83 protein-coding genes and 4 tRNA genes (1 of these 87 running past the window's edge) are annotated in these 105505 nt (G+C 59.5%); 39 read left to right on the top strand and 48 right to left on the bottom strand.

All coding sequences use genetic code 11. The features are described 5' to 3' along the window. Positions 1–214: 214 nt before the first annotated feature. Both PM04_RS11105 and PM04_RS11100 read left to right on the top strand, forming a co-directional pair. On the top strand, positions 215–811 hold the full coding sequence (locus PM04_RS11105) for a transglycosylase domain-containing protein (RefSeq protein WP_052068286.1): 597 nt from the start codon (positions 215–217) through the stop codon (positions 809–811). 111 nt (positions 812–922) lie between these two features. Next, positions 923–2131, top strand: coding sequence for an NADP-dependent isocitrate dehydrogenase (locus PM04_RS11100; RefSeq protein WP_038006592.1), 1209 nt, complete (start codon positions 923–925; stop codon positions 2129–2131). Between the two features lie 58 nt (positions 2132–2189). Here the strand turns inward: PM04_RS11100 and alaS are convergent, their stop codons facing one another. The 7 genes from alaS to PM04_RS11065 form a co-directional block, all read right to left on the bottom strand. Continuing rightward, positions 2190–4847: an alanine--tRNA ligase gene (gene alaS, locus PM04_RS11095; protein ID WP_038006589.1), complete on the bottom strand. Its 2658-nt coding sequence runs from the start codon at positions 4845–4847 to the stop codon at positions 2190–2192. A gap of 132 nt (positions 4848–4979) precedes the next feature. Then, complete coding sequence (gene recA, locus PM04_RS11090) at positions 4980–6050, bottom strand: recombinase RecA (RefSeq protein ID WP_038006587.1); 1071 nt, start codon at positions 6048–6050, stop codon at positions 4980–4982. A 268-nt stretch (positions 6051–6318) separates the two neighbouring features. Next, complete coding sequence (locus tag PM04_RS11085) at positions 6319–8739, bottom strand: ATP-binding protein (RefSeq protein WP_234702833.1); 2421 nt, start codon at positions 8737–8739, stop codon at positions 6319–6321. Between the two features lie 99 nt (positions 8740–8838). Then, positions 8839–10005 (bottom strand): RsmB/NOP family class I SAM-dependent RNA methyltransferase, encoded by a 1167-nt coding sequence (locus PM04_RS11080; RefSeq protein ID WP_038006584.1) that lies wholly within the window; start codon positions 10003–10005, stop codon positions 8839–8841. 3 nt (positions 10006–10008) lie between these two features. Continuing rightward, positions 10009–11460 (bottom strand): IMP dehydrogenase, encoded by a 1452-nt coding sequence (gene guaB, locus PM04_RS11075; protein WP_038006582.1) that lies wholly within the window; start codon positions 11458–11460, stop codon positions 10009–10011. 197 nt (positions 11461–11657) lie between these two features. Continuing rightward, on the bottom strand, positions 11658–12413 hold the full coding sequence (locus PM04_RS11070; protein ID WP_038006580.1) for an RlmE family RNA methyltransferase: 756 nt from the start codon (positions 12411–12413) through the stop codon (positions 11658–11660). 15 nt (positions 12414–12428) lie between these two features. After that, positions 12429–13583 carry a Ppx/GppA phosphatase family protein gene (locus PM04_RS11065; RefSeq protein ID WP_038006577.1) on the bottom strand — a complete coding sequence of 385 codons (1155 nt, stop codon included), beginning with the start codon at positions 13581–13583 and terminating at the stop codon, positions 12429–12431. A 335-nt stretch (positions 13584–13918) separates the two neighbouring features. Between PM04_RS11065 and PM04_RS11060 the strand changes: the two genes are divergently transcribed. The 6 genes from PM04_RS11060 (at position 13919) to PM04_RS11030 (ending at position 19403) form a co-directional block, all read left to right on the top strand. Next, positions 13919–14215 carry a virulence factor gene (locus tag PM04_RS11060; RefSeq protein WP_038006575.1) on the top strand — a complete coding sequence of 99 codons (297 nt, stop codon included), beginning with the start codon at positions 13919–13921 and terminating at the stop codon, positions 14213–14215. A gap of 30 nt (positions 14216–14245) precedes the next feature. Continuing rightward, the gene (locus tag PM04_RS11055) at positions 14246–15172 is read left to right on the top strand and encodes a methylenetetrahydrofolate reductase (RefSeq protein ID WP_038006573.1); all 927 of its coding nucleotides are present in this window, start codon (positions 14246–14248) and stop codon (positions 15170–15172) included. A 3-nt stretch (positions 15173–15175) separates the two neighbouring features. Further along, positions 15176–16255, top strand: a complete 1080-nt coding sequence (locus PM04_RS11050) for a methyltetrahydrofolate cobalamin methyltransferase (protein WP_038006570.1) — start codon at positions 15176–15178, stop codon at positions 16253–16255. Positions 16256–16597: 342 nt separating this feature from the next. Continuing rightward, positions 16598–18634 (top strand): ASKHA domain-containing protein, encoded by a 2037-nt coding sequence (locus PM04_RS11040; protein ID WP_038006568.1) that lies wholly within the window; start codon positions 16598–16600, stop codon positions 18632–18634. A gap of 128 nt (positions 18635–18762) precedes the next feature. Then, positions 18763–18836 (top strand) — tRNA-Gly (locus PM04_RS11035). An 84-nt stretch (positions 18837–18920) separates the two neighbouring features. After that, positions 18921–19403, top strand: a complete 483-nt coding sequence (locus tag PM04_RS11030; RefSeq protein WP_038006566.1) for a thioesterase family protein — start codon at positions 18921–18923, stop codon at positions 19401–19403. 3 nt (positions 19404–19406) lie between these two features. On the opposite strand, the gene PM04_RS11025 is transcribed toward PM04_RS11030, so the two are convergent. The 5 genes from PM04_RS11025 to PM04_RS11005 form a co-directional block, all read right to left on the bottom strand. Beyond that, positions 19407–20024: a LysE family translocator gene (locus PM04_RS11025; protein ID WP_038006564.1), complete on the bottom strand. Its 618-nt coding sequence runs from the start codon at positions 20022–20024 to the stop codon at positions 19407–19409. Positions 20025–20127: 103 nt separating this feature from the next. After that, a complete protein-coding gene (gene pgi, locus PM04_RS11020) occupies positions 20128–21726 on the bottom strand; it encodes a glucose-6-phosphate isomerase (protein WP_038006561.1) in 1599 nt (532 codons plus the stop codon). Then, positions 21723–22397, bottom strand: coding sequence for a 6-phosphogluconolactonase (pgl, locus tag PM04_RS11015; RefSeq protein WP_038006559.1), 675 nt, complete (start codon positions 22395–22397; stop codon positions 21723–21725). Before pgl ends, pgi begins: the two co-directional genes overlap by 4 nt. Continuing rightward, the gene (gene zwf / locus PM04_RS11010; RefSeq protein ID WP_038006556.1) at positions 22394–23845 is read right to left on the bottom strand and encodes a glucose-6-phosphate dehydrogenase; all 1452 of its coding nucleotides are present in this window, start codon (positions 23843–23845) and stop codon (positions 22394–22396) included. The genes pgl and zwf overlap by 4 nt, the downstream gene beginning before the upstream one ends. 133 nt (positions 23846–23978) lie before the next feature. Further along, complete coding sequence (locus PM04_RS11005; RefSeq protein ID WP_038006554.1) at positions 23979–25073, bottom strand: anhydro-N-acetylmuramic acid kinase; 1095 nt, start codon at positions 25071–25073, stop codon at positions 23979–23981. Positions 25074–25137: 64 nt separating this feature from the next. Between PM04_RS11005 and tyrS the strand changes: the two genes are divergently transcribed. Further along, positions 25138–26391: a tyrosine--tRNA ligase gene (gene tyrS / locus PM04_RS11000; protein ID WP_038006712.1), complete on the top strand. Its 1254-nt coding sequence runs from the start codon at positions 25138–25140 to the stop codon at positions 26389–26391. Between the two features lie 145 nt (positions 26392–26536). Continuing rightward, positions 26537–27247 (top strand): VPLPA-CTERM sorting domain-containing protein, encoded by a 711-nt coding sequence (locus tag PM04_RS10995; protein WP_038006551.1) that lies wholly within the window; start codon positions 26537–26539, stop codon positions 27245–27247. 68 nt (positions 27248–27315) lie between these two features. Here the strand turns inward: PM04_RS10995 and PM04_RS10990 are convergent, their stop codons facing one another. The 4 genes from PM04_RS10990 to PM04_RS10975 all read right to left on the bottom strand — a co-directional run bounded on the left by PM04_RS10990 (position 27316) and on the right by PM04_RS10975 (position 29507). Further along, on the bottom strand, positions 27316–27864 hold the full coding sequence (locus PM04_RS10990) for a peptidylprolyl isomerase (RefSeq protein ID WP_038006548.1): 549 nt from the start codon (positions 27862–27864) through the stop codon (positions 27316–27318). Then, positions 27857–28369: a peptidylprolyl isomerase gene (locus PM04_RS10985; RefSeq protein WP_038006547.1), complete on the bottom strand. Its 513-nt coding sequence runs from the start codon at positions 28367–28369 to the stop codon at positions 27857–27859. Before PM04_RS10985 ends, PM04_RS10990 begins: the two co-directional genes overlap by 8 nt. Positions 28370–28436: 67 nt before the next feature. Continuing rightward, positions 28437–28958 carry a pantetheine-phosphate adenylyltransferase gene (gene coaD / locus PM04_RS10980; RefSeq protein ID WP_038006543.1) on the bottom strand — a complete coding sequence of 174 codons (522 nt, stop codon included), beginning with the start codon at positions 28956–28958 and terminating at the stop codon, positions 28437–28439. A 114-nt stretch (positions 28959–29072) separates the two neighbouring features. Further along, positions 29073–29507: a CBS domain-containing protein gene (locus PM04_RS10975; protein WP_038006541.1), complete on the bottom strand. Its 435-nt coding sequence runs from the start codon at positions 29505–29507 to the stop codon at positions 29073–29075. 212 nt (positions 29508–29719) lie between these two features. On the opposite strand from PM04_RS10975, the gene PM04_RS10970 reads away from it, so the two are divergent. The 3 genes from PM04_RS10970 (at position 29720) to mmsB (ending at position 33233) form a co-directional block, all read left to right on the top strand. Continuing rightward, complete coding sequence (locus PM04_RS10970; RefSeq protein WP_038006540.1) at positions 29720–31219, top strand: CoA-acylating methylmalonate-semialdehyde dehydrogenase; 1500 nt, start codon at positions 29720–29722, stop codon at positions 31217–31219. 96 nt (positions 31220–31315) lie between these two features. Beyond that, positions 31316–32347, top strand: a complete 1032-nt coding sequence (locus PM04_RS10965) for an enoyl-CoA hydratase/isomerase family protein (RefSeq protein WP_038006539.1) — start codon at positions 31316–31318, stop codon at positions 32345–32347. A gap of 13 nt (positions 32348–32360) precedes the next feature. Next, positions 32361–33233, top strand: coding sequence for a 3-hydroxyisobutyrate dehydrogenase (mmsB, locus tag PM04_RS10960; RefSeq protein WP_038006537.1), 873 nt, complete (start codon positions 32361–32363; stop codon positions 33231–33233). A 93-nt stretch (positions 33234–33326) separates the two neighbouring features. Here the strand turns inward: mmsB and PM04_RS10955 are convergent. Together PM04_RS10955 and PM04_RS10950 are read right to left on the bottom strand one after the other, a co-directional pair. Then, positions 33327–33403 (bottom strand) — tRNA-Asp (locus PM04_RS10955). A 41-nt stretch (positions 33404–33444) separates the two neighbouring features. After that, entirely contained in the window at positions 33445–34392 is a 948-nt protein-coding gene (locus PM04_RS10950) for a DMT family transporter (protein ID WP_038006536.1), read from the bottom strand. A 151-nt stretch (positions 34393–34543) separates the two neighbouring features. Between PM04_RS10950 and PM04_RS10945 the strand changes: the two genes are divergently transcribed. Continuing rightward, positions 34544–35299: an SDR family NAD(P)-dependent oxidoreductase gene (locus tag PM04_RS10945; protein WP_038006709.1), complete on the top strand. Its 756-nt coding sequence runs from the start codon at positions 34544–34546 to the stop codon at positions 35297–35299. A gap of 455 nt (positions 35300–35754) precedes the next feature. Here the strand turns inward: PM04_RS10945 and PM04_RS10935 are convergent. The 5 genes from PM04_RS10935 to tgt form a co-directional block, all read right to left on the bottom strand. Further along, positions 35755–35830: transfer RNA gene (locus tag PM04_RS10935), tRNA-Val, on the bottom strand. 42 nt (positions 35831–35872) lie between these two features. Continuing rightward, on the bottom strand, positions 35873–36454 hold the full coding sequence (locus tag PM04_RS10930; protein ID WP_038006531.1) for a histidine phosphatase family protein: 582 nt from the start codon (positions 36452–36454) through the stop codon (positions 35873–35875). Positions 36455–36501: 47 nt separating this feature from the next. Further along, positions 36502–36576: transfer RNA gene (locus tag PM04_RS10925), tRNA-Val, on the bottom strand. Positions 36577–36783: 207 nt separating this feature from the next. Further along, a complete protein-coding gene (gene lon, locus PM04_RS10920) occupies positions 36784–39180 on the bottom strand; it encodes an endopeptidase La (protein ID WP_038006529.1) in 2397 nt (798 codons plus the stop codon). A gap of 355 nt (positions 39181–39535) precedes the next feature. Continuing rightward, positions 39536–40666, bottom strand: coding sequence for a tRNA guanosine(34) transglycosylase Tgt (gene tgt, locus PM04_RS10915; protein WP_038006527.1), 1131 nt, complete (start codon positions 40664–40666; stop codon positions 39536–39538). A 224-nt stretch (positions 40667–40890) separates the two neighbouring features. Here tgt and PM04_RS10910 point away from each other — a divergent pair, with 224 nt between their 5' ends. The 4 genes from PM04_RS10910 (at position 40891) to PM04_RS10895 (ending at position 43736) form a co-directional block, all read left to right on the top strand. Further along, the gene (locus PM04_RS10910; RefSeq protein ID WP_038006525.1) at positions 40891–41244 is read left to right on the top strand and encodes a DUF59 domain-containing protein; all 354 of its coding nucleotides are present in this window, start codon (positions 40891–40893) and stop codon (positions 41242–41244) included. A gap of 199 nt (positions 41245–41443) precedes the next feature. Continuing rightward, entirely contained in the window at positions 41444–41812 is a 369-nt protein-coding gene (locus PM04_RS10905; RefSeq protein WP_038006524.1) for an iron-sulfur cluster assembly accessory protein, read from the top strand. Positions 41813–41847: 35 nt separating this feature from the next. Beyond that, positions 41848–42579 (top strand): triose-phosphate isomerase, encoded by a 732-nt coding sequence (tpiA, locus tag PM04_RS10900; RefSeq protein ID WP_038006522.1) that lies wholly within the window; start codon positions 41848–41850, stop codon positions 42577–42579. Then, positions 42576–43736, top strand: a complete 1161-nt coding sequence (locus tag PM04_RS10895) for a cytochrome P450 (protein WP_324618318.1) — start codon at positions 42576–42578, stop codon at positions 43734–43736. The genes tpiA and PM04_RS10895 overlap by 4 nt, the downstream gene beginning before the upstream one ends. Positions 43737–43738: 2 nt before the next feature. On the opposite strand, the gene uvrA is transcribed toward PM04_RS10895, so the two are convergent. From uvrA to PM04_RS10860, 7 genes are all read right to left on the bottom strand, one after another. Beyond that, on the bottom strand, positions 43739–46597 hold the full coding sequence (gene uvrA / locus PM04_RS10890) for an excinuclease ABC subunit UvrA (protein ID WP_038006520.1): 2859 nt from the start codon (positions 46595–46597) through the stop codon (positions 43739–43741). 89 nt (positions 46598–46686) lie between these two features. Beyond that, positions 46687–47817, bottom strand: coding sequence for an MFS transporter (locus tag PM04_RS10885; protein ID WP_052068287.1), 1131 nt, complete (start codon positions 47815–47817; stop codon positions 46687–46689). Positions 47818–47916: 99 nt separating this feature from the next. Next, positions 47917–49314 (bottom strand): dihydrolipoyl dehydrogenase, encoded by a 1398-nt coding sequence (gene lpdA, locus PM04_RS10880; RefSeq protein ID WP_038006519.1) that lies wholly within the window; start codon positions 49312–49314, stop codon positions 47917–47919. A 90-nt stretch (positions 49315–49404) separates the two neighbouring features. After that, positions 49405–49980: a DUF924 family protein gene (locus PM04_RS10875; RefSeq protein ID WP_038006517.1), complete on the bottom strand. Its 576-nt coding sequence runs from the start codon at positions 49978–49980 to the stop codon at positions 49405–49407. A gap of 75 nt (positions 49981–50055) precedes the next feature. Next, a complete protein-coding gene (locus tag PM04_RS10870; protein ID WP_038006515.1) occupies positions 50056–51327 on the bottom strand; it encodes an MFS transporter in 1272 nt (423 codons plus the stop codon). Between the two features lie 103 nt (positions 51328–51430). Continuing rightward, on the bottom strand, positions 51431–52507 hold the full coding sequence (gene queA, locus PM04_RS10865) for a tRNA preQ1(34) S-adenosylmethionine ribosyltransferase-isomerase QueA (protein WP_038006514.1): 1077 nt from the start codon (positions 52505–52507) through the stop codon (positions 51431–51433). Positions 52508–52531: 24 nt separating this feature from the next. Then, positions 52532–55897 carry an AsmA-like C-terminal region-containing protein gene (locus tag PM04_RS10860; protein WP_038006513.1) on the bottom strand — a complete coding sequence of 1122 codons (3366 nt, stop codon included), beginning with the start codon at positions 55895–55897 and terminating at the stop codon, positions 52532–52534. 120 nt (positions 55898–56017) lie between these two features. On the opposite strand from PM04_RS10860, the gene PM04_RS10855 reads away from it, so the two are divergent. From PM04_RS10855 to PM04_RS10840, 4 genes are all read left to right on the top strand, one after another. Further along, positions 56018–56476 carry a peroxiredoxin gene (locus PM04_RS10855; RefSeq protein WP_038006512.1) on the top strand — a complete coding sequence of 153 codons (459 nt, stop codon included), beginning with the start codon at positions 56018–56020 and terminating at the stop codon, positions 56474–56476. Between the two features lie 34 nt (positions 56477–56510). Next, positions 56511–57356, top strand: coding sequence for a ferritin-like domain-containing protein (locus tag PM04_RS10850; protein WP_038006511.1), 846 nt, complete (start codon positions 56511–56513; stop codon positions 57354–57356). 193 nt (positions 57357–57549) lie between these two features. Then, positions 57550–58875, top strand: a complete 1326-nt coding sequence (locus PM04_RS10845; protein WP_038006510.1) for a M23 family metallopeptidase — start codon at positions 57550–57552, stop codon at positions 58873–58875. Next, positions 58865–59350, top strand: a complete 486-nt coding sequence (locus PM04_RS10840; protein WP_038006509.1) for a polymer-forming cytoskeletal protein — start codon at positions 58865–58867, stop codon at positions 59348–59350. Before PM04_RS10845 ends, PM04_RS10840 begins: the two co-directional genes overlap by 11 nt. A gap of 59 nt (positions 59351–59409) precedes the next feature. Here PM04_RS10840 and PM04_RS10835 read toward each other — a convergent pair whose 3' ends face one another. The 5 genes from PM04_RS10835 to PM04_RS10815 form a co-directional block, all read right to left on the bottom strand. Next, on the bottom strand, positions 59410–60222 hold the full coding sequence (locus PM04_RS10835) for a DUF2189 domain-containing protein (protein ID WP_052068288.1): 813 nt from the start codon (positions 60220–60222) through the stop codon (positions 59410–59412). Between the two features lie 184 nt (positions 60223–60406). Continuing rightward, positions 60407–61531 carry a peptide chain release factor 2 gene (gene prfB, locus PM04_RS10830; protein WP_038006507.1) on the bottom strand — a complete coding sequence of 375 codons (1125 nt, stop codon included), beginning with the start codon at positions 61529–61531 and terminating at the stop codon, positions 60407–60409. Positions 61532–61604: 73 nt separating this feature from the next. Continuing rightward, positions 61605–64121, bottom strand: a complete 2517-nt coding sequence (locus PM04_RS10825; RefSeq protein ID WP_038006698.1) for a penicillin-binding protein 1A — start codon at positions 64119–64121, stop codon at positions 61605–61607. A gap of 142 nt (positions 64122–64263) precedes the next feature. Further along, entirely contained in the window at positions 64264–65478 is a 1215-nt protein-coding gene (locus tag PM04_RS10820) for an N-acetylmuramoyl-L-alanine amidase (protein ID WP_038006505.1), read from the bottom strand. Between the two features lies 1 nt (position 65479). Then, on the bottom strand, positions 65480–66622 hold the full coding sequence (locus tag PM04_RS10815) for a pyridoxal phosphate-dependent aminotransferase (RefSeq protein WP_038006503.1): 1143 nt from the start codon (positions 66620–66622) through the stop codon (positions 65480–65482). 52 nt (positions 66623–66674) lie between these two features. Between PM04_RS10815 and PM04_RS10810 the strand changes: the two genes are divergently transcribed. After that, the gene (locus PM04_RS10810) at positions 66675–68015 is read left to right on the top strand and encodes a M48 family metalloprotease (RefSeq protein ID WP_052068289.1); all 1341 of its coding nucleotides are present in this window, start codon (positions 66675–66677) and stop codon (positions 68013–68015) included. A gap of 67 nt (positions 68016–68082) precedes the next feature. Here the strand turns inward: PM04_RS10810 and PM04_RS10805 are convergent, their stop codons facing one another. From PM04_RS10805 to purC, 7 genes are all read right to left on the bottom strand, one after another. Beyond that, positions 68083–71106, bottom strand: coding sequence for a ribonuclease E/G (locus tag PM04_RS10805; protein ID WP_038006502.1), 3024 nt, complete (start codon positions 71104–71106; stop codon positions 68083–68085). Positions 71107–71574: 468 nt separating this feature from the next. Next, the gene (locus PM04_RS10800) at positions 71575–72903 is read right to left on the bottom strand and encodes a sigma-54 dependent transcriptional regulator (protein WP_038006501.1); all 1329 of its coding nucleotides are present in this window, start codon (positions 72901–72903) and stop codon (positions 71575–71577) included. 21 nt (positions 72904–72924) lie between these two features. Then, on the bottom strand, positions 72925–74697 hold the full coding sequence (locus PM04_RS10795) for an ATP-binding protein (RefSeq protein WP_081945966.1): 1773 nt from the start codon (positions 74695–74697) through the stop codon (positions 72925–72927). 90 nt (positions 74698–74787) lie between these two features. Beyond that, positions 74788–75453, bottom strand: coding sequence for a phosphoribosylformylglycinamidine synthase subunit PurQ (gene purQ / locus PM04_RS10790; RefSeq protein WP_038006499.1), 666 nt, complete (start codon positions 75451–75453; stop codon positions 74788–74790). A gap of 12 nt (positions 75454–75465) precedes the next feature. Beyond that, positions 75466–76503 (bottom strand): alcohol dehydrogenase catalytic domain-containing protein, encoded by a 1038-nt coding sequence (locus PM04_RS10785; RefSeq protein ID WP_038006498.1) that lies wholly within the window; start codon positions 76501–76503, stop codon positions 75466–75468. 58 nt (positions 76504–76561) lie between these two features. Continuing rightward, complete coding sequence (gene purS, locus PM04_RS10780) at positions 76562–76792, bottom strand: phosphoribosylformylglycinamidine synthase subunit PurS (RefSeq protein WP_038006497.1); 231 nt, start codon at positions 76790–76792, stop codon at positions 76562–76564. Positions 76793–76803: 11 nt separating this feature from the next. After that, entirely contained in the window at positions 76804–77565 is a 762-nt protein-coding gene (gene purC, locus PM04_RS10775; protein WP_038006496.1) for a phosphoribosylaminoimidazolesuccinocarboxamide synthase, read from the bottom strand. A 174-nt stretch (positions 77566–77739) separates the two neighbouring features. Here purC and PM04_RS10770 point away from each other — a divergent pair, with 174 nt between their 5' ends. The 10 genes from PM04_RS10770 to grxD all read left to right on the top strand — a co-directional run bounded on the left by PM04_RS10770 (position 77740) and on the right by grxD (position 86735). After that, positions 77740–78054 (top strand): DUF1476 domain-containing protein, encoded by a 315-nt coding sequence (locus PM04_RS10770; protein WP_038006495.1) that lies wholly within the window; start codon positions 77740–77742, stop codon positions 78052–78054. Between the two features lie 299 nt (positions 78055–78353). Beyond that, on the top strand, positions 78354–80303 hold the full coding sequence (locus PM04_RS10765; protein ID WP_038006494.1) for a phosphatidylglycerol lysyltransferase domain-containing protein: 1950 nt from the start codon (positions 78354–78356) through the stop codon (positions 80301–80303). 84 nt (positions 80304–80387) lie between these two features. Next, the gene (gene bmt, locus PM04_RS10760; RefSeq protein WP_038006690.1) at positions 80388–81410 is read left to right on the top strand and encodes a betaine--homocysteine S-methyltransferase; all 1023 of its coding nucleotides are present in this window, start codon (positions 80388–80390) and stop codon (positions 81408–81410) included. A 146-nt stretch (positions 81411–81556) separates the two neighbouring features. Next, positions 81557–82261 (top strand): B12-binding domain-containing protein, encoded by a 705-nt coding sequence (locus PM04_RS10755; protein WP_038006687.1) that lies wholly within the window; start codon positions 81557–81559, stop codon positions 82259–82261. Positions 82262–82267: 6 nt separating this feature from the next. Beyond that, positions 82268–82816, top strand: coding sequence for a thioredoxin family protein (locus tag PM04_RS10750; protein ID WP_038006493.1), 549 nt, complete (start codon positions 82268–82270; stop codon positions 82814–82816). Continuing rightward, complete coding sequence (locus tag PM04_RS10745; protein ID WP_038006492.1) at positions 82807–83433, top strand: DUF1638 domain-containing protein; 627 nt, start codon at positions 82807–82809, stop codon at positions 83431–83433. The genes PM04_RS10750 and PM04_RS10745 overlap by 10 nt, the downstream gene beginning before the upstream one ends. A 75-nt stretch (positions 83434–83508) precedes the next feature. Then, the gene (gene purL, locus PM04_RS10740) at positions 83509–85668 is read left to right on the top strand and encodes a phosphoribosylformylglycinamidine synthase subunit PurL (protein WP_038006491.1); all 2160 of its coding nucleotides are present in this window, start codon (positions 83509–83511) and stop codon (positions 85666–85668) included. Positions 85669–85867: 199 nt separating this feature from the next. Further along, on the top strand, positions 85868–86104 hold the full coding sequence (locus PM04_RS10735; protein WP_038006490.1) for a BolA/IbaG family iron-sulfur metabolism protein: 237 nt from the start codon (positions 85868–85870) through the stop codon (positions 86102–86104). After that, positions 86101–86373, top strand: coding sequence for a hypothetical protein (locus PM04_RS10730; RefSeq protein WP_038006489.1), 273 nt, complete (start codon positions 86101–86103; stop codon positions 86371–86373). The genes PM04_RS10735 and PM04_RS10730 overlap by 4 nt, the downstream gene beginning before the upstream one ends. Continuing rightward, on the top strand, positions 86373–86735 hold the full coding sequence (gene grxD, locus PM04_RS10725; protein WP_038006488.1) for a Grx4 family monothiol glutaredoxin: 363 nt from the start codon (positions 86373–86375) through the stop codon (positions 86733–86735). The genes PM04_RS10730 and grxD overlap by 1 nt, the downstream gene beginning before the upstream one ends. A gap of 635 nt (positions 86736–87370) precedes the next feature. Here the strand turns inward: grxD and der are convergent. The 3 genes from der to PM04_RS10710 form a co-directional block, all read right to left on the bottom strand. Beyond that, on the bottom strand, positions 87371–88843 hold the full coding sequence (gene der, locus PM04_RS10720) for a ribosome biogenesis GTPase Der (RefSeq protein WP_038006487.1): 1473 nt from the start codon (positions 88841–88843) through the stop codon (positions 87371–87373). 54 nt (positions 88844–88897) lie between these two features. Then, complete coding sequence (locus PM04_RS10715) at positions 88898–90202, bottom strand: PQQ-like beta-propeller repeat protein (RefSeq protein WP_038006486.1); 1305 nt, start codon at positions 90200–90202, stop codon at positions 88898–88900. Between the two features lie 73 nt (positions 90203–90275). Further along, the gene (locus tag PM04_RS10710) at positions 90276–90923 is read right to left on the bottom strand and encodes a hypothetical protein (RefSeq protein WP_038006685.1); all 648 of its coding nucleotides are present in this window, start codon (positions 90921–90923) and stop codon (positions 90276–90278) included. A gap of 223 nt (positions 90924–91146) precedes the next feature. On the opposite strand from PM04_RS10710, the gene PM04_RS10705 reads away from it, so the two are divergent. Further along, the gene (locus PM04_RS10705) at positions 91147–92403 is read left to right on the top strand and encodes an efflux RND transporter periplasmic adaptor subunit (RefSeq protein ID WP_038006485.1); all 1257 of its coding nucleotides are present in this window, start codon (positions 91147–91149) and stop codon (positions 92401–92403) included. After that, entirely contained in the window at positions 92400–96356 is a 3957-nt protein-coding gene (locus tag PM04_RS10700; RefSeq protein ID WP_038006484.1) for an efflux RND transporter permease subunit, read from the top strand. The genes PM04_RS10705 and PM04_RS10700 overlap by 4 nt, the downstream gene beginning before the upstream one ends. Positions 96357–96451: 95 nt before the next feature. Here the strand turns inward: PM04_RS10700 and ileS are convergent, their stop codons facing one another. The 3 genes from ileS to PM04_RS10685 form a co-directional block, all read right to left on the bottom strand. Then, positions 96452–99355 (bottom strand): isoleucine--tRNA ligase, encoded by a 2904-nt coding sequence (ileS, locus tag PM04_RS10695; protein WP_038006483.1) that lies wholly within the window; start codon positions 99353–99355, stop codon positions 96452–96454. Between the two features lie 207 nt (positions 99356–99562). Then, positions 99563–100600 carry a YcjF family protein gene (locus tag PM04_RS10690; RefSeq protein ID WP_038006482.1) on the bottom strand — a complete coding sequence of 346 codons (1038 nt, stop codon included), beginning with the start codon at positions 100598–100600 and terminating at the stop codon, positions 99563–99565. A gap of 10 nt (positions 100601–100610) precedes the next feature. Next, entirely contained in the window at positions 100611–102011 is a 1401-nt protein-coding gene (locus PM04_RS10685; RefSeq protein ID WP_038006481.1) for a YcjX family protein, read from the bottom strand. A 96-nt stretch (positions 102012–102107) separates the two neighbouring features. Between PM04_RS10685 and truA the strand changes: the two genes are divergently transcribed. From truA to pth, 4 genes are all read left to right on the top strand, one after another. After that, a complete protein-coding gene (gene truA, locus PM04_RS10680; protein WP_038006480.1) occupies positions 102108–102878 on the top strand; it encodes a tRNA pseudouridine(38-40) synthase TruA in 771 nt (256 codons plus the stop codon). Positions 102879–103150: 272 nt separating this feature from the next. Beyond that, a complete protein-coding gene (locus PM04_RS10675) occupies positions 103151–104317 on the top strand; it encodes an alpha-hydroxy acid oxidase (RefSeq protein ID WP_038006478.1) in 1167 nt (388 codons plus the stop codon). A gap of 173 nt (positions 104318–104490) precedes the next feature. Then, positions 104491–105123: a 50S ribosomal protein L25/general stress protein Ctc gene (locus tag PM04_RS10670; RefSeq protein WP_038006476.1), complete on the top strand. Its 633-nt coding sequence runs from the start codon at positions 104491–104493 to the stop codon at positions 105121–105123. A 140-nt stretch (positions 105124–105263) separates the two neighbouring features. Next, positions 105264–105505: the 5' end (the start) of an aminoacyl-tRNA hydrolase gene (gene pth, locus PM04_RS10665; protein ID WP_038006474.1), read on the top strand. 451 nt of this gene lie beyond the right edge of the window; 242 of the gene's 693 nt are visible here — the first part of the coding sequence; it begins with the start codon at positions 105264–105266; its stop codon lies off the right edge, out of view.

Genomic DNA, 105505 nt, shown 5'->3' with positions numbered 1-105505 from the left:
ACCCCGCCGCAGAATAGCGGCGGGGTGGCGGGCAGTTAGCCCCTCCCTTTAGCGCAAACATTTGAAAACATGGCGTGTCGCGCCATGTTTGTTGTTAATAAAAAATATGCGCACGGCAGATTGTCGCATCCTTTTCTTGATTTTTAACCAAGACCCGTATACTACCGCATACAGTGTGAGAGCCGAAATTGGCACCGCATAGGAGGAGTTGTACATGGGACGTTGGTTTACCGGCTGTCTGAGTGTGTTGGCGATTTTGGTTGTGGCGAAAGCCTATACCGGCTGGCATCAGGCCCGCACAGATGCACCTGACCTCATTGTTGAGGCCGCTTCCTTGATCGCTCAGGGCCGCGGCGCGCATGATCTGGGCCCCGGCCGGGTGGAACAGGTGCTTGCGACCCAAGACCCCAATTTCTTTCGCCATAACGGTGTCGACCTCAAAACGCGGGGCCCAGCGACAGATGGCACCGTGACACAAACCCTCGCCCGCCCTGTCGCAATTGCCAGCATGGTGCCCGGCGTTGGGAAAGTCAGCCGCCTGACCTACACCCTCGCCCTAGATGAGCGCCTACCAAAAACAGCGCAACTGGCGCTATTTCTCGATCGTGTTGATATGGGTCACGCGCCTGACGGGACGTGGATTGTCGGGTTCTTCAAAGCCTCTGAACTGGCGTTTGATCGGTCCCCTGCCGAACTGACGGATGACGAATTCCGCAGTCTTGTGGCAGCAATGGGCGGTGGTCGCGCGATTTCTCCAACCGCTGCCCCAACCCCATCCCGCGTTGCCTATTTGGGTGTTTTGCGGGACTGACACCGCGTTTCCCAAAACACTTGACTGTATACCGTCGTATACATACAGATACGCGCATCACTCGTTCTGATGCGCACAAGCATGTGTGCGCATAACCCAAAGGCGCATTGCATGACCAAAATCAAGGTAGACAACCCCATCGTTGAGATGGACGGCGATGAGATGACCCGCATCATGTGGGATTTTATCAAGACCAAACTGATCCTGCCCTATCTCGATATTGATCTGCTGTACTACGATCTTGGGATCGAGAGCCGCGACGCAACTAACGACCAAATCACCATCGACGCCGCTGAAAAGACCAAGGAAGTTGGGGTCGCCGTCAAATGTGCGACCATCACACCGGACGAAGCGCGTGTGGAGGAATTTGGGCTCAAGCAGATGTGGCGATCACCCAATGGGACGATCCGCAACATTCTGGGCGGCGTCGTGTTCCGCCAACCGATCATTTGCCGCAATGTGCCGCGGCTTGTGCCCGGCTGGACCAAACCGATCGTGATCGGCCGTCACGCCTTTGGCGACCAGTACAAAGCCACGGATATGAAGTTCCCCGGACCGGGTAAACTAACGATGAAATTCGTGGGCGAAGACGGCACAGTGGATGAGCGCGAGGTGTTTAACGCCCCCTCCGCCGGGGTGTTCATGGGGATGTACAACCTTGACGACAGCATCCGTGATTTTGCACGCGCCTCGTTCAACTACGGGCTCAACATCGGGTGGCCCGTGTATCTCTCCACGAAAAACACCATTCTAAAACAATACGATGGGCGGTTTCTGGAGTTATTTCAGGAGGTCTTCGATGCCGAATTCGCGGACCAATTCAAAGCCGCCGGCATCTGGTATGAACACCGCCTGATCGACGACATGGTTGCCTGCGCGATGAAATGGAACGGCGGGTTTGTATGGGCCACCAAGAACTACGATGGCGACGTGCAATCCGACACCGTGGCGCAGGGTTTCGGCAGCCTCGGAATGATGGCATCGCAACTCATGACCCCCGATGGCGCGATCGTAGAGGCCGAGGCCGCACACGGCACCGTCACCCGCCACTACCGCCAGCACCAAGCCGGTGAGCAGACGTCAACCAACTCCATCGCATCGATCTACGCATGGACTGGGGGCCTAAAGCACCGCGCCAAGCTGGACGACAACGCAGAGCTGATGCGCTTTGCCGAAACACTTGAAAAGGTGATTGTCGATACGGTCGAAAGCGGCTTCATGACCAAGGATCTGGCGCTGTTGGTGGGGCCGGATCAGGGGTGGCTCACGACGATGGGGTTTCTCGAAAAGATCGACGAAAACCTGCAAGCCGCCCTTTGAGAGATGAAATAAAAGCGCCCCGTCTGATCCGGACGGGGCGCTTTTTTTGATTGGAGTGTTAGCTGCCCAAAACCGCTTCGGCGGCCTTGATTGCGGCCTCGGCGTTTGCGGCATCCTTGCCGCCGCCTTGGGCCATGTCCGGGCGACCACCGCCGCCCTTTCCACCCAATTCCGCAACCGCGGCGCGGACCAGGTCAACGGCCGATACATTCGCCGTGAGGTCCTTGGTAACACCGGCGGCAACGGCGGCTTTGCCATCCGCATCCGCGATCAACAGGACCACACCGGAGCCAAGCTGTTCTTTGTAACCATCGACAAGGCTTGGCAAATCTTTGCCCGACACGCCGGACAGGACCTGTGCCATAAAGGGCATGCCCGCGACCTCCCGCGCCTCGGCCTTGGGTGCGCCAGCACCACCAGACATCGCCAACTCACGGCGCAAGGTCGCCACTTCGTTTTGCAGCGCCTTACGTTCCTCCATCAGGGCCTTAACACGCTCTGGCACTTCGGCGGCGGGCGCTTTCATAACCAACGCGGCGTCGGCCAAGCGCTGATCCTGCGCCACAAGGTATTCGAAAGCGGCGGCCCCTGTCAGAGCTTCGATCCGGCGTACGCCCGCGCTAGAGGCGCTATCGCCCAGCGTGACGAACAACCCGATGTCACCGGTTTGGCGCACATGGGTCCCGCCGCAAAGTTCCAGCGAGTAGGTCGCACCTGACGTCCCCTTGCCCGAACCCGCCTGTGTGCCCATCGACACCACACGCACTTCGTCACCGTATTTCTCACCAAAAAGCGCCTGCGCCCCAAGCGCACGTGCATCATCCGGCGCCATCACGCGTGTCTCAACGGCGGTGTTCTGGCGGATATAGGCGTTAACCTCTTGCTCAACTGTCTTAAGCTGTTCTGGGGTCAGGGCCTTGCCATGGCTAAAGTCGAACCGCAGACGATCCTCAGCGTTGAGCGAGCCACGCTGTGCGACGTGATCACCCAAGGCTTCGCGCAACGCCTCATGCAAAAGGTGCGTGGCCGAGTGGTTGGCGCGGATCGCGGTCCGGCGCGAATGATCCACTTCCAACTCAGCCGCTTGGCTGGTGGAAATCGTGCCCTCAGTGACCTCTGCGATGTGCATGAACACACCGTGCGCTTTGCGCGTGTCGGTGATCCGCGCAACGCCCGTGTCGGTTTTGAGGGTACCCGTATCCCCCACCTGCCCGCCGCTTTCGGCGTAGAACGGGGTCTGGTTCAGGACGAACGCCACGCTATCGCCCGCCGTCGCGTTTGCGATTTCTGCACCATCCTTAACGATGCTGAGCAGCTGACCTTCGGCTTTTTCCGTATCGTAGCCGAGGAATTCAGTCGCGCCATGGGTGTCCGCAATCTCAAACCAAACGGCGGCATCGGCTGTTTCGCCAGTACCGGACCACGCCGCGCGGGCCTTGGCCTTCTGGGCCTCCATCGCGGCATCGAACCCTTCGGTGTCGACCGAGCGGCCCTTTTCGCGCAGAGCGTCTTGGGTCAGATCTAGCGGGAAGCCGTAGGTGTCGTACAGTTTGAACGCCGAGGCGCCGGGCAGCGCGTCATCCGCGCCAAGCCCCGCCAGCTCTTCGTCCAACAGCTTTAGACCGCGATCAAGTGTGGTGCGGAAGCGTTCTTCTTCAAGCAACAAAGTCTCGGAAATCATCGACTGGGCCTGCACCAACTCGGGGAACGCCTGCCCCATCTGGCGCACCAAAGCGGGGACCAAACGGTGCATCAGCGGATCCTGCGCACCCAAAAGGTGGGCATGACGCATCGCGCGGCGCATGATCCGGCGCAGTACGTACCCGCGACCTTCATTCGAGGGCATCACGCCGTCGGCAATCAGGAATGAGGTCGAGCGCAAGTGATCCGCGATCACCCGGTGGTGCACGTTTTTCGGCCCATCGGGGTCCACGCTCGTGGCGTTTGCCGAGGCCTCAATCAGGTCTCGCATCAGGTCGGTTTCGTAGTTGTCGTGCTTGCCCTGCAGCAGCGCGCCAATCCGTTCCAGCCCCATGCCAGTATCGATTGATTGCATTTCCAGTGGCGTCATGGAGCCGTCAGCAAACTGCTCGTTTTGCATGAAAACGATGTTCCAAATCTCGATGAAACGGTCGCCATCTTCGTCCGCAGAGCCGGGAGGACCGCCCCAAATATGCTCACCGTGGTCGTAGAAAATCTCGGTGCAGGGGCCGCAGGGACCGGTGGGCCCCATCTGCCAAAAGTTATCAGACGTCGCGATCCGAATGATCCGCTCTTCGGGGACACCGACTTTTTTCCAGATCTCAAAGGCTTCATCGTCGGTGTGGTAAACAGTCGTATAAAGACGGTTCTTGTCGATCCCGAAGTCTTTGGTGATCAGTTCCCACGCAAAACGGATGGCGTCCTCTTTGAAGTAATCCCCAAAGCTAAAGTTGCCCAGCATCTCGAAAAACGTGTGGTGGCGGGCGGTGTAGCCTACGTTGTCGAGGTCGTTGTGCTTGCCCCCGGCGCGCACGCATTTTTGCGAGGTCGTGGCGCGTTTGTAATCGCGATGCTCCAACCCAGTGAACACGTTTTTGAACTGCACCATGCCCGAATTGGTAAACATAAGGGTCGGGTCATTGCGCGGCACAAGGGGGGAGCTGTCCACCACTTGGTGCCCATTTCTTTCGAAATAGTTAAGAAAAGTGGAGCGAATATCGTTCAGGCTGGCCATGGTGGATCCTACGGGTGTCTAGCGTCACGCAGATGTAGCTGCGCGGCGCGGGGCTGTCCATAAGGCGAAGGCGTAGGGCCACGAAAAAGGGCGCCCTGCGGCGCCCTTAACACTGTTAATCACTGGGTCAGATCACTCGTCGAGGATCTCATCCTTGTCTTTATCATCCATCTGAAAATCCAGCCCGTGGGCAGCGCGGATTTTATCCTCGATATCCATCGAGATATGGCTGTTTTCCTTGAGGAAATTCTTGGCGTTTTCGCGACCTTGGCCGATCCGCTCATCACCGTAGCTGAACCACGCACCGGACTTGTCGACCACGCCTGCCTTGACACCCAGGTCAAGCAGCTCACCCATTTTGGAGATGCCTTCACCGTACATGATGTCGAATTCCACCTGTTTGAAGGGCGGCGCAACTTTGTTTTTGACGACTTTCACACGGGTCGCGTTGCCCACGATTTCGTCACGATCCTTGAGAGCGCCGATGCGACGAATATCAAGCCGAACCGAAGAGTAGAACTTGAGCGCGTTACCACCCGTCGTGGTTTCGGGCGAGCCAAACATTACGCCGATTTTCATCCGAATTTGGTTAATGAAAATAACGGTACAGCCGGAACGGTTAATGGAACCGGTCAGCTTGCGCATAGCTTGGCTCATCAGGCGGGCGTGCACGCCGACCGAGCTGTCGCCCATGTCGCCTTCGAGCTCCGATTTGGGCGTCAAAGCCGCAACCGAATCGACAACAACCATGCTGACCGCGCCGGAACGCACTAACGTATCAACGATTTCGAGAGCCTGTTCACCGGTATCAGGCTGGGAAATTAGCAGCTCATCCAGATCCACGCCAAGACGCTTCGCATACTGCGGATCAAGCGCGTGTTCCGCGTCGACAAAAGCGCAAACGCCGCCCTTTTTCTGCTCTTCCGCGATGCAATGCAGCGTGAGCGTCGTTTTACCCGAGCTTTCTGGACCGTAAATCTCAACAATCCGACCCTTGGGGATACCGCCAATGCCAAGCGCAATATCAAGGCCCAGAGACCCCGTTGATGTCGCTTCAATCTCTTGGATGGCGCCCTCAGCCCCGAGCTTCATAATAGAGCCCTTGCCGAATTGCCGCTCAATCTGAGCCAATGCGCTGTCGAGCGCCTTTTGTTTATCGCCTGAACGTTTATCTGCCATGTCGAGAAGGTTGCCTGTTGCCATGAGTTAGCCCCTTATTCCATAGCCCCATGCGGCCAGCAATGAAGCATTTGTTCTGGTATTGTTCAATTAATGAGATCAAAACAAGAACAATTCAAGATAAATCTGTATTATTCATTTTTGCGTATGCACAGTTAATGAATAGTTACTGCGCATGCGGATTGTTGAAATATATCCCAAGTGCAGCCAAGTTACTGTTAAGGAATGTTAAATCATCCACTGGCTGGCCGCTTTCAAGGTCAGTTCTCTTGGGGACACTCCCGCCACCGCCTCAGTGCAGTTGCTTTTGAACCGTTTGCGTCAACTCCGCGAGAGAGAACGGCTTAGGCAAAAAGACCGAATTTGGAACGCCCGCGCGATCATCATCGAACGTTTCCTGCGCATAGCCCGACACAAAGACGGTCTTAACCGCTGGCCGGTCCTTGAGCGCAAGCTTAACCCACGAGGGGCCATCCATTCCCGGCATCATCACATCCGTGACGAACAAATCGACGTTCAATTCCTTGTCCGAGAGCTGTTCGAGCGCGTCCTCCGCGCTGGCGGCTTCTAGGACGGTATAGCCGCGCAGGCGCAACGCGCGCGATGCAAAGGCACGAACAGGCGCCTCATCCTCAACCAACAACACGACTTGTTCTTTATGACGAGGGGCGCTTGTGGGGTTTTCCGCCTTCATCGGCGCATGCACGTCCTGAGCATCCCCTTCCGCCGACTTAGCCGAAAGCGGGATAAGCATTCGAGGATCGGCGGGCACCTGCGACGCATTTGACGGCCGTGGCGGGAGCGCTGTGACCGATGCCTCATCAAGCTCGTCGTCTCCGTCATCTGCGGGGAAATACAGTGAAAAAGTCGCCCCCTCACCCACGACGCTGTCGGCAAAGATAAATCCACCCGTCTGTTTAACGATCCCATAGACCATCGATAGACCAAGCCCCGTCCCTTCACCGGTGCGCTTTGTCGTAAAGAACGGCTCAAAAATGCGGTTCAATTGGTCCTTTGGAATGCCCTTGCCCACGTCCGACACGCTCACCACGACGTATTGGCCGCCCGGCACGGTGACCCGATCACGGGACAAGTCGTCTTCGAGGTATTCGCAGCGCGTCTCGATCCGGATTTCACCGCCATCGACCATCGCATCGCGGGCGTTCACGACGAGGTTCATCATGACTTGTTCCATCTGCCGTCGATCCGCGCGCACAGGGATCAATCCGGGGTCATGAGACAGCGTCAGCTGCACACGCTCCCCCACGAGACGGTTCAAGAGATGGGTCAGATCGCCGAGTGTATCGCGCAGATCGAGGCGTTCGAGCTGGAGGGTTTGTTTGCGCGAAAATGCCAAAAGCTGACCAACCAACGCGGCGGCGCGGTTGGCGTTTTGGCTAATTTGGACCAGATCCGCGTAGTCACCATCACCTTTATCGTGGTGTAATAGCAGCAGATCACAATGCCCCGAAATCGCGGTAAGCAGATTGTTAAAGTCATGCGCCACGCCGCCCGCAAGCTGCCCAATCGCTTGCATTTTTTGGCTTTGAACGAACTGCGCCTCAAGCGTTTTCAGCTCAGTCGCGTCTGTTAACACCGCGACCAATGACGCGTGCCCATCAATCTGAACCCGGCCAAGCGCGATCTGCAAGAACCGCTCCGGCACGGACCGGGCCACCCGCACAACCTCTGATCGGCTCAGCCCCCGCCCACGCGCGGCGTCGCCAATCCATTCCCCCACAGAGCGACCAAGCCCTTCGACCAATGATTGCACCGTCGCGGTGCCCTCGGATAGTTGTGGCAACAGGTTATGCGCCAAACGGTTCGCACCAATAATCGAGCCATCAGGATTAAGGTGCAGCAACGGCACCGGCAGATCATCCAACACCGGCAGAAAGCCTACAACATCATCCGTACTCGGGGCCTCTGAGGGGAACAAATACACCTCGGACCGACCGACATTGCCCTCTGTCTGGAACACCCGCATCGGCAAGGTTTTGCCGTCCAGAACCAAATTGTGCACAAATCCATCGCGCAGAGGCAGTTCCTCAAAAATATCCTGTAGGCGTTTCACCCGGCGCCCCAGCGCAAGGCGAAGCGGTTCATTCATGTGCAAAATCGCGCCGGATCGACTGACCGTCATCATCGGGATCGCGATGCCATCACCCGCGCGATCTGGCCGCTCCGCGATGTCTTCTAGCCGCCACAAAAATCCGGGCTGCACGTGCTGCACCGTTAGGCGAATGTGACCGCGCCACGTCACGATATCTTCGCGCGCGGCCCCCGCCTCTGCCGCGACAGATCGCAGGCGCAAAACCACCGCATCGGGGTTCGCGAACAGCGATGCCACAGACCGGTTAACCGTCTTGCCACGACATCCGCCGAACCGATCAATAGAGGCCTTGTTTTGAAACAGAATTTCGCCCTGCGCGTTGGTTAAAAAACTGGGTGCAACGTCATGTTCAAGAAACCGCATGACGGCGCGCATGTCGCGGCGGGCAGCCACGTTGCGCACCATAACCATGCCACGCACCAAAACGATCTGAAGCCCAAGTGCAGACGCCACCGCCAAAAGCGCCGTCTGCTCCAACGCAGAAGACGCCCAAAACGCCAGTGCAAGTGCGCCCAACGCAGCCAAGCCCAGCACCCAGATGTAATTATTAACACGGTCCAACGCTTGCCTGCGTGCCGTGCTGTCAAAACCAACGCTCACGCGTTTCTCCAAATCAAGTTCGCACGCCACATTAGGCCATCGAAATGGTTAACGGCCCCTTAAGGCGTGACACGTCCACTTCACTTTATATCACAATTTTCAGGATGCTGCGCGAAACACGTGGAGATAAAAGCCATCCGTGCCGTTCAAGGGCGTCGTGGACCACGTCGCTTCGGTGTGCAGATGGGGGTGGCGAGCCAAGATTGCAGCCGCTTGATCCGCGTTTTCGGCCGCAAAAAGCGAGCAGGTCATATAGGCCAACCATCCGCCGGGGGCGAGCATCGGCACGCAGTCATCCACGATTTGAGCCTGCGTCGCACAGAGCGATTGCACCTGCTCGGGTGTGGACCGCCAACGCGCCTCTGGCGCGCGCCGCCACGCGCCCGACCCGCTACAGGGCACATCGCAAATGATCCCGTCAAACTGGGCATCGGATGGCACCTGCTCTGCGATTTGGACCGAGACACCCGCACGGCGCGCGCGCTCGGGCAGGTCCTTCATGCGTTTGGGATCAGCGTCATGTGCGGTGATGTCCAGATCATAGGCATCCGCCAGCGCAAGCGCCTTGCCCCCACCGCCTGCACAATAGTCCAAGATCCGCGTGTTTGGCTGGGCAGGGCACCGCGCGACAAGCCCTTGGGACCCGGGGTCTTGCAGCTCAAACAGGCCAGACAGGTAGGCTTCGGTTAGGTGCAACCCTCTGGTCCCACTCGGCAAAACCAGTGCACCGGGGGCGGCATCGTGCGGGATCGCATTGTGCCCGAGCACCTTGAGCGTTGTGGTCAAATCTTCTCGGGTCCCGTGGCGCAGGTTGGCGCGCAGCCCGACCGGGGCGCGGTCCCGCAGGGCCTGAGCGATGCCGATGGCATCATCCCCGTGATCGGCATCCAACGCGTTCAAAACCCACTCGGGCAGATCCTGTTGCACGTCGCGCGGAGCGTCCGCCAAAGCGGATGAGACATGCTCAGACGGGTCCAACGGGCTGGGCGCGTGGCCCTGTCCGGTGAAAACCGCATCTAGATCCGCACCCTGCCCACGCAACAGGCCCAGCACCAATGCGCGGCCCGTGTCACCACCGCCCAAAAACGCGCTCGACGCCCGCCTGCGCAGCACATCAAACACGATATCACGCACAGCCGCACGGTCCTTGGACCCCGCATACCGCGCACCCCGCGCCCAGCGCGTCAGCTGCTGCTCCGCCGGGGTGCCCGTGTTGATGGCGTCGAGGATTTCAATCGCGGCCCCGTAGCGCGCGGCAGGGATCATCGATTACCCGCCACTGCGATAGTTGGGCGATTCACGCGTGATTTGGACATCATGAACATGGCTTTCCTTGAGGCCCGAGCCGGTAATCCGCACAAACTCGCAGTTTTCGCGCATTTCATCGACCGTCGCGCAGCCGGTATAGCCCATCGCCGCGCGCAAACCGCCCACCAATTGGTGCACCACTGCGCCCGCAGAACCTTTGTAAGGGACTTGGCCCTCAATGCCTTCGGGGACCAGTTTGTCGCTGGCGGCATCCTTTTGGAAATACCGATCCGCAGAGCCGCGCGCCATCGCACCAAGCGAACCCATGCCGCGGTAGGATTTGAAGCTACGACCTTGGTACAAAATGACTTCACCGGGGCTTTCGTCGGTGCCCGCAATCATCGAGCCGACCATGGCACAGGACGCACCTGCCGCGATGGCTTTAGCAAAATCGCCCGAGAATTTAATCCCGCCGTCCGCAATAACGGGTGTGTCGCCGGCGGCCGCCGCACAATCCATGATGGCAGTCAGCTGAGGCACGCCAACACCCGCCACAATCCGAGTTGTGCAAATAGAGCCCGGGCCGATACCGACCTTGATCGCGTCCGCGCCCGCACCGATCAGCGCGCGCGTCGCCTCGGCGGTGGCGACATTGCCGGCAACAACTTGAACTTTGCTCGATAACTTCTTGATACGATTGACAGCAATGCCCACCCCTTCGGAGTGGCCGTGGGCTGTATCAACCACAATCAGGTCACATCCAGCGTCGATCAACGCCTCGGAGCGCTCAAATCCCGCGTCCCCTACAGTCGTAGCAGCAGCAACCCGCAGACGACCCAGATCGTCTTTGCAGGCATCGGGGTTGAGAACCGCTTGTTCAATATCCTTAATCGTCAGAAGCCCCGTCAGGTGACCCGCTTCGTTCACGATCAGCAGCTTTTCCAACCGACGCGCATGCATCAACGAGCGCGCCTCGCTGAGATCAACCGGCTCACGCAGAACGGCCAGATCATCCGAGGTCATCATCGCGGACACGGGCGTCGCATCATCATGGGCAAAGCGCATATCGCGGTTCGTCACGATGCCCAAAAGCTGACCACCCTCGCCCACCACCGGAAAGCCGGTGACGCGGTAGCGTTCTTGCAGCGCCTTAGCGTCCGCAAGCGTTTGGTTGGGGGTCAGCGTGTGTGGCTTATAGACGATCCCGGAGACAAAGCGCTTTACCCGGCGGACTTCGCGGGCCTGACCATCGACGTCAAAATTACGGTGCACAACGCCCATACCGCCCGATTGAGCCATCGCAATCGCCATGCGCCCTTCGGTCACTGTGTCCATCGCGGAGCTGAGCAGCGGGATGTTCAGGCTAATGGATTGCGTAACCCGCGTGCGCGTGTCAGCGGTGCTCGGCAGGACGCTAGACGCGCCTGGAACGAGCAGTACATCATCAAAGGTGAGAGCCTCACGAATCTTCATTCCAGTCTCCTAGGAAGGACCATCGGTTGGCATCTCCCTATTTCACGGAAGACCGAGAAGGGAAAGGCACAATCTGCGGTGTTTGCGCCCCTATTCCGCATCGATGCGACCTTTGGGACATAAAGGCGACGGCACCGCACAGGCAGGGACCATGCCCCTACCTGCGTTAAGACTTGGCGCGCGGCGTTAAGATTTGCTCACTCGACTTCAAGCCCGCGGAAACCAGTCGCCACGACAAACTTCTCAGAGCTGTCCGCGCGGCTTGCGCCGGGTTTGAAGTGCTGCACCTTGGTGAAGTTTTGCTTGAGCACCTTTTGCAAGTCAGCCTCCGCCCCACCTGCAAGCACCTTGGCCACAAAGGTGCCGCCCGGCGATAGCACATCAAATGCGAAATAGGCCGCCGCTTCACACAGCGCCATGATGCGAATGTGATCGGTTTGCTTGTGACCCGACGCAGAGGCCGCCATGTCAGACATCACCACATCGGCCTGCCCACCCAGCCAATTTTTGACCTTTTGGTCGGCGTCATCCTCAAGGAAGTCGAGGACGTGCAGCTCACACCCGGCAATCGGCTCAACCTCTTGCAGGTCCACGCCCAGAATGGAGCCCACCTTTTTGCCTTGCTTCTCGCCCAGGGCATTCACACGCCGCGCCGCGATCTGACACCAGCCCCCCGGCGCGCAGCCAAGGTCCACCACCCGCGCACCCGGCACGAGAAAGCGGAATTTATCATCAATCTCGGATATCTTGAACGCCGCGCGCCCCCGGTACCCTTCGGCCTTGGCGCGTTGGACGTAAGGGTCGTTCAACTGCCGCTCGAGCCAAAGCGTTGAGGACAGCTTGCGCCCCCGCGCCGTCTTGACCCGCACGCGCAGATCACGTTGCCCGCGCCCACTGTTGTTTTTTCCACTGCCGCTACCGCTGCCGCCAGCACCGCTTGTCTTTTTTACCATAATTCCGTGCAGCCCCTAAAAAGGGCCGTCCTCCAAAACGCCGTCTGCCGACATTTGTGCATATAGAAGCCCCTCGCGCAGACCACGGTCCGCCACGCTAAGCCGATCTGTGGGCCATGCCCGCAAGAGCGCTTGCAAGATCGCGGCCCCCGACATGATCAGCGCCTGCCGATCCCGCCCGATGCGCGGATCATTCCGCCGCCCCGTGGGGCCCATCGCCAAGTATTCCTGAATGACCCGATCTATTTGATCCGAGGTCATACGCAACCCATCAACTTTGTTCCGGTCGTAACGTTTCAGCCCAAGGTGTGTCGCCGCCACAGTTGTGACCGTCCCGGAGGTGCCGATAATCTGAAACCCCTCACGGGCCTGATCGGCGGCATCCTCATAGGGTGAAAACTCGGCCAGCTTTTCCTCAAAGAACCACGACATCAAAGCAAAGCGCGCGGCATCGTCGCTGACATCGTTGAATTGGTCCTTGAGCGTCGCGACCCCCAAAGGGATCGAAATCCAATCCACCACTTTGGCCGCAGGGAACAAGTCGTTGGCCGGCAAGAACCCCGCGTGCAGCCGCATAATCGCCCGGGGGCGTTCAATCCGGGGCACACCGCTTAGGTCAATCCAGACCAGTTCGGTCGAGCCGCCGCCGATGTCCACGACCAAAAGCTGCTCCGTCTTGGTCGAAACCAGCGGCGCACAGGAGACAACGGCAAGCCGCGCCTCTTCCTCTGGCTTGATGATCTCAAGCCGTAGGCCGGTTTCCCGCTCAACCACATTGATAAAGTCGGCCGCATTGGTCGCGCGGCGACAGGCCTCGGTCGCAACAAGACGCATTTGGCGCACGTCATGCTTTTGCAGCTTTCGTTTGCAAATCTTAAGCGCGCCAACCGTGCGCGCCATGGACGCGCGGCTCAGTCGACCCGAGCTTTCGAGACCATTGCCCAGTTGAACCGATTTGGAAAAGCTATCAACGACATGCAATTGATTGCCCTTGGGCTGCGCCACGAGCATCCGGCACGAGTTGGTGCCAAGATCCAGCGCGGCATACAGATCCGCGGGATCGGGTTTATCTTTGCGCGGGACGGCTGCGGGCCGCCTGCGAGGGCCCTTTGGGGCCTGCGCACCGGGGTTCAAGTGCCCCGCGCCCGGCCGGGGGTGTTTCGGCGACATGAAACGCGCCTTTCATAACTGGTTACCCAATACTTACGCCCGCGAGCAGGCGCGCACAAGGTATACGTCTAGGTTGTATCGCCTTGGATCATTGCACGGATTGCCCTCAGCATACTCCCTGCCCGCTTAAGCATCCGTTAATGTTTGCGCCCCTATCCACAGCGGCTCATGAACATGATGAGAATTACGAGAGCGCCCGCCCCTCGCGCCGCGTATAAAAAACGCTTAAAACCAACCTGCGACGCATTGTTGTCGCAGGTGCGACAGGACGTGTCGAAATCAAGCACAGCGCGCGGTGCGCAAGGCCCTATCAGGGGGCAAGGGAGGATTCATCCATGCCAGACGTAACAGTAGTATTTTGGCGCGATATCCCCGCACAGGTGATTGTGGGCAAAGGCCGTCGGGGCGCAAAAGCGCAACTGCCCGAACGGTTCGAGCAAGCGATTGACCGGGCGGCGATGAAATCAGGCGCCGCCGAGACAGATGACTACTTGGCCGAATGGCGCAAAGCTGCGCCCTACCCCGTCGAGGGCGACCCCGCCGATATCGCGACCCAAGAGGCCGCACGGTTGGACGCCGAGTATGATCAAGAGCGTATCAAAACGCTGATCGCCAATGATGGCCGCGCCTGAGCGCCGGCAATGACCTGGAGGGAGAGCCTGATGGCCCTGCTGAATTTCAAACGCAAGTCTGATGCAACTCAAGGCGCCGACCTTGAGGCTATCTTGGCGGATTACTCCATCGAGGTGATGCCACGCACCGCCGAAAAGATTGAGGATTTCACCGCACTGCTGCCCAAAGGCACCCGCGTGTACATCGCCCACATCGAAGGCACGCCGATTGATGACATGGTCGCCACCGCGCGCCGCCTGGCCGAGGCTGGCTATCCGGTGATGCCGCACTTTCCCGCCCGCATCATAAAGGACGCGGACACATTGGCCGATTGGATCGCGCGCTACCAAGGCGAAGCAGGCGTGGACCAAGCGCTGCTGCTGGCTGGTGGTGTGACCACACCCCACGGCGACTTCGACAGCTCAATGCAATTGCTGGAAACGGGGCTGTTCGACAAAGCCGGGTTCAAGCGGTTGCATGTTGCGGGTCACCCCGAGGGCAACAAAGACATCGACCCCGATGGCGGCATGAAAGCCGTGAACGAGGCGATCATGTGGAAAGCAGATTTCGCCCGCGAACGCACCGATGCCGAGATGGCCATTGCAACACAGTTCTGCTTTGAGGCCGGTCCCGTGATCAAATGGGCTGATGACCTCAAAGCCGCGGGCATGGACCTACCGATCCACATCGGTGTCGCCGGTCCTGCAAAGCTGCAAACACTGATCAAGTTCTCGATCGCCTGTGGTGTCGGCGCCTCGCTCAAGGTTCTGCAAAAGCGGGCGATGGACGTCACGAAACTGCTGCTGCCCTACGAGCCTACAGAGTTCCTGTCGGATTTGGCTGTGCACAAGGCCGCCAACCCAGATTTCAACATTACCAACGTGCATTTCTTCCCGCTGGGCGGGATCAAGGCAAATGCAAATTGGGCCAAAGACAACGGCGGCGCCTCGGGCGTTCCAGCTGCAAACATAGGATAAACAATGACCCGTACGGTTCTGGAATCAAAAACAAAAACAGTCGTCATGGGCTTTGATGAGCCGTTCTGCGTGATCGGTGAGCGGATCAACCCGACGGGCCGCAAAATCCTGAACGAGGAACTTGAGCGCGGTGATTTCAGCCGCGTGGAGGCCGACGCGATTGCACAGGTCGCCGCGGGCGCGGGCGTCCTGGATGTGAACTCCGGCGCGGTCTTCTCCAACAAAATGGCCGAAGACCCCCGCTACGCAGACAACAACTTTGTCGAACCAACATTGATGAAGGAACTGGTTGAGCGCGTGCAGGCTGTCGTGGATGTACCCCTTTGCATCGACAGTTCCGTCCCCGGCGCGTTGGAAAATGGTCTAGCCGCAGCCGAGGGCCGCCCCCTTCTGAACTCCGTTACCGGTGAAGAAGAGCGGCTGGAATTGGTCCTACCGCTGGTCAAGAAATACAACGTGCCAGTTGTGGCGATTTCGAACGACGACACCGGCATCTCAGAGGACCCCGAAGTCCGCTTTGCTGTGGCGAAGAAAATCGTGGAACGCGCCGCTGACTTTGGCATCCCCGCACATGATATCGTTGTAGACCCACTTGTGATGCCCGTAGGCGCTATGGGCACGGCTGGCCTGCAAGTCTTCACACTTGTGCGCCGTCTGCGCGACGAGCTTGGCGTGAACACAACCTGCGGTGCCTCCAACATCAGCTTTGGTTTGCCCAACCGTCACGGGATCAACAACGCATTCCTGCCTATGGCGATGCAGGCGGGCATGACTTCTGCAATCATGAACCCTGTTGCCTTGCCAGTTGGCCCCAAAAAGATCGCCGAACGCAAGGCTCTGATTGAGGCTGCGGGTATTATCCTGCCCGAGGGCATGGACGACGAGACCTTTGTAAAGCTGTTCGGGATGGGGTCAACCAAACCTCGTGCGGGCAAGGAAATGGAGGCCATTCGCGCTGCTAACTTCCTAAGCGACAAGGATCCGTCCGGTGCGGCTTGGATCAACTTTAACAAAGACCCAGACGCCGCCCTGCAAGGCGGTCGTGCGGGCCGGGCCGGTGGCGGTCGTCGCCGCCGCGCTTAAGCGACTATTAACCCTGAGGCGGCAAACTGGGCCTATGCCTGATTTGCCCCTCACTTCCCAAGATGACCAGTGGATGCACCAGATTTTTCTGGCAAAATCTGCGCAAAATGGAGGAGTTGTGCGCCGCAAAGTGGCAGACGTAGAGCGAAAAGTGGGGCGAAAAACCTTTGAACTGGAGGTCCGAAGACGCGGGTTCCATCTCATTGAAGCAGGCGGACAGTTCATCATTATCTGCACACGCGACCCCCTCCACCTCATCGTGTGACATCGAAAAAATCTTCAAAGATTTTTCGGCCACGAAGACTTTTTTGAAAAGTCTTCTCGCGGCACACCGTATTGCATATGGCTCAAGACCCCCTTGTTGTGTTCACCCCTTCTGGCAAACGCGGCCGTTTTGCGGTTGGCACGCCGATCCTGACGGCTGCACGGCAGCTTGGCGTTGATCTTGATAGCGTCTGCGGTGGCCGTGGTATCTGCTCTAAGTGTCAAGTTCAGCCGGGTTTGGGAGATTTTCCAAAGCACGGGGTCACGGTGGCGTCCGATGCACTGTCTGATTGGAACGCCGTTGAGCAGCGCTACAAAGACAAACGTGGCTTGATTGATGGCCGACGCTTGGGCTGTCAGGCCAAAGTGCAAGGCGATGTAGTCGTGGACGTCCCGCCAGAAAGCCAAGTGCACAAACAGGTTATCCGCAAATCCGCGAGCCAGCGGCCTATCACGATGGACCCGGCAACACGCCTCTATTATGTCGAGGTCGCGCAGCCCGACATGGATGAACCGACCGGAGATCTTGAGCGCGTCGGACAGGCGCTTGAGGCGCAGTGGAACATCACCGGTGTTACTGCGTCACTCGGTGTTTTGCGCGCGCTTCAACCCGCTCTGCGCAAGGGGCAATGGACCGTCACGCTCGCGGTGTTCCAGCCGCCTCATGGGCGCGCCGAAATCCTTGATGTGTGGCCGGGTTTCTTTGAGGGCCCGCTCTATGGTCTTGCTGTTGACCTTGGCTCAACCACGATCGCGGCACACCTCTGCGACCTTTCGGATGGATCCGTCCTCGCGTCATCTGGCTTGATGAACCCTCAAATTCGCTTTGGCGAAGACCTCATGTCACGCGTATCTTATGCGATGATGAACCCTGGTGGCGATGTTGAGATGACGCGCGCCGTGCGCGAAGGCATCAACACCCTTTTTGCGGAACTCGCCCGTGAAGCAGATGTTGAACTGCGCCAAGTCGTTGAAACCGTGTTCGTGTGCAACCCAGTCATGCACCACCTTCTCTTGGGGATTGACCCTGTTGAGTTGGGCCAAGCTCCCTTTGCGCTAGCGACTTCGGGCAGTCTTTCGCTGCACGCGCGCGAACTGGAGCTGAGCAACCTCAACCCCAACGCTCAGACTTATCTGCTGCCCTGTATCGCCGGGCACGTGGGTGCGGACGCCGCTGCGGTGGCTTTGTCTGAATCTCCCGAAACCTCGGATGACTTGGTCCTGATCGTTGATGTGGGCACCAATGCGGAGATCCTTTTGGGCAATCGTTCCAAGGTCTTGGCATGCTCCTCCCCAACAGGCCCCGCATTTGAGGGCGCCCAGATCAGCGCGGGCCAACGGGCGGCCCCCGGCGCGATTGAGAGGGTTGAGATTGACCCCGTCACCAAAGAACCACGTTTCCGCGTGATCGGCTCCGACGTTTGGTCCGATGCGCCCGAATTCGCAGAAGCCACCGCCGAGACCGGGATCACCGGGATTTGCGGCTCGGGCATCATTGAGGCCGTCGCTGAAATGCGGATGGCTGGCCTTTTAGATCCGTCAGGCCTGATCGGGTCAGAGGCGCAAACCGGCACGCCGCGTGCGGTCGCCACCGGGCGCACCAATGAATACCTCCTGTGGGACGGCACCGAGGCGGGCGGTCCCCGCATCACTGTCACTCAAGGCGATATCCGCGCGATCCAGCTTGCTAAATCTGCGCTCTATGCCGGGGCGCGTTTGTTGATGGATGAGCTGGGCGTCGACACGGTTGACCGCGTCACGCTCGCCGGGGCGTTTGGGGCGCATATCTCGCCCAAGCACGCGATGGTTTTGGGGATGATCCCCGATGCACAGCTCGAAAATGTCACCAGTGCGGGCAACGCAGCGGGCCACGGCGCGCGCATGGCGCTGTGCAACGCAGGCGCCCGCGCCCACATCGAAGGGCTGGTCAGCCGGATCGAAAAGATCGAAACCGCGATTGAACCGAAGTTCCAAGAGCATTTCGTCAACGCGAACGCAATCCCGCACGCCACGGACCCCTTTCCGCATCTTGCCGCGATTGCGCCGCTTCCCGCGACACATTTTGGGCAGGGTGGGGAAAAGAACAGCTCAGGGCGACGCCGCCGCCGCGCCTAGTGCCAACAGACCAATAGCCAGAGCCACGAGAGGCTCTGGCCATGCGAAACATTCCACCAAGAACGATCCGCAATCGTACCAACACCGCTTGTATCCCCCCGCGACCCGGCCTAAGTAATCCCACGGACGCGGGTATGGTGAAAAGGTATCACGCGAGCTTCCCAAGCTTAAGTTACGAGTTCGATTCTCGTTACCCGCTCCAGTCCCTCCAAACATCGCGAACTGGTTGACCCCAGCAGCAGATGGTGCAGTTTGGCCGCCAACTGTTCTAGCGATGAGCTCTCTGATGTCCCTGCCCCTACTGACCCCGCTTGATATCCCAACCTTGCGCGCGCGCGGGGTGCCGGATGTGTTCAACATCGGCCAAGCGGACCGGGTGCGATTTCATGAATTGGACGTGCTCAACCACGTCAACAACGCCGTCTATCTCAGCTGGTTCGAAAGCTTTCGCGTGGCCTACATGCGCGACTACGGGATCGCCAACTTTGTCGCGTCGGGCGAGCGTCCAGTTCTGGTTCTGCGCAACGTCGATGTGGAATACAAAGCCCCCCTGCACCTCGATGAGGAATACATCGTTGTCGGCCGGTCCCTCAGCTACAGGCGCACATCGTGGAAGATGCAATACGCCGTTGTCGCCCGCGGCCAAGTCTGCGCGGTGGGGCATGCGGTGATCGTGCTGATGGAAGAGGACGCCGTCACCCGCAAGGCCTTGCCTCAGGCGTTCATCGACGTGATCACCGAAAAGGATGGCGCTGTGTTTGAGGGCTAGCCCCTAGCGCGAGCTTGGCTGCGGGCTAAACAGCAAAACAGCCCCAAACACACACATCATGGCCCCCGATAGGCGCTGAAAAATCGGCAAGCCGCCAGCGGCAAAGCGCGACGCGACCTTGCCGAGCAGTGCGTAGACGAGGATCGCCATGACCTCCAACACCAAGAAAGCCGCGCCCAACATCGCATAGCCAGACCAATAGGCCTCAAGGCTGATGAACTGCGGGAAAAAGGCGGCAAAGATGAGGATGGCTTTGGGGTTGCTTAGGGCGACCAAAGCCTCGGACCGAAGAGCGCGCGGCAAGGTGATATCGCCACCGGACAGGGATCGCGCGTCTATGGATGACGCGCTGCGCAAAAGCGAGATGCCAAGCCAGATCAGATAGGCTGCACCAATAATCTTAACGATGCCAAACACCAATGATGACGCCGTTAGGATCACACCCAACCCCAGCGCGCTAAGCGCGATCATGGGCGCGAAGGCCAGCAATCGCCCAAGCGACGCCAGCGCAGCAAAACCAACGCCCCGCCTTGCCCCATGGGTTAACGCCAACAAGTTGTTCGGTCCAAACGCGAGGTTCAGCGCGAAACAAGCGGGAATGAAGAGCAGCCAATCAATCATCTGTCAGAGCCATATAAGTTAACATTCTTGGCCTGATATTTTGCTCAGAGCGAGTGCCAATGCAACCGCTCTTCGCGCTGATTTTGGCCTGTGGCGAGGCGGATTAGTCCGCCCGCCAAGCGCGCAATTGCGCAAGCAGCCCTTGGGTTGAGGCATCCTTAGTGCTCGCGTCTGCGCCGTCGACCAACGGCCCCAAAGCGGTGGCCAGCTCTTTGCCCAACTCAACACCCCATTGATCGAACGAGTTGATGCCCAGCATCACCCCTTCGACAAACACACGGTGCTCATAAAGCGCCACGATCTGGCCCAAAACCTCAGGGGTTAGCAGCGGATAGATTAGCGTTGTCGATGGGCGGTTGCCCGGGAATACCCGGTGGCGCGCTTGGCGATCTTGCTCGGGGTCTTCAAAACCCTTTGCGGCCATAATCGCCCGCGCTTCCTCCAAGGACCGCCCGCGCATCAACGCCTCGGACTGGGCAAGGCAATTGGCGATCAAAAGTCGATGGTGGTGATCCAGATCAGGCTCATGACCGCGCGCAGCGATCATGAATTCGCACGGAACCGGCGTCGTGCCTTGGTGGATCAGCTGGTAAAACGCGTGCTGGCCGTTTGTGCCCGGCTCGCCCCAGACGACGGGGCCTGTCACGCCTTCACTGTCGTGGCCATCCATGATGACGCGCTTGCCGTTACTCTCCATCTCAAGCTGTTGGAGATAGGCAGGCAGCCGCGCAAGGCGGTTGTCGTAGGGCAGCACCGCACGCGTCGGAAACCCACACACTTGGTGATGCCAAATGCCCACCAGCGCCAGCATCACCGGCATGTTCTGCGCCAAGGGGGCGGTGCGGAAATGGTCATCCATCGCGCGCGCACCCGCCAGCATCGCCTCAAACCGCTCTGGACCGATGGCCAGCATCAGCGACAGGCCAATCGGCCCCCACATCGAATAGCGTCCGCCGACCCAATCCTCGAACCCGAACATCCGTTCGGGCGGAATGCCAAACGCCGCGACCTTGTCATCCGCCGTGCTGAGCGCGACGAACTGCGCATCAAGGTTCGGCACATCCGCCATCCACGCCTTGGCCGTGGCCGCGTTGGTCATCGTCTCGATCGTGGTGAATGTCTTGGAGGCCACGATCACGAGCGTCGTGGCAGGGTTCAACCCGCGCGTTTTGTCCGCAAAATCAGCGCCATCCACGTTCGAGACAAAATGCACACGCGGGCCATCCGCAAAGGGTGCGAGCGCGAGAGTTGCCATCGCAGGCCCAAGGTCCGAACCCCCAATCCCGATGTTCAAAACATCCGTGATTTTGCCACCAGCGCCAGTGAACGCGCCGCTGCGGACTTGGTCCGCGAATGCGCCCATGCGGTCCAATGTTGCGCGAATACCGGGCATGATATCGGCGCCTTCTACGTGGATTTCGGCGTCGGGACCGGCGCGCAACGCGGTGTGCAAAACGGCGCGGCCTTCGGTATCGTTGATCGGCTGGCCGTTAAACATCGCGGCACGGGCGGCAGGCACGACGGCTTCAGCGGCGGCCAAAAGGGTCGTGCGCGCAGCCTGTGTCATCGCCGTTTTGCGGTAGTCAAAGATCACATCGCCTTGCGACACGGTAAAGTCCCGCTCGGGATCGCTTAGCAGTGTTTGGATGTCTGCGCCTGTTTCTTGCTTGGCCTGCGCAACGGCCTTCCAAAACGTATTCATGGTGCCCAATGAACCGTCGCGTTTGGCAAAACGACCGAAACGGGCGCGGCCTGCGGGCTGAGGTGTTTGGCGCGCTCCAGCGCCTCGCGTTTTTCATCACCGATGATCACGATATGCGTCTCCATCGCGCCGGCAAGAACCGGGGCCGTCAGGGTGATGCGCGGCTCAGGCGCGCCTGGGGCCCGCATGGCCATCAAAGCGGGCGCGTCGTCGCGCAACGCCGCATCCAGTTGATCTGCGCCCGGAAACAGCGAGGCCGTGTGCATATCCGCGCCCATACCCAGCAAAAGAACCGAGATAGGCAGCGCGGGTTTCAGCCCCTCAATCAGTTCGTCCAAGGCATCCTCGGGGGTGTCGGTCTGCATATAGAGCGGCGCAATCTTGGCCGCCGCCGCGCGCCCAACGCACAACCGGTGCATCAACAGCGCGGTGTTCGACCGAGGCGAGCTTTCGGGGACCCACCGCTCATCGCTCAGCATGATCGTAACCCGCGCCCAATCCAGATCCGCGGCGCATAGGCTGTCGAAAATCGGGCCCGGCGTTGTCCCACCGGGCACACACAGCGAGGCCGTTTCATGGGTTTGCAGGTTCATTTCGAGGGATCCGGCAATCGTATTGGCCAGATCCAACATCATCATGTCGGCGTCGGGGTATTCGATTAGGTCTTTCATTGCTCCAACTCGCGCCAGCGGCGTCTGTCCTTGTGCATTAACATCATTGCTTCTTCTGGGCCTGTGCTCCCTTGGGCGTAGCTGCATGGTTTGCTGCCGCGCCGGGTCCATGCCTCAATCAAGGGGTCGGTCCACGCCCAAGCCGCCTCAACCTCGTCACCCCGCATAAACAGGGTTTGGTTGCCGCGCATCACATCCATGATCAGCCGCTCATATGCGTCGGGCATGTCGGCAGCCTCTTCGCCCAAGGCTTCGGCAAAGGACATATCCAGCGGAACGTCCATCAAGCGCATCCCCCCGGGCCCGGGTTCCTTGATCGTCACGGACAAATCGATCCCCTCATCAGGCTGCAACCGAATGCTGAGGACGTTGGCCTTGGTCCCTGCCTCTTCACCGAAAATGCTGTGCGGGGTGGGTTTGAAATGCACCACGATTTCAGACATCCGCGCGGCCATACGTTTGCCCGTGCGCAGGTAGAAAGGTGTGCCTTTCCACCGCCAGTTAGAGATGTGGCATTTGAGGGCTATGAAGCTTTCGGTGCGGCTGTCGGGATTTTCGACATCCTGTAGATACCCCGGCTCCGCGCCCTCACGGTACTGGCCACGCACGATATCGTCAGCCTCTACCGGATCCAGCGCGCGGATCACTTTGAGCTTTTCATCGCGCACGGCGTCAGGGTCAAACTTGGCGGGTGGCTCCATCGCTGTGAGGCACAACAACTGCATCAGGTGGTTTTGTACCATGTCCCGCATCGCGCCGGATTTGTCGTAATAGGCCCCGCGCCCGCCAACGCCAACGGTCTCGGCCACAGTGATCTGGACGTGATCCACATATTGCGCGTTCCACAGCGGCTCAAACAGAACGTTACCAAAACGGACAGCCATCAGGTTTTGCACCGTCTCTTTGCCAAGGTAATGATCGATGCGGTAAATCTGCGACTCGTCGAAATTCGCGCTCAGTTCGCTGTTCAATTCCTTGGCTGTCGCAAGGTCACGACCAAACGGTTTTTCCACCACGATACGAGCATCTTGGCGCGCGATCTTAAAGCTGCGCAACCGCTCTGCGATGTCACCAAAGAGACCCGGACCCACTGAGAAGTAAAACGCCTGTACAGTGTTGGCGCGGCACTTAGATTTCAGCTCTTTCCAACCCGCCTCGCCGCGCGCGTCGAGGGTGACGTAGTCGATGCAGTCGAGGAACCGTTTGATGCAATCCGCATCGCGTTTGCGCTCAGACACAAACTCGGCAATCGCCTCAGCGACCATCGTGCGGAACGCTTCAACGTCTTGGTCAGTCCGCGCGGCACCAATGATGCGGGCGTCATCGGGCATCTGACCGGCCCAAAAGCGACGGTACAACCCAGGCAGGATTTTGCGGCGGGCCAGATCGCCGGTCCCCCCAAAGATCACGAGATCGAAGGCATCGACGGGGATAACTCTTGAAACCATAGTTTAGGTCTCCGCAGGCAGAAAATGGAACGCGCTCGCGATATGTTAGCGCTAACGACGCCGTTTTAACACGCAAAATCAATTTGTCTATACGGCTTGTGTAACAGCCCGTGATCCGGGTTCAAACCTTGATTTAGACCTCAGAGGTCGGGCGCGATATCCGCCCACCCCCGACCGAGGCCCCCACACCCGTTGTACTCGGGAAGGATGTCGGCAAGCCCGCTTTGACCCGCACAGCGAGGTAGGCAAAGGCCTGCGCCTCAAGCATGTCACCATCTAGGCCCACGGTTTCGACGGGGTTTACGGGACATGAAATGTGCGCGTGAAGGGCCGCCATCAACGTCGGGTTCTGCCGCCCGCCACCCGCCACCAACACCTGCGCTGGCATCTCGGGGCAAAAGGCCAGTGCGCGCGCGACTGAGCGTCCGACAACGTCGGCAAGCGTGGTCAGCGCATCCGCGAGGGGCAATGTGGTTATTGGCTCTAGGACGTGAGACAACTCATTTCGATCCAATGATTTTGGCGGCAACTCACCAAAGAAACGATGCTCCAAAACGGCTTCTGACAGGGCAGCATAACACCGCCCGCCAGCGGCCAATTGCCCAGCCGCGTCATAGTCTGCGCCCGTGGCCGCGCGCACCAAATCATCAAGCGGGGCATTCGCAGGGCCGGTGTCGAACGCGAGCATCGCACCCGGCGCGTCCATCTGATCGCCACGCGGATCGACCCATGTGATGTTCGCAACCCCCCCAAGGTTCAGGAAAACCACCGGCGCCTCTGCCCCGATCCAACGCGCACAGGCAAAGTGGAACGCAGGCGCAAGCGGCGCGCCCTGCCCGCCCAGCCCTACGTCGGCGGTGCGAAAATCCCAAACAACGGGCGCGCCGAGCGCCTCGGCCAAGACATCGCCATTGCCTGCTTGGTGCGTGCCTTGTGCATCAGGCGCGTGGGCCAGCGTCTGCCCATGAAAACCGATCAGCTTTTTGCCATGGGGGCGCAACGCCTCAACATGTGCCGTTTCCACGACGTTTGCGGCCTCGGCCACGCCGGGATCGCCCTGCCATTTACCCATGGCGGCGCGCAGAACGGCGCGCTCGGGCTCGGTATACGGGCGGTACCCCGTTTCGCCGAATGCAAAGATATCAGACCCGTCGGTCAACAGCTCAGCCGTATCCACACCGTCCATCGACGTGCCCGACATGGCACCAACCGCCCAAATCCGTTCCATGGCTCTTTCCCTTGCGCGCGCTTTTGCTTATGCACACCTCACCCCAAAGATGGACCCAATTCCGATGACCTACCAGCCCAAATCCGAGTTTCTCCGCGTGATCATCGAGCGCGGCTTTCTGGCCGACTGCACCGACCTGCAAGCGTTGGATGACGCCCTGATCGCCGGGGTTGTCCCGGCCTATATCGGGTACGATGCCACGGCCGCTTCGCTTCATGTGGGGCACCTGTTGAACATCATGCTGCTGCGGTGGTTCCAGAAAACGGGCCACAAGCCGATCACCCTTATGGGCGGCGGCACGACCAAGGTGGGCGACCCTTCTTTCCGCTCGGACGAGCGCCCCCTGCTCGGACCCGAACAGATTGATGCCAACATCGCCGGAATGCAGAAGGTCTTTGCGCAATACCTAGACTACGGCGACGCGCCCAGCCAGGCTATCATGCGCAATAATGCCGAATGGTTGGATGGGCTCAACTACCTGGAATTCTTGCGCGACATCGGGCGGCATTTTAGCGTGAACCGGATGCTCAGCTTTGAAAGCGTTAAGTCCCGGCTGGACCGCGAACAATCGCTCAGCTTTCTCGAATTCAACTATATGATCCTGCAAGCCTATGACTTCATGGAGCTTAACCGCCGCTACGGCTGTCTGTTGCAGATGGGCGGCTCGGATCAGTGGGGCAACATCATTAACGGGATCGACCTGACCCGCCGCGTGATCGATTCAGAAGTCTACGGCCTGACGACCCCCCTGCTGACGACGAGCGACGGCAAAAAGATGGGCAAAAGCCAAGGCGGCGCGATCTGGCTGAACGGTGAGATGCTGTCTCCCTATGAGTTTTGGCAGTTCTGGCGCAATACGACTGATGCAGACGTTGGGCGATTCCTGAAGCTGTATACCGAACTGCCCGTTGACGAGTGTGATCGTCTTGGCGCGCTTGAGGGGTCAGAGATCAACGCGGCGAAAATTATTCTTGCCAATGCGGTCACGACCCTACTGCACGGCGCCGAGGCAGCGCAAACCGCCGAAGCCACTGCACGCGAAGTGTTTGAAAAAGGCGGTGCGGGCGACGATCTGCCGACCTTAACCCTTTCCGCGGATGAGGTCGGCGATGGCATTTCCATCGTGCAACTTATCACTCGGTCCGGGCTTGCGGGCTCCGGCAAAGAGGCAAAGCGCCTGATCTCAGGCGGTGGGGCGCAGATGAATGACGCCGCACTGACCGATCCGGGCGTAATGGTGACATCCGATGACCTAGCGACGCCTATAAAGCTAAGCGCTGGCAAGAAGCGCCACGCGCTTGTGCAGATCCAATTCTAACGTCCTGCTGAGACTTAGCCCTACGTCATAAGTCAAAGTGACGTAGGGTAACTTACCTAATTTTCGCCATATTGTATCTTTTCAGACCAAAATACCACCGTTAGTATCAGATTTATATCTAAAGTATATCTTTCGGAATTTTGACATGAAAACAAAACGGTTCTTAGCGGCACTTTGCGCCATCACCCTTTCATTTGGGGCATCAGCGCAGGCTTCATCGATATCGGTCGCAACCTTTGACCTGACAGCTTTCGCGTCATCGATGGGCGGAAACTTCTCACTTGAAGACTTTGAAACATATTCTGGCGGCGCGCTAAACGGCCCCCTCACCGGGACAAGCGTTGGGACTTTTTCGAGCCTTGGCGGCGTTGGGAGTGGCTCCACGTGTCGGTCGAACGGCGGAGGGACGTGCTCTGCTGATCTGGCCATTCAGGACGATGGCATTAACGGCCAGGGCAACCTCGTACCAATCGCGGGGAGCAAATCGCTCAACTCCAACGATACGCTTGGGATCAAATGGGACGTCAGCCGGGTGGGCAGTGCCTCGTTTAACCGTTTGATTTTTGGACTACGTGACGGCGGTGAGTTTCAGAGCCTGACCGTATCAGCGGGCGGCGAAACCGCGACCTTCGGGCCCGGTGCTGGCAACGGAAACGAAAAACTGGTGGTGGTCGACTTCAGCGGCTTTGTGACCTCCGCATCCGTCGAGATGCGCCACAGCGGGTTGAACGATGGCTTTACAATCGACGCCGCAACTGCAGCGGCAGTTCCATTGCCCGCAGGCGCGGTGCTGGCGATGACGGGCTTGGCAGGCTTGATGGCTATTGGCCGCAAGCGGCGGCGCAAACCCAGCTGAGACTTAAGATCAAATGCAAAACGGGCGGCCCGCAAAGGTCGCCCGTTTTCGTTTACAGTATTCAAGTCTTAGCGAGAGATCGTGACCGTCGTCATCACATCCGGGCGGCCGACAACCGCACCGTTCGATCCAGTCCCGCGTTTGATCGCATCCAACACGTCCAGACCCTCTGTCACTTGGCCAATCACCGTGTACTGACCGTTCAAGAACGGACCTGGCTCAAACATGATAAAGAACTGAGAATTCGCGCTGTCGGGGTTTTGCGCCCGCGCCATACCGACCGTGCCACGCTCATACGGGATATCCGAGAACTCAGCCGAAATATTGGGCAAATCGGACCCGCCGCGTCCTGCCATACGCATATCTGCACCGAGTTTGCCGAATTCAACATCCCCAGTTTGCGCCATGAAACCATCGATCACGCGGTGGAACACCACGTTGTCATAGGCGCCCTGCTCAGCCAAAGTTCTGATTTGTGCCACGTGGTTGGGGGCGACCTCTTCCAGCAGATCAATTGTGATCGCGCCGTTGGCCTCCCCCTCAACCGTGATGGTCATCTCGACTGCAAGCGCTGGCGTGGCGAACGCCAACCCCAGTGCCAAGGCAAGACTACGCATCGGCATCGCTTGCGACCTTAACCGAAATCATCACATCGGGGTTCGCAGGTGGCTCGCCACGGGTGATCGCATCGACATGATCCATACCGCTGATGACCCGGCCGTAGACCGTGTACTGGCGGTTAAGGAAGTGGTTGTCGTTAAAGTTGATGAAGAACTGCGAGTTTGCACTGTCCGGGCTGGACGAACGGGCCGCGCCCAGTGTGCCACGATCGTGTGGTACGCCAGAGAATTCAGCCTTCAGGTTCGGCTTGTCGGACCCGCCGGTACCTGCAGAACGAATGTTGCCGCCCGCATCGAGGTTGCCGTGCTGTACGTCACCGGTTTGCGCCATGAAACCTTCGATCACGCGGTGGAACACCACGTTGTCATAGGCACCTTCGCGGGCCAGTTCCTTCATGCGGTCGCAATGCCCGGGGGCAACGTCCGGCAGCAGCTCAATAACGACTGTGCCGCCTTTGAGTTCCATCAGAATCGTGTTTTCTGGATCTTTGATATCGGCCATGTGGCTCCCTTTCCGTGTCCGTTTGGCGGGCACCCTAGGGGCCTTGGACGGAAAGGGAAAGGGGGCTTCAGGCCTCTCGGCGCAGGACCGCGCGGTCGCTTGGGTACATCTGATGCAGCGCGTCTTTGACAGGCGGCGTGACAAACTTTGACACATCCCCGCCAAGCCGCGCGATTTCCTTAACCAGCTTAGAGGCAATCGCCTGATGCTCTGCCTCAGCCATTAGGAAAACGGTCTCGATGCTGTTGTCGAGTTGGCGGTTCATGCCAACCATTTGGAACTCATACTCAAAGTCCGCAACAGCCCGCAGGCCCCGCACAATCACCTGCGCGCCCACATCGCGGGCGCAATCAATCAGCAGGTTCTCAAAGGGATGCGCGATGATTTCAACGCCGGTCTTTTTCGCCCAAAAGGCGCATTCTTCTTCAACCATCGCGACGCGCTGTTCGAGCGAGAACAAAGGCCCCTTATCGCGGTTGATCGCCACGCCAATGACAAGGCGATCCACCAAGGAACAGGCCCGTTTGATGATATCGATATGACCCAACGTGATCGGATCAAAGGTGCCGGGATAAAGTCCAGTGCGCATCGGCACCTCCGGGGGTTTGTGCTATCAAGTCCTCTAGGCAGACCTTATGCGCGGGCAAAAAGCAAGAGACCCGCGTCCATCTGTCCCGCGATGTTGTCGGGCGAGGCGCAGGGGCTAGTGCCCCATGATCATCCCCTCAAGGGCTTCTTTCTCCATAGAAACCTCAGACAGACGCGCTTTGACGATATCGCCCAGCGTCACAAGACCGACCATTTTGCCGTTGTCGAGCACAGGCATGTGGCGGAACCGGCCGTTGGTCATTTTTTCAAGCACGCTTTGCGCGTCGTCGTTTGGAGCGCAGGTCACCAGCGTTTTGGTCATCATATCCGAGACCTTTTCGCTCAGGCAGATGGTGCCGCGACGGCCGATTTCGCGCACGATGTCCCGCTCTGACAGGATGCCAGCTGCGGTTCCATCACCGCTGGAGACCACCAAGGAGCCGATTTTGCGTGACGACAGTTCGGCTGCGGCATCCGACACCAGTGCATCGGGCGCAATTGTCAGAACATCAGTCGTGGCCTTTGATTTCAGAATTTGATGAACAAGCATCCCTAAACCTCCCTGTCGTAACTTTCTTTAGGGAAAGCGTGCGCGCGAGAAGGGCTTCTGTCAAGGTGTGTAGCTGCGCGAAAACACAACCTATGCATGTAAAAAGCAGCGCGAATTCGAATGCGACACATTTGTTGCCAAAACCCCTTTGCACCTGCCCGCCGAATTTGCCACTCAAGGTCAGGGATTTAATTCACTTGGGAGGAACGGTCATGGAAGACCTGTGTCACTACATCAATGGCGCGCGCGTTGCGGGCTCATCTGGGCGCTTTGCCGATGTTTACAATCCGGCCACCGGTGAGGTTCAGGCACGCGTTCCGCTCGCCAATGGTGAAGAAATGGCACATGCAGTCGCCGTCGCGCAGGCCGCACAACCCAAATGGGCTGCAGTGAACCCTCAGCGCCGCGCGCGGGTCTTGATGGCTTTTGTCGGACTTTTGCACCGCGACATGGACAAGCTGGCCGAAGCGCTGAGCCGCGAGCACGGTAAGACCCTGCCCGACGCCAAAGGCGATGTGCAGCGCGGCCTTGAGGTCGTGGAATATTGCATCGGTGCACCCGAATTGCTGAAGGGTGATTACACCACCGACGCAGGCCCCGGCATCGACATGTATTCGATGCGTCAGCCCTTGGGTGTGACCGCTGGCATCACGCCGTTCAACTTCCCCGCGATGATCCCGATGTGGATGTTTGCCCCCGCCATCGCATGCGGCAACAGCTTTATCCTCAAGCCCTCCGAGCGCGATCCATCCGTGCCGATTATGCTGGCTGAGCTGCTAGAAGAAGCGGGTCTGCCGAAGGGTGTGATCCAGGTCGTGAACGGTGACAAAACGGCCGTTGACGCGATTCTGGACAATGAAATCATCCAATCTGTGGGCTTTGTCGGCTCAACCCCGATTGCCGCCTATATCTACGAGCGTGGCTGTGCGAACGGCAAGCGTGTGCAGTGTTTTGGTGGTGCCAAGAACCACATGATCATCCTGCCTGACGCGGACATGGATCAAGCAGCGGATGCGTTGATTGGCGCGGGTTATGGTGCTGCTGGCGAACGCTGCATGGCGATTTCTGTCGCAGTCCCCGTGGGCGAAGAAACCGCCGACAAACTGATCGAGAAGCTCGTGCCGCGGATTGAGGCGCTGAAAGTAGGTCCCTACACTTCTGGCGCGGATGTGGACTACGGCCCCGTTGTAACGGCCGCCGCCAAAGCCAACATCGAGCGTTTGGTCGAGTCGGGCGTTGAAGCCGGGGCGGAGCTGGTCGTGGACGGCCGTGGGTTCTCGTTGCAGGGCTATGAGGACGGGTTCTTTGTAGGGCCGCACCTGTTTGACCGTGTAACCAAGGACATGGAGATCTACCAAAAAGAGATCTTTGGCCCAGTTCTGTCGGTCGTGCGTGCGCAAAACTATGAAGAGGCCATCGGCCTTGCGATGGATCACGAGTACGGCAACGGCACCGCGATTTACACCCGCGATGGTGATGCAGCACGTGACTTTGCGGCGCGCATTAACGTCGGCATGGTCGGTATTAACGTCCCGATCCCAGTGCCTTTGGCCTATCACACGTTTGGCGGCTGGAAGAAATCCGTGTTTGGCGACTTGAACCAACACGGGCCGGATGCCTTCAAGTTCTACACCCGGACCAAAACGGTGACGGCACGCTGGCCCTCGGGCATTAAAGACGGGGCTGCCTTCTCTATTCCTGTGATGGAATAATAAGGGATTTCGCCGCGCTGTGCGCGACGACCCGCGGGGGGCGATGCCCCCCGCACCCCCTTTTTGAGTATTTTGGGAACAAAGGAAGGGACAGCCTTGCAAGAGGATATTTGGTGCCGAATTGAAGGCCGAGCTGGTCGGATTACGTTGCAACGCCCGGACGCGCTGAACGCATTGACGTGGGAAATGTGTCTGGCCATTGAGGCCGCCCTTGATGCTTGGGCCGAAGACAGTGCCGTTGACCTTGTACTGATTGATGCCGAGGGTTCACGCGCCTTTTGCGCCGGTGGTGACATCGCAGAGATGTATGCCGCAGGAATTAAAGGCGAGTACGGTTACGGGCAGCGGTTCTGGGCGGATGAATACCGCATGAACGCTAAAATTTTTCACTATGCCAAGCCTGTCGTCGCGTTTTTGCAGGGGTTTACCATGGGCGGCGGCGTTGGCGTTGGGTGCCATGGCTCGCACCGCATTGTGGATGACACCAGTCAGATTGCGATGCCGGAATGCGCGATCGGCCTTGTTCCGGATGTGGGGGGATCGTTGCTCTTGCATCTCGCGCCGGGGCGTTTGGGCGAATACTTGGGCACCACCGGGGCGAGAATGGGCGCAGCAGATGCCATCTATGCCGGATTTGCAGATAGCTACGTGCCTGACGGCTGGGATGACCTAAAGGCGGCCTTGTGTACGACAGGAGATGTTGCCGTCATTGCGGAGGCAACTGCGCCACCGCCCGACGCGCCGCTGGCTGCGGCACAGGCCGAAATTGACGCCCTGTTTAGCGGCGAGACGCTGGGCGACATCGTACGAAGTGTTGCAGCCGCAGACGGGCCGCTGGCCGAACGCGCCGCCAAGGCGCTTTCGCGCAATGCGCCGCTGGGGATGGCCTGCGCCGTTGAGATGCTGCACCGGATGAATGATACCACCACGATGGTAGACGCGCTGGGGCTTGAGTACCGCTTTACCCACCGCGCGCTTGAGCACAGCGATTTCGTCGAGGGAATTCGCGCCCAGATTATCGACAAGGATAAATCCCCCAAATGGCGCCACTCGGGCCCCGAGGCTGTTCCGGCCACGGACGTCGCCCGCATGCTGATGCCATTGGGGCCGGATGCTTTGAAAATTTAGAAGGAGGGACACTATGCAGATTGGATTTATCGGGCTGGGGAATATGGGACACCATATGGCGCGCAACTTGGCGTCTGCGGGCCACACAGTTGTGGGGTTTGACCTGCACGCGCCCTGCCCTGCGGGCGTGACGGCGGCGGCCTCTGGGGCCGAAGCCGCACAGGGTGCGGATGTTGTGATCACGATGCTGCCCAACGGTGCGATCCTGCGCGCAGTCGCAGCCGAGGTCATTGCGGCGATGAAGCCGGGCGCCGTGCTGCTCGATTGCTCGACCGTGGATGTGGATAGCGCGCGGGCGGTTGCCGAACAGGCTGAGGCCGCAGGCCTTGCCGCGCTAGACGCACCTGTCTCTGGCGGCACGGGTGGCGCGGATGCAGGCACTTTGACCTTTATGGTCGGCGGCCCACAGGACGCATTCGCCACCGCGCAACCTCTGTTTGAGATCATGGGGCAAAAGGCCGTCCACTGCGGTGGCGCGGGCAACGGCCAAGCGGCGAAAATCTGCAACAACATGATTCTTGGCGTGACCATGACAGCCACCTGTGAAGCGTTTGCCTTGGCCGACAAACTGGGGCTCGACCGGCAGGCGATGTTTGACGTCGTGTCGACTTCATCCGGATATTCGTGGTCGATGAACGCCTATTGCCCGGCCCCCGGTGTTGGCCCCGATTCTCCGGCGGACAACGACTACAAACCGGGATTCGCGGCCGAGCTGATGCTCAAAGATTTGCGGTTGAGCCAGCAAGCCGCAGAGGCCGTAGATGCCGACACGCCCTTGGGCCAAGCCACCACCGCGCTGTACGAAACCTTTGTTGAATCGGAAGGCGGCGCAGGGCAGGATTTCTCAGCTATGCTGCCAAGGTTTGAGCGGAAATCACGTGGTTAGCCCTAGGGCTAACCTAACCTAACCATTTAGTATGAAACGAAAAAGCCGCCCCGAGGGGCGGCTTTCTTACGTGACCTAAAGGTCATACAGCAGTGGCGCGGTTGACGGGGCTCGAACCCGCGACCCCCGGCGTGACAGGCCGGTACTCTAACCAACTGAGCTACAACCGCGTACTGCGTGTGGAGGGGGATAATGCTACCGCACGGGGGGGTCAATCCCTTTTTCGCGACTTTCTTTCTCTCCAGACAATATAAAGTCCCGCCCCCGCGATTAGCACCATTCCGGCCCATGTAAATGGCCCCGGAATCTCTCCAAAAACGCTCCAACCCCAGAAAACCGCGAGCGGGAGGGCCACATATTCGAACGGGGCCACAACACCTGCTTCCGCCATCCGATAGGCTTGTGACAAGCAATAGGCAATTGCCGCTACGTTAAGTCCGAGGGCAAGGAACACCCAGATGTCGCCGGGCGCCGGCCAGACCCATGCGCGGAGCAAAAACACCAAACTTTCGTTCGTGATTCCTTGCGCATACTGCCCCTGCCCCAGCACCCCGTAGGAAACGATGCTCACCACCAGAAACATAACTTGGATATAGATGGCGAGTGCGCTGGCTCGGCTAGTTACCCCCAATTTGCGGGTCATCACCTGATTGCCAGCGTAGCTGAGCGCGGCGACCAGAGGTAAGGCATAGCTCCACACCGGAACGCCAAGACCTTGGCCAAGCAGTTCAGGCAAGAACATCACCGCCACGCCTGCAAACCCCACACCCACCGCGGCCCAGCGATGGATGCCAACCTGTTCGCCCAACACCGGGATCGAAAGAACCGTAATCAACAACGGGGCCACAAAGAACAGCGCCGACACCAACCCCAGTGGCATCGCCGCAATGGCCAGAAAGAAGGACATATTCGCCACAACCACCATCATCGCGCGCGCGGCGTGCTGCCATGGCGTTGCGGTCCGCAGAAGCCGCCAGCCCCCTTCGATCTGTAGAATGATAAGCGAGAACATCAGCCCACCAAGTGAGCGCGCAAAGACGATCTGATAGAGCGCGTAGTCCCCCGACAGCGCCTTGAACATCATGTCATTCAGCGTGATCAGCCCGGTACCCAAGCAGATCATCAAAATACCGATTTGATTGCGAGTGAGATGTCCCATGCGCGCCTCCTGCGTCACCCTAGGGGCCGTAGGGACGGAAACAAGTCTTATCGCCCTTCCGGGCACGCGGCGAGGCTTTGGCCACCGCAAACGATCCCCGATTGTAAGCCCCTGCAACGCATGGCAGGCTGCCGCCAAACGGGAGGAAAATATGACACAAAAAGTAGCGCTCGTGACGGGATCAGCACGGGGCATCGGCTTGGCAACCACTGCCAAGTTCTTGGAAGATGGGTGGAAAGTCGTCCGGGTGGACTGGGATGCACCCGCCCTGGAGGCCTCAGCCGAAGGGTTGGGCGACGTGCATGACATCGTGGCCGACATCAGCCTTGAGGCTGACGTAGATGCCCTTGTGGCCAATGTCACAGAGCTGACAGGTGGCGGTATCAACGCCTTGGTGAACAATGCCGGCATCGCGGATTTTGGCCCGATGGAGGACACCGATTTCGCGCGGTGGCGTCGAATTATGTCGATCAACCTTGATGGGACGTTCCTGATGTCCCAAGGGTTCATTCCACTGCTCAAAGCGCGCAAGGGCGCGATTGTGAACATCGCCTCCATCTCGGCGCTACGGGCTTCAACACTGCGGGTGGCCTATGGCACGTCCAAGGCGGCCGTCGCGCATTTGACCGAACAACAAGCGGCCGAGTTGGGTGAGTTTGGCGTGCGCGCCAACTGCGTGGCCCCCGGCCCTGTGCGCACCAAGCTGGCGATGGCGGTCCACACCCCCGAAATCATCGCCGCCTACCACGATGCGATTCCCCTAAACCGCTATGGGCAGGAAGAAGAATTGGCAGAAGCAATTTGTTGGCTCTGCTCGGACAAAGCGAGCTACGTGAACGGGCAAACCCTAGCCGTGGACGGCGGATTTGAGAGCACCGGCATTGGCCTGCCCGCGTTGCGAGGCTAGCGCGCAGATTTGAAGATGAATGAAGCAAGCTGGGCCGTCATGTTACGGCCCGGTTTTGGTGGTTGTTCCGGGCTGACACACAGAATCGCCGTTACCGCCCACGCGCCAGGCTATAAAGTCCGTTGCGACGCCTTTTTTCGACCGAACTGTCCTGCGAATTTCCTAAAATTCGCCGTAAAAGCTTAACTCGGCATGTCGCTTGTAAAGGGTGTATTAAGCTTTGCTTGCGACGATTGGGGTATGAAATCGATCACGACCCTTGGTGCCCTCATAGGCATTGGCATTCTTGGTGCCCTATTAACCGCATTAGCCGTATGGCTGGTTGGCGGGCCAGTGTGGGCTGTAATCCTAGGATACGTCCTTGGGGGGATGGTCTATATGATTTTAGGTGGGGTGTGGCTGGCCCGCACGCGGTCCAATCTCAAGGACTGAGTCAGATCTTTGGTCTGGGGTAATGGTGGGTCGTGAGAGGCTCGAACTCCCGACATCTTCGGTGTAAACGAAGCGCTCTACCAACTGAGCTAACGACCCGTTAGGCGAGGCAATACGTCAAAGATTAGGGAGGGGCAAGCCCTAAGAGAGACGTTTTTGTTGACCATCTTTCACATGGTAAACAACGCCCTGCCCGCCCGGCATCTCACTCAACATCGCAAGCGTCACATTCGGCCCATTACCGAGTGCGAGAGCCCGGATCATGCGGCTGGTGATCCCGTGCGTGACCAGCACATGCGGCCCCTCAAGGCGTGCCAAAAACTGGGTGCAACGCGCCTCTAGACCCGCAAGACCTTCGCCACCCGGCGCCATATCATACAGCTCCAACACACCGTCGGCCGTCACCTGCCACTCTGTCGGATCGATCAATTCGGCACGCAAACGGCCAGTCCATTCGCCAACACCCACCTCACGCAGATCGGGATCTGTGGTGATTTCGGTGACGAGGGGCCCCAGCGCGATAGCGGCTGTTTCCACCGCACGGCCAGACGGGCTGGAGAGCACACAAAAGCCGCTAAGATCCTGTTCAGCCATGATATTGCGCTGTGTAACCGCCTGCTCCACACCCAATTCGGTCAACGGCGCATTAAGATGGCCCTGCATGCGGCCTTCGCGATTCCAGGTTGTTTCCCCATGGCGCAAAACGAAGAGTTCGACTGTCATGAAGGCCCTCTCTTGCAGGTGGTTTGCCGCGCATATTCGAGAAAGAATGGTGGGTGATAAGAGATTTGAACTCCTGACATCTTCGATGTGAACGAAGCGCTCTACCACTGAGCTAATCACCCTTGGACGGTGGTCTAGCGAGGCTGTGGGTCGGATGCAAGAGGCTGTTCAGGCAAAAACTGAACCGAGTATAGGCGGAGTTTCACGCCTCCTGAGGCGCACTTAAAGCACTGGTCGGGGGGTAAAGGGCCCTAAAACTGAGCTAGCAAAATGAAAGCCGCCCGCGACGGGCGCGGACGGCTGATATTCTGTCTGCAGCAGATAGGCGCCTAGTGTGTGGTGGCTGTAGTCACCTTATCGGAGGTGATCCGCGCCAAGGCCGCGGCTTCTTCTGCGGCTTGGTCCCATTCCACCGCCTCTGGCGCAGAGACCAAAGCGCGCTCAATAACCTCAGACACATGCGTGACTGGAATGATCTTAAGACCATTTTTGACACTATCCGGAATGTCCGCGAGGTCTTTTTCATTCTCCTCAGGGATAAGCACGGTCGTAATCCCACCACGTAAAGCCGCAAGGAGCTTTTCCTTAAGACCACCGATGGGCATCGCATTGCCGCGCAAGCTAACCTCACCCGTCATCGCAATATCTTTGCGCACGGGGATACCGGTCAGGACCGACACAATGGACGTCACCATCGCCAAACCAGCGGAGGGACCGTCCTTGGGCGTGGCCCCATCGGGAACGTGTACGTGGATATCGAACGTGTCGAACATCGGCGGCTTCACACCAATTTTTGGCGCAATCGAGCGAACGTAGGAGGACGCCGCATCAATCGACTCCTTCATCACATCGCCCAGTTTACCCGTGGTCTTCATCCGCCCCTTACCGGGCAGCTTCAGCGCCTCAATGTGCAGCAGATCGCCACCAACGGAGGTATAGGCCAAGCCCGTCACAACACCGATCTGATCCTTGCTTTCGGCCAGACCATAGCGGTACTTTTTCACGCCAAGGAAATCATCCAAATTGTCCGGTGTCACCTCAACCTTGTCGGCTTCTTTGCGAACGATTTTGGTGACGGCTTTCCGGGCCAGTTTGCCAATCTCACGCTCCAGATTCCGCACGCCCGCCTCACGGGTGTAGGTGCGGATCATCTCTTGCAGCGCTTCGTCCGACAGCGCGAATTCATCTTTACGCAGGCCGTGGTTCTTAACCTGTTTCGAGATGAGGTGCTGCTTGGCAATCTCGGCTTTTTCTTCCTCGGTGTACCCTGCAAGGCTGATGATCTCCATCCGGTCCAGCAGCGGCCCGGGCATGTTGTAGGAGTTCGCCGTCGTCAGGAACATCACGTTCGAAAGGTCATATTCGACCTCAAGGTAGTGATCGACGAACGTGCCGTTCTGCTCAGGGTCAAGCACCTCAAGCATGGCTGAGGCCGGGTCACCACGGAAATCTTGACCCATCTTGTCGATTTCATCGAGCAAGATCAGTGGGTTCGTGGTTTTCGCCTTTTTCAGGGCTTGGATAATCTTACCAGGCATTGAGCCGATATATGTGCGCCGATGGCCGCGAATTTCGCTTTCATCCCGCACACCGCCAAGGGAAATACGGATGAACTCACGCCCAGTGGCCTTTGCCACGGACTTTCCGAGCGAGGTTTTGCCCACGCCGGGAGGTCCGACCAGACAGAGGATCGGGCCGCGCAGTTTGGCCGAGCGTTGCTGGACCGCAAGGTACTCGACAATGCGTTCCTTAACCTTTTCCAAGCCATAATGATCGTTGTCGAGGACGTTCTGCGCGCGATTAAGGTCTTTCTTAACACGAGATTTCGTGCCCCACGGAATGGACAGCATCCAGTCAAGATAGTTGCGCACCACGGTCGCCTCAGCGCTCATGGGGGACATGTTCTTGAGCTTTTTCAGCTCCGCATCGGCCTTCTCTTTGGCCTCCTTGGAGAGCTTTGTTTCCGCGATCCGCGCTTCCAGCTCGGCCACTTCACCGCCGCCTTCTTCACCGTCGCCCAGCTCCTTCTGAATGGCCTTCATTTGTTCATTCAGATAGTACTCGCGCTGCGTGCGCTCCATCTGGTTTTTGACGCGGGATTTGATCTTTTTCTCAACCGAGAGGACCGACATTTCGCCCTGCATCATGCCGTAGACACGCTCCAACCGCTCTGCCACGACGAGCAATTCAAGCAGTTCCTGCTTGTCCGCGACTTCGATACCCAAGTGGCCTGCGACAAGATCCACCAGTTTGGCGGGCTCCTGTGTTTCCGAAACGGCTGTCAGCGCTTCTTCGGGGACATTCTTCTTAACCTTGGCATAACGCTCAAATTCTTCAGCCACGGAGCGCATCATCGCCTCAACGATGGCCTCATCGCCCAAGGTTTCCTCAAGCGGCGCAGCCTCGGCTTCAAAGAAGTTCTCGTTTTCGATGAATTCGGTGATCTGTACGCGGCCACGCCCCTCGACCAACACCTTTACGGTGCCGTCGGGAAGCTTGAGCAATTGCAATACGTTGGCCAAAACACCTGTGCGATAGATGCCATCACTGGTCGGGTCATCGACCGCAGGATCGATCTGGCTGGACAACAAGATTTGCTTGTCGTCGCGCATCACTTCTTCCAACGCGCGTACCGATTTTTCGCGCCCCACGAACAGTGGCACGATCATATGGGGGAAAACCACAACATCGCGCAGCGGCAGGACAGGGTAAGAGGTATGATCCATCTTGGTTCCTTTATGTTTCGCAAAGAGCCCCGGCCCCGCTCGGCGGCAGCAGTGGTGCTCTTCCGGTCTTGTGCCCCAATACTTGGGGTCCAACCGTTAACGCTTCAAGGACTCAGTCCCGTTACGTCTTTGTCATACTGTGCCATGCACCGCCCCGCCGCCGCAAGCGATCGAGACAGTTTTAGACAACTCCTCCGCAAGTAAACCGTGCTGACGTGACGCCAAGGGTTGAGCCGTGCATACGCAGATTTTTCTGGTGCTGGCTTGGGCAAAGTATACCGCCCGGGCCCTCGGCCTTTAGACGGGCTTTCACCAAATTCACCCGCCCATCACTATAGACCACGGTTGCCCACCCCTAGACCGGCTCAATATCACCCTGCGCCCGCGCGGCGTGAAAACCTGTTTCGAAATCGGCAAACGTGCCCGAGGCAATTGCCGCCCGCATCGCTGCCATAAGCTCCTGATAATAGTGCAGGTTGTGCCAGGTCAGCAGCATTGAGCTGAGGATTTCTTGAGACCGGAAAACATGGTGCAGATATGCCCGTGAGTAATTTGAACACGCAGGGCACGTACATTCGGCATCCAGTGGGCGCGGGTCATCCATGTGGCGCGCATTCTTAATGTTAACAACGCCGCGGCGCGTAAACGCTTGGCCCGTCCGCCCGGAACGCGACGGCAGGACACAGTCAAACATATCAATGCCGCGTTTCACCGCGCCCACCAAATCATCCGGCTTTCCTACTCCCATCAGGTAGCGCGGCTTGTCCTTCGGCAATTGCTCTGGCGCGAAATCAAGACAAGAAAACATTGCCTCTTGGCCCTCGCCCACCGCAAGCCCACCAACCGCGTAGCCGTCAAATTCAATCCCGCGCAGCGCTTCTGCGCTTTCGGCGCGAAGGTCTTCTTCTAACCCGCCCTGTTGGATCCCGAACAAAGCATGGCCGGGCCGATCCCCAAACGCATCGCGCGACCGTTTTGCCCAACGCATCGACAGCTCCATGCTTTCACGGATACGTGCCCGATCCGCAGGCAGAGCCGGACATTCATCGAAACACATCACAATGTCCGATCCGAGAAGCCGCTGGATTTCCATTGACCGTTCAGGCGTCAGATGGTGCTTGGATCCATCGATATGAGATTTGAAAGTCACACCTTCTTCGGTCAGCTTACGCAATGCCCCCAAGCTCATGACCTGAAAACCGCCCGAATCCGTTAAGATCGGCCGGTCCCAATTCATAAACTTGTGCAAGCCACCCAAGCGCGCCACGCGTTCCGCAGTCGGGCGCAGCATCAGATGGTACGTGTTGCCCAACAAGATGTCGGCCCCTGTCGCACGAACATTTTCGGGCATCATTGCTTTGACGGTTGCCGCGGTGCCGACAGGCATAAAAGCAGGTGTCCGAATGTCGCCGCGTGGAGTGTGCACGGTGCCGGTGCGTGCGCGGCCGTCAGTGCCGTGAAGGCTAAATGAAAAAGTCTGTGTCATACTCTGGCGGATACGCCTGCGCGCGATGGCATGCAAGATGCGTGGCCCAAAGGTTCAGCTTTCCGTTTCGGGCCACCCGTATTTATCGACTGTACTCCCAAATTAACGCCGCCCGTTAACCAAAATACTACGCAGCATTGGTTAATGCGCGCCTCACGGCTGGACGCCGCCAATCCTATTCCCTATATTTTCGGTAAGGAAACAAGTCGAAGGCTCATCTCTCCATGTCAGACGCTCTTGAAGGCACGCCGCTGATCGCGCCCTCTTCTACGGATCACCCTCTTTATGAAGGCATCGTTAACGCCTGCCGGTCGGTGTTCGACCCAGAGATCCCCGTCAATATTTATGACCTTGGCCTGATCTACACCATTGATATCAATGCGGAAAGCGAAGTGCGGATCATCATGTCGCTTACAGCGCCGGGTTGCCCCGTTGCTGGCGAAATGCCTGGCTGGGTTGCTGACGCTGTAGCACCCCTGCCAGGCGTAAAGCAGGTAGACGTAGACCTAACGTGGGAGCCGCAATGGGGCATGGAGATGATGTCCGACGAAGCGCGGCTTGAATTAGGGTTCATGTAGAAACCGCTCAGATGTGTTAAGTGTCTGAGCACGGTTTTTCAAAGCGGAACCGCGGAGTTCACGTTTTGAGGGTCGTGTTAATGGCCCGATCGTTGGGACGCTGTAGATAGCTGAACTGGTTAAACGCCTCACTTACCACTGCCTTGCCTCTTGAGCCTAAATGCACTCAGGCTTATCTTGCTCTCAAAGGAGATCGCTCATGTTCGGCATTCCCGGCAATCCACCTGTATCCCTAACACCCGCCGCTGCGGGCCAGATTTCAAAGCTGATGGAGAAAGATAACTCCATGGGCTTGCGCATCGGCATCAAAAAAGGTGGCTGCGCAGGGATGGAATACACGATGGAATACGTCTCTGAGATAGACAAAAATGACGAAGTTGTGGAAGTCGAAGGCGCGCGCGTGATGATCGCGCCTATGGCACAAATGTTCCTGTTTGGAACAGAAATTGACTACGAAGTCAGCCTACTTGAGGCAGGCTTTAAGTTCCGCAACCCCAACGTCGTAGACGCATGCGGATGCGGTGAGTCGATCAAATTTGATGATGCATTGGCCGTTGATAAGCCTTAACCTCTCCTGAACACATTGGCTCAGGAGATCCGCGCATGCCCTCTAAACTCGCCGCTGGCAATTGGAAAATGCACGGGCTTAAGTCCGACCTGAGCGAACTACAGGCTATCGCAGATACAGCTACGGCGACTAGCATTCCGGCGCTGATCTGCCCACCAGCCACACTGATTGCGGCGGCAGCAACACCCGGGCTGCACATCGGCGGCCAGACTTGTCACATTACAGAGCAAGGCGCTCATACCGGTGACGTCTCAGCCCAAATGCTGCGCGATGCCGGCGCCTCGCATGTTATCGTGGGCCATTCTGAACGACGCAGCGATCACAACGAGACTGATGAGGACATTGAGGCAAAAGCAAAGGCCGCTTGGTCCGCCGGCTTGATTGCCATTATTTGCATTGGCGAAACCTTGGCGCAGCGCGAAGCTGGTAACTGCCTCGACATTCTGGCGAAACAACTTCGCAACAGCGTGCCGGACGGCGCAACCGCAGCCAACACAGTCGTAGCCTACGAACCCGTTTGGGCCATAGGAACAGGCCGCGTAGCTGAGATCGAACAGATCACAGAGGTCCACGATGCGCTACGCGCCGACCTTTGTGCCAGATTTAACGATGGTAAAGACTTTACGCTGCTTTATGGCGGCTCCGTCAAAGCGGCCAATGCCAGTGAAATTTTCAGCTGCGCAAACGTGAACGGCGCATTGGTTGGCGGAGCGTCCCTAAAGGCCGCAGATTTCTGTCCAATCATTGAGGCACTCGCCGCGCAATGATGCAAAGCTTGTCACAATCGCCTCGCGATCCAGCTTTCGTTCAAAATCCCTACCCATTCTATGAAAAAATGCGCTCGGCTGGGCCGTTAGTCCACTGGCAAGACTATGACGTCATATGCGCCACGGACTACGCGACGATCGACACCATTCTGCGCGATCGCCGATTTGGCCGTGCGCCTATTGCACCCATCCAGGTCCCACCGCACCTCAAACCATTCTATGCGGTAGAGGCACACTCGATGCTAGAACTTGAGCCGCCGGATCATACCCGTCTGCGCGGCGCAGTTTTGCGGGCATTTACGAACAGACGCATAAAGGCCCTGCGCCCAGAAATCGAGGCACTGTGCGACGAACTCATCGACACCTTTCCGAATGAGCCGTTTGACCTGCTCGAAACTTACGGACGTCCGCTGCCAGCGCGCGTAATCGCGCGCTTCCTAGGTGTCCCCGAAGGGGACTGGCAACGCCTCGTGGACTGGTCAAACAGAATGGTTGCGATGTATCAATCTAATCGCACACGCGAGCAAGAGAATGTCGCAGCGGCAGCGGCACAAAGCTTCTCAGAGTACATCAAGATCCAAATTGAGGCTAAACGATCGGCCCCCGACGACAGCCTGATCTCAACTTTGTTAACAGCCCACACCGCAGAAAAGCTTACCGAGCATGAGGTCATCAGCACCTGTATTCTATTGCTCAATGCAGGCCATGAAGCGACCGTCCATACATTCGGAAATACGGTAAAGACGCTCTTGGACTTTAGACTTTCACCTCAAGTCGGCGAGACGTTCATCAATGGAATCCTTAGGTTCGATCCTCCGCTGCATCTGTTTGAGCGGATCGCATATGAAACCGTTGAGATCGAAGGCCAGACATTTAATCCCGGCGATCGCGTCGCGCTTCTTTTGGCTTCGGGCAACCGCGACGCCACAGCTTTCAAGAACCCCAATTCGTTTCATCCTGATAGAACCGACGCGAAACCGTTAAGCTTCGGCGCCGGCATTCACTTTTGCATTGGAGCTCCACTTGCTCGCCTAGAACTTGAAATCGCGCTCAATCGCCTATGGGAGCGAAAACCCAATTTAAAGCTGTTAGGCACGCCGCAGTACGCAGACATTTACCATTTTCATGGCTTAGAGAGCCTGCGTGTCACGACCTAAGCCTATTCGGCAGCCAATGAGCGCTTTTGCAACAACGGTTTAAGATAGTGACCAGTATGGCTTTCAGGGATTTCAGCGATTTTCTGAGGCGTACCCTCGGCAACAATGCGCCCGCCGCCATCGCCACCCTCCGGTCCAATGTCGATGATGTGGTCAGCCGTCTTAACCACATCAAGATTATGCTCAATCACCACGACCGAGTTCCCTTGATCTACAAGTTCATGCAGTACTTCCAGCAACTTACGCACATCTTCAAAATGCAAACCCGTGGTCGGTTCGTCCAGAATGTATAGTGTACGCCCCGTCGAACGTTTACTTAACTCTTTCGAAAGCTTAACGCGCTGCGCCTCCCCTCCGGACAAGGTTGTCGCCTGTTGGCCGACCTTGATGTAGCCAAGGCCAACACGCATCAAAGCGTCCATTTTTTCGCGAATAGATGGAACAGCTTGGAAGAAGCTCTGGGCATCTTCCACAGTCATGTCCAACACGTCCGCAATGGATTTTCCCTTGAACTTAATCTCAAGAGTTTCACGGTTGTAGCGTTGCCCTTTACAAGTCTCACACTCCACGTAAACATCTGGCAAGAAATGCATTTCTATCTTGATGACACCATCACCTTGGCACGCCTCACAACGCCCGCCTTTGACGTTAAACGAGAAACGGCCGGGTTTGTATCCGCGTGCTTTGGCCTCGGGCAGACCCGAAAACCAATCCCGAATGGGTGTAAAGGCGCCGGTGTAAGTCGCTGGGTTTGACCGCGGCGTTCGCCCAATGGGGCGCTGGTCAATGTCGATCACCTTATCAAGATGTTCCAGCCCTTTGATCGTCTCACACGGCGCCGGCGTTTGCCGTGCACCGTTTAGCTTCATTGAAGCCGTCTTAAACAAAGTCTCGATCGTTAAGGTTGATTTCCCACCGCCCGAGACACCCGTAACACACACAAACTGACCGAGCGGAAAATCGACAGTCACGTTTTGAAGGTTGTTGCCCGTCGCTTTAACGACCGTCAGTTTTTTCTTGCCCTTCTTACGCCGCGTCGCGGGCACGGCGATTTCGCGTCGGCCGCTTAGATACGCTCCGGTAATAGAGGTTTCATGTGCCTCGATCTCGCTTGGCGTTCCGTGGGCCACAACTTGCCCCCCGTGCACACCAGCGCCCGGGCCAATATCGAAAACATAATCAGCCTCGCGCACGGCTTCTTCGTCGTGCTCCACAACGATCACTGTATTGCCTTGGTCTCGTAGGTTTTTAAGTGTCCCGAGCAGTCGATCATTATCCCGTTGGTGCAGGCCAATGGACGGCTCATCCAGCACATAAAGAACACCTGTCAGCCCCGAGCCGATCTGACTTGCCAGTCTGATCCGCTGGCTTTCACCACCCGACAACGTGCCGCTGGAACGGCTAAGCGTAAGATATTCTAAACCCACGTTATTTAGAAAACCAAGACGCTCAGAAATCTCCTTCAAAATCGCTTTTGCGATCTCATTTTTCTGAACGCTCAGATGCTCGGGCGCAGACGATATCCAATCAAAGGCTTCACGGATCGACATCTGTACGACTTGACCGACATGGACGCCCGCGATCTTGACAGCCAGCGCTTCGGGGCGCAGCCGATAGCCAGCGCATGCGCCACAAGAACGGTTGTTTTGATAACGCTCGAATTCTTCCCTAATCCACGCTGAGTCTGTCTCGCGGTAGCGACGTTCCATGTTGGGAATGACGCCTTCAAACACGCGTTGTACTTGGTAAATGCGGCCACCTTCATCGTAACGGAAGTTAATCTCTTGCTCGCCCGAACCGCGCAGGAAAACCTGCTGAACTTCTTGCGGCAAATCCTTCCAGGCTTTCTTTTTGTCAAAACCGAAATGAGCAGCGATAGCATCAATTGTTTGCAGGAAATACGGGCTTTTACCCTTATTCCACGGAGCCAAAGCACCGTTTGCAAGGGACAGTGTCACATCCGGAACCACAAGGCGTTCGTCAAAGAATAACTCATGCCCAAGCCCATCACATTTGGGACACGCCCCGAAAGGAGCGTTAAAGGAAAACAAACGCGGCTCAATCTCCGGGATCGTAAAGCCAGACACCGGACAGGCGAATTTCTCGGAGAATGTGATGCGATCGGGATCGCCCTCTTTCGGCGCGGTTTCAAGGATGGCGATCCCATCCGCGAGGTCCAAAGCCGTGCGAAAACTGTCGGCTAGGCGGGTTTCAACGCCCTCGCGCACCACGATCCGGTCAACCACGACATCAATGTCGTGGCGGAACTTTTTATCAAGCGTTGGTGGCTCATCAAGGTCGTAGAACACCCCATCAACCTTAACCCGCTGGAAACCTTGCTTACGCAATTCGAGGAATTCCTTACGGTATTCCCCTTTTCGATCCCGGATGATTGGCGCAAGCAAATAGCCACGCGTGCCTTCCTCCATGGCCATGACACGGTCAACCATATCTTGGACCTGCTGAGCCTCAATCGGCTCGCCGGTGGCGGGGCTAAACGGGGTCCCTGCCCGTGCGAAAAGCAGCCGCATATAATCATAAATCTCGGTCACGGTCCCCACGGTGGAGCGTGGGTTTTTCGAGGTTGTCTTTTGTTCAATTGAGATGGCAGGGCTAAGGCCTGAGATATGATCGACGTCAGGTTTCTGCATCATATCAAGGAATTGCCGCGCGTAGGCGCTCAGGCTCTCGACATAGCGCCGCTGCCCTTCGGCATAGATCGTATCAAAGGCCAATGACGATTTGCCAGAGCCGGACAACCCTGTAATCACCACCAGCTTGTCACGGGGGATATCTACGTCGATGCTCTTGAGGTTGTGCTCGCGCGCGCCGCGCACCTCGATGTTTTTCAGCTCTGCCATGATACCCTCATCCGTTCACAGGACACTATCTAAGTGGATTGCGGCTACTCTCAAACCTAATTTTGGAACATTAGCGGAACATTTACCAGTTATCTTTTATTGTCCCCTAAGGAGCGGCCAATTAGCAGCAAAACACCCGCTCCCGCGAGGCAAAAGCCCGCAAGCCCGAGTAGAATGCCGGGCAAGCCAAAGCCAGCCAGAAGGCCGGCAAATATCGGAGTGCCCGAAACGGTGCCCAAATTTCCGAGCTGAGCGATCGCGCCCGTTGAGCGAGTGCGATCCGCTAGGCCTGCATTGAAAAAGGGGATCGCCGCAAACGATGCCCCAGGCACCAGCCCCAGAAAGAAGAACGCCAAATCAGGGCTAAGCGGAAGGCCAATCCTAATGCCGATGCTTGCCAAAGCACCGCCAAAGAAGCCGACAACCGCGACACGATCAGGCGCCACGCTGCGGCACACGTAGCCCGCCAAAAGGGTTGAGCACAGGCTCACCAACGGCAGCCTGACGAACAATTCTGGCCGCTCTAGTGCGAGGGGCAAGTAGGTCAGAAGCGCGATGTACGTCACCGTGTAGAACACGAAGCCAGCCCCCGGTGCCACAATAGGAAGTGAGGTGTAGATGTCGCGATGCAAGCGGATGATATTTAACGAAAGTGCTGTGCGACCTGTGCGGGGCAATTGTCCCCACAACAGAACCAAAAGGACCAAAAAACCGATCCCATGCGCCCGCAACACCAGCGACAAGCCACCCCATTCCAACAGCGTCGGCACAATCAGCGCCGACAGCGCGAAGGAAAGACCAAAGAACATCGCCCAGATCGACATCACAACGGGTCGGTCGCGGTCCGTGGCGATCATCGCCATGATGGGAGGTGCCGCAACCACCAATGTCAAATGCGGCACCCCTTCCAACAATCGCAAAGCCGCATAAACCTCTGCGGGGGGCAAAAACGATTGCGCCAATGACACCGCCGCGCTCAACACCAGCCCGATCAGGAGACTGGTTCGAGGCGAAAGCCACGCCACAATCGCACCAGCTGCGGCCCCGAAAAACAACCCAACCAAACCCACCAACGACACGAACAACGCCACCCCCGTGGGGGAGCGATCAAACACCGCCGCGTGTTCGTTCAGCGTCAGCGAGACTTTGCCAAACTGCGCCGCCGCAAACATACCCATAACAAAAAGAAGAGCGACAAGGCCCCAACGCGTGCGTTCCATGTCTGTTCAGTGACCGATGCCCCAAGCCACCGCAAGGCCCCAAAACGCAAACAGCGCCCCAACCGGGGCGCTGCATGGGAGTGTTGAGCGTAACGCGGCCTACATGTGGATGACTTTATCGTAAGCGTCCAAAACGGATTCGTGCATCATTTCCGATAGTGTCGGGTGCGGGAATACGGTTTCCATGAGATCGGCTTCGGTCGTTTCCAGCTTGCGGCCCACGACGTAGCCTTGGATCATTTCGGTCACTTCTGCCCCGACCATATGCGCGCCCAGCAATTCGCCGGTCTTGGCATCAAAAATGGTTTTGACCATGCCTTCGGTTTCGCCCAATGCAATGGCCTTGCCGTTGCCAATAAACGGGAAGCGTCCGACCTTGATGTCGAAACCCAGCTCCTTGGCCTTAGCTTCGGTATAGCCCACCGATGCAACCTGCGGGTGGCAATAGGTGCAGCCTGCGATCTCTTCGGGCTTGATCGGGTGTGGATTGCCTTTGCCCGCGACCAGTTCAGCGACCATAACCCCCTCGTGCGAGGCTTTGTGCGCCAACCAAGGTGCGCCCGCGATGTCGCCAATCGCATACAGCCCCTCGACGCCGGTCCGGCAATAGGGGTCAGTCACAACATGGCTGCGGTCGATCTTAACGCCCAATTCCTCAAGCCCGAGACCTTCAACATTGCCCACGATCCCAACGGCAGAAATGACGGTATCGAACTCATGCGTCTCGACCTTGCCGCCCGTTTCGATATGCGCGGTGACCTTGCCCTTGGCGCGGTCGAGCTTTTTGACCATGGCTTTTTCCATGATCTTCATACCCTGCTTGACGAACGACTTTTTGGCAAAGGCCGAGATCTCGGCATCTTCTACCGGCAGGACACGGTCCATCACCTCGACCACGGTCGTGTCAGCACCCAAGGTATTGTAGAAACTCGCGAACTCGATGCCGATCGCGCCCGAACCAATCACAAGCAGCTTTTTGGGCATGCGGGGCGGCGTGAGGGCAGTTTTGTAGGTCCAAACCAGATCACCATCAGCCTCAAGGCCCGGCAGTTCACGCGCCCGCGCGCCAGTGGCTAGAATGATCGCCTTCGCGCTCAGATCTTCCGTGCCGCCTTCGGTTTTGACCGAGACTTTGCCTTTACCCGCGATCCGCGCCTCACCCATGATGACCGTGATCTTGTTTTTCTTCATCAGGTGACCGATGCCACCAGACAGCTGCCCAGCCACTTGGCGGGAGCGTTTGACCACTGCGTCGAGATCATAATCGATACCCGTCGCTTTGAGGCCGAACTCCTTGGCGCGGTGCATCAGGTGAAACACCTCAGAGGAGCGCAGCATCGCTTTGGTTGGGATACAGCCCCAGTTGAGGCAAATGCCGCCAAGGTGCTCTCTCTCAACCACGGCCACATTCAGCCCCAGTTGCGCCCCCCGGATCGCAGCAACATAGCCGCCGGGGCCCGCACCAATTACGACCATATCAAAGCTTTTCGCCGCCATCAGATTCTCCAATTCGAAATTTAGTTTACCCTTAAACTAAATTGAAATCGAACGTCACCCGCGCGAATGGTCGCAACAGCAGTTATGTGCCTATGCCGCATCTGCCGCGAGGGTCTCGACAAACGTGCCGTACCCGCCAGCCGTCATAAATGCATCCTCTTGCGTGGTTCCAGTGCGACCCAAGGCCTTGTTTCGAAACGGGAACCGACCAAATTGACGAATAATCTCACGGTGCGCGCGAGCGTGTAGCAGGGTCTGCTCGCTTTCAAAGCGGGTCGCAATCAACCGCACAGCGCGATCCTGATCGCTCAGACACTCTGAGTGTTCGAGCGGCAGATAAAAGAACTGACGCGCCGGCCCATCGATTTGCAGATCAAACCCACGCTCAATCGCTTTCTTTGCCACGGCCCGCGCTTGGGCATCTGTGGCAAAGGCTGTCGCCTCGCCCCGGAACATATTGCGTGAAAACTGATCCGTCAGGATCAAGAATGCCAGCGCCCCACGCGGTGATAAGGCCCAAGCCTCTAACTCACCACTACGCGCTGCCTCCCAAAGCTCCTGAAATCGCGTGGATATATCTGCATCCAGCTCTGGTGTGCTTTGGTACCAGTCCTTCTCGCTGCAGGTCTCCAGCCAGAATTCCAACACCTCTTCAAATCGGTCCATGACCGGTCCTCCCCTAGCCTTATCCCCCACCAGGCCCCTTCACCTTGCCCAATTCATTGGCATTGCGCAAGAAATTCACGCAGCGGTGTCCTCGGCGTTTTCTTCGGCCTGTTCTTCCCAACCTTCGACCACGGCTTCCATGGTCACAGCGGTCGAAGCCGGCGACATCGGCGTCATCGAAACGATTTCGTAGTTTTCGTCATCATCCGGCATCGCACGTTGTGTCATCCGCCACGCCGCATAGGTCGCAAGCGCGCCCAACTGGATCGCCAGATACAAAAAGAAACCAGAGGGGCCGATCGTTTCCATCAAATAGCCCGTGATCAATGGGCCGGTGATGGCCCCAAGGCCGTTGATGAACAAAAGCTGACCGGAGGCGGCCGCCATGTCCTCTGGGTTAAGGTAGTCGTTGGTATACGCCAGCAGCAGCGCATAGAGCGGGTTCGCCATGCCGCCGATAAAGAACGATGCAATCAGCAGGCCAGTAAACCCACCCAAACCAAAAGCCGTCGGCGCGCAGGCCAACAACCCGATCACAGCGAGGATCAGGATCAGGCTCCGCCGATCCATCCGGTCCGAAATCCAACCAATCGGAAATTGTAGCAGCATCCCGCCCAAGTAGATCGCCGCAATGAACGTCGCGATTTCGCCCGAGGACAGCTTGATCGACGCCCCATAAACCGCCGACATCCCAAACAGCGCCGAGAATATACCCCCCAGCAGGAAAATGCCCACGCAGCCCAGTGGCGACACGGCATAGATTTCTCGAAAAGACATCGGCTTGGTCGCCTCAAACGGCGGCACCGGAGAGATGGTCAGCAAAATTGGCGCAAACGCAATCGAAACCAAGACCGATGGCAGGATGAACAGTATCCAGCCCCCCGCATCGCCCAGCGCAAACAAGGCTTGCGCCGCAACGATGCCCAGCATTTGCACGATCAGGTAAAGCGACAGCGCTTGGCCCCGTGTCGCGTTCGTCGTGGAATTGTTCAGCCAGCTTTCGGCTGTGATGTACACGCCACAAAAACAGAACCCCACCGCGATGCGCAAGATCGTCCAACTGATCGGATCGGTGAACACCGGAAACAGGATCAGACACGCCGAGATGAATGAGCCCAGCGCCGCAAAGACCCGCACATGGCCCACCCGGCGGATCATCTCGGGCACGGCCTTGGAGCCGAGCAAAAAGCCCAAGAAGTAGCCCGACATCACAATCGACATCGCCGTCGTAGAGAAGCCTTCGATGTTGCCGCGCACGCCCAATAGGGTGCCTTGAAGGCCGTTCCCGACCATCAAAAGCATCATCCCAAGCATCAAAGCCCACGTTCCGCGCATTACTTCAACCATCGCCACAGCTCCTTAAGCGCGGGGGTACACCTGTTTTGTGTCGCAGGGCATAGACAGGGATTCTGTCTTGCGTGCGACACAGTAGGGTCGGATTTACCAGACCCTACGCGCCACCTTTTGCGGCAGTGCGCGGCGGGATCAACAGCGAACTGTCACCATATGAGAAAAAGCGATACTGCTCCGCCAAAGCGTGATCATAGATGCGCATGATATGCTCATGCCCCATCAGAGCGGCGACCAGCATCATCAGCGTCGATTTGGGCAGGTGGAAATTGGTCATCAGCGCGTCGGTGATTTTCCACTGATAACCGGGATAGATAAAGATATCCGTCGCCCCCTCCCATGCAGACAGAGTTCCGTCCTCGGCTGCTGCGCTCTCTAGCAGGCGCAGGGCCGTCGTCCCCACCGGGATGATCCGCCCACCAGCGGCCCGCGTCTCATTGATTTGATCGGCGGCCTCAGGCGTGATGTTGCCCCGTTCTGCGTGCATTTTGTGCGTGGTCACGTCATCGACCTTGACCGGCAGGAACGTCCCTGCCCCGACGTGCAGGGTCACTTCGGTAAACGTAACGCCGTGGTCACGCAGCGTTTGCAGCAGGGCCGCATCAAAATGCAGCGAAGCTGTGGGTGCCGCCACGGCGCCAGAATGGCGCGCAAACACAGTTTGATAGTCATCCATGTCTTGGGCATCAGCGGGCCGCTTGGCCGCGATATAGGGCGGCAGCGGCATAGCACCCGCCGCATTCAAAGCCGCATCAAAATCATCGCCCGTACAGTTGAATTGCAAAACAACGTCACTCTCGCGGCGCGAGACAACCTGCGCCTCAAGCGCGTCCGAAAACACCACGCGATCCCCATCCACCAATTTGCGCAAAGGCTTGGCCAGCGCCGACCAGTGCCCCTCGGGCGTGGGTTCCAGCAGGGTGATTTCCACCTTAGCCTCCACCGGGCCTTGGGCACTGTTGCGCGGACGCAGACCGTTCAGCCGCGCGGGCAGCACCTTGGTGTTGTTCAACACCAACCGATCACCGGGCCGCAGCCACTTGGGCAAATCCGTGACACGCTGGTCGTGCAACGTCTCGCCGTGCGAAACCAACAGCCGCGCGGAAGATCGAGGCCGCGCCGGACGCGTGGCAATACGCCCCTCAGGAAGATCGAAATCAAAGTCTGACAGCTGCATGGAAGGCCCCATAATTGGTCGTCACTATTGGGTTGGCGCAGGTGGGGCCCGGCGAAAGACCTCTCGGAAAAGGCCCGGCGTCAGGACCGACAACGGGTTGACCCGCACCTGCGGTGCACTTGCCGGGCCACTTAACGCATAACTGATGCCAATCAAACCCTCGTCGCGCGGGGCAAAAAGCCCGCCAAACAGGCCGTTCACCAAATAGAATGGCGACACCACGCCCTGCATGTCCAGCGCGCGTGACGTCAGCCCATAGGTTCCGTCCAGCGTCAGCCCGAGTGAAGGGCCAAACGCCGCCCCGCGCGTCACCCGGACCGCGCCGGGTTCCAGCTCAAAATCCGCCTCAATATCTGAGAAAAATAACCCCTCACCACCCAACTGCTCCAGCAGCCCGACAACCGACACCGCCGATAGCAGAGAGGCCAGCGCAGGCGCATCGCGCACCCGCATGTCCTCTATATCAAGGCTCCCGGCATAGCGGCCTTGCCCCGCGCGCGGCACGAGCCGGAGATCAAAACTGCCGCCATTGCCGTTGCGAAACACCCCAGCCGAGGCGAGCGTCGCACCTGCGTTGTCGCCCCTTATGCGCACTGCGGTCCCTTGCGCGGACGGCACCAGAGTACCCGCAATCGGTGCGCCACCATTCAAAAGCGCGGTAAAACGCCCGTTTGTGCCCCCTCGGGTCGATACCTCAGCGGACACATTGTTGAGGACAATCCCATCCGAGATCGTGATTGCGTCCAACGCAATGTTGAGCGGCACGGATGTTCCGCCAACAGAGGTGCTTGCCCCTGTATCAAAATCCACGCGGCGCAGATCGGCCGTACCTGACGTAATCGCGACGCTTGGCGCGCGCCCCGGTCCCCGCCCCCGGATGTCGGCAGTTGCGCTGAGCCAATTGCCCACCTCTAGCCGCGATAACAGGGCACGTTCCAACCCGCCGCCCTCGGCCAAGGAAATCGCGCCCTCTACCGCCAGCCCGGGCGCTGAGATCGCCATCACGGGCACTGCAACAGGCTGCTCGCCGGTTGCGATTTCCAGCCGCAATTCGCCTGTGGCTTCCGGCGTCTTGCGCCAGCTCAGCGCGGGGATATTGGCGCCCAACCCCTCAAGTGAGGAACGAAGTTGCAACCGTTGTGGGCGCGCCGGATCCAGCGACATCTCAAACTCTGCGGGGGCCTGCCCCGACAGGCCAAACCCCGCCAAATCAATGCCAAACGCAGCCAGCGTCTGAGGTGATATGGCGAACCGCCCCGTTAACGCCCCCGGACCCGGCTCCGCACCTTTTGATTTTGGCAAGGGCTGTCGCCACGTTGCGCGCATCGGCACGGCATCCAATTCCAACGGTCCGCGTACTTCAACCGCATCGGGCGTTACCCGTAGAGCCAGCTCTGCGCTCGTGATCTGGCGTCCCGGCACCAACACGCCGCTAGAAACATCCGTCAACACGCCGTCAAAGGCGAAATCCAATTGCTCCAATGGGACGCCCTTGACGAGCGGCACCTTTAACCAACCTTGGACCGACGCCTGCCCCTGCACAAAATCAGCCGAGCGCTTGGCCCGCTCCAACACCGACAGCGGCTTGTTATCCAGCACCGACAAGACCGCAGGGATCGGGCCAGAGATCATCAGGTCAACCTCCCCCACCGCCGGTTTGATCCGCGTATTGGGCACGGTGAAACTGGTCCCACCGATGTCCACATCGCCCCAAGGCCCGGCAGGGACACGGGCGGTATCAATGCGGAGCGAAAACCTGTTGTCGTGGAAATTGGCGATGCCCGATGCGTCTTGGGCCACGGGCATGTCCCGCAGGTAGCGTACCGATGCCCCCTCAAACCCAAAACCGCCGGTTATTGCCGGGCGTGGGTTATCTGCGTCTTTTCGCAGGGCTGCGGCGAAATCGGTGATAGTCCCGCCCGAGATGTTCTCCGTGATCCAAGTCCGCGTTTTTTGGGCCACCGCATCGGGCCAAAGCGAGGTCACCGTGCTCGCCGCAACCCGATCTGCGGACAGCGACAGATTTGCTGCAATCGCCCCCGGCCTTGGCACCCAAACCTGACCACTGGCGCGCGCCACGGAAGGGCCTGCGGCAACCATCGCCTGCCCGATCTCAAACCGCAGGGGGGCCATGTGCAACCGCCCCTCCAACACGCCCGTGTCAAAGGCCGCCGGGTTGGGCAAAACACCCTCCGGGTCGACCGCAATATCTGACAGGGCCAGCTGCACCACCAACGGATCGCTCAGCGTATCTCCCGCCAAGATTTGGCCCGTCGCCGTCACTTTGGCTTGGGGCGCGCGGACCTCTGCCCTCCGGACCTCCAACCGGCGCGCAGCCGGGTCCAACAGGACTTCGAGTGTCGCGAGATCAAACGCAGCCCCCTCCCAGCCGGGGATCACACCGTTTTCGAGCGCGACACGGGCCTCAAGCGGCGATAGCGTGCCGTCTTCGCGCACCTCACCCACCGCCCACATGTCGACCCCGGCCTGCAATACCGACAAAACATCGACACGGCCCGTGGCGTCTTGCGCCGTGCCCGCGTCTACGTTGAATACCATGCGCAGGTCATCGCTGCGCCCGCCGATCATCCGCAGGTCAAGGCCCGCGCCTGCCCCCGGTGTTCGGCTCAGCGCAAGGCGGAACGTGCCGGGTGCGGCCCCGCCCCGCGCGCGGGACAAATCCGCGGCAATGACCAACTCAGTGCTGCGCCCATCCCGGCGCAAGGTGACGGCCCCCTCGCTCAGCGACAATCGCCGCCCAGACACCGCATCCGACAGCACAACGCGCAGCGCCCCAGCCTCAACGCTGCTAAGCTGAGCGGCCAACGGATGCATCAACACCGCGTCCACTGCGTCAAGCACCTCCGCCCAACTGGCGGGCAGCTGTGCAATCGTTTCTGCGTCGCGCCCAAACCCTAGGTCAAACTGCCCATCTTCGGCCCGCGTCAGGCGCAAAGTGCCCCCGGCCACGCGCACGTGGCGCACCTGTAGCAACCCCTGCGAAATCCCGGCCAAGTTGAACTCTAGGCTCAGTTTCGGCAGATGCACCCGATCCGCAAGCGCGCGACGCTCTAACCGCGCATCCAGCACATCGACAATGATCGCCCGATCCCGAAAATCCAGCCCTATGCCCAATTGCTCAAGCCGCACCCGGTCCCCCTTAGGCACCTGAGCGTTAAGCCGCGCCTCGACCCGCTCAACCATCCACGCAGGCACCGTAAGCACCCGGTAATTGGCCACAAACACAAGCGTGACTACCGCAATCAAAGGCAAGACAATCGCAAACTCGATCAACCGCACGGCCAACACCTTGCGCTTACGGCCACGCACACGTGCGGGACGGGTTGGGGTCGGCTCACTATCGGGGGGCAGGTCGGTGCCGGGCGCCATTGAAGGGTCTCTCCTGTCGCGCGGATTTGCGCGCATCGCCCCTTTATTGTGCCGCCCCAAGGGCTAGGTTTCAAACCGTAACACGACCCTTTCGGTCAAATTCACAAAAAGGACCTCTCGATGCCTGATCTTGGCCAATCCGCTCCCGACTTCACCCTACCCACCAATGGCGGCGGCACGTTCACATTGTCCGAGCAAAGCAAAGCCGTTGTGCTGTATTTCTACCCCAAGGATGACACCCCCGGCTGCACCAAAGAGGCCATCGCGTTCACTGAACACCTTGCGGAGTTTGAAGCTGCCGGCGCGATTGTTGTGGGCGCATCCAAGGACACCGCCGCCAAGCACGACAAGTTCATCGCCAAGCACGACTTGGCCGTCACTCTTGTGTCCGACGCAGAGGGCACGATGTGCGAAGATTACGGCGTGTGGGTTGAGAAAAACATGTACGGCAAAACCTACATGGGGATCGAACGGGCCACCTTTTTGATCGACGCCACCGGCGTGGTGCGCCAGATATGGCGCAAAGTGAAAGTACCGGGCCACGTCGAAGCCGTTTTGGACGCCGTAAAGGCGCTTTAAACGCGCCAGCGTGCCTCGGACGAAGGAGGACACGATGAACAAGACGCTGGCCGAAATGGCTGTTGAAGTGCTTAGCACCGCAGACGGGCGGGCGAAAACCGCGCTGGCCCGGCAACATGCTGCCACATGGCGCGCGGCACGTGCGTCCGGCGAACAAATAGAGGTGGGGCACGCAGCCCCACCCGAGACGCCCGCACGTCCCGCCCTGCCCGAATTGCTGCACCCCCGCGACGTGCCGCGTCGTCGCCCCGGCACGCCTGAGGGGCGTGAGGCGCTATTGCACGCGGTCGCCCACATTGAGCTGAATGCTGTCGATCTGCATTGGGATATCATTGCCCGTTTCACCGACACGCCCCTGCCCTTAGGGTTCTATGACGATTGGGTGCAGGCGGGCGACGAAGAAGCCAAGCATTTCAATCTGATGGCAGACTGTCTTGAAGAGATCGGCAGCCACTATGGTGCCCTGCCCGCCCACGCAGGCATGTGGCGTGCAGCCCAAGACACAGCGGATGATTTATTCGGACGACTAGCCGTGGTGCCAATGGTCCTAGAGGCGCGCGGCCTCGACGTGACACCGGGCATGATCGACGTCTTCCGCAAAGCCAAAGCGCAGTCAGCCGTTGATGCGCTTGAAATTATCTATGCGGAAGAAGTCGCCCATGTCGCATACGGCTCAAAGTGGTTCCACTTTCTGTGCGGGCGTCACGACCACGACCCGAAAGAGCAATTTCACACCCTCGTCCAAAAGTATTTCCACGGCGCACTCAAGGCCCCGTTCAATGTCGAAAAACGCGCCGACGCGGGCATCCCGCCCGACTTCTACTGGCCCCTCGCGGATGACCACCCAACCACCCCCGATCGGTTCCGCAGCGCAGACTAAAACACCCCGCCCTTTTTCGGCAAAAAACCGCCGATCAAGGGGGCCCTTAGGGCGAATTGACACGGGATAGAGCCTGCGCGCCAACCCAGCCTTGCCCCGCCAACAGGGTTTCCGTAAAAAACCACAACTTTGCGCGGGGGCGCAAAACGGACGTCCGCGCCAAGCGGAGCAGTGGGGAAAAGGGACACACCGCGTGAAACTACGCATCTTGCATCGGCTGAACGCGTGGCTTGAGGGTGTCCTGCCCGAGCAACGCCTCTTTCTCAAATCTGACCAAGGCACGCGATTCATTCGTCTTAGCCCGCGCACGCAAGCGGTTGCCTTAACGGGCTGTGCGGCTTTTGTGGGCTGGACGATTATCGTCTCGGCATTCTTCTTTCTTGGCGCGATTTCGGCAGGCTCAACCCGGGATCAAATCGCCCGCAGTCAGGACGCCTATGAGGCCCGGCTCAACGCCCTGTCTGAGGAACGCAACGCCCGCGCGTCTGAGGCTGAACAAGCGCTGGAGCGGTTCTATGTGGCTCTCGACGAAGTGAGCAAAATGCAGGAAATCTTGCTGGCGTCCGAGGATCGTCGCCGCGAGTTGGAGACCGGCATTGAGGTGATCCAATCCACGCTTCGCCGCACCATCGCTGAACGTGATGAGGCCCGCAGCCGCGCCGAGTTATTCCGCACCGAGCTTGAGGCAGACACTGGGACAAGCCGCACTGGCACCGGCCAAATGCAGGATGCGCAGACTACCCTCGCATTTCTGACCGAAGCCCTCGACCAAGTCGCCGTAAAACGTGATGAGGCTATCCAGATCGCGGGCTCTGCCGAGGCAGAAACCGAAGCACTTGAGCGTGAAATCCGCATCATGGCGGACCGAAACGCCCAGATCTTTGCCCAGCTAGAGGCGGCCGTTGAGGTCTCGTTCGAGCCGCTGCGCAAAGTTTTCAATCGGGCGGGCCTGCCCACCGATCGCATCCTGAACGAAGTGCGGCGCGGCTACAGCGGCCAAGGTGGCCCCCTCACCCCCATCAGCTTTTCGACCCGCGGCAACGCCCTGATCGACGGTGATACGGCACGGGCAAACGACATCCTCAACCGGATGCAAGAGGTTGATCTCTATCGCCTCGCCGCTGAACGCTCTCCGCTGGGGCACCCAATCCGTGGGTCTTATCGTGAAACCTCCGGCTTTGGGCCCCGCTGGGGCCGCATGCACAACGGCCATGATTTCGCAGGCCCCCACGGCACCGATATCGTCTCAACCGCAGACGGCACAGTGACCTTTGCAGGCTGGCAATCGGGCTACGGCAAAATAGTTAAAATCCGCCATGCCTTTGGCTTTGAAACCCGCTACGCTCACCTCACGACCATCCGCGTGAAGCGGGGCCAAAGGGTCTCGCGCGGGCAACATATTGGTGATATGGGATCGACCGGACGGTCCACGGGGACCCATCTTCACTATGAGATTCGCAGTGGCGGAACCGCCCTAGACCCGAAACCCTTCGTAGACGCAGGTAGAAATGTTTTCTAAATCCAAAATCAATGAGCCCGGCCCCAAGGCCGACACCGCAGCCACCAGCTCCGCCGCTCCGACGCCTCCCAAGCCCGCTGAAATGGGTGCAGGCGCCGCCGCGATGAAGCCCAAAGCCGCACCATCCATCCTGTCCTCGGACCTGTTGGTGAAGGGCAATTTGAAATCCACTGGCGACATTCAGATCGAAGGTCAGGTCGAAGGCGACGTACACGCCCACCTGCTGACCGTCGGTGAAACCGCCACAGTGCGCGGCGAAGTTGTCGCCGACGACGTGGTCGTAAACGGCCGTGTGATCGGTCGCGTGCGCGGCCTCAAGGTGCGCCTGACGTCCACCGCTAAGGTCGAGGGTGACATCATCCACAAGACCATCGCAATCGAAAGCGGCGCCCATTTCGAAGGTTCCGTGCAGCGTCAGGATGACCCATTGGGGGGCGCCTCCAAGACACCGGCACCCAAACCTGCCAGCGCCTAAGCCTTAGACTAAGAACACCTCATCTAACGCCGCTCCTCTCGGGGCGGCGTTTTGCGTTTTCAAACGTCTGGCGCGGGGTGCGACAACGCCCGCCGGTACAGATGCCAAGACGCGTGCCCCAAAAGCGGCAACACCAAGAACAACCCCAAAAAGCCCGGCAGCATGCCCACAAACAAAAGTGTAGCGACGGTCATGCCCCATCCCAACATCAGCCCCAAGTTCGCCTGCACGGCTTGAAAGCTGACAATCATCGCAGTCACAAAATCCAGCTCCTTGTGCAGCAACAACGGCAGGCTCAGCACGGTGATCGAGAACAGGACAAACGACAAAACTCCGCCGACAAGGCTGCCCACAGCCAACATGCTCACCCCATTGATCGTCAGCAGATACCCAAGCGAAGACGAGACGTTCACCATCGCCTCAAGCCCCATGAACAGAGCAAACAACATATGCGCGAGAAAGTTCCAAAACAGAAAGAACACCAAAACCACCCAAGCCATCGTAGGCAACTGCCTGTGACGCTGATCGAGAACCACACCCATCACACCGCCCCACGTCAGCGCCTCACCCTGCTCCAATCGCCTGGACACCTCATACAAGCCCACGGCCGCAAAAGGTCCCAACAGCGGAAAGCCGAGCGTGATCGGCAAGGCCCACCAAATCTGTCCGGTCACAGCCAAAAACAGATACAGTGCCCATCCCCCCGCGACGTAAACAGAGGCAAACACCAGCCCATACACCGGCGCGGCTTTTAGATCCTGCCACCCGGCAGCAAAGCTCGCCCGGAGATCCTGAGATGTCAGCGTGTTGATGGATGGTACTGCGGATGCCGCAGGTGGTTCACGGTCAATCGTGGCGGATGTGGTGGTCATCTGTCCTCTCCCTGTGCCCCCATTCTACTCTGTTTTCGCCGCTCCACCAAAACGAAATTCACAAGGCGAGAACCCAGCTCCTTTGTTCCCCAAATACTCAACTGGCGCGGGGCCGCGCAGCGGACACGCGCCACCAGGCGACGCGCAAAGCGCGGCGCAACTCATCTCACAAAAAAGGAAAAGCCTACTCGGCTTGCGCTTCCGCTCGGCTCTTGCCCGACACATCCATCGCCAGCGTTGCCGCCATCAACCCGTCCAGATCACCGTCCAGCACACCGCCCGTATCCGATGTTTCAAACCCGGTGCGCAGGTCTTTTACCATCTGATAGGGCTGCAACACATAGGACCGGATTTGGTTGCCCCAGCCTGCGTCGCCCTTCGCAGCATGCGCCTCGTTGATCGAAGCATTCCGCCGGTCCAGCTCCATCTGATAAAGCCTCGATTTCAGAGCTTTCATCGCGATGTCACGGTTTTGGTGCTGAGACTTCTCAGAACTCGTCACAACAATCCCCGTGGGGTGGTGTGTGATCCGCACAGCCGAGTCGGTCGTGTTCACGTGCTGACCACCAGCCCCCGAGGACCGATAGGTATCAATCCGAATATCCGCAGGGTTCACGTCGATCTCGATGTTATCATCCACCACTGGATAGACCCAAACCGAACAAAACGACGTGTGCCGCCGCGCCGAGCTATCATAGGGCGAGATTCGCACAAGGCGGTGCACGCCGCTCTCGGACTTGAGCCAACCATAAGCATTGCGCCCCGAAATCTTGTAAGCCGCCGACTTAATCCCGGCTTCTTCGCCTTGGGTCATGGATTGCAGCTCAACCTCATAGCCCTTCTTCTCGGCCCAACGAACGTACATCCGCGCGAGCATTGATGCCCAATCACAGGATTCAGTGCCCCCTGCGCCTGAGTTGATCTCTAGGAAGGTATCGTTGCCATCCGCCTCACCGTTCAGGAGAGCTTCCAACTCTTTGGCGGCAGACACGTCGACTAGGTTCGCGATCGTGGCCTCGGCCTCCGAGACTATTTCGGCGTCGTCTTCCATCTCGCCCAGTTCGATCAACTCGATACTGTCGCTCAGGTCTTGCTCTAGCCCCTCAACACCCGAAATACTGTCGGACAGGGCCTGCCGGTCGCGCATCAACTTTTGCGCGCGGTCCGGGTCATTCCACAAATCCGGGTTCTCGGTCATCGCATCGAATTCTTCCATGCGGTGGCCAGCAGTCTCCCAATCCATGCGCCGCTTGAGCAGTGCAATGGATTTGCGGATCGCCTCGATCTGGTTGGTGGTCTCTGCGCGCATGGTATCCCTCGGGTTGGAAGCCACGTTCTAACCTGCGCCCCTGCCCCCCGCAAGGGAGCGGATGGTACGTGGCCTAGTACAACCCGCCCGAACTGAGCGTGCCAAAGGTCGCGCGGCCGGGCACCACAACGGCCTCGCCGGTGGATGTTTGAACGCGTTGATCTTCAGGCACGGGCAATTGGCCTTCGACCTCGCCCTCGCCCCGCGCAAACAGCGGCAGGTCGGACGCCATCCCAAAGCCACCATCAACAACGGCCAGCATCCCGAACAACGGCTCTTCGCCCTCACGGAAATACTCGGACACGACGAAATCCCCCTCCGCATCATCAGCCAAACGCGCACCAGAGAACCGGTCGATCTTTACGAAATACCCACCGGGTGGCACTTCGAATGGGCCAGCACCGTAGGTTTTGATCGCCTCAGCCATGAATTCGTTAAACACCGGGCCACACATACCGCCCCCGGACGCACCACGCCCCAGTGACCGGGGCTGATCGTGCCCGATGTAGCACCCCGCCGCGATTGAGCTCGAGAACCCAACAAACCACACATCCTTGGCGTCGTTCGTCGTGCCGGTCTTGCCAGCGATAGGCACGGGCAGGTTCACGGTGCGCGCCGCGGTCCCCCGCTCAACCACCCCGGTCATCATAGAGGTCAACTGATAGGCTGTGATCGCGTCCATCACCTGTGAGCGGTTCGAAATGATCCGAGGCCCCCGCCCCGCCTCAATCACTGCATCCGCACAGGTTTCACATATGCGCTGGTCATGGCGATAAACCGTGCGGCCGTAGCGGTCCTGAATACGGTCCACTAGGGTCGGCTCAACTCGCTCTCCTCCGTTGGCGAACATCGCGTAGGAGGCCACCATGCGATACAGCGTGCTTTCCTGAGAGCCGAGCGAATTGGCCAAAAGCGGCTCCATACCATCGTAAACACCAAAACGTTCCGCATAGCGCGCGACGGTGTCCATGCCCACGTCCTGCGCCAATCGAACTGTCATCAGGTTCCGAGAGCGTTCGATCCCCGTGCGCAGCGGCGAAGGCCCGTAGAACTTGTTGGAGGCGTTCTTAGGGCGCCAGATTTCGCCGTTGCCTTGGTCAATCTCAATCGGAGCGTCGATCACGATGGTCGACGGCGCATAGCCCGAATCCAACGCGGCCGCGTAGACAAATGGCTTAAAGCTTGACCCCGGCTGGCGCGTGGCCTGTGTTGCGCGGTTGAACACCGACTGCTGGTAACTAAAACCGCCCTGCATCGCCAGAACCCGGCCCGTGTTGACGTCCATCGCCATAAAGCCGCCCTGCACCTCGGGGATTTGGCGCAGGGTCCAACCCTCCCCTTCAGCACGGACATGAACCACGTCGCCCAGTTCAAAATTGTCGTAAAAATTGCCCGTCATCCAAGCGATGTCGCTACGCGGGACCTCGACGCGGGCGGGGCCATTCTCAACCCCGATACGCATGGCCCGATCCCCTCGGTCCAGCACGACGGCAACCTGCCAAGGCCCATCCAGATTCACGTCGCGGGGGACGTCAGCCTCAGACAAGGCCTCGCGCCACGCCGCCTCAGACCCAAGCACCTCAGAGGGCAACGTCACGTTCGTACCGCGCCAAATCCCCTGCTCTCGGTCATAGGTTTCAAGTGCGCGTTGCAGCGCGCGTGCGGCCACGCCCTGAAGCTCCCGATCGATGGTCGCGCGCACGGTCAGACCACTGGTGAAGAACTCTTCCTCTCCGAAATCCCGGCTCAATTGGCGGCGAATTTCATCAGTGAAGTAATCGCGCGGAGGCATCTGGGCCGTGAACGGCACAAAATCACCGGACTGCACGGTGCGCAGCGGTGAAGCCACCGCGACCTCATACTCACCGCGCGTAATGTAGCCGTTTTCGTACATCTCACGCAGGACGAAATCGCGGCGGATCACGGCGCGCTCGTTCTGGCGCACAGGGTGATAGCGGGACGGCGCCTTGGGCAGCACGGCCAGATAAGCCGCCTCTTCTACTGCCAATTCCTCAAGCGATTTGTTGAAGTAGGTTTGTGCCGCAGCCGCCACCCCGTAGGAGTTCTGGCCTAGGAAAATCTCGTTGAGGTAAAGCTCAAGGATTTGCTCCTTGTTCAGGGTCTTTTCGATCCGCGCGGCAAGGATGATCTCTTTGATCTTGCGCTCAACGTTGCGGTCAGACGACAGCAGGAAGTTCTTCATCACCTGTTGCGTGATCGTAGAGGCCCCGCGCACGTCGCGCCCGCGCGTGCGCACCGCCTCAACCACCGCCGCCGTTATTGCCCTTGGGTCATAGCCCGCGTGGTTATAAAAATTCTTATCCTCCGCCGAAATAAACGCCTGTTTCACAAGGTCAGGGATTTCTTCTGCGCTGGCAAAAAGACGCCGCTCGCGGGCGAATTCATCCATCAAAACGCCCTCACCGGAATAAATTCGGCTGATCGTCGGCGGCGCGTAGGTGGCCAGTTGTTCCTCATTGGGCAGATCGTGGGAATAGATCCACAAAACCGCGCCCACGCTGACCGCCGCCCCGACAATGCCCAGCGTGATAAAGCTGAAAATTCCGCCCAAAGTGGACAGAATGAACATGATAAGTCCCGATAGGGCGGAGCGGACAAGGACCACAGGCGTACCTCTTGGCTGGCGGTGGGGCAAACATAGGCCTTTCGCGCGGTGGCGTCAAAACCCGCGCGACGTCGAAACACACGGACGCAGGGCAGTTGGACAGGGCTTACTGCCGGACACGCTCCGCGCGCAAGGCATCAGCGACCACCCATGTCTCAAGCGCTTGGACAATCCCGAGGGCGACCTGCGCGCGCCACTGCGGTTTTTGCAGGTCCGACAGGTCCCGCGCGTCGGACATAAACCCGACCTCCAGAAGAACACTTGGCACATCGGGGGCCTTTAGAACGGCGAACTCAGCCTCTAGCCGCGGGCGTTTGTGCAGCCGACCAACCGTGCCGCGCAACCCTTCGACCAGCGCATCAGCGAGGGCATCTGCACGGGGCGTGACCTCGACCCGTGCGAGGTCCATCAAGATATCCGCGACTTGGTCGCCTTTTTCGGTCACATCTGCGCCCAGCAAAACGTCCTCACGGCTTTTGCGCTCAGCCAGTTGGGCCGAGGCCGGGTCACTTGCCTGCTCCGAAAGGGTATAGACCGTCGCGCCCGACGCCTCCCCTTGTGTGATCGCATCGGCGTGCAGCGACAGGAACACATCGGCCTTGGCCGCGCGCGCGATCGCGACCCGCTCGGCCAATGGGACGAACACATCGTTGGTGCGGGTCAGAATGACTTGGTAGCCGCCTTGGCGGATCAAAGCCTCCTCCACCTCACGGGCGAAGGTCAGCATCAGGTCCGCCTCGCGCAGGCCGTCGCGCTGCGCGCCGGGGTCGATGCCGCCATGGCCGGGGTCCAGCACGACGATGGTCTCTCCGCTGTCCACTTTTGGCGTTTGGGGCACCGGTGCTGGCAGCGCCCAAAGGTCCGCTTCGGACGGGCGCGCGGCGACAGCCTGCGCGAAACCCGCCGCATCTGTGCGCGCCAATCGTAGCGTGATCACCGCCGCGCCGCTGCTGGGATCGGTGCGCATCCCGGCTGTGTCCACAATCAGGGGCGCGGTCAGTTCCAGCACCATCCGCGACCATCCCGGCCGAAAGGTCCCGATGCGCACAGCCTGCACACGCTTGCTTGTGCCAAGCGCTTGCGGTGACACGCCTGCCCAAGCGATCTCTTGAAAATCGAGGATAATACGGCGCGGATCATCGCGGGTCAGCACCCGCCACGGCACCGCTTGGCTTAGCGCGAGTGTGACCTCGACCCCGCCGCGCACGTCCGCAATGCTAGACGCCGCAACGTCCAATCGCGCCAAGGCTCGCAAGTCCTGCGCACTGGCCGCGAAGGGCAGCCATAGCCCGCACACGACAAGGAGCAGAAGCGCGCGCATCTCAGCCCCGCGCCTGCATGAACTGTTTCAACCGGGCCAAACCTTCGATGATATCTTCGGTGCCCCGCGCATAGGAAAACCGCAACGTACCGTGTCCGCGCACCGGATCGAAATCGAGCCCCGGTGTCACCGCAACGCCCGCGTGTTCCAAAATCTCCGCGGCGAATGCGCGGCTGTCATCGGTCAGGTCGCTGACGTCGGCATAGATGTAGAACGCCCCATCCGGTGGCGCGATCTGGGTAAAGCCCGCGGCGGGCAAACCCTCTAACATCAGGCGGCGGTTTTCCGCGTAAACCGACAGGTTCGCGGTCAGCTCTTCTTCGCAGTCCATTGCAGCCAAAGCCGCCACTTGACTGGCGTGGGGCGGGCAAATGAACATGTTCTGCGCAAGCCGCTCAATCACCCGGACATGGTCCTGCGGCACCACCATCCAGCCCACGCGCCACCCCGTCATGGAGAAGTATTTTGAGAAAGAGTTGATGACATATACGTCGTCCGACACCTCAAGCGCGCTGATCGCACGGCCCTCGTACTGGATGCCGTGGTAGATTTCATCGGAGATGAACGCGATCTCGCGCGCGTCACATGCTGTGATCAATTCACTGAGTGCGGCATGGTCCAACATCGTGCCCGTAGGGTTCGCAGGCGAGGCTACGATCAACCCCGCCAAATCGGATGAAAGGTTGCCTGCAACAGGTTGAAATCGCGTTTCTTTGCTTGTTTCAATCCGGGTCGGATCAAGGCTAAGCGCCTTTAGGATTTGGCGGTAGCTTGGATAGCTGGGATCCCCCAGCCCGACCTTTTCGCCGGCCTCAAACAGGGCCGTGAACGCAAGGATAAACCCCGCCGATGACCCCGACGTCACGACCACGCGCGCGGGGTCCAGATCGACATCGTACCACTTTTTGTAAAGGCCCGCGATCCGCGCCCGCAGCTCTGGCAGCCCCAGCGCGACGGTATAGCCCAACGCATCCGTGTGGATGGCCTGAGCCACAGCGGCACGCGCGCCCTCAGGTGCGCCGGTGCCGGGTTGGCCCACCTCCATGTGAATGATGGATCGCCCTTGCGCTTCGGCGGCGCGGGCGGCCTCCATCACGTCCATCACAATAAACGGATCGACCAAGGCTCGGGTTGCGTTGCGCATAAGACACTCCATATGGTTAAGCATCAAAAACCAGCCCCGGGAGGCAAGGTCAATGGTGACACTGCAACGATGGGCGGCACGGGCAACTTTGGCCCTGACATTCGCGTTGGCACCGGTGATCGCGGCGGCGCAAACTCTCGTGCGCGACGCAGAGATCGAATACGCTCTGCAACAGGTGGCCCAACCGATCCTGCAGGCAGCGGGCCTGCCGTCTAGTACACGCATTTTCGTAATCCTTGATAGCTCGCTCAATGCGTTCGTGGTCGACAATAAGTCGATCTTTTTCCACTCCGGGTTGTTGTTGAAGCTCGATACCCCCGCCAAGGTGCAGGCCGTCATCGCCCATGAGGCTGCGCATATCGCCAATGGCCATATCTCACGCCGCAGGTCCAACATTGGGGCAGCCAGTACGGCGGCTCAATTGGGTCTTTTGTTGGCTGCCGCCGCCGCGGCAGCTGGCGGTTCAGGCGATGCGGCAGCAGGCCTTGCGATAGGCGCGGGCAGTGCTGCGCAGCGCGCGCTATTTGCCCACACCCGGGCCGAGGAAGCCTCTGCCGACCAAGCCGCCCTACGCTACATGCGCCAAGCGGGCGTGGGCCCCAAAGCGATGGTTGATGTGCTGGACATTTTTCGCGGCCAAGAGGCGCTGAGCCGGGGGCGCCAAGACCCCTATGCCGTCACCCATCCCCTAACCCGCGACAGGTTGCGTGCGGTGGAGGCGTTTGCCGCAGGCACCACGGGTGATGTACAGACCAACCCCACAACCGCCTATTGGTATGCGCGCGCGGTGGGCAAACTGTCGGCTTTTACTCGCGCGCCCAGTTGGACCCTGCGCCGAGTGCGCAACGACGCTGGCGAAATCGCCACGATGCGCCGGGCCGTCGCCTACCACCGCAAGCCTGACACAAGCCGCGCACTTGAAACCATTGATCGAGTAATCGGGATGCGCCCGAACGATCCGTTTTATCATGAGTTAAAGGGGCAGATACTGCTTGAGTCCCGCCGGGTGGACGCCGCCATCGCATCCTATAGGCGAGCGATTGAGCTACGCCCGCGTGAGCCGCTGATCCTGCGCGGTCTGGGCCGGGCGCTTTTGGGTGCGGATACGGCCAGCAGCAATGCGCAGGCCTTGCAGGTCCTGACCGAGGCGCGTGGACGCGATGCGTTTGACCCCGGCCTTCTACGCGATCTGGCACTGGCCCATGCGCGCGCGGGGCAGAACGGTTTGGCCTCTGTCGCCACGGCGGAGCGGTATGCGATCCTGCGCCGGTTCAAGGACGCCGCGACCCACGCACAACGGGCCGCAGGGCTATTGCCACAGGGCTCATCAGGATGGCTGCGCGCCCAAGACGTGCTATCCGCCGCCAAACAGGCCGGTGTCGCGAATAAATAAGCCCCGCACGCAGATGGCGCACGGGGCTTAGATTGTTCGCGAAGGTCATAGACCCAAGACCGCGGTCTTAGCTTTTCTTGGACCACCAACCACGGCGCTTAGGCGTTGCCGCCTCTTTGGGGGCCTCCGGCGTGGGTTCAGGTGCCGCAACTGCCTCGACCAGTTCCACACTGACCTGAGGCTCGTCCTCGGCGACGGGCTCCGACACTACGTCAGCCACGTCCGCAACCGCAGCCACGACAGGAGCCGGAGCTTTGGCGCGCACGCGTTTTTTGGCCTTGGGCTTTTCAGCAACGGGCGCTTCGGCTTGGGCTTCTGCTTGGGTTTCGACCGCAGTGTCAACCGCAGGCTCAGGCGTCGCAGGTGTTTCCGCAACCGCAGCAGGTTCAGCTGGCGTTGAAGCTTCTTGGGGTGCTGCTTCGCCCGCCTCATCCACAGGCGTGTCCGTCTTTTTGCGACGCGACCGTGTACGCCGCTTCTTGGCGGGCTTTTCGTCGGCCTCAGCCTCGGGTGCGGGGTCTGCCGCTGGCTCGGCGGTGGTTTCTTGGGTCTCCCCCTCAGCCGCAGGCGTGTCCTGCTGACCCTCGGTCTCTATGCCCGATGTCTCATCCCCATTGCCGCCCTTACGACGACGCGACCGGCGACGGCGGCGCTTCTTGGGTGCGCCTTCGCCGTCTGTAGCCTCAGGCGTTGGGTTTGACGTGCTCTCACCGTTTGCCTCAGTGGCTTCGGTCTCAGCAGCGGTCTCATCAACCACATCCGCGTCATCGATCTCATCCATCAAAGCGGAATCCATCGACACAACGTTGCTCGAAATCTTGGGGAGAACGCGCGTGGCGGTCTTGAACTTTTCGAGCGTGTAATCCGGCGCGATCAGATGCGGATCGGCTTGGATACGCACGGCCATCGCATAACGCGCCTCGATCATCGCAAGATGCTCACGCTTGTCGTTCATGATGTAGTTGGCCACATCAACCGGCAGCTTCAACAGCACTTCGCGGGACCGTTTGCGCGTGCCCTCTTCTTCCAAGGCGCGCAGGATCGACAGCGCGAGGCTATCGTCCGAGCGGATCAGACCAGTGCCGTGACAAGCAGGACACGGCTGTGTCGTCGCCTCAAGCATGCCCGGACGCAGACGCTGACGCGACAGTTCCATCAGGCCAAAGCCCGAAATCCGGCCAACCTGAATGCGTGCGCGGTCAGATTTCAGCGCATCCTTGATCCGCTTTTCAACGGCGGCGTTGTTGCGGCGTTCATCCATGTCGATGAAGTCGATCACGATCAGACCCGCAAGGTCGCGCAGACGCAATTGGCGCGCCACCTCATCGGCAGCCTCCAAGTTGGTCTTGGTCGCGGTGTCCTCGATCGAGCCCTCTTTGGTCGCTTTGCCAGAGTTCACGTCAATCGCTACCAAGGCCTCGGTCACGCCGATCACGATGTAGCCACCGGACTTCAACTGAACCGTGGGGTTAAACATCCCCGACAGGTAGCTTTCGACCTGATGACGCGCGAACAGCGGCATGCCTTCGTTGTAGTGCTTCACGTTTTTGGCGTGCGACGGCATGATCATCTTCATGAAGTCTTTGGCGTGGCGGTAGCCTGCTTCGCCCTCAACGATGACCTCGTCGATATCGCGGTTATAAAGGTCGCGGATCGAACGACGGATCAGGTTGCCTTCTTCATAGATCTGCGCGGGCGCGATGGATTGCAGCGTCAGGGCGCGAATTTGCTCCCACTGGCGCTGCAGGTATTCGTAGTCGCGCTTGATCTCGGTCTTGGTGCGCTTGGCACCTGCCGTGCGAATGATCAGGCCCGCGCCCTTTGGCACGTCGATCTCATTGGCGATCTCTTTGAGCTTTTTGCGGTCCGGCGCGTTGGTGATCTTGCGGCTAATGCCACCACCGCGTGCTGTGTTCGGCATCAGGACGCAGTACCGACCTGCAAGGCTGAGGTACGTCGTCAGGGCCGCGCCTTTGTTGCCGCGCTCTTCTTTGACGACCTGCACCAGCATGACCTGACGGACTTTGATGACCTCTTGGATCTTGTAGCGCCGTGCGCGGGGTTTGCGCACCGGGCGAATTTCTTCGACGTCGTCGTCATCGGCCACAGTCTCGACGGAGCTATCCTTTTCAGCAGCGCTCGATTTGCGACGGCCCCGCTTGGGGCGCTCACCTACGGGCGCAGCCTCGGGGGTGTCCACGGGGTTTGCGTCGTCTGAAATGACCTCATCCGAAGCGGTGTCTTCGTCAGGTTCGACCACGTCCATGCCGGGGATCGAGGCTTCGGCCTCGACCGCTTCGGGTGCAGTCTCGGCAGGAGCCGTCTCAGCCTCAACCACTTCAGGTGCGGTCTCAGCCACTGGCTCTGGGTCCGCAACAACGTCGCCCGCTGGAGCTTCGTCAGCATCGCTGCCGCCTGCATCTTCGGGATCCTGCGAGATTACGGCGTCTTCGATGCCGGTGTCTTCGGCGATTGACGTCGGGGGCGTGTCATCACCCTCGGCGGATGCCTCAGCGGGGGCTTCTTCCTCGCTGGCTTCAGCCGCGGGCGCCTCAACCTCGGCCTCAGCAACCGGAGCTTCAGCAACCTCAACCGGAGCCTCTGCTACGGCTTCTGCCTCCGCAGCAGGCGCATCATCGGCAGCGGCTTCCGGCGTGGGCTGTTCAGCGCCCTCTTCGGCTGCGTCTACCTGACCCTCGGCTGCGACATCACCGTTTTCGTCCGACTTCTTGCGTGACCGCGAGCGACGCGCACGCTTGGGCTTCGCGGCGGGCTTTTCGTCTTCTTCCGCGGCGGCCTCTGCATCGGCCTGTTCTTCGGCCAAGATCGCATCACGATCCGCCTTAGGGATTTGATAGTAGTCGGGGTGAATTTCCGAAAACGCGAGGAAACCGTGGCGATTTCCGCCATAATCCACGAACGCTGCCTGCAAGGACGGCTCAACGCGCGTCACTTTTGCCAGGTAGATGTTGCCAGCAAGCTGGCGACGGTTCATGGATTCAAAGTCGAACTCCTCAACCTTGTTTCCGTCTGCCACGACAACCCGAGTTTCCTCGGGATGGGTGGCGTCGATGAGCATTTTTTTAGCCATTGTGTCTTTCTGCAAGACACCGCAAAGGGGGGTCCCGCCCTGCCGCGCCGGGTGATCGAACGGATCGATCCAACGCGCGAGGGTGGTGGGGCCGCTCGTGCGGCATCAGGTCTGGATGGGGCGATCCGGCAGCTGCGCAAGCCCAAGCGCGGCAGAGCTATCTCTGTCGGGGGGGCCTGTTGTAGTATTGCAGCGCTCTGCATCGCGGTTTGTCTCCGACACGACCCTGGCAAGGCCGGGCGTGTCCGGTTTATGGGCCCTAGCACACGTATGTCGCGCGCCGGAGCAGTCGGGGTGGGCCGTTTCCGGCCCGCTATCAAGCTGTGTCGGGGCTGGCGCAGTCGGGCGTCTCAGTCCTGTCACAGTGAATCTCTTGTGTCGGACACCGCGCAAATACGATGGCCGACACTTCCCTCTTAGCGCTAACCTTGGGGGAAAGACAATCCAAATTCGCGATTGATACCTATCTCAGAGGTAGTTGGACCGGCTGAGCCCGTATTTCGCCATCTTCTCATTGAGAGTTCGGCGCGGCAGGCTGAGTTCTTCCATCACGCTTGCGATAGACCCCCGGTGCCGCCGCATCGTGTTGTCGATGAGCATCCGCTCAAACGCCTCAACGTATTCCTTGAGCGGCTTGCCTTCGGTCGAGACCGCGTGCAGCGTCGTTTCCTCGGTGTCGGCCATCAGAAGCGAGGCAATGGACCCGGTGCCACGGCGCTGTTGCAGCACCGCGCGCTCCGCCAGATTGATCAACTGGCGCACGTTGCCGGGCCACGGCGCTTGCAGCAGTTGCGCGGCCTCTTGGGCCGTGACCGTGGGCGCCTCTGAGCCGTAGTCATCCGAAAATTGTTCCGCGAAGTGGGTGAACAGGCTCAGGATGTCTTCACCGCGCTGGCGTAGGGGCGGCAGAGCCAACCGCATCGCCGCGAGCCTGAAATAAAGGTCCGACCGCAGGTGTTCTTCGCAGGTCTTCGAGGGGTCCGCCCCGCCTGCGATGGCAATGATCCGGGTCTCGGCCGGGGCGCCTTGGTCGTTGATAAACGTCAGCAGCCGCGCCTGTAGCGCGTGGGGCAGCGCGTCGATATCCTCAAGGACCAGTGTTCCGCCCCGAGCCTCTTCGACCAAGGGCAGCCCGTCGGTGCAGGGTCCAAACAGCCGCTCCTCCAACGCGTCCTCTGCGAGCGACGCACAGGAAATGAGCGAGAACGTTTTGCCCTGACGCGGGCCAACAGCGTGCAGAGCATGAGCCACCAGCGTTTTGCCCGTGCCCGTTTCACCGTCGATCAGAACATGGCCATCCGCCTGCCCCAGATCGAGGATATCCTCACGCAGCCGCTCCATCGCGGGAGACGAGCCGATCAGCTTGCGCATCAAGACCGTGCCGTCCGAGAGCTCCTTGCGCAGTGCCCGGTTATCAAGCGTCAGTCGGCGCGCGTTTGAGGCGCGCTTAGCAAGATCCGACATGCGGTCCGGGTTGAACGGTTTTTCCAGAAAATCATAGGCCCCCATGCGCATCGCCTCTACGGCCATCGGCACGTCGCCATGTCCGGTGATCATGATGACCGGCAGGCTGGAATCCATTCCCATCAACCGCTTAAGGAACGCCATGCCATCCATCCCAGGCATCTTGATGTCCGAAATCACGATACCGGGAAAATCCGATCCCAGCCCCTTGAGCGCGTCTTCGGCGCTAGAATAGGTTTCGGTCTCATATCCGGACAGAGCCAGCCATTGGCTGATGCTCTGACGCATGTCTTGTTCGTCATCGACAATCGCAATTCTTGCGGCGTGTCCCATAATGTGTCCCTTACTCAGCCGTTACTCGGCGGCTTCAACGTCGCGACTTTCTAGCATCGGCAAGACGATTTCAAACACAGCGCCCCCATCGACCCCATTGCGGGCGGAAAGCCGCCCGCCGAGGTCTGTGATGATCCCTGATGAGATCGCAAGCCCCAGTCCAACACCGTCCCCCGGCTTTTTCGTCGTATAAAATGGCTCAAATAATGTTTCGAGGTTTTCGATCCCGGGCCCCGTATCCCGCACGGCCAAAACGGCGCTGTCCCCCATCGTCAGAAGGATATCCAACTCCCGCGTATCCGAGCCTTTCATCGCATCCAGTGCGTTGCGCACAAGGTTGATGATCACCTGCTCAAGCCGCAACCGATCCGCCATGATCATCACGGGCCGCTCAGGCGTGGTGCGGCTGAGGACGACGCGGTGCGCTTTGATCTGCGGCTCCATCATCGTCAGCGCCCCCGAGATCGCGGCGCGCACATCCACAGGTTCAAACGCCTCACCGCCCTTGCGCGCATAGCTTTTCAGCTGCCGAGTAATTGCGCCCATCCTCTCAATCAGATCATCGATCCGTTGAAAGCTGGACATCGCTTCTTCGGGGCGTTTGCGTTGCAGCAGCAGCTTCGCCCCCGCAAGGTAGGTTTTCATGGCCGCGAGTGGCTGGTTCAGCTCATGGCTAACGGCGGCAGACATCTCGCCTAAAGCTGCGAGCTTGGACGACTGCGCGAGGCTTTGCTCCGCCTCCTTCAGGGTTTCTTGGACCTTTTTACGCTCCGCGATTTCCCGGCTCAGACGGTCGTTTAGGCGGCGCAACTCTGCGCTTTCACGCTGAAACAGCAGCGAGCGGAACTGTGCCCGGCGGCTCAGCATGTAGAACGTGCCCGCAAGCAACAGCGCAAACGCCATGATCTGCAATGCGAGCACCGCATTCACCCGCTCGCGCACGGAATCGTAGGTCGTGAAGGTCGTCAAACGCCAGCCACGGAACGGGATGCGCGCCTCCAACTCCATGATGGCATCGCCCGAGAAATAGGCCCGGTCGACATAGGGCGCCCACCGTGCTGTTGCCTCAATCGCGCGGGCAATGGCAGACGGCGCCGAAATTTCCTCAAGCGCTAACTCAGTGGACAGGCCCCGCCAACGAGGTTCTGTCGAGAGGATCACGGTGCCTTCGGAATTCGTGACCACAACCGCCTCAGAGGCCCCGCGCCAACGGGTTTCAAACTTGGCCAGATCAACCTTGACCTGGATCACCCCAAGGGGCGCGTTTGCATCCCGGATTTGGCGCGAAAAGCTGAACTCATAGCCGCCACTTTCCAGCGGCGTGATGGTGAAGACGGTGCCGTCAGAGCGGAGCGCCTCAACCATGTAGGGTTGGTTGCGATGGATCGTGCCCAGTTGCTCACGGATTGAGGACGCAACCGCGCGGCCATCCATGTCGAGCATCAAAATAGAGGCCGCCCCGATCTCATCAACGTAGGAAATCAACCGCTGCGAGGTATTGGTATAATCCTGCGTGTTGAGCGCCGAAATCATGGTCGGGTCACGCGACAGCAACAGCGGCACAACCGTATGGCGCTGCAATTCCGATAGGATCGCACCGGTGTAAAGTGCTTGGCGCACCTCGGTCCGTTGCTTGGTCGTTTCTGTGAACCGCTGCGTCAGAACTTGGTTCGAGACCCACACAACAATCGCCGCCAACATCACAACGCCTACGATCAGCACGCGTTGCGAAGCGGGCAAACGCGGCTTGGGGCCGGTGGGTTGTGCAGCATCAGGGGGTGGGAGCGCGCTCATACCCTAAGGTACCTTGCGGCCGCCCAAGGCTCAAGCGTCGCGCGCATCACGCGCGACTTTGCGCTGATTGTGTGGCAGGCCCGCTGGACCTTATGCGCTGACGAGCGCGTCCGCGAGGCCTGTGAACATCGCCGCACCGTCGGTCCCGCCATGCACGGCCTCTGCGCGCCGCTCTGGGTGGGGCATCATGCCCAATACGCGGCGGTTCGCGCTGAGGATACCAGCGATATCCGCGTCCGACCCGTTGGGGTTATCGCCGTAGGTAAAGGCAATCCGGTCCTCAGCCTTGAGCATCGCAAGCGTGTCGGCATCCGCGGTGTAATTGCCATCGTGGTGCGCGATCGGAATGTCGATCGTGTCACCCTGCGCGTAACCGCTGGTAAAGGCGCTGTCAGCAGTTTCGACCACCAATGGCACAGTTTTGCAGATGTATTTCAGGCCCGCGTTACGCAAAAGCGCGCCGGGCAACAGACCCGTTTCCGCAAGGATTTGGAACCCGTTACAGACCCCCATCACGTAGCCCCCGGCCTCAGCATGGGCCTTGAGTGCCGTCGCAATCGGCGACTGGGCCGCAATCGCGCCGCACCGCAGGTAATCCCCGTAGGAAAAACCACCGGGCACACCGACAACGTCCACCTTCGGGAGCGTGGTTTCCTTGTGCCAAACCATCTCAACATCAAAGCCCGCACCCCGCAGGGCAACGGCAAGATCCCGGTCACAGTTTGAGCCAGGGAAAACGAGGACGGCGGCTTTCATGGGCGGGTTCCTTTAGGCGGTGAAATCGGTAATCACGGCCACGCCCGGAGACGTTGGACCGTTAAACGCAGCAAGTTCGCGCGAGGTTTCGGACAAGCCGATTTCACGCGCGATAAGCGGGGACATATCGACAGCCCCGCGAGTGATCAGGTCCAGCAAGGACGGGTACCGCCAGCTGGGCATCCCGCGCGAGGCATACACCGCGAGGTTGCCTTGATAGATAGCGGCCATGTTGACCTCCATCGTAGCGGTATGGCCCGTGGGCAGACCCAGTTGGATGTGCCGCCCCAAGGGAGCCAGACATTCGAGCGAACTGTTGACGGTCGCCGGGATGCCAAGAGCCTCCATCGAGACCTGCGCACCACCGCCCGTAAGCTCTTTGATCCGCGCGCCAACGTCGCCGTCACGGGCATCAATGACATGCTCCGCCCCGAGGGATTTGGCGTGCTCCAGCTTTTCAGGGACGACGTCAACACAGATAACCCGCGCGCCCAGCGCTTGGCCAAGTATCAAGGCCGACAGTCCTACCCCGCCAGTGCCATGCACCGCGAGCCATTCGCCGGTTTGCAGTCCAGCGCGCCCGGTCAGACCATGCCAAGCCGTCGTCACACGGCAGCCAAGACCGGCGGCAACCGTAGCGGACAAGCCTTCGGGCAGCAGCGACAGGTTGTGATCGAACGGAACCGCGACGTATTCGGCAAACGCGCCCGGCTCAACAAAGCCTGGCAAGCGTTGGTTTGGACAGGTGTTCTGCGCGCCCGATTGGCACGACGGGCAAGAGCCGCAGGCCAGAATGAAGGGCGCCACAACCATGTCGCCGACTTTGTGTTTTGCGCGAGGGCCGGCCTCAATCACTTCGCCGCAGTATTCGTGGCCGCCAATTTGACCCGGCTTGACCTTGGGGTGTTCCCCCACCCAGCCATGCCAGTCAGAGCGGCACACACCGCAGGCTTCGACTTTCAGAACCACACCGTCATCGGGACAGGCAGGATCAGCCACAGTCTCAATCGACAACGGGGCGTTGTATTCCCTCAATACCGCTGCGCGCATGTCTTCCCTCCCGATACGCTCAGATACGGTCGGGACGCAGCGCGCCCCGAACCAAACCTTAGGCCAGCTCTACGCTGTAGCTTTCGATGACCGTGTTGGCCAAAAGCTTTTCGCACATGTCGTTAATGTCCGCCTCAGAGGTGCCATCCGCCAGATCAAGTTCGATCAACTTGCCTTGGCGCACGCCCTCAACACCCGCAAAACCGAGATTGCCCAGCGCCGAACGCACTGCCTCTCCCTGCGGGTCCAGAACACCGTTTTTCAACATAACAGTTACGCGGGCTTTCATTCGGCCACTCCTTAATTGATGAGCGTAGGCTTGCTGGGCGCAGGCGCATTGGTGGGCAGCACGCCCAAACGGCGCGCCACTTCGGTGTAGGCATCTGCCAGATCGCCAAGATCACGACGGAACACGTCTTTGTCGAGCTTTTGACCCGTCTCGATGTCCCACAGGCGGCAGCTATCGGGTGAGATTTCATCCGCCAAAATCAGACGCATGAAATCGTTGTCCCACGCACGGCCGATCTCAATTTTGAAATCCACAAGCCGGATGCCAACAGCCAGCATAAGGCCGGACATAAAGTCGTTGACCCGCAGGGCCATGCTGACCATGTCGTCTAGGTCCTGCTGCGAGGCCCAGCCAAAGGCGGCGATATGCTCCTCCGAGACCAGCGGATCACCCAGCGCGTCGTCTTTGTAGCAAAACTCGATGATCGGACGCGGCAGTGGCGTGCCCTCTTCAAGGCCGAGGCGCTTGGCGATTGTTCCCGCTGCAAAGTTGCGCACAATGACCTCAAGTGGGATGATTTCCACCTGACGGATCAACTGCTCGCGCATGTTGAGGCGTTTGATAAAGTGCGTCGGCACCCCAATCTGCATCAGGCCCGTCATAAAGAATTCGCTCAGGCGATTGTTCAAAACCCCCTTGCCCTCGATCACTGCCTTTTTCTCGGCATTGAATGCGGTGGCGTCATCCTTGAAATACTGGACCAGCGTGCCCGGCTCCGGACCCTCGTACAGGATCTTGGCTTTGCCTTCGTAGATGAGCTTGCGACGTGCCATGGTGGCCTCCGGGATAATGTGCGCACCGCTTACGCCATGCGCTTGCCTACCGCAAGGCTTTGCCCGCGCGTGCGGTGTCTATGGCGCACCTGCGGCATGTGGCACGCTTGCAATGTGAGGGGGGTTACGCCCATATTAAGATAAGAAAAATGGGGATAGAGCCAGGAGTTCACCATGACCACGTTTGATGATCGCGAAAACGCCTTTGAAAACAAGTTCGCCCATGATGCTGAGATGCAATTCAAAGCAGACGCACGGCGCAACAAGCTGCTGGGCCTATGGGCCGCAGGTTTGATGGGCCTAGAGGGCGCCGCCGCCGAAACCTACGCCCAAGAAGTCGTAAAATCCGACTTTGAGGAAGCCGGCCACGAAGACGTCTTTCGCAAGGTGTCTGGGGACTTGGGTGGCAAAGCCGATGAGGCCACCATTCGCGCTAAGATGGCCGAATGCCTGGCCGAGGCAAAAGCCCAGATCATGAAAGACGCCTAGAAAACGCCTCAGGTGCCCGCGAAAATTAACGAATTAGTAGGCGCCTGCTGCTAACACTGTGAAACCGATCATTGGCCAGCCCACTTTCGACGGTGGGTTCGGCAAATCACTGTTTCACACTCACCCATTGCAGTGGTTGTGCGATCGGTCGGCGGAGAATCCGCCACGACTTTCCTCGCGCCACACTGATGCTGCCGCTTTGCGGTTCCAGACGCGCGAATGCCCGTATGCCCTTCCCGATGATGGGGCTTTTGATATCCCTCGCACCGGTTCACGGGCTTTGGGCGGAGACAGACTGTATGGCACATCCCCGAACGACGCAGGCGGCACCGGCCGCGCGGACCCGTGCGCGGCCTCGCCTCTCGCTCAGCCTGAAACAGATCCTGCCGCTGATCATCGGCGGCGTCATGGTGGTGCTGCTCGCCCAAAAGCTGGCCGATTTCGACCTTGCGCAGGTGCGCGACGCCTTGGCGCAGATCAGCCCGTTGGCATGGGCCACATCGATGGCCCTAACCGTGATCAGCTTTCGTGCTGTGGCCCAGTATGACCTCATCGCGCATCGATTGTTGGGCACGGGCCTGCCCCGTGGGCGCGTCCTGGCCTCTGGCGCATCGGCGACCGCCTTGGCGCAAATGTTGGGCCTAGGCGTGGTGACCGGGTCATTGGTGCGCTGGCGATTGTTACGCTCCGGCACTCCCGGCCAAGATCACCCCGGTCGGGCAATGTCGATCACAGGCCTCGTGACCGGGGGCTTTTTGTTCGGCTGGGCAATCACAACCCTGATCGCCTTTGCCACGCTGCCCACTTTGGCTGGCGATGTGGCGTGGATCGGTTGGATCGTTGGGCCGCTGGCCTTTGCGTTGTGCGGTGCCTCTTTGTTTTTCCCACGGTTCACAGTGTTTGGCCGTCAGATAATCATACCCGGACTACCAACGCTTGTGGCATTGGTGCTCTGGGCCGCGATTGACACGATTGCGGCGGCGGGGGCGCTCTATGTTTTGTTGCCGCCTGACGTGGACCTGTCGTTCGCATTGTTGATCCCTGCGTTCTTGCTGGCCCTTGGGTGCGGGATCATGTCCGGCACACCCGGCGGGTTCGGCGCGTTTGAGCTGACCCTGCTCAGCATGACCCCGCCCGAGGCCGCACCAGCCATCTTGGCCGCCATCGTCGGCTTTCGACTGACATATTATGTCCTGCCCGCGATGCTCGCTGCCGGTCATGTCCTGTGGCCCGCGGACAAAGCGCTTGAACCACTCGATACACCGCAGGTCCTGCGCCACGGGCTAAGCAAGACGGGTACACCCCCAAACACAACAACAATCCGAAACGCGCCCGACCCCCTGTCCGCCTTGCTGTTTGAGCCGGGTCGTGAGGCCATTTCCAACGCGGACAACACAGGCCACTGGCTGGTGCATCGCGGCAATCAGGCAGTGATAGCGATCGGGGGCCCCTTTGGAGCCAACCACGCGCAAATGGACGCCGCGCTTGATGTGGTCTCCCGCGAGGCCGGTGTGCCGGCGGTGGTATATAAGGCGCCCCAAGCCTTGGCATCTCAGCTGCGAACATCCGGATGGTGGCAACTGCCCCTTGGCGCGGAGGCGATTGTTTTGCCCGCGCAATTTGACCTCTCGGGGCCAAGCCACCGCCAACTGCGCCGCAAACTGCGCCATGCCACTAAGGCCGATGTGGTGATTACCCACCCCAAAAACCTGCCCATGCGGGAAATGACGAACGTTGCGCAAGAATGGGCCAAGGATCACGGCGGGGAACGCGGACTATCCATGGGCCGTTTCGCGCCGCAACTGCTGCGCGCCCAGCGTGTGTATACCGCACACCACAAGGGGGGTTTGATCGCTTTCGTCAGCTTTCACGTGACCGAAAGGGGCTGGATGCTGGACCTGGTGCGGCACACCAAAACTTGCCCCGATGGGACGATGCACGCGCTTATTTGCGCAGCAATCAATGACGCAGCCAATCAAAACATCGCCCAACTTTCGCTCGATTGCGTGCCGTTTCATGCGCCTTCAGCAAAGGGTATCACGGCCCGTATTTTTAATTGGGCTCACAAACGATCACCCGGCGCGCGCGGCTTGTTGCAATTCAAAAACAGCTTCGCACCTTCGTGGACACCTCGGTACTTGATGGTAAAGGGACCCGGCGGACTGCTGCTTGGGTGTTTTGAGATCGGTAAGGCTTTGCGCCCCACTCCCCAAAGCCGCCCTCACACCCAATCCCAACCTAACTCATAATAATCATGCATAATATGCACTTGATGCATGATGTGGTGCATGGCAGGCACGGCCAACGCCGACGTATTTAGAAAGCCCTCCCCCATGACCGACCGCAATGCCTTCACCACACTTTTGTCCGAACGCGACTGGCTTTTGGCGGATGGTGCGACCGGCACGAACCTTTTCAACATGGGGCTGCAATCTGGTGATGCGCCCGAGTTGTGGAACGAAACACACCCAGAAAATATCCGCACGCTTTATCGCGGCGCGGTCGATGCGGGTTCGGATATCTTTTTGACCAACTCATTCGGTGGCAACCGAGCGCGGCTTAAATTGCACGACGCAGGCCACCGCGCCCGTGAACTGTCGCGCATCGCAGCTGAGATTGGCCGCGACATCGCAGATGCCTCCGGGCGGACAGTAATCGTTGCGGGTTCAATGGGGCCAACGGGCGAAATCATGGCCCCCCTCGGCCCCCTCACCCACGCGGATGCGGTTGAGATGTTCCATGAACAGGCAGAGGGCCTGAAAGAAGGCGGCGCAGACGTTTTGTGGGTTGAGACGATCTCGGCCCCCGAGGAATACGCCGCTGCGGCCGAGGCCGCGAAACTGGCCGGTATGCCGTGGTGCGGCACCATGAGCTTTGATACCGCAGGACGCACAATGATGGGCATGACCTCAAACGCGATGGCAGCGATGGTCGAAAAACTGGACCATCCGCCCGTGGCGTTCGGTGCAAATTGTGGGGTTGGCGCATCGGACTTGCTGCGCACCGTCCAAGGGTTTGCGGCCACCGGCACGACCCGGCCGATCATCGCCAAAGGCAACGCAGGCATCCCCAAATACCATGATGGGCACATCCACTACGACGGCACGCCCGAGGTGATGGCCACCTATGCAACAATGGCCCGCGACAGTGGCGCGCACATCATTGGCGGCTGCTGTGGGACCATGCCCGAGCACCTGCGCGCCATGCGCCAAGCACTTGAAACACAGCCCAAAAGCGACGCGCCCGACATGGACGCCATCGCGCAGGCCTTGGGTGGGTTTTCATCTGAAAGCGACGGCACCAACGCAGACACAACGCCCCAGCCGCGCACCACACGCCGGCGCCGCCGCGCCTAAGTTGGCGTGACGGAAAGCATAAAATACACATCAAAATGATCGAAAGCGTCGGTGCGAGAACGGGCAATGTCGCAAACGAGAGCGTCGTTTCTGCGACACTCCGGCACACCGAACCTGACCCAATCGCGCTAGGGGGAGACCGCGCCATGTCTGAACAAGAAGATGACATCATCCTGAGTGAACTGGATGACAATGAACTCGTCCAACAGATGTACGACGACCTGTACGATGGCCTGAAGGAAGAGATTGAGGAAGCCGTTGGAATTCTGCTGGAACGCGGATGGGCCCCTTACCGCATCCTGACCGAGGCTTTGGTGGGCGGCATGACCGTTGTCGGAAACGATTTCCGCGATGGTATCTTGTTTGTGCCAGAGGTTTTGCTGGCCGCGAATGCTATGAAGGGTGGGATGTTTATCCTCAAGCCACTCCTGGCCGAAACTGGCGCGCCCCGCGTCGGCAAAATGGTCATTGGCACCGTTAAAGGTGACATTCACGACATCGGCAAAAACCTCGTGTCCATGATGATGGAAGGCGCGGGTTTTGAGGTTGTCGATCTAGGCATCAACAACGCTGTTGAGACTTACCTTGAGGCGCTCGAAGCCGAAAAGCCCGACATCCTTGGCATGTCCGCCCTGCTGACCACGACGATGCCCTATATGAAGGTCGTCATCGACACGATGGTCGAAAAGCAGATCCGCGACGACTATATCGTCCTCGTGGGTGGTGCGCCTTTGAACGAGGAATTCGGCAAGGCCATCGGTGCTGACGCTTACTGCCGTGATGCGGCTGTCGCCGTCGAAACGGCCAAAGAATGGGTCGCGCGCAAGCACAACCAAATGGCCGCAGGCTAAGGCGCAATGGCGCTGGCAGATACACCTGTCTGCGACTTTGGCTGGCCCGCCCCGCGCTTCGCACTCAGCGATCCAAGCGGAAAAATATATGACAGCCGGGACCTTATGGGCCCCGGCGGCTTATTGGTCGCATTCATTTGCAATCACTGCCCTTATGTTATTCGCTTTGCAGAGCGGCTTGCGATGGACCTAAATGCCCTTCAGGCACAGGGCGTGGGCGTCGCGGCGATCATGTCCAACGACTATGACACCTACCCCGCAGATGCTCCGGACAAGATGGCCACTTTTGCCCAAAGGCATGGCTTCGACTTTCCTTATCTCGTGGATACGGATCAATCGGTTGCGCGCGCGTTTGGGGCCGTCTGCACGCCCGATTTTTTTGGCTTTAACGCCAGCGGTGCGTTGCAGTACCGAGGGCGGCTGGATGACGGCGAACACAAGGCCAATGCCCCCCGCCGTGCGGAACTGCGCAATGCCATGCTCCAAATCGCGGATACGGGCACCGGGCCACAGGATCAAACCGCTTCAATGGGATGTTCACTCAAATGGCGTTAGATGATGATGCACTCACCGATCACGGGCTAACCGCGAAGGGCGCGGGCCGTATTCTGCTGTTGGCCTGCGGGGCTTTGGCGCGTGAGCTGATCGACCTGCGCGATGCCAACGGGTGGGATCACATGGATCTGCACTGCCTGCCTGCAATCCTGCACAACACACCGGACCGCATCCCCGATGCTGTGCGCGCGGCCGTGGAAAAACACCGTGCCGGGTATGAGACGATCTTGGTCGTCTATGCGGATTGCGGCACTGGCGGGATGCTGCAGAAGGCCTGTGCCGAGCTTGGGGTTGAGATGATCGAGGGCCCCCATTGCTACAGCTTTTTTGAGGGTAACGCCGCTTTTGCCGCCCGCGAAGAGTTCACGGCCTTCTACTTGACGGACTTCCTTGTGCGCCAATTCGACGCTTTTGTGACCAAGCCCCTTGGCCTCGATCGCCACCCCGAGTTGCGTGATATGTACTTCGCCCACTATGAAACGCTCGTATATCAGGCCCAAACCGACGATCCCGAGCTAACAAAAAAGGCGCAAATCTGTGCCGACCGCCTTGGGCTGCGGTTTGAGCGGCGCTTTACCGGGTATGGCGATTTGGACCCTGTTCTGCGCGCACTTTAGAGGCTGGATGCGCTTGCCCCTTTCCCTCGGGCCACGCCCGGTTTAGAAGGCCCGCACACAGACGCGGGAGCCGACATGCAAGAGCCAGCCATCACCCCAGACCTGATCGCAGCCCACGGCCTTACGCCCGACGAATACGACAGCATTCTGGACATCATCGGCCGCGCGCCGACCTTTACAGAGCTGGGTATTTTCTCGGCGATGTGGAATGAGCATTGCTCCTACAAATCCTCCAAGAAATGGCTGCGCACCCTGCCTACCGAGGGTCCCCAAGTCATTTGCGGTCCCGGTGAAAATGCTGGCATCGTGGATATTGGCGACGGTCAAGCCGTTGTTTTCAAGATGGAAAGCCACAACCACCCGTCTTACATTGAACCCTACCAAGGTGCTGCGACCGGCGTTGGCGGCATCCTGCGGGACGTGTTTACAATGGGCGCCCGCCCGATTGCCGCGATGAACGCGCTATCGTTTGGCGAACCTGCACACCACAAGACCCGCCAATTGGTTCACGGCGTCGTCGAAGGCGTCGGCGGCTACGGCAATTGCTTTGGCGTGCCAACCGTTGGCGGCGAAGTCCGGTTCCACGCAGCTTATAACGGCAATTGCCTGGTGAACGCGTTCGCCGCGGGCCTCGCGGATGCGGACAAGATTTTTTACTCGGCCGCCTCCGGCGTTGGAATGCCCGTGGTATATTTGGGCGCGAAAACCGGGCGTGACGGCGTTGGCGGGGCGACAATGGCCTCGGCTGAGTTCGACGACACGATCGAAGAAAAACGACCAACGGTTCAGGTCGGTGACCCCTTCACCGAAAAACGCTTGATGGAAGCCACGCTCGAGTTGATGGCAACCGGCGCGGTTATCTCAATCCAAGATATGGGCGCTGCGGGTCTGACCTGCTCGGCCGTGGAAATGGGCGATAAAGGCGGGCTTGGCGTCCGCCTCGACCTAGAGCGCGTGCCCGTCCGCGAAAACGCAATGACGGCCTACGAAATGATGCTCTCCGAGAGCCAAGAGCGGATGCTCATGGTCCTCAAGCCCGAGCTTGAGGCCCAGGCAAAGGCTGTGTTCGACAAATGGGATCTCGACTTTGCGATCGTGGGTGAAACCATCGCCGAAGATCGTTTCTTGATCATGCATAACGGTGAAACAAAGGCTGATCTGCCGCTGTCAAAGCTGGCGTCCTCGGCCCCTGAATACGACCGCCCTTGGGTGCCCACACCAGCCGCTGAACCGTTGGAGGATGTGCCCGGGATCGACCCAATTGATGGCCTCAAGGCGCTTTTGGCGTCCCCCAACTATTGCGCCCGCAACTGGGTATTTGAGCAATACGACACGATGGTCATGGCCGACAGCGCCTGCCTTCCGGGCACAGGCGCGGGCGTAATCCGGGTGCATGGCACCGACAAGGCGCTAGCATTCACCTCTGACGTGACGCCGCGCTACGTCAAAGCCAACCCCGAAGAAGGCGGCAAACAAGCCGTCGCCGAAGCCTATCGCAACCTTGTGTCAAAGGGTGCCAAACCTCTGGCAAGCACTGACAACCTGAACTTCGGCAATCCCGAAAAGCCCGAGATCATGGGCCAATTTGTGGGCGCGATCAAAGGGATCGGTGCCGCCTGCGCCGCGCTCGACATGCCCATCGTGTCGGGCAACGTGTCGCTTTATAATGAAACCGACGGTCAAGGGATTTTGCCCACGCCTACGATTGGCGCCGTGGGTCTGCTCAACTCGCTCGACGATGCGATCCTCGGTGATGTCCGCGAAGGACACATGGCGATCTTGGTCGGTGAAACGACGGGTCATCTGGGGCAATCCGCCCTTTTGGCTGAGGTCTTTAACCGTGAAGACGGCGATGCACCCCACGTCGACCTAGAGGCCGAGGCGCGCAACGGTCAGTTCATCCTCGACAACGCGGAGAACATCAACGCGTGTACCGATTTGTCCGATGGCGGCCTCGCGATGGCGGCATTTGAGTTGGCGGAAGCCAGCGGCGTTGGCGTGACACTGGACGCGAGCGATACCCCCACCTTGTTCGGCGAAGACCAAGCTCGGTACTTGATCGCCTGCTCCTTCGACAAGGCCGAAGCTTTGATGGTTGCCGCAGCTAAAGCCGGCGTTCCGCTCACGACCGTTGGCCGCTTCGCGGGCAGCGACGTGACCCTTGGTGGCACCAGTGTCCCGCTGGCCGAACTCGCTGAGGTGTATCGCACTACGTTCGCGGCTACTTTCGCGTAACACAGCATACTCGGGCGCGCCTTTAGGTGGTGCGCCCTAATCCATCAGCAGTTGCAGGCCACTCATTCGTTTCCCGGCATTGGGGTCACGATTTTTTATGCATATGTGGCCCCACCTGCCCCGGAAGTCGCGTCCCATCCCCTTGCGGGGCCGCGCTTGCCCATCTACATCTAGGGCAGGCAACATCCGGAGACCGCACATGCCAATGCAAGCCCATGAAATTGAAAGCCTCCTGCGTGAGAGTTTTCCCGACGCGACCATCGAAGTGCAGGGCGATGACGGTGTTCATATGGCCGCCATGGTCGTTGATGCCTCTTTCAAGGGCAAAAATCGCGTGCAGCAGCAGCGCGCCGTTTATGTCGCGCTCAAAGGTAAAATGGACGGCCCCTCCGGGGAATTGCATGCTCTGGCGTTAACCACAAAAGCGCCAGAATGACACTTGGCGGCCTTCTGGCAGGCATGAGCGTGCTCGTGCTGGTCCTACTGGCCGCCCGCGCCGTTCAAGCCGTGCGCACCGAACACAAGTCAAAGCGCGGGATCGATCCGGGCCGTGGCGACACCTTAATCGACGTTAACTATGCTTCGGGCGGCGGTGGCGGTGGCCATTCTACGACAATCCGGGTCCCCAAAGACCCGCAGGAATATGCAAAGGCCTTTGTGCCAAAGGATGCGTCCCAAGACGGACCAAATGAGAGGAACGACTGATGTCTGACACCAACACCAAGATCGAAGAACTGGTCAAAAGCAGTGACGTTGTACTGTTCATGAAGGGGACCAAGTCCATGCCCCAGTGTGGTTTTTCCAGCCGCGTGGCCGGTGTGCTCAACTTTATGGGCCTTGAATATACCGATGTGAACGTGCTTGCGGACGAAGATATCCGCCAAGGGATCAAGGACTTTTCCGACTGGCCAACCATCCCTCAGCTTTATGTCAAAGGTGAGTTCGTGGGCGGTTGTGATATCATCACCGAGATGACCCTGTCGGGCGAATTGGACAGCATGCTGGAAGAAAACGGGGTGACCTTCAACAAAGAGGCTGCGGATAAGATTCGCGAAGCCAACGCCTAGCATATGGGCTCTGCGCGGGCCGTGTATATGGCCCGCGTTTTCGGCGACGATACCTAACGGGTTTATGCGCGGCCAAAAGTCCGATCGTGGTTAATCCCAACACGCTCACAACTGCTGCTGCAATCACCCGAACCACACCAAAATTCCACGGCGATGGTGCCGAATACGGCCCGTCGGGTGGTGGCAAGAGCTGGATCTGACCGATCAGGGATATCCCTTTTCGGTGGCTATCCGAAAAGATGAGCCCCTTTTCCAGCCCCCATTTCCCCGCGCCTAAACGATCAACGCCCGCAGGCCGCTGCGCGTAGTGCTTCACTGAATGGTGGGCAACCGATTTGGCATCAGCCCCCCGTCCCTTCCGGACCAATTCCGCACGACCACGTTTTTCGGCAACCGAGCCAGGGTCAGGCACCTGCCAACTCGCACCAACGTCAGGATGGATAACAGACGCCGCACCCTGCACAGGCCACGCCAGTAGAAACATACATCCAAGTAGTAAAAAGGCACGCATGGGGGCTCCTCAGTCGCAGCAGTCAATCACTGCCACAGGCCTAGCCCCTCATGCTTAATGAACCTCTAAGTCGGGCATTTTTCTTCTTTACCAAGGTTACTCAACTGCCCGACCCCAAAGAGCCCTATCTTTCGTCCGCGCGGCCTTTGCCAAGGTGCTTGCGCAAACGGGACGGCGTCGATCTTGTCTTGCCTTTGAAGGGGTTAGCATCCGACTGCGACCGCAGGAACAACCGCACAGGCGTGCCGGGCATATCAAAATCCTCACGCAAACCGTTAACAAGGTAACGCGTATAGCTTGCGGGCATTTTGTCAGGGTGCGAGCACATCACAACAAAGCCCGGCGGACGGGTCTTTGCCTGGGTCATGTAGCGGAGTTTAATACGTTTTCCCTGTGGCGCGGGGGGCGGGTGCGCCTCAACCATGCCCGTGAGCCAGCGGTTCAATTGCGATGTGCTGACGCGGCGGTTCCAAACCGAATGGGCTTTCATGATGGCCTGTTGCAGCCGGTCTAACCCACGCCCAGTCTTAGCCGATACGGTCACAAGCGGCGCGCCCCGCAGCTGTGGCAAGAGACGCTCAAACTGCTCTCTCAGATCGCGCAGCTTTTCTTGTTTGTTCGGCTCGATGTCCCATTTGTTCACAGCCACAACAACGGCACGGCCCTCACGTTCGGCCAGATCGGCGATACGCAAGTCCTGCTGCTCAAACGGAATTTCCGCATCCAGCAGAACAACAACAACCTCTGCGAACTTGACCGCACGCAACCCGTCGGACACCGAAAGCTTTTCGAGCTTTTCCACGACCTTGGCGCGCTTGCGCATACCGGCGGTGTCGAAAATCCGCATTGGGACGCCGTCCCAATCGAAAGGCAGCGCAATAGAGTCACGCGTGATCCCCGCCTCAGGACCGGTCAGCAAACGCTCTTCACCGATGATTTTGTTAATCAGTGTTGATTTGCCTGCGTTCGGCCGCCCTACAACCGTGATTTTTAATGGCTTCTTTACGGTTGGGGCGAAATCGGGCAGCTCTTCGCCGTCTTCGATGTCCCAATCAATCTCGACATCTGTCTCGGTCTCATCAACCTCGGCAGCTTCTTCGGCGGCCTCAATCAGCGGACGCAGCATGCCGGCCAACTCGGCCATCCCCTCACCGTGCTCAGCCGATAAGGCAAGCGGCTCCCCGAGGCCGAGCGCGTATGCCTCTAGCAGACCGGCCTCAGCGGCACGGCCCTCCGCCTTGTTGGCAGCCAGCAAAACAGTGCCCCCTTTGCGGCGCAGAATATCGGCAAACACTTCGTCCGCAGGAGAAACGCCCACGCGGGCATCAATCACGAACAGCGCAACATCGGCCATCTCAACCGCGCGCTCCGTCAGGCGGCGCATGCGCCCCTGTAGGCTGTCGTCTGTCGCCTCTTCTAGGCCCGCCGTGTCGATCACGGTAAAGCGCAGATCACCGAGCCGTGCCTCACCTTCACGCAGGTCGCGGGTCACACCCGGCTGGTCATCGACCAACGCAAGACGTTTGCCCACAAGGCGGTTAAACAGGGTCGATTTACCCACATTGGGGCGGCCGACAATGGCGAGGGTCAGAGACATGATGGACTCACTGCAGGAATAAGACCCCGCCCTTACCCCACTCCTGCGGCGATCTCAACGGTAGGCGTGCAAAGTCCCGCGGCCACCCATCACATAGAGCGTGTCGTTCATCACAATCGGACGGGACGCGCCGCCACCGGGAATGTCGCTTTCGTGGGTCTGGGCCCCAGTTTCGGGGTCAAATCCGCGCAAAACACCGTCCGTTGCGGCCAGCCACACCTGTCCGCCCGCAAGGATAGGCCCAAAATGGGCGTAAACGGTTTTGCGGCGGTTCAGGCGATTGGCCGCAAAGAACGGCAGATCGGCAGCCCAGATTTGCGCGCCTGTTTCGACATCAAGGCGGACGAGTTGGTTGCGGTCGGTCACGAAATAGACCGAACCAGCTACGGGCAGAGCCGGGCTCAGCGCGCCCTCGGTCGCTGTCCAGTTGCGGGCGCCCGAGAACGCATCCATCGAAACCATGCGGCCCGCTGGCGTGCCCGCGTACAGCGTGCGGCCAGCGACCACGGGATCAGACGCGATGTCCGACAGGTTGCTATAGGCCACGCCACGGCGGTTGCCCGCAACGGTGTTACCCCAAACGCGGATGCCGGACTGACGCAGGGCGGCAATCAACTCACCCGAGCCAAGCGGAAAAATAACCAAACGATCCGTCAAAGCGGGTGCAGGCGCACCTGCAAGTGTTGCAACAACCGGCGCGCCGGGCAGTTCCCAGCGGATGCGACCATCGCTCAGATCAATCGCCCAAGCCCGGCTATCGCGGCTGACGAGATAGGCAAACCCACCACCAAACGTGGGCGAGGTCAGGGGCGCATCTAGACGTTGCACCCATTGCTCAGCCCCTGTCTCAGGGTCCAGCGCGTGAAAATTACCAAATCCCGTAGTCGCGTAGAGCACCCCATCGTGCAGCCCAAGCCCACCGCCCGATGCATCGCCATCACGCTCATACGCGGGGGTCAGATCAGCGCGCCAAAGCACATCACCGGCCTCAGACACGGCCGTGACCGCGCCTTCTGCATCCATCGCAAAAATCCGACCATCCGCCGCGACAGGATCAACCGTCAAAAGCGTGCGGCGCCCATTGCCTTTGCCGATACCAACCGACCAGACGCGTTTGGGCGCAGCTGCCAGCGCGGCATGGGGCATCACGCCCGCCGCAGAGCCAGTCCGAACAGGCCAAGCATCAATGGTTTGAGCAGCCGGGAGCGTTATGGCCTGCGCCTGCGCAAGGGCCTCTTGGCTGAGCGCTACGGCCGTATCCGCCCGCACCGGTTCGCGTGTGCCCGGCAGGATCGTCGCACGCTGTGAGCATGCCGACATCAGCACCAAGGCCACCCCTAGGATCGCTACGTGTTTCATGCCTGTGCCCTCGGTTCGTCGTCTTTGCCGTCACGCGGCGGTTTCATCCCCGGGTGTGACCCCCGATGCTGCGTTATGCAGGTGTGGGGTTGCTCCCAAGTGCAACAATCACCTGCAAAGCACGGCGGCGCAAGGTGTCTGTCGCGCCCGGCTCTTCTAGCAGTTGTTGCAACAATGTGATCGCACCAGAAGCATTGCCCGCCTCAAGCTGACGCAAGGCCTGTTGCTCGATCGCCAGCGGGCGGAACGGCGTGCCCGGTGTGGCCAATTCTTCAAGAATGCGCGTGTCCCGTGCCCCGTCACCGGTGCCGCCCGACATCTGCGCCTTTAACAGTGCCAATTGGCGATACAGCGGCGGCAGGCCGTCCGTCTCGGCCAAGGTTTGTAGAGCCGCAGCCGTTTCAGCACGGTCAGCCCCATCCACCGCCCCTGTGCTGGCCAGCAGCAAGGTCTTGACCAGCTCTTGGTTCGCGTCGGCGGTGGGCAATTCTTCTAGCAGGGTTGGGTTTGCATCCCCGGCCAGCCCGGCCAGAACCGCATCACCAAAGGCCTGCGCCTGCGCTTGGGCGCGCGCCTTGCTCCATTCATTATAGGCAGCCCCGCCAACGAGGCCGAAAATGATCAATCCCGCAAGCCAGCCCCATTTACGCATCAGCGCAAACAGCTTGTCGCGGCGCACCTCTTCGGTGACTTCTTCGATAAAACTGTCTGTATTGGACATGATCTGCTCCCCAAACGCCACGAGACGACCCCTTGGGCCACCCGATCCTCACTTCGCATTTAGCCCAGCCGGCATAAGGATGCCAAGGCGAAAGGCATCCGTCGCGACACCTTGCAAAAAACGACAACAGTGCATAAACCTGAACTGACCGGTTCAGAAAGTGCAGGCTTAGCCGCACCCTGAGCCCACGGGTCGTGCCATAACGCCTACGTTGGAGCCCTAAATGAAATTCTTTCCGCTGGTTACAGCCGTTCTTGTGACCGTTATTTTGTTCTTTGCAGTCCTCCAGCGGGACGTGCTGTTTGATTTCGCCGGGCGGGATACCGATGCAGAGGCCGCGCCTGAGGGGCCCGCACCGCAACCGCAGCAGACGGTCGCCCAGACGAATTCAAGCACCGCAGAAGCGGGTGGTATTGCCGTGATGGCCCGCGCCTCTGTCGCGCAAAACATCGAAAACGCTGTTTTGTTGCGCGGTCAGACCGAGGCGGCCCGCGATGTTATCGTGCGCGCCGAAACAAGTGGCACGGTTGTCTCCGAACCCCTGCGCAAGGGCGCCCGGGTTGATCAGGGCACATTGCTGTGCCGCCTTGATCCCGGCACCCGCGGCGCGACATTAGCGGAAGCAGAGGCGCGTTTGGCCGAAGCTCGCGCCCGCGTCCCCGAAGCCGCCGCACGCGTGGCCGAAGCGGAAGCCCGCGTCCATGAAGCCGAAATCAACGAAGTCGCAGCGAGCCAATTGTCTGAGGGCGGCTTTGCCTCTGCCACCCGCGTGGCCAACGCCGAAGCCGCGCTTAGCTCTGCCAAGGCCACGCTGAGTGCCGCGAAATCGGGCCTCGAAAGTGCGGGTGCGGGTATCCGTGCCGCCGAAGCCACCGTTGACCGCGCTCAAGATGATCTGGGGAAACTCGACATCAGCGCGCCGTTCTCTGGCCTGTTGGAAAGCGACAGCGCCGAGTTGGGATCGCTTTTGCAGGCGGGTGACCCTTGCGCCACCGTCATCCAGTTGGACCCCATCAAACTGGTGGGCTTTGTCCCCGAAACGCAGCTTGGCCTCATTGAGGTCGGCGCGAATGCCGGCGCGCAGCTGGCCTCCGGCGAGGATTTACGCGGCAACGTTACGTTTCTGGCCCGCTCGGCGGATGAAACCACCCGCACCTTCCGCGTCGAAGTCACCGTGCCCAACCCCGACTGGTCCCTGCGTGACGGCCAAACAGCCGAAATCGTGATCACCGGGGGCGGAATGCGCGCGCATCTTTTGCCCGCATCCTCGCTAACGCTGGATGACCGGGGCGTTCTGGGCGTGCGCATCATTGATGCCGAACGCCGCGCACAGTTTGCCGCCGTCACCGTCATCCGCGATACAGTCAACGGCGTATGGGTTAGCGGTCTGCCAGAGGCCGCAGACGTCATCCTGATCGGTCAGGAATACGTGACCGATGGCGTACCCGTGGTGCCCAGCTTTGAGGAACTCAGCCAATGACAGGCATCGTCGATTGGGCCGCTGAACGGGCCCGCATGGTCATAGCCTTCGTGATCCTGTCGATCATGGCGGGCACGTTGGCCTATGTGGGCCTGCCCAAAGAGGGTGAGCCGGACATCGACATTCCGGGCGTCTTCGTCTCGGTCCCGTTCCCCGGCATCTCGGCCACGGACAGCGAAAAGCTGCTGGTCAAACCGATGGAAACCAAGCTCAAAGAGCTAGACGGCCTGCAAAGCATGACCGCCACCGCATCTGAGAGTTTTGCAGGCATCTTCCTTGAGTTCGAATTCGGCTGGGACAAAAGCGCGACCATCGCCGATGTGCGCGACAAGATGAACCAAGCTGAGGCGGAATTCCCTGAGGGTGGTGAGCAATACGAAATCTCTGAGATCAATTTCTCCGAGTTCCCCATTCTGGTCGTCAGTCTTTCGGGTCCTGTGCCCGAACGCACCCTGCTGCGGCTGGCCCAAGACCTCCAGACCGAACTGGAAGGCATGGGCGCGGTCCTCGAAGTGGGGCTTGCCGGTCACCGCGATGAGATGCTGGAGGTCATTATCGATCCCCTCGCCCTAGAGGCCTATAACGTCACCGCTGGTGAGTTGATCAACGTCGTAACCAACAACAACCTTCTGGTGCCCGCGGGCGCGGTAGAAACCGACCAAGGCGCGTTCCCGGTCAAAATTCCGTCCTCCTTCGATGCCCCCGAAGACGTCTACAACCTGCCGGTCAAAACCAACGGCGACCGTGTCGTAACGCTCGGTGATCTGGCGCAGATCAACCTGACGTTCGAAGACCCCATCAGCACCGCGCGCTACAACGGTGCGCCCACGGTTGCGTTGCAAGTGATCAAGCGCAAGGGGTTCAACATCATGGATACCGCCGCCGAAGTGCGCGCGGTTGTGGACGCCGAAGTCGCCCAATGGCCCACCGAATTGCAACGCGCGGTCAGCGTGTCGGCCACGTTGGACCAGTCGCGCACGGTCCGCTCGATGATCTCCCAGCTCGAAGGCTCGGTCCTGACGGCCATCGCACTGGTAATGATCGTGGTGCTGGCGTCACTGGGCACGCGGTCCGCTTTGCTGGTGGGCTTCGCGATCCCAACCTCGTTCCTGCTGTGCTTTGCACTTCTGGCGGTCATGGGCATCGCGATTTCCAACATCGTGATGTTCGGGCTGATCCTTGCCGTCGGCATGCTTGTGGACGGCGCGATTGTCGTGGTCGAATACGCGGATAAGAAAATCCAAGAAGGCAAAGGCCCAATGCAGGCCTTTGTCGAGGCGGCCAAGCGAATGTTCTGGCCGGTCGTTTCCTCCACGGCGACAACGCTTTGCGCCTTCCTGCCGATGCTATTTTGGCCCGGTGTTCCCGGCGAATTTATGGGGATGCTGCCCGTCACGCTGATCTTCGTCCTCTCGGCGAGCCTTGTGGTGGCCCTGGTTTACTTGCCTGTGATCGGGGGCGTCTCAGCCCGCCTTAGCCGCATTTTTGAGCGCGGCTCAGCGGTCCTGCGGGCTATCCTGCCCTATTGGGCGCGCCTGATCCTCACGGTCTTTGCGGGCTGGCTGATGTTCACCTTTGCGCTGCAAACCATCAACCCCGGCTACATCCTTGGCATATCGCCCGAGACACCTGCCGTCCTCGCAACCCTGCCCGGCGCGCTGTTGTTCGTGGCTTCTGCGATGCTGATGTCGACGGCGCTTGGCTCGGTCACGATTGCCCGCAAGGCGCGCAAGGTGCAGGGCTATCGCCGCACGCCCTTTGGCACGCTGATGCACGCTATTGTCGGCAACCCGGTTATGCCAATTGTTGCGGTGATGGCTGTGATCATCTTTGTGGTTTCGACGTTCAGCTACTTTGGCAAAAACAATAACGGCGTTGAGTTCTTCGTCGAATCCGAGACCGAAGCCGCAATCGTTTATGTTCGTGCCCGCGGGAACCTTTCGCTCGACGAAAAGGACCGTCTGCTGCAACGCGCCGAGGCAGAGGTGCTTGCAACCTCAGGCATCCAATCGGCCTTTGCCTTCGCGGGTGATGGCGGGTTGAACCAAAACACAGGCGGCTCCGCCCCGCCCCGCGACACCATCGGCCAAATCTCGATTGAGATGATCCCGTGGGAAGATCGTCCAACCGTTTCGGCCCCGTGGTTCGACATTCCCCTGATCGGCTACACGGTGAACAAAACCATCGTGGACCCCGCGTTTGACGGTGACACAATCGCGGAGGATTTGCTGGCCCGCGTGCGTGCAATTCCGGGCATCAAGGCCGACCTGATTGCACAGGACCGTGGCCCCGCCAGCGGCAAGCCCATCCACCTGCGGCTATCAGGGGATGATCCCATCGCCCTGCAAGCGGCCACACAAAGCACGCTGGCCCAGTTCAACGCCACCCCCGGCGTCATCGACATCGAAGACAGCCTGCCCCTGCCCGGCATCGACTGGGAAATCACCGTCGACGTCGAAAAGGCGGGCCGCTTTGGCGCAGACGTCGCGACCGTCGGCGCGATGGTCCAATTGGTCACGCGGGGGCTCTTGCTCGATACGATGCGGGTCCCCTCCTCCGATGAAGAGATCGAGATCCGCGTTCGCCTGCCAGAAAAAGACCGCGTCCTCTCGACGCTCGATAGCCTCAAGGTGCGCACGTCCGGCGGCTTGGTGCCTCTTGCCAACTTCATCACTCGGCAACCCGTGCCGCGCTTGGCAGAGATCAACCGCTTTGACGGCAAACGTTATTTCGACGTGAAGGCAAATGCCGTGACTGGCGTTCTGATCTATGATCTGACGCCTTTGGACGCAGACGGCGCACCGCTTGAGGATGGCACCGCCCCGCTCGGGCTGGGCTCCGAATTGACGCCCGAACAGGTCGCAGCGGGTGAGCCGTATAACCTGCAACTCGTGACCCGCGCCACCGGGATCGGCGCCTTGCTGGGCCTCTCACAGGACAGCGTGGCGTATCACAACATCACCGAGCTGCGCGGCACCGCAAATCTGGACCAAATCAGCCGTGACGTTGCGGATGGTAAGTCACAGGTTACTTATGTTCCCCTCACTCCGAATGAGCGGATCGCCACCCTTAACGAATGGCTCGACACCAATCCGTTCGCCGCGACTGTCGCGTGGGAATGGACCGGCGACCAAGAGGATCAAGCCGAAAGCCAAGCCTTCCTCAGCCAAGCCTTTATCGGTGCTTTGGGCCTGATGTTCATCATCCTGCTGGCGCAGTTTAACTCGGTCTATAACGCCGTTTTGGTCCTGCTTGCGGTGGTCTTGTCTACGGCGGGTGTTTTGTGGGGTATGCTGCTTTTGGGGCAGACATTTTCGATCATCATGACCGGGACCGGGATCGTCGCGTTGGCGGGGATCGTCGTGAACAACAACATTGTGCTGATCGACACCTATCAAGAATACGCGCGCTACATGCCCCGGATTGAGGCGATCACCCGCACCGCAGAGGCACGCATTCGCCCCGTTCTGCTGACGACGCTCACGACGATGGCGGGCCTTGCACCCATGATGTTCGGCCTGTCGTTCGACTTTATCGGCGGAGGATATTCGCTCCAAAGCCCGACGGCCCTGTGGTGGATCCAGCTGGCAACAGCGGTGGTGTTCGGCCTCGGGATCGCAACGGTCCTGACGTTGATCTTTACCCCCTCAATGCTGGCAATCCGGTATTGGGCCACGCACTACGTGCTCGCGCTCGCGCGTTTATTGGGGCGGCTTAGCCTTGGGCGCAGTTCACAAGCGGCTGAGGATTTCGCCCTACGCCGCGCAGCCCGCCGCAGAGGCCTACCAGAGATGATCTGGACAGAGGACGCCGCGACTGAGGAGGCTCCGCAGGAGCCAGAGGTCGAAACCATTGCAGAGGCCCTCCCCGAAAAGCCCGAGCCAAGCACAGAGCCAGAGGCCGAGGGGGCCGATGATCCAACACCACCCTCACCGCTACGCGCCGCTGAATAAAGACGCAAAGGCCCCCAAGAGTTTACCTCTTGGGGGCCTTTTCAATGAGATCAAAGCACTTGGAGCGCGCGGTGCGCGCGCCCACTGGGCGGATGTCAGCCCAGGGCGTCGTCACACCGACCACACACGCCGGTGTGCGCATGGGTACCGACGTCAGGCAGGATTTTCCAACACCGCTGGCATTTCTCGCCCTCTGCCTTGGCAAAGGTCACCGACACGCCCGGCACATCGTCCAACGTGAACGCGCCATCACCCGCATCTGCGACCGAGATCGCCGAGGTGATGCAGATGTCGTCAAAGTCCACTGTATCCAGCACGGCCTTGGTAGCCGCATCGACGTGCACGCTAGGGGCCGCCTCTAGGCTCGCACCAATGGTCTTTTCGCGGCGCTCAATCTCTAGCGCGCCGGTCACGACCCTGCGAACCGCGCGGATGGTGGACCACTTCGCGGCCAGCGCTTCATTGCGCCATGTGCTGGGTGTCTCGGGGATGTCCTCTAGGTGGACCGAGGCCCCTTCACCGGGGTTCCGCTCCAACCAGACTTCTTCCATCGTGAACACCAGCACAGGTGCAAGCCACGTGGTCAGGCGGTGGAACAGGATGTCCAACACCGTCCGCGCCGCGCGACGCCGCGCCGTATCACCGTCGCAATACAATGCATCCTTGCGCACGTCGAAATAGAAGGCCGACAACTCAACCGTGCAGAACTGGAACACCGCGTTCCAGACGCCGGGGAAGTCATAGGCATCATAGCCTGCACGCACCTGTTCATCCAATTCCGACAGACGGTGCAGAACCCATTGTTCCAGCTCTGGCATATCGGCCGGCTCCACGCGGTCCGCGTCAGAAAAGTCCGAGAGCGCCCCCAATAAGAACCGCATCGTGTTGCGCAAACGCCGATAGCTATCGGCCACACCCTTGAGGATTTCATCACCGATGCGCAGATCAACTGTGTAGTCAGCTTGCGCCACCCACAGCCGCAGGATGTCGGCGCCGTACTGCTTGACCACCTTTTCAGGCGCAACCGTGTTGCCAACAGATTTGGACATCTTGTTGCCCTTGGCATCCAGCGTAAAGCCGTGGGTCAGCACGCCACGATAGGGCGCGCGCCCCCGCGTACCGCAGGCCTGAAGCATAGACGAATGGAACCAACCGCGGTGCTGATCGGTGCCTTCTAGGTACAGATCCGCCAAACCATCGTCCGAGCCGTCGGTGCGGTCGCGCAGGGTAAAGGCATGGGTCGAACCGGAATCGAACCATACATCAAGAATATCCATTACCTGATTGTATTCATTCGGATCTACGATCCCCGCAAGGAAGCGTTCCTTGGCCCCGTCTTTGTACCACGCATCAGCGCCCTCGGCTTCAAACGCGGCATTAATGCGGGCGTTGACCTCAGCGTTGCGCAACAAGAAATCGGGATCATCATGCGCCGCACCGACCTTGGTAAAGCAGGTCAGCGGCACACCCCAAGCACGTTGGCGCGACAGCACCCAGTCAGGGCGGGCCTCGATCATCGAATGCAACCGGTTGCGCCCGGTTTGAGGCGTCCACGTCACCAACTGATCAATGGACGTCAGGGCGCGTTCGCGGATGGTTTTGCCATACTCGTCCATGCCATCGTTCAGCGGTACGTCGATCGCCGCAAACCATTGCGGACGGTTCAACCGGATCACCGGCGCCTTGGAGCGCCACGAATGCGCATCCTTCAGCGTGATCCGGCGCGAGGCCAAGATGCCCCCAACCTCGATCAGCTTGGCAATGACAGCTTTGTTCGCGCCACCGGGTTTCCCGTTGGGACGGATCACTTGCTCGCCTGCGAAAAACGGCAGGTCAGCCCGGAAAGAGCTGTCATCAAGGATGTTGTAGGTCATCGGCAGTTTGTGCGTCACGCCGATGGCATAGTCATCGTCACCGTGGCTGGGCGCAGTGTGGACAAAGCCCGTACCCGCATCATCCGTGACGTGATCCCCCGCCAAAAGCGGCACGTCAAAATCCCATTCGCCCGACGCGCCTTCGGCACCGCGCAGGGGGTGAGCACAGGTGATCTTGGCCAATTCATCCGCCGATACATCGCGCACACGGCGATACATATCGGACGTCAAACGGGCGGCACCCAGTGCCTCTTCGGCCAGATCGTCAGCCAGCAAATACCGCGCACCGATGGTGGCCCAACATTCCTCGGGCCGGCCAGTGACCTCGTACAAACCATACGAGATGCGCGACCCAAAGCAGATCGCGCGGTTCTGCGGGATGGTCCATGGCGTGGTCGTCCAGATCACGACCTTGCACGGCGCGCCCAGATCGGCACCACCTGCGACCACCTCAAACGGTACCCAGATCGCCTCTGACTGACGCTCATGGTACTCGACCTCAGCCTCCGCCAGCGCGGTTTTCTCAACCGGGGACCACATTACCGGCTTGGACCCTTGGTAGAGCGAACCGTTCATCACAAAGGTCTGGAATTCCTCCGCGATCACGCGCTCGGCGTGGAAATCCATCGTCAGATAGGGTTGATCCCAGTTGCCCGTGATCCCCAGCCGCTTGAATTCTTCGCGCTGGATATCAACCCAACCGCGCGCAAAATCCCGACATTCTTGGCGGAATTCAATAACATCCACAGCGTCCTTATCACGGCCCTTCTGGCGGTACTTTTCCTCGATCTTCCACTCGATGGGCAAACCGTGGCAGTCCCAGCCGGGGATATAGCGCGCATCGCGGCCCTGCATTTGCTGCGAGCGGACAACCATATCCTTAAGGATTTTGTTCAGCGCGTGACCGATGTGGAGGTTGCCGTTGGCATAGGGCGGGCCGTCGTGCAGCGTAAAGGGCTTGCGGCCCGGGCGCTGGCGCAACTGGCCATATACGTCAAGCGCTTGCCAGCGTGCCAGCCACTCGGGCTCACGCTTGGGCAGGCCCGCACGCATCGGAAAATCCGTTTTTGGCAGGTTCAGGGTGTCTTTGTAGTCAAGGGGTGTGTCGGGGGTCTCGGCGGTCATCGCGCGTCATCCTAAATGTCATAAAGGGGTTTTGGGGTGCGGCGGCGCGAGGTCTCATACGCCTTTGCCCGGCGGCTCAACGTTCAGAGCGCCGGGGATATAATTCGAAAAATAATCAAGCGACCCAACATGGAAGCCCTTATAGGCACCCATCCGCGACCCGACAACCCAAGAACACCGCCAGTTCTGTCTGCCGTGTTATGGCCATCAGCCTTCGGCTTTAGACCCGAACAACCCGGTCAACGCCCGCCCCACGACGCCCGAAACCGAAGGCCGGGATTGCGCCACAAAGGGCAGCGGGCGGCACACCTCAATCGCGGCCACACCCACACGCGCGGTCAGCGCCCCGTTCACGATGCCTTCGCCAAACCGGCGTGACACCTTGGACAGCAACCCGCCCCCAGCGACCGAACTGATCAGATCATCGCCCACCGCCACCGCCCCCGTCGCCACAAGGTGCGTGAGCACCGAGCGCGTCAGCCGCCAATTGCCCAGCACTCCACCGCGCCCGCCGTAAATCTCAGCGATGCGGCGGATCATCCGAAGGTTCGCGGCAAGGGCGGCAACCACGTCCGCCAGCGCAAGCGGGACCAAGGCCGTAACGGTTGCAACTTGGCGGGCGGCGGCTTCAACCTCACGGGTGGCGCGGGCATCTAGGGGGGCGAGCAACGCGGTCTCAGCCAGCGCGAGTTGCGCGTCGGCGTCGAACACATCGGCACTTGCCTCGGCCAAACGGTCCTGCCCCCACCGCATATCAGCGCGCCCGACATAAAGCGCGGTCAGCCGCGCCGTCAGCGCGCGCGCAGCGGTCAGGTCAGTCACTTCTGCGGCAGCCGCCTTGATCCCATCTATCCGTTTGAGCCGCGCAAGTGTCGCGAATTCGCGCACCGCGATCACCGCCAGAACCGCGACAAAGGCTGCGCCTAAGCCGGTCGCGATCCAGCCCAGAACAGGATTTGCGGCCAACAGGTCCGTCACGAAACCCCATGCCGCTACTGATATCACAAACGTCAACAGCGACAGGAGCAGGCCCCAGAACAGCCGCGCCAAAACCGAAGGTCGCCGCGCGGCTAATGCCGCGACACTCTGCATCGCGTGCCCGTCGGGGGCCATTTCGGGCATGGCCTCGGGCACGGGCGGCGCGTCCGCCGGATGGGGGTGCCCGCCTGCCAACGCATCTGCGTTACCCTCTGCATCAAGGTCAAAAAAGACCGGACCGGACTTGGGGCCTTTGGACTTGGGCATCGCGATCTCCTTACCGCAACCGATCCGCGAGCAGGAACTCCGCGGCGCGGTCCATGCGGATATGTGGGGGGCCGGCACCGGGCCGCAAGCTGTTCGGCGCGGGCTGAAACCGCATGATGTTATACTCCGCATCCAACCACGTCTGCGCGCCGCTGCGCGCGGGGTTCAGCAGTTGATCCGGGTTGGCCGGCAACAGGCCGGGGTATAGCGCGGCCTCCTTGCCGGTATCCAACAAATGGCCTCGCACAACGCCCAACTCACGGCCTCTATGCGTGCGCAGTTCCTCGGATGTTGTCCGCAAGGCCGCGATGGACATCGCATGGGTTTTTGCGCCGGAAAAATCGACGCGAGCGCGTGCCTCCTGCACGAGTGCGGAGGTCAACGCCGTCAATTGCGCGTGTTGTGTGTGATGAAGATGGTCGGCCTTGGTCGCGGCAAAAAGGACCTTATCCACACGCCGCCGCATCAACAAACGGCTCAGAAACGCGTTGCGCCCGGGTTTGAAAGCGCCCAGCAGATCGGCCATGGCGACGCGCAATTCATCCACCGCACGCGGGCCTGCATGCAGCGCGCCCAAAACGTCGATCAAGATGATCTGACGGTCCAAGCGCGCAAAATGATCGCGAAAGAACGGTTGCACGACGCGCGCCTTGTAAGCCTCATACCGGCGGGCCATTTCGCGCCCTAATGAGCCGCGCGCCATGGTCGGGGCATCAAGCGGAACGAATGTCAGCGCAGGTGAACCCGCAAGATCACCGGGCAAAAGAAAGCGCCCCGGCGTACAGTCTTGGGCGCCTTGCGCGCGCGCCGCTTGAAGGGCCGCCGTGTAGGTTTGCGCCAGTTTCTGTGCCGTGGGCTCAGAATGTTTGGCGGCACTATCGACGCCGCGCAAAGCCGCAAGCGTGTCCGTTGCGCCCCACGCGGCCAGCCGTGCCATCGTACGCTGCGACCACGCCGCATAGTCCATATCCAGCAACGCCAGATCCAAGACCCATTCGCCGGGATAATCTACGATATCTAAATGCACGGTGCGCGGCCCTTGCAGCCCGCCGAGCAGCCCACCGGGCCGAACCTTGAGCGACAGCCGCAACTCAGACACCGTGCGCGTGCCCTCGGGCCAATGCGGCGTGGCACCGGTGAGGGCCGCCAGATGCCCCTCATAGTCAAAGCGCGCGACAGTGTCGTTCGGTTGCGGCTGAAGAAACGCGGTTTCAATCTGGGGGCTAAGCCCGGGCATGCGCCCCCGCTCGATCAGATTGGCGATCAGTGAGGTGATAAAGACGGTCTTGCCCGCGCGGCTGAGCCCAGTAACACCGAGGCGGATCGTCGGTTCAAAGAGCGCACCAGAAACTTTGTCAGACACTCCTTCAACGCCGCGCAACAGCGCGTCCGCCACTCGATCCACTACCATATCAGCCCTTTCTTTGGCCCCATTGGAACATAAGCATGGGGGGCCGGTTTTGTGTAGGGTCTTGTCGCGCGCAGTTTCGCAGGCTAGGCCCACGCCATGCCCAGATATGCGATGATAGTGGAATACGACGGCGGCCCCTTTGCAGGGTGGCAACGCCAAGATGGCCCCGCCAGTGTGCAACAAACGCTGGAGGAAGCGCTGCGGCGGCTTGACCCTGATGTGCCCTCGATTGCGGCGGCGGGGCGCACCGATGCAGGCGTTCACGCGACGGGTCAGGTGGCCCACGCGGATATGACCCGCCCGTGGGAGCCGTTTCGCCTGCGTGAGGCGCTGAACTATCACCTCAAGCCCGCGCCCATCGCGATCACAGCACTTGAGCCTGTCGCGGATGATTGGCACGCCAGATTTTCTGCGCGCGAGCGGCGGTATCTGTTCCGGCTGATCGCGCGCCGTGCGCCTGTAACATTCGACCGAGGACGCGTGTGGCAAGTGCCGGGGCCCCTGTCCTTGGAGCCGATGCAGGCCGCAGGCCGCATGTTGGAGGGCCTGCATGATTTCACGACCTTTCGCGCGTCGATTTGCCAAGCCAAGTCGCCAGTTAAAACGCTTGATGAAGTGATTGTCACCGAACACCCCTACCCCGGAGGACGCGAATTTCAGTTTCGGTTCCGCGCACGGTCATTTTTGCACAATCAAGTCCGGTCCATGGTGGGAACCTTGGAACGCGTGGGCGCCGGTGCGTGGGCACCAGAGGACGTGGCCGGGGTTTTGGCCAGTGCCGATCGCAGCCGGTGCGGGCCTGTGTCCCCGCCGCAGGGGTTGAGCCTTGTTGGCGTTGGCTACGACGTGGACCCTTTTACAGGCTGATCTGTTGCGCACGGTGGGTGAATGGTCCACGCGCTGCGCGGTTTTTTGAGTATTTTGGGAACAAAGGAGGCGGCGTGGACCTATTGGGCTGCGCGCACCGCAGATTTCAATGTACTTTTGGCTGAGTTAACAGAGGATTGTGGCGCGATTTTCTGTTGCGGGACATGATTTCGAATGATGAACTCTGCGCCAAAGCGCGGCGCTTATGTCACGTTGAGGAAAGCGACATAATTGGTTAGATAGGCTTACCAATTAAGACTAAGGGGCGAGAAATGGCTGTTATAACGACTGTGGATGATCTTAAGCGTATTTATAAGCGTCGCGTTCCGAAGATGTTTTATGACTATGCCGAAAGCGGCAGCTGGACCGAGCAGACGTTTCGCGAAAATACCACTGATTTTGATCAGATCCGCCTGCGTCAGCGCGTAGCGATGGATATGACCGGCCGCACGACCAGAACGCAGATGCTGGGCGAAGATGTGGCAATGCCCGTGGCCCTTGCTCCTGTGGGCCTGACCGGCATGCAAAGCGCCGATGGTGAGATCAAGGCCGCCCGCGCGGCGGAGAAATTTGGTGTGCCGTTCACGCTGTCAACCATGTCGATTTGTTCGATTGAGGACGTTGCAGAGAATACGACCAAGCCGTTTTGGTTTCAGGTATATACCCTGAAAGACGACGATTTTATGCAGCGCTTGATGGACCGGGCACGAGCCGCAAATTGTTCGGCCCTTGTGATTACCGTGGACTTGCAGATGCTTGGGCAGCGGCACAAGGATTTGAAAAACGGCCTGTCCGCTCCGCCAAAGCTGACCGTGCGCAGTGTTGCGGACATGATGACCAAGTGGAGCTGGGGCCTTGGAATGTTGGGCACCAAGCGACGGTTTTTCGGCAATATCGTCGGCCACGCAAAGGGGGTGACGGATCCGTCCAGCCTATCGTCATGGACGGCGCAAGCGTTTGATCAAGCGCTCGATTGGGACCGGATCGCGCAGTTGCGTAAAATGTGGGGCGGCAAGATAATCGTCAAAGGCATCTTGGACGTCGAGGACGCCCGGAAGGCCGTGAATGTTGGGGCCGATGCAATCATCGTGTCCAACCATGGCGGGCGTCAGTTGGATGGCGCGTTGTCGTCCATCCGTATGTTGCCCGACATCGTCGATGCCGTGGGCGAGCAAATTGAGGTCCACATGGATAGTGGCATTCGCTCGGGCCAAGACGTGCTCAAGGCTATGGCGATGGGCGCGAAGGGCACCTATGTGGGCCGCGCGTTTGTCTATGGCTTGGGGGCCGCCGGTGAGGCGGGCGTGACCAAAGCGTTGGAGGTCATCCACAAAGAGTTGGACACCACGATGGGCCTGTGTGGAGAGACAGATGTGAACGCATTGAGCCGTTCCAACTTGTTGATCCCTGCCGACTTCCGCGGCCGCTGGGAGGCCTAACTCCTCCATATCTGGACTGCGAAAGGGTGCGCTGCGGCGTGCCCTTTGGTTTTTGGGGTGTTTTGCGCAGGTTTGGGCGGTATGGGCCTTGTAAAATGGGGCAATGGCGTCTAACGCGTGCGCTTCATGGGCTTGCACCCTGGAGGAAGCCCTTAACTTAAAGGAGATTCGATATGGCCGGAGAGATTCCTGATCTTATCGCACACGAACGCACGGGGACAGGCAAGGGAGCCGCCCGTCAAGCACGTCGCGACGGCATGGTGCCGGGCGTAGTTTACGGTGGTGGCACTGATCCATTGGCGATCAACATCCCGTTCAACGAGCTGTTGAAAAAGCTGAAGGCGGGCCGTTTCCTGTCGACACTTTGGAACCTGAAGGTCGAAGGCCAAGAAGACGTGCGCGTCATCTGCCGCGGCGTTCAGCGTCACGTTGTCAAAGACCTGCCCACACACGTTGACCTGATGCGTCTGCGTCGCACGTCCAAGATCGCGCTATTCATTCCTGTTGAGTTCATCAACGAGGACAAAGCCCCCGGCATCAAGCGCGGCGGTGTTTTGACTGTTGTGCGTCCTGAGGTCGAACTGACTGTGACCGCTGGCGACATCCCCGAAAAGATCGTTGTTGACCTGGAAGGTGCGGACGTTGGTGACACCCTGACGATTTCCGGTGTGGACCTGCCCGCAGGCGCCACAGCAACGATTGACCGTGACTTTGTGATTGCAAACATCTCGGCACCTTCGGGGCTGCGCTCCGCTGACAACGAAGCTGACGACGAAGCTTCGGATGAGGCTGCTGCTGAAGCGTAAGCGCTTCTGGCTGTGAGATTTGAAAGCGCGTGAGGTCAACCTCGCGCGCTTTTTCTTTGGCTGCGCGCTTGGTAGAGTACGGGAGCGAGGGCCAGCCCTCGCGCACCCGGAGTATTTCTGGAACAAAGGATTGGTGAGCGATGCGTCTGTTTGTTGGGTTGGGCAATCCGGGGTCGAAGTATGCGCACAATCGGCACAATATTGGATTTATGGCGTTGGATCGGATTGCGGACGATCATGGCTTTGCGCCGTGGCGGGGCAAGTTTCAGGGCAGTGTAAGTGAGGGGCGGCTTGGATCTGAGAAGGTCGTTCTGTTGAAGCCTGAGACGTTTATGAACCTGTCCGGGCAATCCGTCGGTGCGGCGATGCGGTTTTACAAGCT

The organism is Thalassobacter sp. 16PALIMAR09 (genome assembly GCF_000765485.1).
Lineage (GTDB): Bacteria > Pseudomonadota > Alphaproteobacteria > Rhodobacterales > Rhodobacteraceae > Thalassobacter > Thalassobacter stenotrophicus.
This window is presented reverse-complemented; position numbering and strand designations above follow the sequence as displayed.

Excerpts from the sequence above, each read along its gene's own strand:
- PM04_RS11105 (WP_052068286.1), top strand. The coding sequence starts at position 215 with ATGGGACGTTGGTTTACCGGCTGTCTGAGTGTGTTGGCGATTTTGGTT.
- PM04_RS11100 (WP_038006592.1), top strand. The coding sequence starts at position 923 with ATGACCAAAATCAAGGTAGACAACCCCATCGTTGAGATGGACGGCGAT.
- alaS (WP_038006589.1), bottom strand. The coding sequence starts at position 4,847 with ATGGCCAGCCTGAACGATATTCGCTCCACTTTTCTTAACTATTTCGAA.
- recA (WP_038006587.1), bottom strand. The coding sequence starts at position 6,050 with ATGGCAACAGGCAACCTTCTCGACATGGCAGATAAACGTTCAGGCGAT.
- PM04_RS11080 (WP_038006584.1), bottom strand. The coding sequence starts at position 10,005 with ATGATCCCTGCCGCGCGCTACGGGGCCGCGATTGAAATCCTCGACGCC.
- guaB (WP_038006582.1), bottom strand. The coding sequence starts at position 11,460 with ATGAAGATTCGTGAGGCTCTCACCTTTGATGATGTACTGCTCGTTCCA.
- PM04_RS11070 (WP_038006580.1), bottom strand. The coding sequence starts at position 12,413 with ATGGTAAAAAAGACAAGCGGTGCTGGCGGCAGCGGTAGCGGCAGTGGA.
- PM04_RS11065 (WP_038006577.1), bottom strand. The coding sequence starts at position 13,583 with ATGTCGCCGAAACACCCCCGGCCGGGCGCGGGGCACTTGAACCCCGGT.
- PM04_RS11060 (WP_038006575.1), top strand. The coding sequence starts at position 13,919 with ATGCCAGACGTAACAGTAGTATTTTGGCGCGATATCCCCGCACAGGTG.
- PM04_RS11055 (WP_038006573.1), top strand. The coding sequence starts at position 14,246 with ATGGCCCTGCTGAATTTCAAACGCAAGTCTGATGCAACTCAAGGCGCC.
- PM04_RS11050 (WP_038006570.1), top strand. The coding sequence starts at position 15,176 with ATGACCCGTACGGTTCTGGAATCAAAAACAAAAACAGTCGTCATGGGC.
- PM04_RS11040 (WP_038006568.1), top strand. The coding sequence starts at position 16,598 with ATGGCTCAAGACCCCCTTGTTGTGTTCACCCCTTCTGGCAAACGCGGC.
- PM04_RS11030 (WP_038006566.1), top strand. The coding sequence starts at position 18,921 with ATGTCCCTGCCCCTACTGACCCCGCTTGATATCCCAACCTTGCGCGCG.
- PM04_RS11025 (WP_038006564.1), bottom strand. The coding sequence starts at position 20,024 with ATGATTGATTGGCTGCTCTTCATTCCCGCTTGTTTCGCGCTGAACCTC.
- pgi (WP_038006561.1), bottom strand. The coding sequence starts at position 21,726 with ATGAATACGTTTTGGAAGGCCGTTGCGCAGGCCAAGCAAGAAACAGGC.
- pgl (WP_038006559.1), bottom strand. The coding sequence starts at position 22,397 with ATGAAAGACCTAATCGAATACCCCGACGCCGACATGATGATGTTGGAT.
- zwf (WP_038006556.1), bottom strand. The coding sequence starts at position 23,845 with ATGGTTTCAAGAGTTATCCCCGTCGATGCCTTCGATCTCGTGATCTTT.
- PM04_RS11005 (WP_038006554.1), bottom strand. The coding sequence starts at position 25,073 with ATGGAACGGATTTGGGCGGTTGGTGCCATGTCGGGCACGTCGATGGAC.
- tyrS (WP_038006712.1), top strand. The coding sequence starts at position 25,138 with ATGACCTACCAGCCCAAATCCGAGTTTCTCCGCGTGATCATCGAGCGC.
- PM04_RS10995 (WP_038006551.1), top strand. The coding sequence starts at position 26,537 with ATGAAAACAAAACGGTTCTTAGCGGCACTTTGCGCCATCACCCTTTCA.
- PM04_RS10990 (WP_038006548.1), bottom strand. The coding sequence starts at position 27,864 with ATGCGTAGTCTTGCCTTGGCACTGGGGTTGGCGTTCGCCACGCCAGCG.
- PM04_RS10985 (WP_038006547.1), bottom strand. The coding sequence starts at position 28,369 with ATGGCCGATATCAAAGATCCAGAAAACACGATTCTGATGGAACTCAAA.
- coaD (WP_038006543.1), bottom strand. The coding sequence starts at position 28,958 with ATGCGCACTGGACTTTATCCCGGCACCTTTGATCCGATCACGTTGGGT.
- PM04_RS10975 (WP_038006541.1), bottom strand. The coding sequence starts at position 29,507 with ATGCTTGTTCATCAAATTCTGAAATCAAAGGCCACGACTGATGTTCTG.
- PM04_RS10970 (WP_038006540.1), top strand. The coding sequence starts at position 29,720 with ATGGAAGACCTGTGTCACTACATCAATGGCGCGCGCGTTGCGGGCTCA.
- mmsB (WP_038006537.1), top strand. The coding sequence starts at position 32,361 with ATGCAGATTGGATTTATCGGGCTGGGGAATATGGGACACCATATGGCG.
- PM04_RS10950 (WP_038006536.1), bottom strand. The coding sequence starts at position 34,392 with ATGGGACATCTCACTCGCAATCAAATCGGTATTTTGATGATCTGCTTG.
- PM04_RS10945 (WP_038006709.1), top strand. The coding sequence starts at position 34,544 with ATGACACAAAAAGTAGCGCTCGTGACGGGATCAGCACGGGGCATCGGC.
- PM04_RS10930 (WP_038006531.1), bottom strand. The coding sequence starts at position 36,454 with ATGACAGTCGAACTCTTCGTTTTGCGCCATGGGGAAACAACCTGGAAT.
- lon (WP_038006529.1), bottom strand. The coding sequence starts at position 39,180 with ATGGATCATACCTCTTACCCTGTCCTGCCGCTGCGCGATGTTGTGGTT.
- tgt (WP_038006527.1), bottom strand. The coding sequence starts at position 40,666 with ATGACACAGACTTTTTCATTTAGCCTTCACGGCACTGACGGCCGCGCA.
- PM04_RS10910 (WP_038006525.1), top strand. The coding sequence starts at position 40,891 with ATGTCAGACGCTCTTGAAGGCACGCCGCTGATCGCGCCCTCTTCTACG.
- PM04_RS10905 (WP_038006524.1), top strand. The coding sequence starts at position 41,444 with ATGTTCGGCATTCCCGGCAATCCACCTGTATCCCTAACACCCGCCGCT.
- tpiA (WP_038006522.1), top strand. The coding sequence starts at position 41,848 with ATGCCCTCTAAACTCGCCGCTGGCAATTGGAAAATGCACGGGCTTAAG.
- PM04_RS10895 (WP_324618318.1), top strand. The coding sequence starts at position 42,576 with ATGATGCAAAGCTTGTCACAATCGCCTCGCGATCCAGCTTTCGTTCAA.
- uvrA (WP_038006520.1), bottom strand. The coding sequence starts at position 46,597 with ATGGCAGAGCTGAAAAACATCGAGGTGCGCGGCGCGCGCGAGCACAAC.
- PM04_RS10885 (WP_052068287.1), bottom strand. The coding sequence starts at position 47,817 with ATGGAACGCACGCGTTGGGGCCTTGTCGCTCTTCTTTTTGTTATGGGT.
- lpdA (WP_038006519.1), bottom strand. The coding sequence starts at position 49,314 with ATGGCGGCGAAAAGCTTTGATATGGTCGTAATTGGTGCGGGCCCCGGC.
- PM04_RS10875 (WP_038006517.1), bottom strand. The coding sequence starts at position 49,980 with ATGGACCGATTTGAAGAGGTGTTGGAATTCTGGCTGGAGACCTGCAGC.
- PM04_RS10870 (WP_038006515.1), bottom strand. The coding sequence starts at position 51,327 with ATGGTTGAAGTAATGCGCGGAACGTGGGCTTTGATGCTTGGGATGATG.
- queA (WP_038006514.1), bottom strand. The coding sequence starts at position 52,507 with ATGCAGCTGTCAGACTTTGATTTCGATCTTCCTGAGGGGCGTATTGCC.
- PM04_RS10860 (WP_038006513.1), bottom strand. The coding sequence starts at position 55,897 with ATGGCGCCCGGCACCGACCTGCCCCCCGATAGTGAGCCGACCCCAACC.
- PM04_RS10855 (WP_038006512.1), top strand. The coding sequence starts at position 56,018 with ATGCCTGATCTTGGCCAATCCGCTCCCGACTTCACCCTACCCACCAAT.
- PM04_RS10850 (WP_038006511.1), top strand. The coding sequence starts at position 56,511 with ATGAACAAGACGCTGGCCGAAATGGCTGTTGAAGTGCTTAGCACCGCA.
- PM04_RS10840 (WP_038006509.1), top strand. The coding sequence starts at position 58,865 with ATGTTTTCTAAATCCAAAATCAATGAGCCCGGCCCCAAGGCCGACACC.
- PM04_RS10835 (WP_052068288.1), bottom strand. The coding sequence starts at position 60,222 with ATGACCACCACATCCGCCACGATTGACCGTGAACCACCTGCGGCATCC.
- prfB (WP_038006507.1), bottom strand. The coding sequence starts at position 61,531 with ATGCGCGCAGAGACCACCAACCAGATCGAGGCGATCCGCAAATCCATT.
- PM04_RS10825 (WP_038006698.1), bottom strand. The coding sequence starts at position 64,121 with ATGTTCATTCTGTCCACTTTGGGCGGAATTTTCAGCTTTATCACGCTG.
- PM04_RS10820 (WP_038006505.1), bottom strand. The coding sequence starts at position 65,478 with ATGCGCGCGCTTCTGCTCCTTGTCGTGTGCGGGCTATGGCTGCCCTTC.
- PM04_RS10815 (WP_038006503.1), bottom strand. The coding sequence starts at position 66,622 with ATGCGCAACGCAACCCGAGCCTTGGTCGATCCGTTTATTGTGATGGAC.
- PM04_RS10810 (WP_052068289.1), top strand. The coding sequence starts at position 66,675 with ATGGTGACACTGCAACGATGGGCGGCACGGGCAACTTTGGCCCTGACA.
- PM04_RS10805 (WP_038006502.1), bottom strand. The coding sequence starts at position 71,106 with ATGGCTAAAAAAATGCTCATCGACGCCACCCATCCCGAGGAAACTCGG.
- PM04_RS10800 (WP_038006501.1), bottom strand. The coding sequence starts at position 72,903 with ATGGGACACGCCGCAAGAATTGCGATTGTCGATGACGAACAAGACATG.
- PM04_RS10795 (WP_081945966.1), bottom strand. The coding sequence starts at position 74,697 with ATGAGCGCGCTCCCACCCCCTGATGCTGCACAACCCACCGGCCCCAAG.
- purQ (WP_038006499.1), bottom strand. The coding sequence starts at position 75,453 with ATGAAAGCCGCCGTCCTCGTTTTCCCTGGCTCAAACTGTGACCGGGAT.
- PM04_RS10785 (WP_038006498.1), bottom strand. The coding sequence starts at position 76,503 with ATGCGCGCAGCGGTATTGAGGGAATACAACGCCCCGTTGTCGATTGAG.
- purS (WP_038006497.1), bottom strand. The coding sequence starts at position 76,792 with ATGAAAGCCCGCGTAACTGTTATGTTGAAAAACGGTGTTCTGGACCCG.
- purC (WP_038006496.1), bottom strand. The coding sequence starts at position 77,565 with ATGGCACGTCGCAAGCTCATCTACGAAGGCAAAGCCAAGATCCTGTAC.
- PM04_RS10770 (WP_038006495.1), top strand. The coding sequence starts at position 77,740 with ATGACCACGTTTGATGATCGCGAAAACGCCTTTGAAAACAAGTTCGCC.
- PM04_RS10765 (WP_038006494.1), top strand. The coding sequence starts at position 78,354 with ATGGCACATCCCCGAACGACGCAGGCGGCACCGGCCGCGCGGACCCGT.
- bmt (WP_038006690.1), top strand. The coding sequence starts at position 80,388 with ATGACCGACCGCAATGCCTTCACCACACTTTTGTCCGAACGCGACTGG.
- PM04_RS10755 (WP_038006687.1), top strand. The coding sequence starts at position 81,557 with ATGTCTGAACAAGAAGATGACATCATCCTGAGTGAACTGGATGACAAT.
- PM04_RS10750 (WP_038006493.1), top strand. The coding sequence starts at position 82,268 with ATGGCGCTGGCAGATACACCTGTCTGCGACTTTGGCTGGCCCGCCCCG.
- PM04_RS10745 (WP_038006492.1), top strand. The coding sequence starts at position 82,807 with ATGGCGTTAGATGATGATGCACTCACCGATCACGGGCTAACCGCGAAG.
- purL (WP_038006491.1), top strand. The coding sequence starts at position 83,509 with ATGCAAGAGCCAGCCATCACCCCAGACCTGATCGCAGCCCACGGCCTT.
- PM04_RS10735 (WP_038006490.1), top strand. The coding sequence starts at position 85,868 with ATGCCAATGCAAGCCCATGAAATTGAAAGCCTCCTGCGTGAGAGTTTT.
- PM04_RS10730 (WP_038006489.1), top strand. The coding sequence starts at position 86,101 with ATGACACTTGGCGGCCTTCTGGCAGGCATGAGCGTGCTCGTGCTGGTC.
- grxD (WP_038006488.1), top strand. The coding sequence starts at position 86,373 with ATGTCTGACACCAACACCAAGATCGAAGAACTGGTCAAAAGCAGTGAC.
- der (WP_038006487.1), bottom strand. The coding sequence starts at position 88,843 with ATGTCTCTGACCCTCGCCATTGTCGGCCGCCCCAATGTGGGTAAATCG.
- PM04_RS10715 (WP_038006486.1), bottom strand. The coding sequence starts at position 90,202 with ATGAAACACGTAGCGATCCTAGGGGTGGCCTTGGTGCTGATGTCGGCA.
- PM04_RS10710 (WP_038006685.1), bottom strand. The coding sequence starts at position 90,923 with ATGTCCAATACAGACAGTTTTATCGAAGAAGTCACCGAAGAGGTGCGC.
- PM04_RS10705 (WP_038006485.1), top strand. The coding sequence starts at position 91,147 with ATGAAATTCTTTCCGCTGGTTACAGCCGTTCTTGTGACCGTTATTTTG.
- PM04_RS10700 (WP_038006484.1), top strand. The coding sequence starts at position 92,400 with ATGACAGGCATCGTCGATTGGGCCGCTGAACGGGCCCGCATGGTCATA.
- ileS (WP_038006483.1), bottom strand. The coding sequence starts at position 99,355 with ATGACCGCCGAGACCCCCGACACACCCCTTGACTACAAAGACACCCTG.
- PM04_RS10690 (WP_038006482.1), bottom strand. The coding sequence starts at position 100,600 with ATGCCCAAGTCCAAAGGCCCCAAGTCCGGTCCGGTCTTTTTTGACCTT.
- PM04_RS10685 (WP_038006481.1), bottom strand. The coding sequence starts at position 102,011 with ATGGTAGTGGATCGAGTGGCGGACGCGCTGTTGCGCGGCGTTGAAGGA.
- truA (WP_038006480.1), top strand. The coding sequence starts at position 102,108 with ATGCCCAGATATGCGATGATAGTGGAATACGACGGCGGCCCCTTTGCA.
- PM04_RS10675 (WP_038006478.1), top strand. The coding sequence starts at position 103,151 with ATGGCTGTTATAACGACTGTGGATGATCTTAAGCGTATTTATAAGCGT.
- PM04_RS10670 (WP_038006476.1), top strand. The coding sequence starts at position 104,491 with ATGGCCGGAGAGATTCCTGATCTTATCGCACACGAACGCACGGGGACA.